The sequence below is a fragment of the Actinoallomurus acanthiterrae genome (assembly GCF_054775715.1).
The window spans coordinates 5,776,674-5,890,008 of record NZ_BAAHCO010000001.1; the positions used below are offsets into that span (position 1 = coordinate 5,776,674).

A 113,335-nucleotide genomic window follows, 5' to 3' on the forward strand; every position below is an offset into this window, starting at 1 on the left:
GCGTCGACGCCCGGTGTCGTTACTGGTCATCGGAGCTCCCTGTGCTCGTTCGCGGGGGTCGCCCGGCCGCGGCGTGCCCACGCCGCGGCCGTGCTTCCGGCGTATGCCGGGCGCGGCTTCCCGACGACCAACATACATGAATTTCATATCATATGAAACTCATAATTCTGGCCGTCGAGGAGGACGGGCGTGAGGCCGTTCGTGAGCGGCGGTATCCGCGCCGAACATGCCGGGAGGCCGGGAGGCATCGCCTCCCGGCCTCCCGGCCGAGTCGTCTTACAGGGTGGCGGTGAGCAGGCTCACGGCCGACTCCTGGCGGGCGATGCTCGCCTGGTCGAACGGCCCGGCCCAGTGCAGCCCGTACTGTTCCGAGCCGTTCCGGTCGTGGTCGTACGCCGACCGGGCCTGGATGAGTAGGTAGCCGCGGTAGGGGTGGGCGGGCGTGACCTTGTCGAGTTCGGCGAGGTTGCGGGCGAAGACGCCCTTGAACGCGGACTGGTCGGAGTTGCAGGTGCCGGCCGGCTCGCAGGGCTCCGTCAGGATGCCGCCCGGGGACAGGTCGGGGCTGGCGATGACGGCGTGGGCGATCTGACCGGCGGTGGTGAGCAGGTTCGCGTCATGGGTGGCGCGGTACAGCTCGGTGAGACCGCCGAGGACGACGCCCTGGTTGTACGTCCAGGTGGTGCCGCCGTTACTGGCGCAGCTCCCGCTCTGCGTCTGCAGGCCGTCGTTGACCAGGTGCCCGCTGTTGATCATTCCGGTCTGGGCGAACCAGCGCCATTCCTGGAGCGCGTGGGACAGGTAGGTCCGGTCGCCGGGGATGCGGTTGTGCAGGGACGCGGTGAGCTGGAGGTACAGCTCGTTGCTGATGGCGTTCTTGTAGGTCTTGCCGGGCAGGTCCCACCAGATGCCGCCGTCGCAGGTCCCGTCCCAGTACTGGCGCATGTACGCCTCATCGGTCTTGGCGATGTCGAGGTACCGCCGGTCGTGGGTGAGGTCGTACAGGCGGACCATGGCCAGCGCCCACCAGCCGGTGTCGTCGGTGGAGTCCGCGCGGAACTCCCCGCCGCCCTGAGGCCACCAGGGCAGGGGCTTGCGCTGGAGTTCGACGGTGTTCAGCACCTGCGGCATGTACTGCGTCGAGCGCGTCTTCACCATGTAGTCGAGAAGCGCCTGCAGCGCGTTGCCCGACTGCCACCACGGCGCGTCGGAGTCCCAGCGGCCGGTGGACTCGTCGTAGAAGCCCATCATCGCGGACACGGCCGCGGTGGCCCGGGAGCGCGCCGTCGACGCTCCGTCCGTCGAGGCCCGGGCGGGCAGGGTCACGGTCAGCGCCATGACGACGGCCGCCACGAGGCAGATCAGACCCCTGCTCGCGTTACGCCTGCGTTCGGTCATCTTTCACTCTCCAAGGGAGGGGGCCGGGCCCACCGGCCTGCGCAGCCGCAGGGTGAGCACCTGGAAAGGGCGGAGCGTGAGCGGAATCGCGCCGTCCTCGGCGGCCGTGACCGAGCCGGGCAGCGGCCGCTCCAGCAGGTCGGTGACCGCCACGCCGCCGACCGGGAACGACGCGCGCAGGTGAGTGCTCGCCCGGCCGCCCAGCGACTCGTACAGCCGGACGACCACGTCGCCGGACCGGTCGTCGGCGAGCTTGACCGCCTCGACCACGACGGCGTCGCCATCGACCCGCACGAGCGGCGCCGGGGGAGCGCCGGCGCCGGGGGCAGCGCGCAGCGGCAGGTTGAGGGCGTACCCGCCGCTCACGGCGTCGGCCACGCTCGCGCCGGGCAGCAGCGTGTACGTCATCCGGTGCCGTCCCTGGTCGGCCTCGGGGTCGGGGCAGCGCGGCGCGCGGACGAGGCTGAGCCGGGCGGTCGTGGTCGTGCCGCCGTCGGACCGGGTGGCGCGGGTGACGTCATGTCCGTACGTGGAGTCGTTCAACAGCGCGACGCCGTAGCCGGGTTCGGCGACGTGGAGCCAGCGGTGCCCGGAGACCTCGAAGCGGGCGGCGTCCCAGCTGGTGTTGGTGTGCGTGGGCCGGAACACGTGCCCGAACTGGATCTCGGCGGCGGAGCGGTCCGCGTGCACGTCGAGCGGGAACGCCGCCTTGAGGATCTTCTCCCGCTCGTGCCAGTCGATCTCGGTGTCGATCCGCACGCCGGGGCTGCCCGCGGTGACGGTGACGGTCTGCGTCACCGCCGACGCGCCGAAGGTCCGCGTGACCCGTACGGCGGCGACCAGCGGTCCCCGCTCCACGACGACGACGGCGTCCGCGCCGGTCAGGTCGGTGTGCCGCCGCCGGTAGTGGCGGTCGATGTCCCAGGCGTCCCAGTGGTTCGGCAGGTCGGTGTGCAGTTGCAGCAGGTTGCCGCGGGCGCCGGGAGCGAGCACCTCGCGATCGGCCGCGAGGTCGTACACCGAGGCGAGCAGACCGTCCTCGTCGATCGCCACCCTGATCAGGCCGTTGTCGAGCACGTGCCCGCCGTCGGCTGCGGACACCGTGACCGGCGCGGGCGCCGATTCGGCGCCGAGCCGCGCGATGCCCGAGGCCGGGACCGCGGTGAAGACGGCCGCCGACCCGTCGGCCAGGACCTGCGCCTCCTGATCGGTGGCGAGGGCGGCCGGGACGGTCACCACTTCGGCACGGTCGCGCGGGCTCGTGTTGAACACCCATCCGCCCGGCTCATCCCCGGCCACAGCGGTCACGGCGTCCTCGATGACCGCTTCGAGGTCGGCGCGGACCCGCGCGTACGTGGCCTCCGCCTCGCGGTGCACCCAGGCGATCGAGCTGCCCGGCAGGATGTCGTGGAACTGGTTCAGCAGCACGATCTTCCACAGCCGGTCGAGCTCGTCGTACGGGTAGGGCGATCCGGCGACGATCGCGGCGGTCGCCGACCACAGCTCCGCCTCCCGGAGCAGGTGCTCGCTGCGCCGGTTGCCGGCCTTGGTCCGGGCCTGGCTGGTGTACGTGGCGCGGTGCAGTTCCAAGTACAGCTCGCCGGACCAGACCGGCGCGTCGGGGTACTCGGCGCGGGCGGCGGCGAAGAAGTCGTTCGGGTCCTCGATCACGACCTTCGGGGAGCCTTCGAGGTCGCGCAGCCGCCGGGCCTTCTCCAGCATCTCCCGGGTCGGGCCGCCCCCGCCGTCGCCGTGCCCGAACGGCAGCAGCGACCGCGTGCCGCCGCCCTTGTCGGCGTAGTTGCGCACGGCGTGCGCCAGCTCCTTGGCCTCGAACGTGCCGTTGTAGGTGTCGGCGGGCGGGAAGTGCGTGAAGATCCGCGTGCCGTCGATGCCCTCCCACCAGAACGTGTGGTGCGGGAACTTGTTGGTCTGGTTCCAGGAGATCTTCTGGGTGAGGAACCACTCGTTGCCGGCGAGCACGGACAGCTGCGGGTACGCCGCGGTGTAGCCGAACGAGTCGGGCAGCCACACGCCCCGGGTCTCCACCCCGAACTCCTCGAGGAAGAACCGCTTGCCGTGGATGAGCTGGCGGGCCAGGGCCTCACCGCCGGGCAGGTTGCCGTCGGCCTCGACCCACATGCCGCCGACCGGCACCCACTGACCGGCCTTGATCGCCTCCCGGATCCGTTGGAAGACCTCAGGGTGGTGCTCCTTGACCCAGGCGTACTGCTGGGCCTGGGAGCAGGAGAACACGAACTCCGGGTAGTCACGCGCCAGCGCGGTGACGTTGGCGAAGGTCCGGCCGGTCTTGCGCCGGGTCTCCCGGATCGGCCACAACCACGCGCTGTCGATGTGCGCGTGCCCGGTCCCCGAGACGGTGTGCGCGCTCGCGTGCGCGGGCTTGGCCAGCGCGTCCGCCAGGTGGGTACGGGCGCGGGCCGCCGTGCCGGCGACGTCGTGGATGTCGAGCTCGTCCAGCATCCGCTCGAGGGCGCGCAGGATCTCGTGGCGGCGCGGGTCGTCGGTGGACAGTTCGCGCATGAGCCCGGCCAGGACCTCGGTGTCGAGGCGCAGGTGCCAGACGTCCTCGTCGAGGACGGCCAGGTCGGCGGCGGCGAACCGGTAGAGCGGGTCGGTCCCGGCGGTGGCCTTGTCGCCCAGCGGCGTGGGCGTGAAGCCGTTCGCCAGGATGTCGGGGTTGGCGGCCATCTCCAGCAGGAGACCGGCCTGCTCGCCGCCGGACGCCGGGGCGGCGACCGGGACGTACTGGTTCATCGGCTCGAGACCCTTGATCGGCCGGCCCGTCAGGTCGTAGACCAGCGCCTCGGCCTGGTTGCCGGGCCAGTCGCCGACGAAGCCGAGGTCGAACACCGCCTCCACGCGGCGCCCGGCCCACTCGGCCGGCACGGTGCCGGTGGCGCGCAGCCAGCTGGTGGACCAGGGCCGGCCCCACCGGGTGCCGGCCTGGAACGAGGTGTACGTCGCGGTGAGGGCCTCGGCGACCGGCACCGGCTCGTCCGGGACGTGCCAGATCTCCAGCGTCAGCGGCAGCCGGGCGGCGTACGTGGCGGGGGCGATGCGTTCGCGGAGGACGCGGTCGATCCGGTCTTCGACCTGCCGGCGGTCGTCGTGCATCAGCGGGCTCCCGTCGAGCGCAGGTAGGCGAGTTGCGGGAAGTGGTCTTCGTAACGTTCCAGGAGGCGGCGGGCGACGGCGACGGAGTCGACGAGCGGGTGGGTCGCCAGGGCGCGCAGCGCGGCCGAGCGGGACCCGGTGGTCGCGGCCTCGAGCATCGCGCGTTCGACGGCCTTCACCGAGGTGACCAGGCCGAGCTGGTGGTCGGCGAGGGGCGCGCAGGCGATGGGGCGGGCGCCGTTGGCGTCGACGAGGCAGGGCACCTCGACGACGGCGTCGTCGTCGAGGCCGGGCAGGGCCCCGCGACCGCGGACGTTGAGGATGAGCGTGGTGCGCTCGTCCTGCGCGATGGCGCGCATCAGTGCGAGCGCGACGTTCTCGTACCCACCGGACTCCAGGTCGCACGACTCGCGTTCGCCCGCGCCGGCGGCCTCGCGGTTCTCCGCCATGTAGGTCGTCTCGCGGGCCATCCGCGTGGTCTCCCAGGACTCCAGCGCGGACCCGGGGGTGTCCGCGGTGCGGGCGTAGAAGTCGCGCTGCTGGTGCAGGACGAGGGCGCCCCGGGTCCTGGGCGCCTCGCGGGCCGCGGCGACCGCGTCGCGGTCGAAGTAGTAATAGTGCAGGTACTCGTTGGGGACGGCGCCGATGGCGCGCAGCCACTCGCCGCCGAACAGTCGGCCCTCCTCGAAGGAGGCCAACGCGGCGTCGTCGGCCAGGAGGCTCGGGAGCACGTCGCGGCCGTCGACGCGGACCGCGCGCAGCCAGCCGAGGTGGTTCAGGCCCGCGTAGTCGAACCAGACGCTCTCCGACTCGACGCCGAGCGCGGCGGCGACCCGGCGGCCGAGGCCGACCGGGGAGTCGCAGATGCCGATGACGCGGTCGCCGAGGTGGCGGGACATCGCCTCGGTGACCGTGCCGGCCGGGTTGGTGAAGTTGATGACCCAGGCGTCCGGGGCGCGCTCGGCGACGCGGCGGGCGATGTCGACCGCGACCGGGATGGTGCGCAGGCCGTACGCGATGCCGCCCGCGCCGACGGTCTCCTGGCCGAGCACGCCCTCCTCGAGCGCCAGCCGCTCGTCGGTGGCCCGGCCCGGGAGCCCGCCGACCCGGATCGCGGAGAACACGAAGTCCGCGCCGGTCAGGGCCTCGTCGAGGTCGGTGGTGACGGTGACGCGCGGCGGGTCGGAGAAGCCGGCGGCCTGCTCGGCGAGGACCTGACGGATCACGCCCGTACGGGCGGGGTCGAGGTCGTACAGGACGACGTCGGTGACGCGCCCCTTGCCCTCGTCGGCCAGCAGTGCCCGGTACACCAGCGGCACGCGGAACCCGCCACCGCCGAGAATGGTCAATCTCATACCTCGATCACCTCAACGCCGGATTCGCGCAGGACTGCGGCCGTCGCCGGATCGGCGGGGGCGTTCGTCACCACGATGTCGAGATCTGCGGGGCCGCAGACCTTGGCCATGCCCTTGCCGGGGAACTTGCCGACGTCGGCGACCAGGATGACCTGGTCGCTCACCGCGAGCATGGCGCGTTTCACGGGGACCTCGATCACGGTGGTGTCCATGACGTGACCGGTCGGGCGTACGCCGCTGGCGCCCAGGATGAGCCGGTCGGCATGGAGCTGCCGGATGTTGTCCTCGGTCATGAATCCCACCAGTGACCGGTACTCCCGCCGGAGCATTCCGCCGAGCAGCATCAGCTGGATGTCCGGTTCGTCCTCCAGCTCCTCGGCGACGGCGAGGCTGCTGGTGACGACGGTGAGAGACCGGCCGCGCAGCTGGCGGGCGACACGGTGCGCGGTAGTGCCGATGTCGATCAGGACGGTCTCATCGTCTTTGATCAGTTCTGCGCAGCGTTTCGCGATCTTGTCCTTCTCCGCGGCGTGCACGGCGGCCACGTCGAGGAACGGATCGTCGCGGTCATCGGTGGGTACCGCGCCGCCATAGACACGCCGCAGCAAGCCGTCCTCGTCCAGTTGGACCAGGTCACGGCGGATGGTGGCCTGGCTGGTGTCCAGCCGGGCGGCGAGATCCTCGACGGTGGCGGCGCCGTCTGTGCGCAGGATGCGCAGGATCAGCTCGTGCCGTTGATCCCTAAGCATGGGAGCACTCTAGACCCAAGTCGCGCAAAGATGAAAATTTTCATTCAAACTCTTGCGCGGTTGTGCGCAGTTCGCCACGATGCTGCGTATTCGTAACCCCCACCCCCTACCTCAAGGTCATTTCGATGGGCGATTCCGGCGTTGCGCGAACGGATCGTGACGGGCGAACGAGCACCGCTCTCCCCGTGGACGATGTCGACGTCTTCGTCTCCGGGCTGCTGTTCCACGACCTGGTGCTGACCGGCCTGGACCGGCCGCCCAAGCCGGGCACGGAGACGTGGACCACCGGCATGGGCGCGGGTCCCGGCGGCATCGCCAACTTCGCGGTCACGCTCGCTCGTCTCGGCGTGCGCGTCGGGATGGCGGCGGCGTTCGGCGACGACCGGCACGGCCGGGACTGCTGGGAGACCCTCGACGCCGAAGGGGTCGACCTGTCCTGGTCCCGCCGCTTCGCCGACTGGGCCACGCCCGTGACGGTCTCGCTCGCCTACGACGGCGATCGCGCCCTCGTCAGCCACGGCACGACACCGCCGGACCTGCCGGTCGCCCCGCCGCCGGCCCGCGCGACCGTGCTGCACGTCGGGCCCGAGCCGGTTCCCTGGCTCGACGGCGCCGACCTGGGCCTGATCTTCGCCGACCTCGGCTGGGACCCGTCCGGGCAGTGGGCCCCGGACGTCCTCGCCCGGCTCGCCCGCTTCCACGCCTTCCTGCCCAACGAATGGGAGGCGATGGCCTACACCCGCACCGACAGCGCGGAGGCCGCCGTCGCGCGGCTGGCCGAGTTCGTCCCGCTCGCCGTCGTCACCCGTGGCGCCGACGGCGTGATCGCCATCGACGGGTCCACCGGCGAGACCGCGTCGGTGACCGGGCTTTCTGTCGACGCGGTCGACCCGACCGGGGCGGGCGACGTGTTCGGCGCGAGCCTCGTCGCCGCCACGCTCGCCGGCTGGCCGCTCGCCGACCGGCTGCGCTTCGCCAACCTGTCCGCCGCGCTGTCGCTTCAGCGGCCCGGCGGATCCCTGTCCGCACCCGGCTGGACGGGCATCGCCGCCTGGTGGCGCTCCGCCCGCTCCGCGGCCGACGACCCAAAGATCCTCCGCGACTACGCGTTCCTCTCCGACGTCATCCCACCCCTCGAAGGGCCATGAAGATGGAACTCACACGCAGAAGACTGCTCCAGGCCGGCCTGCTCACCGGCGCGGGACTCGCCGCGAGCGCCTGTGGCAGCGGCTCCGGTGCCGGCTCGGCCAGCCTGGCCGGCAAGAAGATGGCCATCTGGGTCTGGGACGGCTGCATCAGCCCGAACGTCCTCAAGAACGCGGTCGCGCACTTCACCCAGACCAAGGTGACCCCGTCCGTCATCGGAGGGGATTTCAAGCAGAAGCTGGTCACCACTATGACCAGCCGCGCGTTCCTGCCGTCGATCACCGGGGTCAAGGGCGAGGACATCGCGTCGTTCAAGGGCAACTACGCCGACCAGTTCGTCGACCTCAACACCCTCGGCGCCGACAAGATCACTTCACAGTACGTGGGGTGGAAGCTGAAGCAGGCCACGACCAAGGACGGCAAGCTGCTCGGCCTGCCCATCGACATCGGCCCCTGCGCGCTGTTCTACCGGCAGGACGTCTTCGCCAAGGCGGGGCTGCCGACCGACCCCAAGGAGGTGTTCGCCGCCGCGTCCACCTGGGATGACTACTTCGCGCTCGGAGTGAAGCTCAAGAAGGCCAACCCGAAGGCCTTCATGATCGACGACGGCACCTCGCCGTTCACCTACACGGTCCAGCAGGGCACGAAGCGGTTCATCGACGAGAACAACCACTTCATCGGCGACCAGGACCATATCCGTACGGCCTGGGACCGGTCGATCAAGGCCATGCAGCTCGGCATCGTGCAACCGTTCGCCGACCCGGGCAGCACCGACTCGAACGCGGCCTACAACAACGGCACGGCCGCCAGCTCGGTCGGCGCCGCCTGGCACTACCTCGACCTGGTGCAGGCCGCCCCCAAGACCTCGGGCAAGTGGCGCGTGGCGAGCATGCCGGGCGGGCCGCCAACTTCGGCGGTTCGTTCCTGACCATCCCCGCGCAGGGCGGCGACCACAAGCTGGCCTTCGAGATCATCACCTGGCTGCTCAACCCGCAGAACGAGGCCCAGACCTGGGTCGACAACGGAAATTTCCCGGCCAACACGGGAAGCTACACGCTGCCCACGATGACCGCGCCCGTCCCGTTCTTCGGCGGCCAGAAGGCGATCGAGATCTTCGCGCCCGCCGCGCAGAAGATCCAGGCCCAGTACGAGGCGCCGTCCGACGCCGCGGTCTCCGACCCGTTCCAGTCCGAGCTGAAGAACGTCTGGGCCAAGCACAAGGACCCCGAGAAGGCCTGGTCGGACGCGGTGAGTACCGCGAAGCAGGTCGCCCAGCGCCAGGGCGTGAACTAGATGGCCGCTATGCGGGCCGTCACCAAAGGACCGGGTAAGAAGGGGGCGCTGCGGACCTTCTGGCCGCAGTACCTCGCGATCTCGCCGTTCTACGTGCTGTTCGCCGTGTTCATGCTGGGCCCCGTGCTGTTCTCGCTCTATCTGGCGTTCCAGAAGTGGAACGGCCTGGGGCCCATGCAGTTCGTCGGGCTGCAGAACTTCAAGTTCCTGGTCAAGGACAGCCTCTTCTGGCAGTCGCTGACCAACACGTTCGCCATCTGGTTCCTGTCGACCGTGCCGATGCTGCTGCTGGCGCTGGTCCTCGCGGCCATGCTGAACTCGGCGGTGCGGCTCGGCGGCTTCTACCGGATCGCGTACTTCATTCCCAACGTGACCTCGCTCGTGGCCGTCGCGATCTTCTTCGGCTCCGTGTTCGCCAACCAGGTCGGCCTGATCAACGATGTCCTCCGGTGGCTGCACATCCCGGCCGTCGGCTGGATGACCGGCAGCTTCACGATCAAGCTGGTCATCGCGTCGCTGATCACCTGGCAGTGGACGGGGTACAACGCGATCATCTATCTGGCCGGGCATGCAGGCGATCGACTCCGAGCTGTACGAGGCCGCCCGGATCGACGGCGCCGGGCCGGTGCAGTGCTTCCGGCGCATCACCATCCCGCAGCTGCGGCCGATCATCCTGTTCACGGTCATCATGTCGGCCATCGGCAGCATGCAGACCTTCACCGAGCCGCAGGTGCTGTTCGGCAGCACCGACGCCACCAACCCCGACACCGGCGGCCCCGGCCACGCGGGCCTGACCACGGTCCTGTACCTCTACCGCGAGGCATTCGACTTCAACCAGTACGGCTACGGCGCCGCGATCGCCTGGGCGCTGTTCCTCGTCATCCTGCTGTTCACCGCGATCAACTGGCGCGTGGTGGCCCGAAGGAGAACACCGTGAGTCATGCCGTGAGAGAAAAGAGCGTCCCCGTGGTCGGGACCTCGGACCTGGCGCGCAAGGCCAACCAGCGGGCCGGGACGGCCCGGCGGGTCAAGCGAGGCGCCCTGCACCTGATGCTGATCGTCGGCGTGCTGGTGTCGATGTTCCCGTTCTACTGGACGGCGGTGATGGCCACCAACACCACGGAGGACATGTACCGCAACCCACCGGCGCTGGTCCCCGGGACGCACCTGTGGCACAACATCCATCGGGTCTTCCAGAACATCGACTTCTTCGGCTCGCTGCTCAACACGGTCATCGTGGCCGTCGCGACGACCGTCCTGGTGCTGTTCATCGACTCGCTGGCGGCGTTCACCTTCGCCAAGTTCGAGTTCCCGGGGAACCGGATCCTGTTCCGGCTCCTGCTGCTGACGCTCATGCTGCCGGCCCAGCTCTCCCTCATCCCGCGCTTCGTGCTCATGGTGCAGCTGCACTGGGCGGGGACGCTGAACTCGCTGATCTTCCCTGGCGTGGCCAACGCCTTCGGCATCTTCTGGATGCGCCAGTACATCCAGAGCGCCGTACCGGACGAGCTGCTCCAGGCCGCCCGCCTCGACGGCTGCGGGTTCCTGCGGCAGTACTGGCACGTCGCGCTGCCCGCCGTCCGGCCCGCCCTGGCCTTCCTCGGCATCTACACCTTCATCCAGGCCTGGAACGACTACGCCTGGCCGCTGATCGCGATGATCAACCCGAAGAAGGTCACGCTGCAGGTGGCCCTCGCCCAGCTCAACACCGCCCACCACACCGACTACAGCATGGTGATGGCCGGGACGTTCCTCGCCGTCCTGCCGCTCGTCGTGGTGTTCATCCTGTTCGCCCGGCAGTTCATCCGCGACGTCATGAAGGGGGCCCTGCGTGGTTGAGCGCCCCTGGGCCTCACCGGAACTCACCGGATGGCGGCGGCTGCCGATGCACTCGCTGCGGAGGCCCGCCGCCGTACCGCTGGACGGGCGCTGGCGGTTCCAGCTGCTGCCCTCGCCCGAGGCGGAGGTGACCGCCGACTGGGAGGAGGCCGACGTCCCGGGCTGCTGGACGATGGGCGGCACCGGCGACCTGCCGCAGTACACCAACTTCCAGATGCCGTGGCCGGACCTGCCACCACATCCGCCGGCGGCCAACCCGACCGGCGTGTACGAACGCGAGGTCACCGTTCCCGCCGACTGGGCCGGGAGGCGGATCGTCCTGCACGTCGGAGCGGCCGAGAGCGTCCTCATCGCCCAGGTCGGCGGGGTCACCGCCGGGATCGGCAAGGACTCCCACCTGGCGAGCGAGTTCGACGTCACCGACCTGGTCCGGCCGGGGGAGACCACCACCGTCCGGCTCACCGTCGTGAAGTGGTCCGACGCGACCTTCATCGAGGACCAGGACCAGTGGTGGCACGGCGGCATCACCCGCCCGGTCTTCCTCTACTCCACCGACCCGCTGTACCTCGCCGACGTACGGGTCACCGCCCACCGCGGCGGGCACCTGCGGGTGGACACCGACGTACGGTCGATACACGGGCCGCTACCTAGTGGGTGGCGGGTCTCCGCGACCCTGGGCGGGATCGACCTGGGCGTGGACACGGCGTACGGCGCCCTGCTCGCCGAGCGCGACCAGATCTCCGCCTGGCAGGGACGGGTCCGGTTGCGGCGGACCATACCGGGCGTCCGCCCCTGGTCGGCCGAGCTGCCCACGCTGTACGACCTGGTCGTGCGGGTGCACGACGCCGAGGGGACCGTCACCGACGAGACCACGCTGCGCGTCGGCTTCCGCGACGTCGAGGTCAGCGGCCGCGACCTGCTCGTCAACGGCGAACGCGTCTACATCCGCGGCGTCAACCGGCACGACTTCCACCCGCGGACCGGCCGGGTGGTCTCGCCGGAGGACATGCGCGCCGACCTGGTGACCATGAAGCGTTTCGGGTTCAACGCGATCCGTACCTCGCACTACCCGAACGACCCGGTGCTGCTCGACCTCGCCGACGAACTCGGCCTGTACGTCGTGGACGAGGCGGACCTCGAGAGCCACGCGTACGCGCGGGAGATCTGTGACGACCCGGCCTACCTGCCCGCGTTCGTCGATCGCGTGTCGCGGATGGCGCGGCGGGACGTGAACCACCCCAGCGTCATCGCCTGGTCGCTCGGCAACGAGAGCGACTACGGCGTCAACCACGACGCCGCCGCCGGCTGGCTGCGGGCCTTCGACCCGACGCGGCCCGTCCAGTACGAAGGCGCCATCAAGTACGACTTCGAGGGCGGCCCGATCAGCGACATCGTCTGCCCGATGTACGCCTCCATCGAGGAGATCACCGCCTACGCCCGCTCCGGACGGCAGGACCGGCCGCTGATCCTGTGCGAGTACTCCCACGCGATGGGCAACAGCAACGGCACCCTCGCCGACTACTGGGCGGCCATCGAGTCCACGCCCGGCCTGCAGGGCGGCTTCATCTGGGAGTTCTGGGACCACGGCCTGCTCCAGCGCCGCGACGACAAGCAGCCGGCCCCGGATGGCACCTATGCCGCGGGTGTCGCCGGGCCGGGGTACCGGTGGGCGTACGGCGGCGACTTCGGCGACGAGCCGAACGACGGGAACTTCTGCGCCGACGGCGTCGTCTTCCCCGACCGCACACCGAAACCGGCGATGTACGAGCACCGCGAACTCGCCGCTCCGGTACGCCTGACGGACGACGCCGGCGTGATCCGGGTGCACAATCGCCAGCATTTCCGCGACCTGTCCTGGCTGGCCGCCGAGTGGCTCCTCGACGCCGACGGAGCGGACGTCCGGACGGCGCCCGCCGAGCTGCCGTACGTGCCACCCGGCGGATCGGCGCTCCTCACGCCGCCCGCCGCGCTCGTCGGCCACCTGCCCGGCGACGGCGAACTCTGGCTCACCCTGCGGGTGACGGTGCGCGACGACCAGCCGTGGGCGGCGGCCGGCACCACGATGTGCCTGCCGCAGATCCGCCTGCGCACCGAGCGGCGGGACCTGCCGCTCAGGACGGGCGGCACGGCGGGCGGCCCCTCGATCGAGGTCGACCACGACGGGCTGCTGGTCCACCCGCTGCTCGCCGCGCCGCCGACGCTCAGCCTGTGGCGGGCGCCCACGGACAACGACCGGCTCGCCGGGCTCGGCGCCCGCTGGGCGGACCAGGGGCTGCCGGAGCCTGCCCGCGTACCGGTCGACGTGGTACGCGACGGCGACCGGATCACCGTTCACGCGCGCTACCTCGGCGGCCTGGTCGTCCACGAGCAGTCGTTCACCCCGATCGCGGACGGGATCCTGGTCGAGGAGACGGCCGTGCTCGGCGACGCGCTGACCGACGTCGCGCGGGTCGGCACGGTCTTCGAGACCGTCGCCGGGTTCGAGCGCCTCTCGTGGTACGGGCAGGGGCCATGGGAGACCTACCCCGACCGGTGCGCCGGCGGCCCGGTCGGCTCCCACCAGGCCGCGATCGACGACTTGTTCACTCCGTACCTGCGGCCGCAGGAGAGCGGCGGCCGGCACGGAGTCCGCCGGTTCACGCTCACCGGACCGGCGTACACGCTGCGGGTACGGCTCGACAGGCCACGCCAGGTGAGTTTCACCCGGTACCGCGCGACCGACCTCGCGGCGGCGTCCCACCACGACGAGCTGGTGCCACGGCCGGAGTGCGTCGTGCACATCGACGCCGCGCACCGCGGCCTCGGCACGGCGTCCTGCGGTCCCGACACCCTGCCCGCCTTCCTGGTGGGACCGGGCACCCACCGATGGTCCTGGACTCTGGAGACGACGTGACGGCGAACAAGACCATCCGGGTGGCCAGCGCCCCCGTGAACTTCGGCATCTACCGGTCGAACACCGCCCTCGGCCCGGAGGAACTGCTGGCGAGCATGGCCGACCACGGCTACGACGGCACCGACTCCGGCCCGATCGGCTACCTCGGCGCCGGGCCGGGGCTGGGTGACCGGCTCGCCCGGCACGGCCTCGCGCTGGCCGGCGGCTGGGTCGACCTGCGGTACGGCGACGCCGACAGGTTCGACGAGGACCTCGAAAAGCTCCGCCACGCCCTGAAGTGGTTCAACTCCGCGCCGGTGGACGACCCGTGGTTCGCGCCGCGCCCGACCCTGGCCTGCCCGAGTAACCCGGAGCGGTTCGCCCACCCCGGCAGCCCGGTACGGCTCGGCGTCCCCGACGCGAAGTGGCCGGCGTTCGCGGCCCGTGTGCAGCGCGCCGCCGACGCCTGCCGGGCGGCCGGCCTGGAGCCCGCCTTCCACCAGCACCTCGGCACCGACGTGGAGACCTACGAGGAGGTCGAGCGCCTGCTCGAGCTCACCGACGTGGGGATCTGCCTCGACACCGGCCACCTCATGCTGGCCGCGGGGACCCGTTCCAGGCGCTGCACGCGTGGGCCGGCCGGATCACCCAGGTGCATGTCAAGGACGCCCGCCACGACCTGCACGAGCAGGCCCGCGCGGACGAGGCGGACCTGACGGAGCTGGTGCGCCGCGGCGGCTTCTGCGCGCTGGGCGAGGGCGACCTCGACGTGCCCGCGTTCGTCCGTGCGCTCAAGGACGCCGGGTACACCGGCTGGGTCGTCATCGAGCAGGACGCGCCCGCCACCGGCCAGGATCTGGACGCCATCCTCGCCGACCAGCGGGCCAACCGGGAGCTCCTGCGGAAGGCCGGGCTGTGAGGGTCAGGATCGCCGTCGCGGGTCTCGGCGTCATCGCGCAGACCGTGCACCTGCCGCTGCTGGAGCGGCTCCGCGACCGGTTCGAACTGACCGCGGTCTGCGACCTGTCGCCCTCGCTCACCGCACGGACGGCCGACCGGTACGGTGTGCCCGGCCGGTACACCGACATCGAGACGATGCTGGCCGCGGGCGGGTTCGACGCGGTCGCGCTGCTCACCTCCGGCTCGCACGGCCCGGCCGCCGCCTCCGCGCTCCGGCACGGCTACTTCGTGCTGTGCGAGAAGCCACTGGCGTACACCCGGGCCGAGACCGCGGCGCTCGCCGCGCTCGACGACGGGCCGGCGCCGAAGCTGATGGTCGGCTACATGAAGCAGTACGATCCGGCGGTCGCGCGCGTCGTCGCGACGAACGCCGCCGCCGACGCGCAGGCGATCCAGGTGACCGTGCTGCACCCGAGCGACGGCGCGCAACTGGCGTTCGCCCGGCTGCCCGCACCGCCGCAGGACGTGCCCGCGGACACGCTCGCCGCCCTGCGAACCTCCGACGACGACCTGCTACGGGCCGCCGTCGGCGACGTTCCGGCGGCGGCGCTCAGGCTCTACACGACGACGCTGAACAGCATCAGCCACGACTTGTCGCTCCTGCGCCTGCTGGCCGGCGGGGTCGCCGGCATCGACCACGTCGCGCTCTGGCCCGACCACCGCGAACGACCGGCCGCCGCCGGGCGGTCCATCGAGCTGGCCGGGACGCTGGGCACGGGCGGCCGGTACACGATCCACTGGCACTTCCTGGCGGACTACCCGGCCTACCGGGAGACGGTGGCGATCCACCACGCCACCGGATCGGCCGAGCTGGTCTTCCCGACGCCGTACCTGCTCGGCGCGCCCACCCGGCTCACCCTCGTCGAGGGCGACGGTGGAGCCGAACGGCGCGCGGAGTACGCCGATGTGACCCCGTCGTTCGAGAACGAACTGCTCGCCTTCCACGCCATGATCACCGAGGGCGTGCCGCCGCTCACCGGGGTGGCCGGGGCGACCGAGGACATCGTCACGGCACAGCTGGCCGTACGCCACCTGGCCGGGACCGCCACGGGCGGCGAGGCCGCGGAACCGCCCCTACCGGGGTGATCGAGCCGCTGCGCGGCGAGAGCGGCTGATCCCGCGGCAGGACGAGACCCCTCCTCAGAGCTTGCTGGGGAGCGGGTTGCCGGCCTCGCGGACGCCGCGGGGGACGTTCACGGTCAGCAGCAGGCCGAAGCCGACGACGAAGAAGACGATCAGTGAGGCGATGGCGTTGCGGTAGCTGTCGGTCCACTGCAGGGCGGCGGCGAACACCAGCGGCCCCAGCCAGCTCGTGCCCTTGTCGCTGATCTCGTAGAAGCCGAAGTACTCCGCCTCGCGGTCGCGGGGCAGCAGATGGGAGAACAGCGACCGCGACAGCGCCTGCGTGCCGCCCAGGACGACCCCGATGGCGGCGGCCAGGGCGAGGAACTCCGCCGCCGACCGGCGCTGCAGCGCGTAGCTCGCCAGCACGACGACCACCCAGACGACGAGGGAGGCCAGCACGACCCGTTTGGTGCCGTACCGCTGGGCGAGCCGGCCCAGCAGCAGCGCCCCGCCGAACGCGACGAACTGGACCAGGAGCACCGCCGCGATCACGTCCGTCTGGCCCAGCTTCAGCTCCTCCGTCGCGAACGTCGCCGACATCGTGATGACCGTCTGCACGCCGTCGTTGTAGACCAGGAAGGCGAGCAGGAACAGCAGGGTGACGGGCCGGTTGCGCACGTCGCGCAGGGTGGTGGCCAGCTGGGTGAACCCGGCGCGTACGGCGGCGGGTAGCGACTCGGCCGAGCGTACGCGGCGCCGGTTGTGCAGCGTGCGCAGCGGGATGAGCGTGAACGCCGCCCACCACACACCGGCCGAGGCCAGGCTGACGCGTACCGCGGCCCCCTTGCTCAGCCCGAAGTCGTCGTGCAGGAGGAACAGCACGAGGTTGAGCAGGAGCAGCAGACCGCCGCCGAGGTAGCCCAGGCCCCAGCCGCGCGAGGACACCGCGTCGCGTTCGTCGGGCTCGGCGATGTCGGGCAGGAAGGAGTTGTAGACGACGCTGGAGGCGCCCAGCGCGAGGTTGGCCACGATGAACAGCGCCGCGCCGAGGAGATACCGGCCGTCGCTCACGAAGTACAGGCCCACGGTGGCGAACGCGCCGACGTAGGCGAACACGCCCAGCAGCTCGCGTTTGCGTCCCGTGTGGTCGGCCAGCGCACCGGCCAGGGGCAGGACGAGGACCTGCAGGATCACCGACAGGGTGACGGCGAGGGGATAGACCGCCTTGGCCCGGATGTCGGCGCCCAGCGGATGGACGAACCCGCCGGCGTCGGCCGCCGTCTTGGCCACGTCGCTGAGGTACGGCCCGAGGAAGACCGACACGACGGTGGTGTAGAAGGCGGAGTTGGCCCAGTCGTAGAAGTACCAGCCGCGCTGCTCGCGCCGCCGGTCACGGGGGATGGTGTCGGCGGGGGCGCCGACGGGGGCCAGGCCCACGCGTCCTCCTCGGCCGCCCGTGGTCTTACGGCCCTACGCGGTGGCCGTGGCCCACTGCGCGCGGGCGGTCATGACGTCGCGCAGGGCCTTGATCTCATCGGTGATGATGCCATCAACGCCGAGGTCGAGGAGGCGTTCCATCGCGGCGGGGTCGTTGACCGTCCAGACGTGCACCTGCAGGCCGAGCGAGTGCGCGGTCGCCAGGAACGCCTCGGTGACCAGCGGGGTGCGCCCGACGCGCTGGGGGACCTGGGCACACGGCACGCCGAGCTCGGCCAGGCGCACCAGCCGGCCCAGCGGCCCGCTCACGGACCGGGCACGCAGCGTGGCCACGCCCAGCGGGCTCAGGGCCGTGCACACGTCGCGGCCGGACAGCAGGCGCATGCGGGCGCGGACGTGCCGGAGCCGCCGGTAGGAGAAGGAGGTGACGCACACCCGGTCCCAGGCGCGGGCGCGGTGCAGGACCTCGGTGAGCGGGCCGATGGCGCTCTCGGCCTTGACATCGATGTTGAGGCGGGCGGCGGGCCAGGCGGCGAGGATCTCCTCCAGGCGGGGGATCGGCTCGCGGCCGGCGATCCGCGCCTTGGCGATCTCGGAGAAGGTGAACCGGTCGAGGGGGCCGGTGCGGTCGGTCACCCGGTCGAGGGTGGCGTCGTGGAAGGCGACCAGTACGCCGTCGGCGGTGGCGCGCACGTCCGTCTCGAGGTAGCGGTAGCCCAGGCCGATCGCGCGCTCGAACGCCGCCATGGAGTTCTCACGTCCGTCGGGGGAGCCGCCGCGGTGGGCGAAGGGGATCGGGCCGGGATGGTCGAGATATTCGTACACGGAGCACCTGTCGGTTCGTCGGCGGGTGAAGCCACCTTCCACCGTAGTTACCTTACTACGTAAAGGCGGTCGCTTGATCACCTACGATCTATCCCTACGGCTGCGAACCGAATCCACCGGCGCGAACGTCGCCGACCGGCGATTCGCCACAAGCCGGTCATCTCTTCCACTAAGTTGTGTCTCCGGCGTGGCTCAGGGGAGCCGCTGTACCTCCGACCGGGAAGGCTCGTGATCGTGCCGGACACCAGCGCCTACGCGGCGACCTTCGAGATCGTCGATGTGAACAAGGATGGGCGCGTCTCCGCGCCGGAGCTGAAGCTGCTGATGAAGGCTCTGGGGGAGGAGATCACCGACGAGGCGGCCGCCGAGGTCGTCCGCCGGATGGACTCCGACGGCGACGGCGAGATCTCCCTCGAGGAGTTCGCCGCCTACATGTCGCAGGGCTGACCGTAGCCCGGGCCCGCCCGCGCGGCGGGCCCGTCACGGTCCCCGGCAGGTCCGTGAGCGCCCGCAACGGCTCGCCGCGAGGTCAGGTGGGCAGCAGGGCGAGGGCCTGATCCCGGGCGTGCGTTATGGGGTCGGGGAAGACGCCCAGGCCATGGGCGACGAGCGCGCCTTCGTGTAGCAGCATGAGCGTACGGCCGGTCCGGCCGGGGTCGTCCGTGCCCGCCTCCCGGGCCAGGTCGGTGAACAACTCCAGCATCCACTGCTTCTGCCCCGCGATGACCGCCGACGCCGGATGGGCCGGGTCGGTGATCTCGGCGTGGGCGTTGACCATGCTGCATCCCCGGGGACTGGTCTCTTCCATCCACGCCTTCGAGGCGTCGAACACCGCCGCGAGACGGCCGGCGGGAGTGGCGGGCCGGGCCGCGTCGAGACGGTCGCCGAGGAAGGCCCGCCAGCGCTCGTCGCGATCGGCGAGATACTCCACGACGATCTGGTCCTTGGACCCGAACCGGTCGTAGAGGGTCTTCTTCGTCACTCCCGCCTCGGCGGCGATCAGATCGACGCCGACGGCATGGATGCCGCGCTCGTAGAACAGCCGGGCCGCGGCCTCCAGGAGCCGGCGCGCCCCGGGTGTCATCGTGATCCGCTCCGGTGTAGTACGCATATTGCCCAGAGTACACAGATCGGTATAGTGGCGCGGTGTGAGGTAAACCGATCTGTATACCGGAGGTTTTGCCGTGAACATCCTCCTGTCGGCCGGGTTCGTGCTGTGCTGGAGTTCGGGGTTCATCGGCGCCAAGCTCGGCACCGGCACCGCCTCGGCGGTCACGATCCTCACCTGGCGTTTCATCCCCCTGGCCGTGGTCCTGCTCGCCGTCGTCGCCGCCCGCGGCACCTGGCGCGGCCTGCCGGCCCGCGAGCTGGCCCGCCAGGCGCTGATCGGCGCCCTGTCCCAGAGCGGGTACCTCCTCACCGTCTACGAGGCGATCCGGCTCGGGGTCTCCAGCGGCACCACGGCGCTGATCGACGGCACGCAGCCGCTGGTCGTCGGGGTGCTCGCCGGCCCGCTGCTCGGCCGCGCCGTCGCGCGTCGGCAGTGGCTCGGCCTGTGCCTCGGCGTGACCGGCGTCGTCATCGTCACCGCGGCCGACGCCACCGCCCGTACCGGCGTGGTGTGGTGGGCCTACCTGGTGCCGTTCGCCGGCATGCTGTCCCTGGTGACGGCGACGTTCGTCCAGGGCCGTTCCCGGGCCGAGGTCTCTCCGGAGGTCTCCCTGACCGTTCACTGCACCGCCAGCGCCCTGCTCTTCACGGCCCTCGCCCTGAGCACCGGGACCGTCGTCCCCCCGGCCGCGCCGGCGTTCTGGGGTGCGGTCGCCTGGCTGGTCGCCCTGCCGACGTTCGGCGGCTACGGCCTGTACTGGGTCGTGCTGCGGCGCTCGGGCGTGACGGAGGTCAACACGCTGATGTTCCTGATCGCGCCGGTCACGGCCGTGTGGGGCGCCCTGATGTTCGGTGAGCCGTTCGGCGTGCGGACCGCGATCGGCCTGGCGACCGCCCTGGCCGCGGTCGTCGTCGTCCGCACCGAACGGACGCGCGCCGCCGGGCCACGGTGCGTCCCGGCCCAGACCCTCACGCGCCGGTGAACCGCGGCCCCGGCGGTCATCGCCGCCCAGTCGTCTTGGTGAAGGATCCGCGCCAGACTTCCAGCGTTCCGTTGGTGAGGGCGGTGGCGAAGTTGATGACGCGGGTGTAGCCGTCGTCCAGGAGCATCGGCAGGGCCGGGCCGGCAGGTAGTCCGTCGGCGAAGGTCTTGGCGATCCAGTCTTGGACCCAGGTCGACTCGTTGGTCCACTCGGTGGGGGAGAATCCGGCGTTCTCGATTGATGCGAGCAGGGCTTGGGGGGTGCCTACAAAGCTGTCGGTGCCGTCGAGTGACCAGGGCATGGGCCAGGAAAGGTCGGCCGGGCGCGGCCGGCAGACTTCCCAGACGGCCAGGCGTGCGCCGGGGGCGAGGCAGTCGGCGATGTGCCCGAACCAGGTGGTCTTGTCGTGAACGTTCATCTGGACGTGCATGGTGATCGCGGCCTGGAACAGCGGGTCGGGCCGGAAGGTAGCGATGTCGCCCAACTGGAATTGGACGAGGTCGCTCAGCCCGGTCTTGGCGGTGAGGGCTCGGGCGGCCTCGATGTAGGTGGGTGTGAGGTCGATGCCGACAACGTGGTGTGCGGTGCGTCGGGCGATCTGGCGTGCGGGGCCGCCGAATCCGGAGCCGATGTCCAGGACCCGGTCGCCGTCGGCCAGGGCGAGGGTGGGGATCAGCAGGTCGACCGCGTCGGCGCCGCCGATGTGGAACTGGTCGAGGTTGTCCAGGGAGCCGTCGGCGGACGCGTCGAGGTCGGGGTGTTCGCTCAGCAGTCGGTCGATCGTCTTGTCGACGGCGGTTTCTTCGTAGGTCATCGTGCGAGGTCCTTTCAGCGGTTCGTGATCGCGGTCGGCTCAGCGGGATGGTGTTCCGGTACGGGCTGTGGCGAGGGTTGGGCGGGCAGGAAGGCGTAGGCGAGCACCGCGCCGCCGACGGCCACGGCCGCGGCCACGACACACCCGATGCTCAGCCCGTGGTCGAAGGCGTTGGTCGCGGCCTGGCGTACGGCGTCGGCAGCGGCGCCCTGGCCGCGGGCGGCGAGCTGGTCGGAGACCATGAAAGCCGCTCCGACGGACTGGTGGGTGAGGTTGGTCAGCGCGGGCGGCAGCGTCACCGGTAGGGAGGCGTCGAGCCGTGAGTCGTACAGCGAGGAATAGACGCTGCCGATGATGGCCACACCGAGGGTCCCGCCGAGCAGGCGGGTGGACTCGTTGACGGCGGATCCGATCCCCGCCTGACGAGCCGCGACCGCCCCCATGATCGATTCGGTCGCGGGCGCGGAGGTCAGGCCCATGCCGAGGCCGTACACGACCATCTGAACGGCGATGATCGCGTAGCTGAGGGTGGGAGCGATGTCGCCGGCGACCCAGACGTAGAACAGCGCCTGCAGGGCCAGCCCGGCCGTGACGACGGCCTTGGTGCCGACCCGGATGGCCAGCCGCGTGCCTACCGTCGATCCCACGGCGACGGAGATCGCCACCGGCAGCAGGTGGACGCCGGTGGACAGTGGGCTATAGGCCCGGACGAACTGGAAGAACTGCGTCATCAGAAAGATGAACCCGAACAGCGTGAAGAACCCGATGGTGACCGCGGCGCTGGCGGCGCTGAAGCGCATGTTCGTGAACAGCCGGACGTCGAGCATCGGCTCGGCGTGCTGGCGCTCGCCCGCGATGAACGCGGTCAGCAGGACCGCACTTCCGGCGAAGCCGACGATCGACGGCGTCGAGGCCCAGCCCCGGGCCGGCGCCTCGATGACGGTGTAGACGAGCAGCCCCATGAAGCCGCCGGACAAGATCACGCCGAGGGCGTCCAGCCTGTACGTGGACGGGCGGTCGGTACGCGGGACGCACACTGCGGCCAGGATGATCACGGCGAGCGACACCGGCGCGAGCGCGAAGAAGATGCTCGACCAGCTGTAGTGCTCGAGAAGGAACCCGCCCACGATCGGCCCGAGCGCGATGGCCATGCCGCCCGTCGCACCCCACAGGCCTATGGACAGCGCTCGCTCTCTGCGGCCGGTGAAGACGTCGGTCAGCAGCGACAGCGTGGCGGGGAACGTCATGGCGGCCCCAAGGCCCATGACGCCTCGGGACGCGATCAGTTCGGCAGGGGAGGTGGAATATCCGCCGAGGAGGCTCGCGACGCCGAACACGAGCAGGCCGGCCAGGAGCACGCCCTTGCGTCCGAACCGGTCGGACAGGCTGCCCGAGGCCAGCAGCAGCGCGGCGAAGACCAGGTTGTAGGTGTCGACCACCCATTGCAGCTGTGCGGTGGTGGCACCCAACTCACGGGTCAGCGCCGGCAGTGCCACGTTCACCAGGGTGGTGTCGAGGTTGATGACGAATGAGGCCAGCAGCAGCGCGGCGAGCACCAGCGGCTTCGACCGGACGGGAATCATGGTTGAAGAGTAGAACCATCTAGTTTAAAAACTCAACTAGCAGGTCCAAGAAATAAACGGAGCTTGCGCTACAGTGGTCACATGCGGAGCTATGGCCAGTACTGCTCGATCGCCCGGGCCTTGGACGTCGTGGGCGACCGCTGGACGCTGCTGATCGTGCGCGAGCTTCTGTTGCAGGGTCCGTGCCGGTTCACGGACCTGAAGAACGGGCTGCCCGGCATCGCCGCCAACCTGCTGTCCGGGCGGCTCAAAGAGCTGGAGGACGCGGCGCTGATCAGCCGAGAGGACGCGCCGCCGCCCATCGCGACCACCCTCTACAACCTGACCGAGAACGGCCTGGCGTTGGAGCCCGTGCTGAAGGCGCTGGGACTTTGGGGCCTGCAGCACATGGCCATCGAACGGCCTGATGATGCGTTCCGGGCACAGTGGCTCGCCTACGCGCCCGCATGGTTCACGACCGACGCCGCCCCCGACGCTCCGCCGGCGGTCATCCAGCTCCGCGCCTCCGGCGAGGAGGCCGTCATCGAGCTCGGCGAAGGTCGGGTCCGCACCCGGACCGGCCGCGCCGCCGACCCCGACCTGGTCCTGGACGGCCCGGCCCGTGCGATCCTCGGGCTGCTCACCGGAATGATCGACATCAGCGGCGCCACCCAGATGGGGCTGACCGTGAGCGGCCGGTCCGACCTGCTCACCCGGCTACGGCCCATCGTGGAAGATCAAGCACCAGCTCACAGGACGTGACCTCGAGGAGGCAACCGGACCGCGGGGTCAGCGGGCCCATTCGCGGCGGCGGGCCTCGGCCAGGGCGATGGCGGTGGCGACGGCGACGTTGAGGGATCCGACCCGGCCGATCTGCGGGATGTAGGCGACCGCGTCGGCGGCGGCGAGCAGGGCGGGGGAGCAGCCGTGGTCCTCGCCGCCGACGGCCAGGCACACGTCGCCGTCGAGGGGCGCCTCGTGCAGGGGCACCGCGTCGCCGGTCAGCTCGATCGCGACGATCCGGTAGCCGTCCTCGCGGACGGCGCGCGTGGCGTCGGCGACCGGGACGGGCTCCTCCCAGGTGATGAGGCGTTCGGTGCCGAGTGCCGTCTTGCGGGCGTTGGGGTGGGTCGGGGGAGTGGCGTTGCCGGCCAGCCAGACGTGGTCCACGCCGAACGCCGCCGCGGACCGCGTGATCGAGCCGATGTTGAACGGCTGGGTCACCGACTCGACGAGCAGCCCGAGGCGGTCCTCGGTGCGCCGCCGCCACGTGCGGTTGAGGCGCTTGACGTCGGTGGGGCGCAGCTGCCGGCGCGCGTCGGTGTTCACGTTGGGTCCTTCGGGTCGACGGCCAGGACGCGGTACCCGGCGCGGGAGGCGATGCGTTCGGTGGGGTGGCCCTGATCGGTCAGCCAGCGCTGCAGGGAGTCGGAGCCGAGGTTCTTCTGCACGACCAGGTGGGCACGGCCGCCAGGGGCGAGCCGCGCCAGCCAGGTCCGCAGCAGCGCGTGCAGGGCCTGCTTGCCGATGCGGATCGGCGGGTTCGACCAGATCGCGGCGAACCGGAGCCCGGGGTCGATCCGATCGGCCAACCTGAACCTTACATTGTCAAGGCCGGCGGTTTGTGCGTTTCGCTCCGCGACGGTCAAGGCCCGCTCGTTCACGTCGACACCCCAGACCATCGCCTGCGGCGATCGGCTGGCCATGGTCAGCGCGATCGGGCCGTATCCGCATCCGAGGTCCAGCAGGTCCCCACGCGGTGGGGGAGGCGGGACGGTCTCCAGCAGGACGCGGGTGCCCAGGTCGACGCGGTCGGGGGAGAACATCCCCCGGTCGGTGGCGAGCCGCAGGTGAAGATCGGGCAGGACGAGGTCGACCGTGCCCGGTCTGCTGTCGGTCTGCGGCTGTCGCGCGAAGTAGTGCTCCCCCACGTCGGCTGACCGTACCAGCGTCCAGGGTGGGGGCGGCCTCAGGGACGGCTCGGGGGAATCCCCGATGGCTTTCGCCGCCGCCGGAGCGCATCATCACGATATGACGTATCAACCGGATGTACCGCGCCGCTCGGAGTCGACCTGGATCGCCATGTCGGCGGCCTCCGAGGGTCCCTGGGTGGCCGCACTGGCCGGGGGAGCGGCGGTGGGTTTGGCCGACTTCGCCCTGCACCTGCTGGGCTGGCATCCGACCCTGGCCGGCCCGCTGGCCCTGGGCCTCTCGGTGTTCTTCCTGATCGGCGCCGGCGGCGCGCTCCTGCGCCGCGGCCATGACCGCGCGCGGGCGTGGGCGCAGCAGCACCCGTGGTCGTACGCCGCGGTCCCGGCCGTGGGCACGGCGGCCACGGTGTTCGCGACCTACCTGTTCCTATCGGCGCAGGGGCTGTTCGGCAGCCTTTGGGAGGGACTGTCGGACGGGCTCGGCGTCCTGGTCCTGCTCGGGATCATCGGGTACGTCGCGCGCGGCGTCCGCCCGGCCTCCCGGCGCGGCTGAGCACCCGCGCACGGGCGGCCACGCCGAACGGGTGCGGCCGCCCCTCGCGGCTGTCAGGGCAGTCGCTGGAACCACAGCAGGGACAGGCCGCCGGCGGCCAGGGCGAGCAGCAGCGCGATGAAGATGTACTGGGAGGCCGCCTCCTGGCGTTCGATGCGGTACCCGAGGGAACTGCCGATGTGCTTGTAGACGTCGGACAGTTCGCCGCCGGCCTGCGCCTCGTAGGCCTTGCCGGAGGTGTCGTTGGCGAGGTTGCGCAGCGTGGTCTTGTTGACCTGCACCGGCACGGTCTCGCCGTCGATGTCGACGGTGCCGTACGGGGTGCCGAACGCGATCGTAGAGACGGGCACCTTGGCGGCGCGGGCCGCGGCGGCGGCCTCGGTGACGGACCGGCCGCTCTGGTTGTCGCCGTCGGACAGCAGGACGATGTGCGAGGGCGGTGGGTCCTGGTTGGCGCGGGCGTCGAAGGAGCGGATCGACTGCAGTGAGGTGAACACCGCCTCTCCGATCGCGGTGCCCTTGCCCAGTTGCAGGCCGTCGATGGCGTGGCCGACCGCGTCGCGGTCGAAGGTGGGGGCGACGATGGCCGAGGCGCTGCCGGAGAAGCTGACGAGGCCGACGTTGAAGCGGATCGGCAGGTCCTGCACGAACTTCTTGGCGGCGCTCTTGGCGGCGTCGAGGCGGGTGGGGGACACATCGGTGGCCTTCATCGACAGGGACACGTCGATGGCCACGATGATGGTGGCGCGTTCGCGCGGTACCTTGACGGGTTTGGCGGGCCGGGCGAACCCGACGGTCATCAAGATGATCGACAGCAGGAACAGGGTGGCGGCCACGTGGCGGCGCCATCCGGGTCGGCGGGGCGCGATCTGGGACAGCAGCGCCAGGTTGGTGAAGCGGACGGCGGCCTGCCGCCGGCGGGCCTGCATGAGCAGGTACGCGCCGATCAGCAGCGGGACGAGGGCCAGCAGCCACAGGCGGCCGGGGGAAAGGAAGGTCATGAGCGGCCTCCTCGCGGCTGCGGGCGCCCGGCGACGCGGCGCTGTTGCAGCGCGAAGCGGGCGACGTCGTTGATCCAGTCACGGTCGGTGCGCAGCGTGAGGTGGCCGGCGCCGCAGGCGCGGAGCGCGTCGCGGATGCGGGTCCGCTGGGCGGTGGCGGCGGCGGCGTAGGCGGCGCGGACCTTCGCCGACAGGATGATCTCGCGGGTGTCGCCGGTCTCCGGGTCGGTCATCATGACCGGTCCGACGTTCGGCAGGTCGAGTTCGCGCGGGTCGATGATCTCGACGGCGATGACCTGGTTGCGGACGGCGAGGCGGCGCATGGGGCGTTCCCAGGACAGTTCCCCGTCAGGGGTCTCCTGCCGGTCGATGAAGTCGGAGATGACGACGCGCAGGCCCCGTTTGGTCTGGCTGCGGGCCAGGCCGGAGATGGCGTCGGCGAGCCGGGGCCCGCCGGGGTCCGTGGTGGCGCGGGGGGCGTCGAGCAGCGCCTGCAGGAGGGTGTAGGTGGCGACGCGGCCGGTGCGGGCGGGCCAGCGGCGGATCTGCCCGCCGTGCATGACGTGGGCGCCGAGGCGGTCGCCGAGGCGGGCGGTGAGGAATCCGACGGCGGCCAGGGCGGCGACGGCGAGGTCGCGTTTCTCCATGCGCGCGGTGCCGAAGTCCATGCTGGGGGACAGGTCGACCAGCGCCCAGGTCTCCAGCTCGTGGTCGGCGATCAGATCGCGGACGTGCGGGGTGGTGGTGCGGGCGGTGACGGACCAGTCCATGTGGCGGACGTCGTCCTCGCCGGGCTGGTAGAGGCGGGCTTCGGCCAGGTCGCTGCCGGGGCCGGGCAGCAGGCCGAGGTGCTCGCCGTGCAGGAGCCCGTCGAGGCGGCGGGTGACCTTCAGCTCCAGTCGTTTGAGTGATCGCTCGGGGACGAGCCGGGTGAGTTTCTGCGAGCGGGTCATGACGCGTGCTGGCGGTTCCAGACGACCCGCGGGGGCGGGACGGTGGCAAGGATCCGTTCGACGATGCCGACGGGGTCGACCCCGTCGGCGACGGCGTCGAAGGACAGCAGGACGCGGTGGGACATGACGTCGACGGCGACGGCGCGGACGTCGTCGGGCAGGACGTAGTCGCGGCCGCGCAGGAGGGCCAGGGCGCGGGCGGAGGCGACGAGGCCGAGGGTGGCGCGGGGGCTGGCGCCGATCTCGATGACGCCTTTCAGGTCGGGCAGGCGGTACTGCTCGGGTTCGCGGGTGGCCATGACGAGCCGGACGATGTAGTCGGCGACGAGTTCGTGGACGGCGACCTCGTCGGCGGCGTGCTGCAGGGCGATGAGGCTGTCGGCGTCGAGGATCCGGGTGGCGTCGGGCGGGTCGACGCTCATGCGCTGCAGGATCTGCATCTCCTCGCTCGCGCCGGGGTAGGCGACGTTGACCTTCATGAGGAACCGGTCGCGCTGGGCCTCGGGCAGGGGGTAGACGCCTTCGGACTCGATGGGGTTCTGGGTGGCGATGACGACGAAGGGCTGCGGGAGGGGGTGGGTCTTGCCGCCGAGGGAGACCTGGCCTTCGGCCATGACCTCCAGGAGGGCGGACTGGACCTTGGCGGGGGCGCGGTTGATCTCGTCGGCGAGGACGAAGTTGACGAAGACCGGCCCGAGCTCGACGTCGAACTGCTCGGTGGAGGGGTGGTAGATGCGGGTCCCGACGATGTCGGAGGGGACGAGGTCGGGGGTGAACTGCAGGCGTGCGAAGGATCCGCCGACGACGGTGGCCAGAGTGCCGACGGCGAGGGTCTTGGCGACGCCGGGCACGCCTTCGAGGAGGCAGTGACCTCGGGCGAGCAGCGCGATGACCATGCGTTCGACCATGTGCTCTTGGCCGACGATGACTTTTTTGACCTCCGCCACGCTCTGCTGCAGCAGGGCTGCCGCCTCTTCGATGTCTCCTACGGCGATCGTCATCTGGTCCCTCGGGTCAGGGGCGTGCTCCGACGTGCACGACCCTATGCGATTCAGCGGAAAAGGCGTCTGATCCCCTTCCTGTTAGGGTGTCGCGCGCGACAGGCTGTAGCCGGGGGGAGGGGTGTGGATGCCCAAGCCGCTGCAGGACGGCGACCCGGGTGAGCTGGGGCCGTTCCGGCTGGACTCCCGGTTGCACGAGTCGGCGGCCGGCATCGTCTACCTGGGGTCCGATCCGCGGGGCCGTCTGGTGACGGTGGCGTTGCTGACGACCGCGGCGGCCGGGGACGCTGCGGCGCGTGACCGGTTCCGCGCGGCGATCGCGCGGGAGACGCCGCCGCCGGATCCGGTGCCGCGGGTTCTGCCGGAGCCCGGCCCGGGTGAGCCGGCCCCGGTGGTGGCGGCGCTGACCGAGGGCGGTACGCCGTGGGTGGCCACGACGTACGAGGAGGGCCGCCAGGGCGCGGAGCGGTTCTTGGAACCGGTGCTGCTGCGGCGGGGGTGGACGGGCCGCGTGCGGCGCGGCCCGCAGTTCCAGGCGTACTGGATGTCGGGTCCGGCGGGCCCGGCGGTCGGTGTGGAGGGGCCGCCGGTCTCCGGTGGGGCGGCGGCGCTGGCGGATTCGAAGGGCCTGGCGACGGCGGTGCTGTCGCTGGCGGCGCTGCTGGCGTTGCTGGCGCTGCTGGTGTTCCTGTTGTTCTCGTGTGAGCCGTCGCAGCCGACCCCGCCGCAGCCGTCCGAGACGCCGTCGTCGACGCCGGCCAGTCCGGAACCGTCGCCTTCGCCGTCGACGGCGACGCCGCGGCCGTCTCCGTCGCCGGGCCGGTCCACGCCGCGGACGCCGCGTCCGACACCGAGCGGCGGCGGGCAGGACACCGCGAACCCGGCCGGTAACGCGGCCGGTCCGCTGGGCGACGGGGGCCCGCGCGGCTGACCTGTTCGGCCGGTTACGCAGGGAAAAGTGATTGCCCGTCCCGGCCGTGTGGGGCGAGGATGACGTCATGTTGCAGAGTCTGATCTTGTTCGTCGGGGCGGCGATCGTGGTGGCGATGGTGCCCGGGCCCAGCACGGCGGTGATCGTGCGGGAGTCGGTGCGGTCGGGGCGTCGCGCGGGCGTGGCGGTGATGCTGGGCAATGAGGCCGGGGTGCTGCTGTGGGGGATGGCGGCGGTGTTCGGCCTGTCGGCGCTGCTGCTGGCCTCGCGGATCGCCTATGACGTGATGCGGATCGCCGGCGCCGTGTTCCTGATCACGATGGGGGTCCGGGCGCTGTGGCAGGCGCGCCGGGGTCGCGCGGCGGCGGCGGAGGAGGCTCCGGCGGCGGCCGTGTCGCATCGGCGGTTGTTCCGGCTGGGGCTGTTGACCAACGCCGCCAACCCGAAGGCCGGGGTGTTCGCGGTGTCGTTCCTGCCGCAGTTCGTGCCGCACGGGGCGGCGGTTCTGCCCATGCTGGCGCTGCTGGCGGTGGTGTGGGCGCTGGTCGATGTGGTCTGGTATCTCGGGGTGATCTGGCTGGCGGGGCGTGCGGGCCGGGTGCTGCGCAGCCCGAGGGTGCTGCGGCGGATGGAGCAGGTGTCCGGTGTGGTGCTCGTCGGCCTGGGGGTGCGGCTGGTGACGGACTCGCGGTAGCGGCGGTTGTCCACAGAGTTGTCCCCAGGTTCGGGCGTCGAACCTCCCGGGATGGGTTCTTTTGCCGGAGGGGGCGGCCGGTGGTTGTCCACAGGTGCGGTGGGCGGCCGGCCTGGCCCGTCTGGGTGTTCTGAACGCCCCCAGACCCGGCCCTGCGCCGCCGCCTGTGAGCCGGACGGCGGCCGTCTGCCGCGAAGGCCGAAGGGCCCGTCAGAGCGTGACGTTGGTCCCGGCCGCGGCCTGCCGATGCGACCTAGCGTGGTGTACATAAGCGACATCGGGGGATGCGGGGACCTGGTCTGCCGTGTCCGCCCCGAGTAGGCGGGCCCAGTGAATGACGACCGCAATGCCCGGGCGTGGGCATCGATCAACGCCGTCGCCCATGGGGAGGGCGCGCGCGTATCGGTCCGGCACGCCTGCATCGCCTGCTCGCGGGCGATCATGGCCGCCGGGGCGGGGCTGTCGATGACGCGTGACGGAAGGCTGTACGAGCCGGTGTACGCCACCGATCCGCTCAGCCAGGAACTCGAGGAACTGCAGTTCACCTTGGGAGAGGGACCGTGCATGGACGCCAACGCGGGAGACCGGCCCGTGCTGGTCCCGAATGTGGCGGCGGCGTGGGCCGTACGACGGTGGCCGATGTTCGCTCCGGCCGCCGCGGAGCGTGGCATCGTCGCGATCTTCGCCATCCCGGTCGCCGCCGGCGCGGCCCGCCTGGGGGTCATGGACCTGTACCGCTCGCGCAGCGGGCTGCTGACTGGCGAGGAATTGGCGGAGGCTTTGACGTTCGCCGACGCGGCCCTGACGCTGACGTTGGATCATGGTGATGGCGGCGACGCCGGCCTGGACGACCTGTTCGCCGGTGACTTCGCGGGACACCGTGCGGAGATGCATCAGGCGGCCGGGATGGTCGCGGCGCAGATCGGCGCGGGCGTCACCGACGCGCTCGCGCGGCTCCGCGCGCACGCTTACGCGCACGATCAGCGGCTGGGTGAGGTGACCGCCGCGGTGCTGGCCCGGCGGCTGCGGTTCGGGCCCGACGGCCGGACCGGCGGTGGCCCGCGGAACGACGGCGGCACCACCGGTCCCCGTGCCGGACCCGCGGGGGAGAAAGGAGGTGAGATCGGATGACCGTATCGGACCGGCGGGTGCGTGACGTCTTCGTGGAACTGGCCGACACCCTGGTGGACGACTTCGACATCATCGACTTCCTGGACCGGCTGGCGGCTCGATGCGTCGAGCTGCTCGATGTCACGGCCTGCGGCCTGCTCCTGGTCGATCACCGTGGCAACCTCAACCTGCTGGCCGCGTCGACCGAGCGGGCGCGGCTCCTGGAACTGCTTCAACTGCAGGGTTCCCAGGGCCCGTGCCTGGAGACCTACCAGAGTGGACGGGCGGTGCACTGCACCGACCTGGCAGGCGCGGACGCCGCCTCCCGGTGGCCACGTTTCGCTCCTGCCGCCGCCGGGGCGGGGTTCACGAGCGTGCACGCGCTGCCGATGCGGCTGCGCACGGACGTGATCGGCGCGATGAACCTGTTCAGCGCCGGACAGGATCCTCCGGACGGCGCGACCATCGAGCTCGGCCAGTCACTGGCGAACGCGGCGACGATCGGCATTCTGCACCAGCGGGCCCTTCACCACCGCGAAATGGTGACCGAGCAGCTCCAGGGCGCCCTCAACAGCAGGATCCTCATCGAGCAGGCGAAGGGGTTCATCGCCGAGCGCCAGGGTGTCTCGATCGATGAGGCGTTCGACGCCCTGAGGGAGTACGCGCGGGCGAGCAACCGGAAGCTGCTGGAGGTGGCGGAGGCCGTCATCGCCGGAAGGCTGTCGTTGCCGTCCCGGGAACGGGCCTGGCACGAGGAGTGAGCACGGATCACCGGCCGCTCGGGTGCCCGACCCGAAGATACGTTGTATAACGGTGGTAGTGCCGCTCCAGACCCTGGCGACATCCACGGAGTGATGGATCCAGGAAGAAGAACGGCAATGACAGAACGATACGACCCGTCCCGGCTCGGCGCATTCGACGGGCACCGGCCGCCCTCCCGCCCCGAGACCGTGATCACGTCCGCGGTCGCGGACTCTTGCGCGGTGGTCATCTCCCGCCTGCTGGCGGTCAACCTGGATCTGGAGCTGGCGCTGCAATCGCGGCGCCGCGACCAGGCCACCCGACGGATCCGGCGGGCGATGGGTGAGATCCGCGCCTCTCTCGTGGAACTCCACCGGTCGGTGCTCGACGCCGCGGTTGACGGTTCCCCGGGTGATGGTCAGGCCGCACGGCCACTGGAGCCACTGGCGGCGGAGGACCGGCGCGCGTAGGGCGAGCCGGACCGGCCGTGCTCGCTCAGGCGGCGGTGACCTGCGCCTTGAGCCCGGCGCGTTCGCGGACCGCGGTGAAGGCCTCGGGAGCGCGTTCGAGGGGGACCTGGTGCGTGATCAGGTGTTCGGCGGTGATGGCGCCGGAGCCCATGAGCCGCAGCGCCGGTTCGAAGGTGTTCAGCACCGCCATCGAGCCGATCACGCTGATCTCGTCGTTGTAGACCTGGAACGGTGAGACCGGCAGGCGCGCCTCGGCCGGGCTCACCCCGAAGATCAGCAGGGTGCCGCCTCGGCACAGCGCCGGCAGGGCGGCCTGGGTCGCGGCGGGCACGCCGGTCGCGTCGATGATGTGCTCGAAGCCGATGCCCCGGCCGTCGAGCACTTCTGCGACGCTGGTGGCCACGACGTCCGCGCCGAGTTTGGCGGCCCTGGCCAGCCGGGCCGGGTCGGTGTCGACCATGCTCACCCGGGTGGCGCCGCTGCGGCCGGCCGCCTGGGCGAGCAGCAGGCCGATGGTGCCGGCGCCGATGATGAGCACCTCGCCGCCCGGCGGGATCGCGAGCCGGCGCAGGCCGTGGACCACGCAGGCCAGTGGTTCGACGAGCGCGCCCGCCGCGTACGGCATGCCGTCGGGGAGCGCGTAGACGTTGGCGGCCGGGACCGCGACGTACTCGGCGAACGCGCCGTCGACGGTGTCGCCGATCGCGTTCCAGTTCAGGCACAGGTTGCCGCGCTGCCGCTTGCAGTAGACGCAGTGCCCACAGAACAGCGACGGGTCGACGGCCACCCGCTCGCCGGCCGCGACATCGGTCACGCCGGGGCCGAGGGCCACGACCTCACCGGCGAACTCGTGGCCCGGGATGATCGGGTACGGGGTGGGCGGGAACTCCCCGTCCAGGATGTGCAGATCGGTGCCGCAGACCCCGACGGCCCGCGGGGCGATCAGGACCTCGCCGGGCCCCGGCGCCGGATCCGCCACGGTCTGCACGGACAGCGAACCCGGTGTGGAAATGACGGCCGCACGCATGAGGGGCTCCTACAGGCGACAGACTTCCACGCTAACCCCTCCTGACCTGTGGGAACAACCGAGCAATACAAAAACCAAAACTGCGTAGATTTCACTAGAACATACTCCTGCCACGTTTATGGCAACGTTTAATGGATGTTATTCCGTCTGCTTTTTTCTGCACCGTCGGGAGGAGCAGTGGATCGCTATTCATCCCCGCCGAGCCGGCGCGAGGTCCTTCGCGGCGGCCTCGCCGCCGGAGCCGCGCTGGCCGTGGCCGGTGGCCTGGGCTCCTGCGGCGCGCAGGGCGACGTCCGCCGTGTCAGGACCGGTGACCAGTGGCGCCAGTTCCAGGGCTCCACGCTGAACTTCATCTCCGAGAACACCTCGCCGACCGCGGCGATCGCCGCGAACGTGCGCCCGTTCACGGACCTGACCGGCATCAACATCAAGATCGTGACGCTGGAGCTGAACGCGGTGACCCAGCGGGTCGCCCTGGACCTGGCCTCGGGCGGCGCGGAGTACCAGGTGATCTACGCCGACCCGTACCAGATCCTCGCGCCGTACCGGAAAGGCCTGGTGGACCTGCGCACGCTGCAGGCCGACCCGAGCCTGCCGAAGGTGCCCGGGGGAGTCGGGGACTTCATCCCCACCCAGCTGGACGCCGCCGGCCGGTTCGTCGACCCGCACGCGATCTACACGCTGCCCTACGACGCGCCGACGATGATCTGGCACTACCGGCGCGACCTGTTCGACAAGTACCACGCCCGCATGGCGCACGACCTCGGCTTCGACCCCACCCCCGGCGGTGACCGCACGTGGGAGGAGTACTTCAAGATTGCCGAGTGGTTCAACAAGAACGCCAAATCGGACGTCGCGTACGGCACCGGGCACCAGGCGCGCCAGCACGACTCGCTGATGAACGACTTCAGCAACGTGCTGTGGTCCTACGGAGGGGACTACTTCGACAACGGAAAGCAGGTCGGCCGCCTGGGCGCGGAGAACCCCGGCCCGTGCCGGCTCGACTCGGCCAACGCGATCGCCGCCGCGCGGTTCTACGACCGCCTGCTCGGCATCGCCGACCCGGCCTCCCGTACGTGGGACTGGGACGGGCTGGGCGCCGCGATGCGCGCCGGCCGCCTGGCGATGTGCCCGAACTGGCACGAGTACGCGGCCACCAACGAGCAGGTCCTCCCCGGCAAGGTCGACTACGCGCCGCTGCCGAAGGGCCCGGCCGGCACCGCCAACATGTACGGCGGCACGGGCGTGGCCATCAACGCCAACACCCGCCCGCACGAGCGCGGCGCGGCCTGGCTGTTCATCGTGTGGGCCACCGCGCCGGCGACCCAGCTCGCCGATCTGAAGAGCAAGGCCGGCGGCGGCACCCCCACCCGTACCTCGGTCTACCAGATGCCGGAGGTCCGCGCCGCGGAGAAGCGGCCGTCGTCGATGCCGAACATGCTCACGGCGCCGGCGGTGATGCAGGCATGGAAGCCCGACCGGATCGGACTGCGCCCGAAGATCCCGATGTGGAACGAGTGCGACACCGCGATCTACACGCAGCTGTCGCGGATGCTCACCGGCGAGGCGTCACCGGAGGAGGCCATGCGTGCGACCAAGAAACGGATCGACCGGATCGTCGCACGAGGGTGGGTGGCGTAGATGGCGCACGTCGCGGACTCCTCACCGGTCCTGAAGCGGCCGACCCGGCCGCAGGCCGCGCCCCGGCACCGGCGGATCGGCTTCGAGGGCACCATGATGGCGCCCGGCCTGCTCCTGCTGGCCGCCCTGTCGCTCGTGCCGTTCGTCGCCCTGATCGCGATGAGCTTCTCCCGGGTCCGGCTGCTCGGCGGGGTGCGCCTCGAGCCGATCGGCGTTCGGAACTGGACGCGGTTCTTCACCGACGTCGACATGTGGATGTCGTGGCTGCGGACCGTCGTGTTCTTCGTGCTCACCGTCGGGCTGGAGATGGTGCTGGGGGTGGGCATCGCCCTGTGCCTGCACCGGGTGCTGCGCGGCCGTAACCTGCTGCTCAGCCTGGTGCTGCTGCCGATGTTCGCCGCGCCCTCGATCGTCGGGCTGCTGGGCCGCTACCTGACCGACTCCACGTTCGGGCTGTACGCGTTCGTGCTGCGCTCCCTCGGGTTCAGCGGCGACATCCTCGGCAATCCCACCGGCGCCTTCGCGGCCGTCGTGCTGATGGACGTGTGGGAGTGGACGCCGCTGATCGCCCTGATCACCCTCGCCGGGCTGGCGAGCGTGCCGCTGGCGGTCCGGGAGGCCGCCGCCGTCGACGGCGCCTCGTGGTGGATGACGCTGCGGTTCATCATCTTCCCGTCGATCTCCAACGTGCTGCTGGTGGCGCTGCTGATCCGCTCGATGGACGCGATCCGCTACTTCGACATCATCTGGGTCACCACCAACGGCGGACCGGCGGACGCTACCAAGATCGTCCCGATCCGGTTGTACGAGACCGCGTTCCGGTTCTTCGATCTGGGCTACGCCGCCGCCATCGGCCTGGCGATGCTGGCCTTCTCGATCTTCATCGCCCGGATGTTCGTGCGGCTACTGGACACCAGGGGGCTGACGCGATGAGCACTCCCACGACCCCGCCGCCCCGGCCGGGCGGCGCCGGGCAGGTCGCGCCGAAGGAGCGGCGGGAGGTTCCGGCCGCCCCGCCAGGCGTGCCGCAGTCCCCGCTGGAGGCCGCGAGCCGGCGGTCCCGGTGGGGTGTCGCGCTCGTCATCGTGGTGGCGTTGCTGTGGACGCTGGTGCCGCTGGTGTGGATGCTGATGTCGTCGTTCAAGAACCGCAAGGACGTCACCGCGGGCACCCCGCAGGTCGTGTTCTCCCCGACCCTGCAGAACTACCGCAACCTGTTCAGCGGCTCGAACAACCTCACGCCCTACATCTGGCACAGCGTGGCCGCCGCCGGGATCTCGGCGGTCCTCGCGGTCTGCCTGGGCGCGCTCGCCGGGTACGGCCTGGCCCGCACCCAGATGCGCGGCAAACGGCACCTGGCCTTCTGGATCATCTCGACCCGGATGGCGCCGATCGCGGCGGTCGTCGTCCCGCTGTTCCTGATCTTCCGCGGGCTCGGGCTGATCGACTCGATCCCCGGTCTGGTGCTGGCCTACCTGACGTTCAACCTGCCGTTCGCGATCTGGCTGATGAGCGCGTTCTTCGCGGACGTGCCCCCGTCCCTGGAGGAGTCCGCGCTGGTGTCCGGCTGCACCCGCTGGGGGGCCTTCCGCACGGTCGTCCTGCCGCTGACCAAGTCGGGGCTGGTCACCACGTTCGTGCTGTGCCTGGTCTTCGCCTGGAACGACTACGCCTTCGCGGTGGTCTTCTCCGGGCCGAACTCCCAGACGCTGCCGATCGCGGCCTCCCAGCTGGTCACCCAGACCGGCATCGACTGGGGTCAGCTGACCGCCATCGGAACGATCGTCGTCGTGCCGATGATGCTCGCCGGGCTGGCCGTGCGCCGCTGGCTGGTCACCGGGCTGACCCTCGGCGCCGTCACCGGAGAGTAGGAGGCAGCCCATGGCCGAGCACACCATGCGCGCCGCCGTCCTCCACGACATCGGGAAGATCACGATCGAGGAGCGGCGCCGGCCCGAACCCGGCCCCCGCGACGTCCTCGTCCGGGTCGCCTCGGTCGGCACGTGCGGCTCCGACGTGCACTACTACGAACACGGCAGGATCGGCGACTTCGTCGTGGAGTCCCCGCTGGTGCTCGGCCACGAACCCGCCGGGACCGTGACCGCCGCCGGGCCGGACGCCCACCGGCACCGCCCCGGGCAGCGGGTCTCGCTCGAACCGGGCGTGCCCGACTTCACCTGCCCGCAGTGCCGCGCCGGCCGCTACAACCTCTGCCCGAACATGCGGTTCTTCGGCACACCCCCCATCGACGGCGCCTTCTGCGAGTACGTCACCCTGCACGAGGAGTTCGCCCACCCCGTCCCCGACGGCCTGTCCGACGACGCGGCCGCCCTGATCGAGCCGCTGTCGGTGGGCGTGTGGGCCTGCCGCAAGGCACGCGTCGCACCGGGCGCACGCGTCCTGGTCACCGGCGCCGGCCCGGTCGGGCTGCTGTGCCTGCAGGCCGCACGGGCCTTCGGCGCGACCGACGTCATGGTCACCGACGTCAATCCCGCCCGGCTCGCGCTCGCCCGCGACCTCGGCGCGACCACCGCCCTCGACGTCCGCCACACCCCCCTGCCCGAGGCCGCGTTCGAACCCGACGTGCTCCTCGAATGCTCCGGTCACCCGCCCGCCATCGCCGAGGCCGTCCGCGCCGTGGGGCGCGCCGGGCGGGTCGTCCTGGTCGGCATGGGCGGGGACCAGATCCCGCTGCCGCTGTCCCACGTGCAGACCCGCGAGATCCAGGTGACCGGCACCTTCCGCTACGCCGGCACCTGGCCGGCGGCCATCGCGCTGGCCGCCGCGGGACGCGTCCAACTGGACGCCCTGGTCAGCGGCCACTACGGCCTCGCCGACGTCGAGCAGGCGCTCACCGCCGGCGCCCGCGACCCCACCCTGGTCAAGGCGGTCGTGCGGCCGCAGGAGTGACCGGCCGCCACCGTCGTCAGCCCGTCGCAAGTCGCAAGGAGGAAGTCATGGCCCAGGTCGTGTACCAAGAGGCGACCCGCGTCTACCCCGGGTCCGACCGGCCCGCGGTGGACGCCCTCGACCTCGACATCTCCGACGGGGAGTTCCTCGTCCTCGTCGGGCCCTCCGGCTGCGGCAAGTCCACCTCGCTGCGGATGCTCGCCGGGCTGGAACGGGTAGACCAGGGGCGGATCTCGATCGGGGACCGCGACGTCACCCACCTGCCGCCCCGCGACCGGGACATCGCGATGGTGTTCCAGAACTACGCGCTGTACCCGCACATGTCCGTGGCCGACAACATGGGATTCGCGCTGCGCGTCATGAAGGTCCCCAAGGACGAACGCGACCGCCGGGTCCTTGAGGCGGCCCGCCTGCTGGACCTGGAGGAGTTCCTGGACCGCAAGCCCAAGGCGCTGTCCGGCGGGCAGCGGCAGCGCGTGGCCATGGGCCGGGCGATCGTACGCGAGCCGAAGGTGTACCTGCTGGACGAGCCGCTGTCGAACCTGGACGCCAAGCTGCGTGTGCAGACCCGCGCCCAGATCGCCGGCCTGCAGCGCCGGCTGGGCGTCACGACCGTGTACGTGACCCACGACCAGGTCGAGGCGATGACGATGGGCGACCGGGTCGCCGTCCTCAAGGACGGGCTCCTGCAGCAGGTCGCCACGCCGCTGACCCTGTACCAGCACCCGGCGAACGTCTTCGTCGCCGGCTTCATCGGCTCCCCGTCGATGAACCTGGCGGAGTACCGCGTCGAGGGGGAGGAGGCGGTCCTGGCCGGAGTGCGGGTCCGGCTGTCCCACGCGACCCTCAAGGCCCTCACCGACGAGGGCGACGACCGGGTCGTCGTGGGCTTCCGGCCCGAGGCCGTCGACGTGGTCGGCGAGGGCGAGGGCGGCCCGGACTCCATGACGTTCCCCGTCACCGTCTCCGTCGTCGAGGAACTCGGCTCGGACGCCTTCCTGTACGGCCGGTACGCCGACACGACCGACCCGGCGCTGGCCGACAACACCGTCATCGCCCGCGTCGACCCGAACGCGCCACCGGCCAAGGGCGACCGGGTCCGGCTGCGGATCGCGCACGGCAAGGAACGGCTGTTCTCCGCCGTCACCGGCGACCGCCTGCCCGCCTGACCGCATTGGTACTGGCCACGGCTGAGATCCGCCGATCCGAATGGGCCAATATAGGGTCGTGGACCCGCATATCAGCCTGGACGGCCCCGGCGACCTGGCCTCCCGCATCTACCGCGGGCTGCTGGAGACGATCCTGGACGGCCGGCTGCGCCCGGGGGAACGCGTGCCGCCCACCCGCGACCTCGCCCGCCGCCTCCAGGTCTCCCGCAACACCGTGTGCGTCGCCTACGAACGCCTGACCGCCGAGGGCTTCCTGGCCGCGCGCGTCGGCGCCGGCACGTTCGTCGCCGCCGGGCAGGCCCCCGGCACGCGTCCCCGGTCCGCCCCCTCCGGCGGCGCGGTACGGCCTCGCCCGCCCTGGGACGCCCTCACCCCCGCGCCGCACGCCACCGGCCCTCCGGCCGCCTACGACTTCGGGGTCGGCCGCCCCGACGGTGACCTGTTCCCCCTCGCCGCCTGGCGGCGTCTGCTCGCCGGCGAACTGCGCGCCTCGGCCGTCCGTGCCGCCGGTTACGGCGACCCCGCCGGGCACGCCGGCCTGCGCGCGGCCATCGCCCGCTACATCGGGGTGTCCCGCTCGGTCCGTGCCGACGCCGACGACGTCCTGGTCACCCACGGCGCCCAGCAGGCCCTCGACCTCATCGCCCGGGTCCTGCTCAATCCCGGCGACCGCGTCGCCGTCGAAGAACCCGGCTACCCTCCCGCGCGGCGGGTGTTCGCCGCGGCCGGCGCCCGGGTCACCGGCGTGCCCGTCGACGAGGAGGGCATCGACGTCACCGCGCTCCCGGCCGACGCCCGCCTGGTGTACGTCACGCCCTCCCACCAGTTCCCGCTCGGCACGCCGATGTCGGCCGGGCGGCGCACCGCGCTGCTCGCCTGGGCGGCCCGCCACGGCGCCGTGATCGTCGAAGACGACTACGACAGCGAGTTCCGGTTCTCCGCCCGCCCGCTGCAGCCCCTGCAGAGCCTCGACCGCACTGGGCGGGTCGTCTACGTCGGCACCTTCTCCAAGACCCTGTCACCGATGCTGCGCGCCGGGTTCCTGATCGCCCCCGCCGCGCTGCGGCCGGCGCTCCGGGCCGCCCGGCAGCTCGCCGACTCCTACGGCGACCCCGCCGCCCAGGCCGCCCTCGCCCGCCTCATCGACTCCGGGGAACTGGCCCGTCACGTCCACAAGGCCGCCCGGATCTACGCGGCGCGCCGCGAACGCCTCGCCACGGCGCTGGCGGAGGACTTCGCCGACCGGCTCACCGTCGTGCCCTCCACCGCCGGCCTGCACCTGTGCGCGCGGCTGCGCCCGGACGTCCGGGCCGACCTGGCGGCGGTAGGCGACCGGGCCCCGCCGGCTCGGCGTCGTCGTCGAGACCCTGGACGGCTACTGCGCCGGGCCGCCGCAGGCGGGCCTGGTGCTCGGCTACGGTCTCATCCCGGCCGAGCGCATCGGCGACGGCCTGCGGCGCCTGCGCCGCGCGTTCGCCGCCGAGCGGCCCTGACCCTCTCATCGGTCAGTCCTTCTCGAGCAGGCGCACGATGGCGTCGGCGAAGTAACCGAACTCCGCGTCGGCGTTCAGGTGGGCGAACCGGCCGCCCGCCTCCGAGGCCGCGAACCCCAGGATGAACGTCGACAGCAGCCGCTCCGCCCGTACGGCGTCGTCCCCGGTCAGCCCGGCCTCGTGCAACGCGGCGTAGGCCGCGTCCCGGGGTCGGCGTGCCGCCGCGGTGACCGCCGGGCGGTGGAACAGCAGCGGGAACAGGTCCGGGTGCGCCCGGGCCACCGCCCGGATCCCGGCGGCCAGCTCGCGCAGCCGCTCCCGCCACGGCAGCGCCGGGTCCGGCTCGGGGATCTCCCCGAGCAGGCGTTCCACCAGGCCGTCGAGCAGGCCCTGCTTGTCGCCGACGTGCCGGTACAGCGCCATCGGCGTCACCCCCAGCTGCTCGGCGACCGCGCGCATCGTCACCGCCGTGAGCCCCCGCTGCGCCGCCAGGTCCCACGTCGCGTCGATGATCTCGCCGCGGGTCAGTCCTCTCCGGGCCATGGACCACCTCACCTCCTCGGTATACAGTGTATATATACGCCGTATACTTCATTGGGAGTGCCCATGCTTCACGCCACCCGGCTGCGCAGACGATTCGGCCCGGCCACCGCCCTCGACGGCTTCGACCTCACCGTCGCGGCGGGGGAGATCTGCGGCCTCATCGGCCACAACGGCGCCGGCAAGACCACCTTCGCCCGGATCGCCTGCGGCCTGGACCGACCCGACTCCGGTCACGTCCGCGTCGCCGGCGCCGACCCGGCCCGCCGCGCCGCCCGCCGCCTCACCGGCTGGGCGCCGCAGGAACCCGCCCTGTACCCGACCGCCACCGTCCGCGACAACCTGCGCCTCTACGGCGGCCTGGCCGGACTCCACCGCCGCCGCCTGCGCACCGAGATCGACCAGGTCACCGCCGCCATGGCCCTGCACGACCTGCTCGACCAGCCCGTCGGCCGGCTCTCCGGCGGCCAGCAGCGCCGCGTCCAGACCGCCACCGCGCTCCTGCACCGCCCCAAGGTCCTGCTCCTCGACGAACCCACCGTCGGCGCCGACCCCGCCACCCGCCAGGCGCTCCTTGCCGCCGTCCGCGCCCGCGCCGACGACGGCGCCGCCATCTGCTACACCACCCACTACCTGCCCGAGCTCGTCGACCTGGACGCCACCCTCGCCGTCGCCGCCCGCGGCCGCGTCATCGCCCGCGGCCCCCGCCAGTCCCTCCTCGACGGCCTGCCCGGCACCGCCCGCCTGCGCTTCGACGGACCCGCGCCCGGCCACCCCGACCAGGACACCCTTCTCATCACCTCACTCCGGCCCGCCGAGGCCGCCGCACGCGCCCTCACCGACCTGGGCCCCGACGCCGTACGGCTGCGGGGCATCGACATCACCCCGCCCACCCTCGACGACCTGTACCGCCACCTCGCCGCCTCGGAGGCCCCTCATGCCGCGTGACATCGCCGTCATCGCCCGCCACACCTGCGTCCTGCTGGCACGCGACCCGGGCACCCTCATCGCCTACGCCGTCATGTCCTCCACCCTCATGGCCGTCCTGCACCCCGTCTACCAGCGGATGGCCGGGCCCGGCGTCTCGGGCGCCACCAGCGCCGCCGCCGGCACCGCCGTCATGTTCACCCTCCTGTCCCTCGACGTCGCCGGCGAACAGATCCTCGCCGAACGCGACTGGCACACCTGGGACCGGCTCCGCGCCACCCCCGTCCGCGCCGTCTCCGTCCTGACCGGCAAGGCGCTGCCGCTCGTCACCGTCTTCCTCGCCCTGCAGGCCCTGCTGTTCGCCGAGGCCGACTGGTGGTACGGACTCGACCTGACCGCCGGCACCTGGCGGCTGCCCCTGCTGTGGCTGGCCTGGGCGTCCTGCGCCACCGCCCTGGGCCTGGCCCTCGGCTCCTGGCTGAACAGGCGCGGGCGGCTCGGCGCGATCGCCGACATCACCGCGATGATCACCACCGGGCTCAGCGGCGCCCTCGTCCCCCTCACCGGCATGCCCCGCTGGATCGGCGACCTGGCGCCCGCCCTGCCCGCCTACTGGGCTGTCCGCGGTTTCCAGGCCGCCCTCGGCGGGCGTCCCGCCGGCGTCTACACCCGCGCCGTCCTGGCCATCACCGCCATCACGGTCCTGGCCGGCGGCCTGGCGGCCCTGGGGGCTCTGCGCCGCGCTCACCGCACCACATAACCGCCGGTGTTCGAGGAAAAGATCAGCGGCAACCGGCGTTGATGAGTTCGGTGGAGTGGGCCTGGAGGTGTGATGAGCATTGGCCTATCACGGGGTGGTGCCGCGTCGGCAGATTGATCATTTGTGCGAGGCCGCAGCGAGCCCCCAGGACGTGCAACGTGCCGAGGACTGGTACCAGCGCGGGCTCGCCAGGGCCCGGGAGACGGAGTTCTGGCTCGGCGCCAGCGTCGCCCACAGGCGGCTGGACGAACTTGCCGAGAGCGTCGCGGACATGCGCGCCGCGGCCGGCCAGCATGCCCTTGCCGTGACGGTCGCCATGACGCACGACATGCCCGGCGTGGAGCGGAGCCTCAAGGCGCTGATCAAGCTGCGCAGACAAACCTCAGAAGAGGAACTCCGCCGACACCTGACCGCTGCCCTCGGCCCCGCCACAGCCGACGTCCTGATCCGCATGACCTACAAGGGCTCCGACCCTCAACCCTGAGGACCTCACGCGGCTATCGGACGCGGCCCCCGGGCCCAGGCTCCTCCGGCCCCAGCAGCGGATGCGCGCGCATGGCCGCCTCCAGCTCCCCGGGCAGCTCGTCGCGGTACCGGCCCAGCGTCGACAGGTCCGAATGACCCAGCACCCGCCGCACCGCGTCCATGTCGGTCGCCGCGGCCAGCAGATGCGTCGCAGTCGTGTGCCGCAGCCCGTGCGGAGTCACCGAACGCCGCCGATCCGGATCGACCCGCGCCAGCACCCGGTCGATCACCCCCTGGACGTCGCCGCGCGCCAGCCGCCGCCCCCGCCACGACAACAGCAGCGCCGGGGTCTCCACCACGCGGGCGCGCCGCTGCGTCAGATACGCGTCGAGCACCTGCGCGACACCACGGGGGAGAGGCACGTCACGGGTACGGCCCCCCTTGCCGAAGATCCGCCAGTAACGCACCCCGGCATTGGTGAAGAAATGGTCCACGTCCGCGCGGGTCAGCTCCGACACCCGCGGGCCCACCGTCGCCAGCAGCAGCACGATCAGCGCGTCACGCAGCTCGGTGCGCTGATCGGCCCGTTTACGCTCGTCCGGCTCGGCCGACGCCAGCACCCGCGCGGTGCCCAGCAGCCCCTCCGCCTGCTCCCGGGTCAGGGCACGCCGCTCCGGGCGCAGACCGCCCCGCTGCCGCGCCGTGACCGTCACCGCCCGCATCGGGTTCAGCTGCACCCAATCGGCCACCGCAGCGTGCCGGAAGAACGCCGACACCGACCGGCGGAACCGCGCCTGGGAGTAGCCGCTCTGCAGGGGAGCGGCCTCGCCGGCGGGCACCGGTGCCCTACGCCGCCCGTCCGGCTTGCGGGCGAACCGCAGCAGTACCTCGTCGACGTCCTCACCGGTCAGATCGTCCAGCAGACGGTCCGCGCCGGCCAGGACGGCGAACGTGTGCACGTCACGCGTGTAGATCTCCGCCGTGCTGGGCGCGAGCGCACCGGTGACCGTCTTGGCCCGGACCATCTCCGCGTACCGGTCGGCGGCTTCTTCCACGGTGATTCGTTGAACCTCGGCAGGACGCACCCGCCGGACCTTACCGCCGCCCAGCGACAGAATCGTTCCGCTTTCCGCCTTCCCGAACGGACGTCATGTGCCTCTGTGCGCCGGCCCGGCGGACCCAGCCAGCGCGCTGGTAGCGGCGGGCTTGGGTTCGCCGGTGAAGGTGAACTTCGCCGTCTCGCCACTACCCTCAACACCGACGATGACGATCTCACCGGCGCGCAACTCGTTGTAGAGGATCTTCTCCGACAGAGCGTCCTCGATCTCCCGCTGGATCGTGCGACGCAGCGGACGCGCGCCCAGCACCGGGTCATACCCACGCTCGGCCAGCAGGTCCTTGGCCTCCTGGCGAAGCTCGATACCCATGTCGCGGTCCTTCAGCCGCTCGTCCACCTTGGCGATCATCAGATCGACGATCTGGATGATCTCCTTCGGCGTGAGCTGGTGGAAGACCACGGTGTCATCGACACGGTTGAGGAACTCCGGCCGGAAGTGCTGCTTGAGCTCTTCGTTGACCTTCGACTTCATCCGGTCATACGAGCCCTGCTCGTCGTTCTCCCGGGCGAAACCGACGGACAGGCCCTTGGAGATGTCGCGGGTACCGAGGTTCGTCGTCATGATCACGACGGTGTTCTTGAAGTCCACGACCCGGCCCTGAGCGTCGGTCAGGCGACCGTCCTCCAGGATCTGCAACAGCGAGTTGAAGATGTCCGGGTGGGCCTTCTCGATCTCGTCGAACAACACGACGGAGAACGGCTTACGGCGGACCTTCTCGGTCAGCTGGCCGCCCTCCTCATACCCGACATATCCAGGCGGGGACCCGAACAGCCGCGAAACCGTGTGCTTCTCCATGAACTCGGACATGTCGAGCTGGATCAGCGCGTCCTCATCACCGAACAAGAACTCCGCCAGCGTCTTGGACAGCTCCGTCTTACCCACACCCGACGGGCCGGCGAAGATGAACGAACCGCCCGGGCGCTTGGGGTCCTTCAGACCCGCGCGAGTACGCCGGATCGACTGCGACAGCGCCTTGATCGCGTCGTTCTGGCCGATGACCCGCTTGTGCAGCTCATCCTCCATCCGCAGCAGCCGCGCGGACTCCTCCTCGGTGAGCTTGAACACCGGGATGCCGGTCGCCGTCGCCAGAACCTCGGCGATGAGCTCCTCGGTGACCTCGGCCACGACGTCCATGTCACCGGCCTTCCACTCCTTCTCCCGCTGCGCCTTGGCCTGGAGAAGCTGCTTCTCCTTATCCCGCAGCGCGGCGGCCTTCTCGAAGTCCTGCGCGTCGATCGCGGACTCCTTCTCCCGCCGCACATCAGCGATCTTCTCGTCGTACTCACGCAGATCCGGCGGCGCGGTCATCCGGCGGATCCGCATCCGCGAACCGGCCTCGTCGATCAGGTCGATCGCCTTGTCGGGCAGGAACCGGTCACTGATATAGCGGTCGGCGAGCTGCGCGGCGGCCACCAGCGCGCTGTCGGTGATCGACACACGGTGGTGCGCCTCATAACGGTCCCGCAGGCCCTTGAGGATCTCGATCGTGTGACTCAGCGACGGCTCGGCCACCTGGATCGGCTGGAACCGCCGCTCCAGCGCGGCGTCCTTCTCCAGATACTTGCGGTACTCATCCAGCGTCGTCGCGCCGATCGTCTGCAACTCACCCCGGGCCAGCATCGGCTTCAGGATGCTCGCGGCATCGATCGCGCCCTCCGCGGCGCCCGCACCGACGAGCGTGTGCAGCTCATCGATGAACAGAATGATGTCACCGCGCGTGCGGATCTCCTTGAGCACCTTCTTCAAGCGCTCCTCGAAATCACCGCGGTAACGCGAACCGGCGACCAGCGCCCCCAGATCCAGCGTGTAAAGCTGCTTGTCCTTCAGCGTCTCAGGGACCTCACCCTTGACGATCTTCTGGGACAGGCCCTCCACGACCGCGGTCTTACCCACGCCCGGCTCACCGATCAGCACCGGGTTGTTCTTGGTACGGCGGGACAGCACCTGCATGACCCGCTCGATCTCCTTCTCCCGCCCGATCACCGGATCGAGCTTGCCCTCACGCGCGGCCTGGGTCAGGTTCCGGCCGAACTGATCCAGCACCAGCGAAGTCGACGGCGCGGCCTCCGACGGCCCACCCGACGACGCCGGCTCCTTGCCCTGATACCCGTGCAGCAGCTGGATCACCTGCTGGCGGACACGATTCAGGTCGGCCCCGAGCTTCACCAGGACCTGGGCCGCCACACCCTCACCCTCGCGGATCAGGCCCAGCAGGATGTGCTCGGTCCCGATGTAGTTGTGGCCGAGCTGCAGCGCCTCCCGCAACGACAGCTCAAGGACCTTCTTCGCCCGCGGAGTGAACGGGATGTGCCCCGAAGGAGCCTGCTGCCCCTGGCCGATAATCTCCTCGACCTGCTGGCGGACGGCCTCAAGGCTGATACCCAGACTCTCCAGAGCCTTCGCGGCAACACCCTCCCCCTCGTGGATGAGGCCCAAGAGGATGTGCTCGGTGCCGATGTAGTTGTGATTGAGCATCCTGGCCTCTTCCTGAGCCAGGACGACAACCCGCCGCGCGCGGTCCGTAAACCTCTCGAACATCTCGTCGCTCCTCACACCACGCCCGACGAACTAACTACTATATTTTAAAGTGATGTATCGAGGGTGGCGACGCAAGGGCGGCAGGGCCGTGTTCGCGCGAAGCGGATTTCCGCTGCGGTGCTCGCCGCTCCGATCGATCCCGACGACGGACGGAGGATCCAGTGTCGCTGGAGCGTCATCCCGCAGTCGATGCACTCCCGGCCGACCACCTCGACTCGCCGCCCTCCGAGGTTCCCCGCGGCGACCGGAAGGCCGGATCGGCCCCGCCAGAACTGCCGGCCGCGGCGCGAGTGTGGAGCAGGCGGGCCGCGGCGGCCGCCGACCTGACCGTTGAAACGAGCCCGTAGCGGCCGGCCCTCCGAGCGGACCGGCCGCCTCTGTCATCGCACTGGCGATCGCTCGTACCGCGGTGCTCAGGACCATCGCTCTACGCCCTCGGGAGGGTCGCCGACCATGTGCGAACCCTTGACCTACTGCTTTAGAAAGCTATAGTTCTTCTCACTGGCTCAGTGGATCCATGGTCAGGTCGGGCCCAACGCAGGCGATCTCGACAGACGCTGGAGGTGTCTGGTTTGAGTTCTCTTCGTGAGACGTATGAATCGCTCAATCTCGAGCCCAAGCCCATCCGTCCGCACATCCTCGCCGCGGCCACGGTCGTCTTTGGTGACGACTACTACGCCGCCTGCGCGAGACCATCAACCTCTCCGGATTCGTCCAGCTGAACAAGTGGCCGATGCCGGGCTTCGAGCACCGCGTGGACGAGAAGGGCCACGCGGAGCTGGACCTGGAGCTGATCAGCGCTCCCGAGGTCGGCATCAAGGGCTTCAGCTACGAACTCGACGACCGTATCCAGGTCCTGTCAAATCCGTTCCTCCCCAACACTGGGCATGTACGCCAGATCGTGCCGGGGAAGAACTTCCCGGCGGAGTTCTACATCCGGCGCTTCGGCATCCTCGAAACCAGCACGCTGCGGCTGGCGCACCGTAACGTCATCGACATCTACGGCGTGGTCGATGGCATTCCGCCGTACAAGAAGCCGCTGACGGGACCGTACCTGGGCAGCCCGCGCGGCGACGGCCCGATCGACGTCGTCCAGGCACCGAACGTGGTGCGCGGCACCACCCTCCCCGAGGCCTGGTACCCGGCGAACGACGAGAACGAGCCGGTCGGCATCACGCCGACGGTGTTCTTCGCCGAGAGCGCCGGTCCGTGCATGTCGATGCTGGTCGACCCCTCCATGATCATGCAGGTTTCGATGGAGGGCCAGATAGAGGTCGAGGTCGACGGCAGGACCGAGACGATCGAGCTGGCCGGCGACTACCGCAAGGCCGCCGGCACCGAGATCCTGCTGTTCGGGCCCGAGAAGCACGACGGGCCGGGCGTGCTGGCGCAGATGGCGCGCGTCGCCATGATCGGCCACAGCGACGCCCTCGGCGGCCGTGTGATGCTGCGCGCGAGCTGGCCGCGCCCGTCCGGCGGCACTCTCGGCGAAGGAACCGAGGACAGCCTCAGCCGGGTCCGGTACCCCAGCGAGCTGCACATCGACGCCGAGTTCGAGATCGTCACCCCGCGCGGCAACCTGTACGCGGCAAACCCCGTGCATGTCGCCGGCAAGCTCCGGGATCTCGAGGCCACCGGCACCGAGCTGGGCATGTCCGGCGCCGACGCGCCGCTCGTGACCACCGACGGAACGGTCAAGGCACGCCTGACCGGCGTCCGACTCGCGATGCGCGACGCGCACGTCGGCGAGACCGCGGCGGTGAACGTCTGAGGCACCCTTCAGGTAGCCGCTTGACGTCGCCGGCGGGACCGGTTCTGATGGAAATTCCCATAGTTCCGGTCCCGCCGGGGGCCGCCGGTCCTTTTGGCTCGGCCGCAGGCCGAGCCAAAAGGACTGCACCCTGAGGGGAGACACACGTGGATCAGCGACTCCTGCTGATGCATCAGACGATGCTCGCCGACGGGCCCCGGCTGCGGGCCTATTCGCGTGCGCTGGAGCAGGCGGTCGGTGCCGGTGACGTGGTGGCCGACGTCGGCGCCGGGACGCTGGTGCTGTCCATGCTCGCGCTCCAGCACGGCGCCGAGCACGTCTACGCGATCGAGGCCGACCCGCGGATGGCGGCGGTCGCCGCCAGGATCGCCGAGCAGAACGATCTCAAGGGCCGGCTGACCCTCATTCAGGGGGACGCGCGCCGGGTGCGGCTTCCGGTGAAGGCCGACGTCGTCGTCTCGGAGATGATGGGCAACCTCGGACCCGAGGAAGAGATGATGGAGGTGCTCGGCACGTTCGCGCGCCGCAACCTCGCAGACGGCGGCCGGATCGTCCCGCGCAGGCTGGTCACCGAACTGGCCGCCATCGAGTTCGACGGCGAAGGCTGGGGCCTGTGGAGCGACGACTTCCTCGGCTACCGGTTCGACGCCGTGCAGGACTGCGTCGCGCCCGCCGCGCAACTTCACTTCTTCCAGCGTCCGCCGATCAGGCTGAGCGAGCCCGCGATCATCGCCGACCACGGCTTCACGCCGAGGCCGCGGGCCGCGCGAAGCCGGGCCGCAACCTCGTCATCTCCCACCCGGGCCGGCTGCACGCGGTCGTCGGCTACTTCACCGCGACGCTGGTGCCAGGGGTGACCCTGTCGAATCTCCCGTCCTATCCGGGCTGCAACTGGGCGGTGTGGATCTGGCCGCTGCGGCACACCCGGGTGTCGGCGGGCGACGTGCTGCACGTCGAGGTCCGCCGACCCGATGACGTGCGGAACGCGACCGACTGGCGGCTGGAGTGCGGCATCCGGCGCAAGGGGGGGTCGTGATGCCGTACGCGGCGGGTTCGGTGCGCGACATACCCGTCCACGCCATGAAGCTGTGCGGGCTGACGTGGACCGGGCAGTACCTGTGGTTCTCCGACGCGGTGCGCAACCGGATCGCCGCGCTGGATCCGGCAACCGGCCAGGTGATACGGAGCCATCCCTGCCCCGGCGTCCGTACCGACCTGACCACGATCGGCGGTCACCTCGTCCAGGTCGCGGGGGCGGACCGGGTGCTGCGGTTCATCGACCCAGAGTCGGGCGAGATCCTCAGGGAGCTGCCGAATCCGCGGCCGGGCAACACGCTGTGCGGCCTGGAGGCGACACGGCACGGACTGTGGTTGGGGTATGAGGACCTGCGCACCATCGACCTGCGCGACCTGGATGACCTCCGGCTGGTAACGAGCGTGCCGGTGCGGCACCGCATCGCCGGGGTCACCGTCTCCGACGTCTACCTCGCGTACGCCGACTACCGCGGAGCCACGATCAACATCCTGGAACTGGCGAGCGGGCGTGAGGTGGCGTCGATCTCGGTGAACGGCAACCCGACCGGGATCGCCTGGGACGGCAGTTTCATCTGGTACTGCGACTACACGACTTTCCAGCTGAGAGCCATCGAGGTGCCCGGAATCGCCGGAGGTTGAGGGGCCGGGATGACCGATACTCTGCCTGAAATGCCGACGGCGCGGGGCGCCGGTACGGTGCCCGTGTCACTGCCCGCCTTGGTCATCCGCGGGGTCCGCGTGCTCGCGACCACCGCCGCGGTGCTGCTGCCGGCCGCCTTCGTCGGGTTGCTGTGCACCGCCCTCCGTCGCCGGGCGGCGGGGCGTCGCTACGTCTTTCGCCGGTTCGCCGGGCTCCTGATGACGCTGGGTCCGACGTTCGTCAAGGCCGGCCAAGTGCTCGGCACCCGCAGGGACGTCCTGCCGCCCGCGCTGTGCGACGCGTTGTCGGTGCTGCAGGACTCGGTCGTTCCGCTGGACGCCGGCCAGACCCGGCAAGCGTTCGCCGAGGCGTACCCCGAGTGCGCTGGTGCGCCATCGGCGGCGGACGATGGCGTCTTCGGCCAGGTCGACGAGCGGCCGATCGCCAGCGGCAGCGTCGCCTCCGTCTACAAGGGCGTCCTGCCGTCCGGGCGGGTGGTGGCGATCAAATTGCGCCGACCGGGCATCGAGAAGGTGATGACGCAGGACCTGACGCTCATACGCAAGGGCGCGGCGCTGGCCGCCCGGCTGCCGATGCTGCGCGGCGTCCCGGTCGGCGAGGTGGTGGGGAACATGTGCGCGGCCGTGCTCGGCCAGCTCGATTTCGCGCGGGAGGCGCGAAGCCTGTCCCTGCTGCGGGAGAACCTTTCGCCGGTGCCGAGGGTGTGGGTGCCGAGGGTGCATCCGCAGGAGTCCCGTCCCCGCTGCATCGTTATGGAGTTCATCGACGATCTGGATCTGAACGCCGCGGCGACCTGCCCACCGGCGATGCGCCGGCGGTTCGCCGTGTCGGGCCTCACCGCCATTTATCACATGCTGTTCGTCGACGGGTTCGTGCACTGTGACCTGCATCCGGGCAATCTCTACTTCACCCGTGGCGGACAGGTCGTCATTCTCGACGCTGGATTCAGCGTGCAGCTGACGGAGAAACTGCGTCGCCTGTTCGCCGAGTTCTTCCTGAACATGGCGATCGGCCGCGGCCTCCGTTGTGCGGAGATCGTGATCGAGAGCTCGGCGGGCGTCCGCGACGATGCCGACCTCGACGGTTTCACGTCGCGCATGGCCGGCCTGGTCGAGCGCAGCCACGGGCTGCCGGCCAAGGACTTCAGCCTGATCGCCTTCGCGGCCGAGATGTTCGACCTGCAACGGAGGTATGGGATCCACGCGGCAGCGGAACTGATCTTCCCGCTGCTGTCCCTGCTCGTGATCGAGGGCACCATCCGCGCCCTCGATCCGGAGATCGACTTTCAGGAGACCGCGCGTCCCGTGCTCAACCAGGGCCTGTTCGGCGCACATCGGTAGGCCGCCGCCGGGGCGGCGAGAGGGCGGGCCCGCGGCCGTACCGGCGCGGGGCCGCTCACCTCGTCCGCCCGCGGGGCGTCCCATCGACCGGGGCACGGGGCGCCGCCGGTTCCCATCGGTGACGGCCGATCGGCGTCGCAGCACGCTTGTTCATCGTATAGTGAGCCTCTCGGGAGACTTCAGAAGCGTCGCGCTGGGGGGTCGTAGCCATGGGTGACGTCGGCGAGCAGGAGATACCGCCGATGTGGCCGGTCGGGACCAGCCGTGAGTACATCGCCGCCCGCATCGACCTCGCCAGGGCGGAACGGCTGCTGCGCGACCAGATCGAAGAGGTCGCCGCGGCGCGGCGGCGGCTGCCCGCGGGCGCCGTCGTCGGCGAGTACACCTTCGCGGAGGGGCCGCGTGACCTGGCCGCCGTGGAGCCGGTCCGGGCCACGACGCTGCGCGAGTTGTTCGGCGGCCACGACACGCTCGTCGTCTACCACCTCATGTTCCATCCGGACGACGACGAGGCGTGTCCGATGTGCTCGATGTGGGTGGACGGATTCCACGGGGTCCGCGGGCACATCGAGCAGCACACGGCCTTCGCCGTCGTGGCCAAGGCCCCGCTGGGCAAGCTGAGCGCCTGGGCGCGGCGGCGCGGCTGGGACGGCCTGCGCGTCCTGTCCAGCCACGGCACCACCTTCAACGCCGACATGCATGCCGAGCAGGCCGACGGGTCGCAACGGCCGATGGCGAGCGTCTTCGTGCGGGACGGCGACCGGGTGCGACACTTCTACACGCTGCCGGCCAACTTCGTCGACGGGGCTGAGCGCGGGATCGACCTGCTGTCACCGGTATGGAACGTCCTGGACCTGCTGCCCGGTGGCCGGGGGGAGTGGTACGCCGGCAACGCCTACGCCGCCGCGAGCGCGATCGAGCCTCCGGCGGGATCCCGAACGTCCTCGGATTCTGACCAGAATCATTGAAAATGAGATAGTATCGTCGCGTTACGGTCAACCCGCGGGGCTGCCGTCGCGAGACCGCCCGCGCGCCTTCCAGTCGGAGGTAGCGTGCATCGTTCCACCGATTTGGACCTCGGTGCCGCCGTCGGGCGCCTCGCCGACGCGGCGCTGGGACGTGCGGCGGCCTTGGGCGCCGCGCACGCTTCCTTCCACCTGACCCGGGTCCGTACCGCCCGCTCGTTACTCCGCGACGCCGCTCCCCAGGACGGCATGGACACGACGGACACCGCGCTGTCGGTGCGGCTGATCCACCGCGGAGCGCCGGGATTCGCCACCGCGTGCGTTCTGACCGCCGAGACGGCCGCCGAGACGGCGGAGCGTGCCGTCGCCATGGCCCGTGCCTGCGCCGTCCTGAGCACGTCCGCGGCGGAGCCGGTCGATGAGCCGGTGTACCACGATGGTGAGTGGACGTCCGCTTACCGGATCGACCCTTTCGAGGTGCCGGAGGCGGACCGCGTCGCGCTGATGGCCGACATGAGCGGGCGGTTGCTGTCCGCCGCGCCGGTCGAGCACGTCCTGGCGTTCCTCACAGCCGTGCGGGAGGACCGGTTCTACGCCGATCTGGCCGGCACCGTCACTACCCAGCGGCGGATCCGTCTGCACCCGCTGCTCCTGGCGCAGGGGGCGGACTCGCGCACCGGCTCCAGGGCGATGATGCGGACACTCGGGCCGCCGTCGGCACGGGGCTGGGAGTACATGTCGGGCGACGGCTGGGACTGGGACGCCGAGCTGGCCGAGCTGCCAGAGCTGCTCGCCGGGAAGCTGCGCGCGCGCCCGGTCGAGCCGGGCCGATACGACCTGGTCGTCGACGCATCGAACCTGTGGCTGACCATCCACGAGTCTGTCGGCCATGCTACGGAGCTGGACCGCGCGCTCGGCCACGAGGCCTCTTACACGGGCACCAGCTTCGCCACGCCCGACCGGCTCGGCATCCTGCGCTACGGCTCGCCGCTGATGACCGTGACCGCCGACCGCACGGCCGAACACGGGCTGGCCACCACCGGGTTCGACGACGAGGGGGTGGCCGCGCAGTCGTGGAACCTCGTCGAGGAGGGCGTTCTGGTCGGCTTCCAGTGTGACCGGCGGACCGCCCGGCTGGCGGGCGCGCCGCGTTCGAACGGCTGCGCGTGGGCCGAGTCGGCGGCGTACGCCCCGATCCAGCGGATGGCCAACGTCGGGCTGTGCCCGGCGCCGCGCGGCCCCGGCACCGGAGAGCTGATCGCGGGGGTGGAGGACGGGATCTACCTCGTCGGGTCCGACAGCTGGTCCATCGACATGCGGCGGGAGCACTTTCAGTTCACCGCGCAGCGCTGTCACCGTATCCGGAACGGCAGGCTCGACGGCCAGCTTGACGGCGTCGCGTACGAGGCCGCGACCACCGAGTTCTGGTCCGCGCTGACCGCGCTCGGCGGCCCCCACACGTACCGTCTCTTCGGCGCCGACCTCTGCGGGAAGGGACAGCCGATGCAGACGGGAGCCGCCAGTCACGGCTGTCCCACCGCCGTGTTCCAGGGCGTGCGCGTCCTCAACACCGCGGACGCCGCGCTGTGAGCGCCGGCTCGCGGCTCGTCGACCGGGCCCTGGAGATCGGCGGGCGCGCCGGCGAGTACGTCGTGATCGCCGACGAGACGTCCGGTGTGCATGTCCGCTGGGCCGGCAACGCCCTGACCGTCAACGGATCCGCCGAGGAACGCCGGCTCACCGTGGTGGCGTTCATGTCCGGCGCGGCCGGAGCGGCCTCGGGCGTCGTCTCGCGCGGTGGTGCCGTCGACGACGCGGCGGTGAGCGAGTTGTTGCGGGCGGCCGACCAGGCCGCGCGGCGTGCACCGCCGGTCGAGGACGCCCCGACCGTGCCGGTGAGAGGCACGGTCGCCGACGACTGGCACGACTCGTCGCCGGCCGTTCCAGTCGGGGCGCTGGCCGGGTTCGTTCCCGCCCTGGCCACGGCGTTCCGGCAGGCCGACGCCGAACACCGCGGGCTCTACGGCTACGCGGAGCAGCGGGTGCACACCACCTGCCTCGGCTCGTCGACCGGCCTGCGTCTGCGGCACGTACGGCCCGGTGCGCTGGTGGACATGACCGCCAGATCGGCGGGGCACTCCGCGTCGGCGTGGGAGGGCACCGCGGTGACCGACCTCGCCGACGTCGACGTGACCGGCCTGGACCGGCGGCTGGGCAACCGGTTGCTGTGGTCGGCCCGACGCGCCGACCTGTCCCCGGGACGCTACGAGGTACTGCTGTCGCCGTCCTGTGTCGCCGATCTGATGGTGAGCCTTTACCACGCCGCGGGAGCCAAGGACGCGATGGATGGGCGTACGGTGTTCAGCGGCCCGTCCGGACGGACGCGGATCGGAGACCGCCTCACCGAGGCGCCGCTCACCCTGCGGAGCGACCCGGCGGAGGATGCGCTGCGTTGCGCGCCCTTCGTGATCGCGCGGGCCGCGGCCGACACGTTCACTCGCGTCTCCGCCGGCTCGGTGTCGGTGTTCGACAACGGCCTGCCGCTGCCGGCGGCAAAGTGGATCAACGACGGCGTGCTGACCGCCCTGATCCAGTCCCGCCAGACGGCGCGGGCGACCGGGCAGCCGCTCACCCCGAAGGTCGACAACCTCATCCTGGAGGGGCCCCCGGGCGGCCGTGCGCTCGCCGACATGATCGCCGGCACGCGGCGCGGGCTGCTGCTGACCTCGCTGTGGTACGTGCGGGAGGTCGACCCCCGCACGGCGCTGCTGACCGGGGTCACGCGTGACGGCGTTCACCTCGTGGTGGACGGGGAGGTCGTGGGCGCGGTCGGCAACTTCCGGTTCAACGAGAGCGCGGCCGGTCTGCTGGAGCGCGTGATCGAGGTCGGCCGGACCGAACGCTGCCTGCCGAGGGAGTGGGACGACCATTCGGTGCGGGTGGCGATGCCGCCGCTGCGCGTCGCCGACTTCACATTGTCCGCGGCCAGCCGGGCCGTATGACGTGGGTTCGGTCGGCCGGCCGCGCCCGGCGGAAGGAGAGACCGTACGATGACCATCCGGCCGGCCCGCGGTGAGCTCGTCCTCTTCCCGGTGGCCAGGGATCACCCGTTCGTCCTTCCCCCGGAGTACGAGCGGCTGCGCGCGGAGAGGCGGGTCGTACGGGTCCGCATGCGCGGCGGGAATACCGCGTGGCTGGTGGCGGGGCATGGGGACGCGCGTCGGGTGCTCGCCGACCCCGGCATGAGCGTCGACCGCCGCCGGGACGGGTTTCCCAGGTTCGTGCCGGTCACCGAGACTGACCGGCAGGCTTCCTTCCGGGGATTCCGCCCGCCGATGAACTGGCTGGACCCGCCTGAGCACACCGCCGTCCGCGGTTCGGTTCGAGGCGAGTTCACCGCCCGGCGGATGGCGGCCCTGCGCCCTCGCGTGCAGCGGATCGTGGACGAGCGGGTGGCGGCGATGCTGGCCGGACCGCGCCCGGTCGACCTGGTGCGCTCGCTCGCCGTGCCGGTGTCCTCGCTGACGATCTGCGAGCTTCTCGGTGTCCCGTACGCGGACCACGACTATTTCGAGGAGCGCACCTTCCGGATGCTCGGTGATGTGCCGGCCCGGGAGCGGACGCGGGCGGCGCACGAGGTCAGGGCCTTTCTCGACACCCTCGTACGGGAGAAGGAACGCGAGTCTCCGGATGACCTGCTCGGCCGACTGCTGATGTGCCAGCGCGCCGCGGGTGGCGTCGACCACGAGGCGGTCGTCAGTATGGCGTTCGTCCTGCTGGTCGCCGGGCATTCGACCACGGCCGAGATGATCGCGCTCGGGGCGCTCGCCCTGATGGAGCATCCGGACCAGCTTGCGGCGATGCTCGGCGACCCGGGCCTGACCCCCTCGGCCGTCGAGGAGTTGTTGAGGTACCTGACGGTCGTGAACGCCGCGACGGCGCGGACCGCTCTGCGGGACGTCGAGGTCGGCGGCGTCACCATTCGGGCGGGAGAGGGCGTCGTCGTGGTCGGGCCGGCCGCCAACCGCGATCCGCAGGTCTTCGATCGCCCGGACGAGTTCGACATCGGCCGCGCGAGCGTCCCGCACCTCTCCTTCGGCGTCGGACGGCACCGGTGCATCGGGCAGGGCCTGGCGCGGCTGGAGCTGCAGGTCGTCCTCGACACGCTGTTTCGCCGGATCCCGGCCCTGCGGCCGGCCGTTCGTATCGAGGACCTGTCCGTGAAGGAGCGGGCGAACATCTTCGGACTGCGCGCGCTGCCGGTCACCTGGTGAGGCCGGGCACCACATTGTACAGAGGAGGCATTTGCTTTAAATTCATATAACGATCGCTGTGACGAGAGGATCCTTCCGTGCGCGTCCTGTTCTGCTCCCATCCGGGCCTCGGTCACTTCTTCCCGCTGGTCCAGCTCGCCTGGTCGTTCCGGACGATGGGGCACGAGGTCGTCGTCACCATCGCTGACCACGCGAACGCGGCCGCCGCCGCCGGCCTTGAGGTCGTCGACGTCGCGCCGGACTACGACGTGGCGGCGCTGAATGAGCGGCTGGTCCGCGAACATCCGGACTTCTTCGACACGGTGGCCACCAAACCAGCGATCAACCTGGAGGAATGGGCGCCCGCGCTCGCCGGCGTCAGCCGGGTGATGATGGACAGGATCATCGCGTTGGTGGACGACTGGCATCCCGACCTGGTCGTCTACGATCAGGGCACCACCGCCGGGCTGTTCGCCGCGGCCCGCGCCCGGGTGCCCGCGGTGCAGCGGAACATGAGCGCCTGGCGGACGAGACGCATGCACGAGGCGATCGCCGAGCACCTGACGGACTTCGCCGCACGCTACGGCATCAGCATCGGACGGCCCGAGGTGATCCTGGAGTCGTTCCCGCCGGGCATGCTGGTCGGGGAGGAGCCGGAGGGCTGGTTCATGAGATGGGTGCCCTACGGCGGCGGCGGGGTGCTGGGCGACCGGCTGCCCCCGCGCCCGGACCGCCTGAGGGTCGCCGTCACGATGGGCACCATCGAGCTGCAGACCTTCGCGGTCGATGAGCTCGACCCGATCGTCACCGCCGCCGCCGGCGTCGACGCCGAGTTCGTGCTGGCCCTCGGCGACGTCGACCCCGGGCCTTTGGGCCCACTTCCGCCGAACGTGCGTGTCATGGGCTGGATGCCGCTGAACGCGCTGCTGCGGACCTGCGCCGCGGTGATCCACCACGGCGGCGGCGGCACCGCGCTGACCGCCGTCGACGCCGGAATCCCGCAGCTCGTCGCGCCCGACCCACGCGATCAGTTCCAGTACACGACGTTCAACGCGGTGCGCAAGAGCGGAATCGGCCTGGTGAGCGCGCGCGAGGACATCGACACCGCCCTGCTGACGCGGCTGATCACCGACGAGCAGATCCGCGCCGCGACGGCCGAGGTCCGGCGCGAGATGATCGCGTTGCCCACGCCGGCCGATGTAACCCGGCGGATCATCGAGCATCTCGGCTGACCGCACCGCCACGCGTTGCGGGTTCCAGGTGGCCGGGCACCCTCCAGTGCGGCCGCGGCGAGGAGAGACGCGCGATGGATGAGAACGTGGAGCGAGCCGTCGAGAACGCGATCGCAGCCATGCGCGACCGCCTCGGGGAACCGATCACCATCGACGACATGGCGCGTGCGGCGATCTTCAGCAAGTTCCACTTCTGCCGGGTCTTCCAGCAGGCCACCGGCGTCTCGCCCCGGCGGTTCCTGTCCGCCATGCGATTGCAGGAGGCCAAGCGGCTCCTGCTCGCCACGTCCCTGAGCGTCACCGAGATCAGCAACCGGGTCGGGTACGCCAGCGTCGGCACCTTCAGCCGGCGCTTCAAGGACGCCGTGGGGCTGGCGCCCACCGGGTACCGCCGGCTCGGCGGTCACAGGCGCTTCATGGCCCTCGACGGCGGCCGGTGCGGAGCGGGCCGGCGGCTGGCCGTCATCCGGGGGGAGATCCGGCCGTCGCCGACCGGTGCGCCCGGCCCCACCCTGGTCGGCCTGTTCCCGGACCGGATCCAGCAGGGCCATCCCGTCCGGTATGTGATTCTCCAGCACCCCGGACCGTACGCGCTCGACCGCGTGCCGCCGGGAACCTGGCACCTGCTCGCCCACTCCGGCCACGGCCCCGACGGCGCGGGCGACCGGCCGCCGGCCGTCGCCGGCCACGGGCCCATGACCATCCAGCCCGACACCGTGACAGTGCGGGCCGACCTGCAGCTACGGCCGATGCACACGCTGGACCCCCCGGTCCTGCTCCCGTTCCCGGTCCCTCCACCGGCGCCACTGCGCAGGCAGGTGGGATGAGGAGTCCCGAACCTTCCGGCCGACCGCGACGAGGGGAATGCAGACATGGCCGAGTCCGAGCCGACTCCACGGCCCGCGAGAGCTCCGGCGGCGCCGCCGAGCAGGTCCATCGGCGGGTCGGAGGTACCACTGTTGGAGGAGACGATCGGCGAGAACCTCCGCCGGAGCGTACGCGAGTACGGCGACCGGGAGGCCCTCGTCGAGTGCGCGACCGGCCGGAGATGGACCTACACCGCGTTCGGCGCAGAGGTCGACGCCCTGGCGCTCGGCCTGCTGGAGCTGGGCGTCCGGCCGGGCGACCGGGTCGGCATCTGGGCGCCGAACTGCGCCGAGTGGATGATCTTCCAATACGCTGCGGCCACGATCAGCGCGATCCTCGTGAACATCAGCCCGGCCTACCGCGCCAGTGAACTGGAGTACGTACTGAACCACGCCGGCGTCCGGCTGCTGGCGGCGCCCGCGAGGTTCAAGACCTCCGACTACCGGAAGATGATCGACGAGGTACGGCCGCGGTGTCCGTCGCTGGAGCACGTGCTGATGATCGGCGGGGACGGCTGGGCCGCCGTTTCGACCCGGACCGGCCACAACGGCGTGGCCTTGCCCGCGGAGCCGGACCCCGGCGATCCGATCAACATCCAGTACACCTCGGGTACCACGGGGCTTCCAAAAGGCGCGACCCTGTCGCACCGCAACATCCTCAACAACGGATACTTCGTCGGCGAGCGATGCGGCTACACGGAGAACGACCGGATCTGCGTCCCGGTGCCCTTCTACCACTGCTTCGGCATGGTGATGGGGAACCTCGCGGCGACCACCCACGGGGCGTGCGTCGTGATCCCGGCGCCGTCCTTCGACCGGCGGGCCACCTTGGCGGCGGTGGAGACGGAGCGCTGCTCGTCGCTGTATGGGGTGCCGACCATGTTCATCGCCGAACTCGCCGACCCGGAGTTCGGATCGTTCGACCTGTCATCGTTGCGAACCGGCATCATGTCCGGCTCGCCATGTCCGGTCGAGGTGATGCGGCAGGTCATCGAGAAGATGGGCATGGCGGAGGTGACCATCTGCTACGGGATGACCGAGACGTCGCCGGTGGCGACCCAGACCCATCCCTGCGACCCGCTGGAGCGCCGGGTGTCCACCGTCGGCCGGGCCGGCCCACACGTGGAGATCAAGGTCGTAGACCCGGCGACCGGCCGCACCGTCCCCCGCGGCGTGCCGGGCGAGGTGTGCACGCGGGGCTACTCGGTCATGCTGGGCTACTGGGCGCAGCCGGACCGGACCGCCGAGGCCATTGACGCGGGCGGCTGGATGCACACCGGTGACCTGGCCGTCATGGACGGCGACGGATACCTGATGATCACCGGGCGGATCAAGGACATGGTCATCCGCGGCGGGGAGAACATCTACCCGCGGGAGGTCGAGGAGTTCCTCTACGGGCATCCGGACATTCTCGACGTGCAGGTGGTCGGCGTGGCCGACGACCGCTACGGGGAGGAGCTGATGGCCTGGATCCGGCCGCGGCCGGGTGCCGAACCGCCCACCGCCGAATCGGTGCGGGAGTTCTGCCGCGGTCGGTTGGCGCACTACAAGATCCCGCGGTACGTGCGTACCGTCGACGCCTTCCCGATGACCGCGAGCGGGAAGGTACGGAAAGTGGAGTTGCGCGAGCGCGCCGCCGAGCTCCTCCGGTCACGCGGTCTCGGGGAGACCCCTCAGTCCTGAGATCCGGCAGGCGAGGGCAGGCCGAGGTCACGGGCGATCACCATGCGTTGGACCTCGCTCGTGCCCTCGCCGATCTCCAGGATCTTCGCGTCGCGGTAGAAGCGGGCCACGGGCGCGTCGTTCATGAAACCGCGGCCGCCGAAGATCTGGGTGGCGTCGCGCGCGTTGTCCATCGCCGCGTTCGAGGCGATCAGCTTCGCGACCGCCGCCTCCCGTTTGAACGGCGCGCCGTGCAGCATCTTCGCGGCAGCGTGGTAATAGGCGAGCCGTGCGGTGTGCGCCCGTGCCTCCATGTCGGCGATCGTGAACCGGATCGCCTGGAACGAGCCGATGGGACGGCCGAACGCGACACGCTCGCGGGCGTACCGGAGGCACTCGTCCACGCAGCCCTGCGCCAGCCCCACACCGACCGCGGCGATCGCGATCCGGCTCTCGTCGAGGATCGCGAGGAACTGCGCGTAGCCACGACCGCGGTCACCGAGGAGGTTCTGGGCCGGCACCGGGCAGTCCGAGAACGACAGCTCGTGGGTGTCGGAGGCGCACCAGCCCACCTTGGAGTACTTCGGCGCCACGGAGAAGCCGGGGGCGCCGGAAGGCACGACGATCGTGGAGATCTCCTTGCCTCCGTCCGCTCGAACGCCGGTCACCGCGGTGATCGTCACGAGCCGGGTGATGTCCGTGCCGGAATTCGTGATGAAGGACTTGCCGCCGTTGATCACCCAGTGGTCCCCGTCCGGCACGGCGCGGGTTCGCGTCGCGCCCGCATCGGTGCCGCCGCCCGGCTCCGTGAGGCCGAACGCGGCCAATGCCTCGCCGGAGCAGAGCGCGGGCATCCACCCTTCCCGCTGCGCGGGGTCGCCGAAACGGAAGATCGGCATCGCGCCGAGGGAGACGCCGGCCGAAAGGGTGATCGCGACGGACGAGTCGACCCGCGCCAGCTCCTCGAGCGCCAGGCAGAAGGTGAAGTAGTCGCGATCCATGCCCCCGTACGCGGCGGAGAAGGGCAGGCCGAACAGACCCATCCGGCCCATCTCGGCGACCAGCTCGTAGGGAAATTGCTGCCGTTCGTAGAATCCGCCGATGACCGGTGCCACCTCGGTCCGGGCGAAGTGCTCGACGTTTTTGCGCAGTGCTTCCCGTTCGTCGTCCAACCGGTAGTCGATCATTTGTCTCCCTGGGGTCATCGGGTCGCGTCCGCAGGTCGGCCGGTTGCCTGAGCCGGTCAGGATTCAGCCTCACATCTGGTCGGCGGCGCCGCATCTCCCGCGTTGCGCTCCTCTCCTGGTGCGGCCACGGAGATAGCAATCTGGGAGTTGCGTCCAGGTTGTGCCGGGCCGAAGCTGGTCAGGTCTGACCGCACATCAGGGAGCCTTCTATGCTGGAGCAGAGCATGCCCGATCAGGACATGCGGACCCGTGCGACGAAGCGGCGCTATTTCCCGCAGCTTGAAGGAATGCGGGGGATCGCCGCCCTTGGCGTGCTGGTCAGCGAAACCGGATTCTTCGCCGGTCAGGTGAAGTGGAACGAGATTCCCGGCCTGACGTATCCGGGCAACGGATTCGCCGGTGTCATCCTGTGGCAGCTGCACATCAGCCTGCCCATCTTCTTCGTGCTTTCTGGCACGCTGCTGTACCGCCCGTTCGTGCTCACAACGCTGGTCGGCACGCCCAGGCCCGCCCTCGGGCCGTACTTCTGGAGACGGGTGCTGCGCGTCCTGCCCGCATACTGGGCGGCGCTCGCCGTGACGCTGCTGCTGTTCAACCGGCACGCCATCAACGGCGTGTGGAGTGTCGTGCGCCCGCTGCTCTTGCTGCAGATCTACGACAAGAACGGCTGGGTGCGCGGCCTGGAGCCAAGCTGGAGCCTTTCCACCGAGGTCGTCTTCTACTTCACCCTGCCGATCTTCGCCTGGATCCTGCACCGCTTCGCGTGCCGAGCTGCGGACCCGATGGCAAGGGCCCGGCGGATTCTGCTGGCCCTGATCATTCCCGTCGTCGTGGGGTTCGTGTACGCCGCCTACACGTACCTGCCTTCCCTCGGGCCGTCTCCGATGCAAGACAAATGGCCACCGAAATGGATCGGATTCATCGCCATCGGCATGGCTCTGGCGACATTGTCGGCTGCCGCTGAGATATCGCCGGAAAAGGTGCCCGCCCCTTACCGACTGGTCATGCGGAAGCCGATAGTGTGCTGGTACGGTGCGTTGGCTGTGTTCGCCATGCTGTGCTTTTCACCGTTCGACGATCCGGGAAGCGCGAACTACCTGTCGATGAGCGGCGGGATATACAAGCACCTGATGTACCTGGCGTTCAGCCTGCTGCTCGTGGCACCATTGACGATTCCGAACGCACGGTCACACTTCATCAATGCGGTCCTGACCAATCGCGTGATGCTCTTCTTCGGACGTATCTCGTACGGCGTCTACCTTTGGCACCTGGCGGTCATCTACTATTGGAACAAGCAAGTGATCGGGGCGGACGGTTTCTTCAGGCTGCTCCCGGTCGTCTTCGTGGGTAGCGTCGGCATCGCGACCCTCAGCTACTTCCTCGTCGAGCGCCCCGCCATGCAACTACGGAAACGGCTGGGCAAGGCGCCTGCCGAATTCAGCGTGGTGACCATCGCGCCGGGCGACGCTGCGGCCCCGCCGGAAGCCGCCGACGAAGCGGTGCCGCACTTCCGGCGTCCCGCGCACCGCGATGCCGTCGAGGAGGAGACCGAACGTCGCTGACCCGGGCGTGGCCGCCGTGTGTACGGCCGGCGGCCGCGCCCGTATCAGCGCGCCGTGGTGCCGCCTCACCGTCGCGCCCGACGCCTCGTCCCAGCGGCCCCGGCGTCCAGCCCGGTGCGGGGCCGCCCGCCGGTCGCGGCGACCAGGGGTCCCGCGGCCAGCGGTGCGTCAGTCCGGTGGCAGTCGATTCGCGACCGGCGACCCGCCGCCCCGTTCCCTGCCGGGGTGCGCGGCCTCGATGCTCCGGGCGATCTCGGCCGCGACGGCGTCGCGGTTCGTCTCGTCCAGCAGGTAGAAGTGGCCACCGGACAGGACCCGGGTCCGCATTCCCGCTCCCGCCCGGTCCTGCCATGACGCCAGTTCCGGGACCGGAAGCAGTTCGTCGCGGTCTCCGCCCAGCACCGTCAGCGGAACCCGCAGGCGTCCGCGGTCGATGTCGTGCGCCAGCCGTCGGCCGAGCGCGACGTCGAACCGCAGCAGGGCGAGGATGTGCTCGCGCCAGTACGGCTCCCGCAGCAGTTCGGCCGCGGCGCCGCCGCCGCGCCGGACCATGTCGGACAGAGCGGCGTCGCCGGCTCCTCTGGCCGCCGGCCCCCGTGCGTGGCAGGCGCTGACGACGACCCCGGCGCACCGCTCGGGAGCGGCCAGCGCCAACTCGGCCGCAAGCACGCCCCCAAGGCTGTGCCCGAACAGAACCGTCGGGCCGGGCGGGAGCCGAACGAAGTCGTCAAGGATCCCCGCCAGCACCGCCCCGGCGTCCACCGGCGCCGCGGGAGGCCGCTCATGGAGGCGGCGTTCGCGCCCGGGAAGGGTGACGCCGAACACGGCGTATGTCTCGGGTAGCCGATCCAGCATCGGCAGCAGGGTGTTCGGCCCGGCGGCGGCATGCGGGAAGGCCAGCACCCGCCCGCGCGGCCGTCCCGGGGAGGCCCGCAGCTCGGTTATCCACGGACCGGTCACTCCGGCGCGCCTCCCGCGGGGCGATCCCGGCACGGGCTTGATCATCGCGGCGTTCCATCCCCGACCACCTCGCGCAGCAGGCGGGCGGCCCGGTCCGGCACACCGGCGCGCAGGAGGCGCCGGCGCAGCGCGTCGCCGCATCGCCAGTCGAGGCGCAGAGTGCCGTTCCGGATGGAGCAGCCGAGCGACAGCGTGTACGGATCGGGTCCCGGCAGGACCGTGTAGTCGACCAGTTCGGCCGGGTCGAGTGCCAGCGGTGCGCCGGGAGGGAGCAGACCGGCCAGGTCACCGAAGTGCTCGTACCGGCCGGTGACGGGGCCGTGGCCCGCGGCGGCGGGGGCCGGGGCGGCGCCGGGCGTGAGGACCATGGGGCGCGCGACGGTGTAGGCGCCGACCTCCCGCCGCTCGCCGTGACGGGTGTGGTCGAGGACGTCCATGGTCGGGCGGTCGTCGCCCAGGCACTCGGCGAGCAACGGTGCGAGCGTGGAAAGCACCGCGTCCGCCTGTACCGGCGACCGCGCCGGGCACCGCACGCGGATCCGGGCCGTCTCACCGGGCTCATCCAGTCCGGCAGGGTCGGCCGGGTCGGCCACGTCACGGCCGGACCGCACCGGGGCCGGGGCTTCGCGCGGGTGGCCGGCGACAGGCGGTTGCCATGCCGAGCACAGGCCGGCCAGGATCGGCCGCCACGACGGCACGTCGGCGATGAGCTCGTGGATCACCAGCAGCAGCCACTCCGTTCGCGGGTCGCGGCGGATCAACGCGACTCGCAGCAGCGGGCCGCCGTCCAGGCGCAGCCGGGACCGGATCCGCTCGACGATCGCCGGGACCAGGTCCGGTATGTGGGCCTCGTGGCCGGACAGGTCCAGGCGCAGGAAGGGCAGCGGGCCGCCGAGCCCACCGTCATAGCCGTGCCATTCACCCGCCCGGTGGGCGAACCGGGTCCGGAGGGCGTCGTGCCGGAGCAGCAGGTCCAGCGTCGCCTTCCTGACACTTACGGGGTCACTCGGCCCGGCCGACTCCAGCAGCAGGGCCCGGGCCCGCCGTTCGCGCGCGGCGGGGTCCCCCTCAAGGACGATCGTCCGTGCGGGCGTCAGGCCGTCGGGCGCCCCGTCACCGTCCGCGTGGCGTTCGGCCGCCGGGCCGGCGCCGAACCTGGTCGGCCGCGGTGGCGCGAGCCGGTCGGTGACGACGGCGCCGGACGCGCGCGGGATCCGGTCCACGCGGAGCCACTGTGCCGGGAGCAGTGGCGCGGGGACCAGCCGCGCGACGGCGGCCCGCACGTCGGGGTCCGCTTCGCCGCGCGTCACGTAGTAGGCGGTGAGCCGGTCGCCGGGCCCGCCGCTGCCGTCCGCGGCGTAACCGATATGGGCGAGCATGTTCTGAACCCGTGCCTCGTCGAGGGGCGCCCGCAACTCGGCGTCGGCCTCCTCACGCCGCAGGTGCCCGAGTCGTACCTCCCAGCGCGTCGGCGCCTCGTAGTTGTGGAAGCCGCGCTCGCGGGTGTGGACGTAGACGCCGGCGTCATTGATGACGCAGTTGGAGCTGCAGAAGCCTGTGTCGCCCGGCTGGGTCCAGGCGGCGGAACGGCCCCGCAGGAAGTCGCGGATCTCGTCCTTGGTGACGCCTGAGTAGCGGAAGAAGTCGACCACCTCCACAGCCTCGACCGCGGCCGGATCGATCGTTCCACCGGAGCCGTGGTAGATGCCGCGGCCGACGGCGAGCTTGTGGTCGATCTCCTCCGGATCGAACACGCCGCGCCGGTGGAACCATGACAGACGCTCGTCGATGATCTGGCCGCGGGACAGGCCGGTGACGATGGTGGGGATACGGCGCCGGTGGGCCAGTTCGGTGCTCAGCTCCAGTAGGGAGCGGAAACACCCGTTGCATACGCTCTTGTGCCGCTGGAGGCTCTCCAGGAAGATCCGTTTCTGGTCGGCCCGGTTGGCCGTCACATGCTCGACGCCGAGCGCGGCGGTGACGCGTTCGACGTTCCGCAGCGCGGTGGTGGAGATGAAGCCGTTGTCGAAGGTGAACGTCATGACCCGCAGGCCCAGATCGACCAGCCGGTAGAGCGCGTATGTGCTGTCCTTGCCGCCGCTGAACAGCAACAGGCAGTCGTGCGCGGGCCCGCCGGCCTCGGCGGCGGCGCGGAGGCGTCGGACCAGCACCTCGGGTTCGCTCCAGTACGCGCCTATCTTCGCCGCGTTGGCCGCGTACATCTCGCACAGGCCGCAGACGCCGGCGGAGTCGAAGGAGATGCCCGGGTACCGTGCGGTGATCCCGCAGCGGGCGCAGTGGCGGTCGTCGGCAGGGCCGCCGTCCTGGACCACCACCGCACAGTCGACGACGTCGTCGTGCTGGAGCAGCGCGGCCTCGATCCGTGCTGCGATCGCGCCGGCCGGGTCGCTCGCCGGCCGTTCGCGCGCGGCCACCTCAGGCCTCGTTCCGCGTCGGTGACGACCGACGACCGTCGGTCGCGCCGAGGTCGGTCAGGGCGTCGAGGAGGTCGTCGACGGGTTCGTCGTCGCCGTCCATGATCGAGCTCTCAATCTGGGCAGCGAGCGCCTCGACGGTCGGCGCGGCGAGGAATTCGCGGACGGCGACCTCCACCCCGAAGGTCTCGCCCACCCGCGTCAGCAGCTCCATGGCGAGCAGCGAGGTGCCGCCCGACTCGAAGAAGTCGTCACGTACGCCGAGGTTCGCGGCCGGGAGGAGACGTCGCCACAGCCCGGCGAGCATCTGCTCGGTGGGGGTGCGCGGCGCGACGCGGCCCACGGCGGGCGGCGCGGCGGCCGAGGGGACCCGGAGCGCCGGCCGGTCGATCTTCCCACTGAGTGTCCGGGGCAGCTCGGCGACGGGGACGAACACGGCCGGGACCGCGCCGGCGGGAAGCCGGGCGCGCAGGTGGTCACGGAGCCGGTCGCGAATGCGCTCGGGAAGGCGGCCGGGCGACGGTCCGGCTCCGGCCTCGTCGGCGAGCTCGACGAACGCGCACAGATACGGGTCGGTGTCCGCGTCCCCTTCCGCGGCGACGACCGCGGCGCCGGTGACGGCCGGATGCTCGCGCAGGACGGCCTCGACCTCCTCCAGCTCCACCCGGACGCCGCCGACCTTGACCTGATGGTCCTTCCTGCCAAGGAACTCCAGCACGCCGTCCGGCAGCAGACGGCCGAAGTCCCCGGTGCGGTACAGGACGGCGTCGTGGCCGGCGGTGCGCGGGTCGGGCACGAACGCCCGTGCGGTGGCCTCCGGCAGCCGGTGGTAGCCGAGCGACCGGAAGGGCGTGCCGAGGTGGATCTCGCCGATGGCGCCGGTCGGCACCGACCGGTTCCGCTCGTCCAGCAGCACGACCTCCGCGCCGGGCATCGGCCGGCCGATCGGGATGGACGGCCGGTCCGCATCGGCGGGGGAGACGACGTGGTATGTCTTGGTCATCGTTGTCTCCGATGGTCCGTACAGGTTGATCAGCTTGATCCGCTCGCCGAAGCGGTCGAACCACCGTCGCACGTCATCTGTTGGCAGCCGCTCACCGGACAGCGCGACGCACCGCAGGGACCCGAACGTCCAGTGTCCGCGCGCCAGGCCGCGGAACAGCGAAGGGACGCAGTGCACGAGGTCGATCCGCTCCTGGTCGATCCACCGGCCGAGAAGGGCGGGGTCAGCGAGCGCTTCGGCGGGCGGCGCGCAGGCCGTCCCGCCCGTGCACAGCGGCACGAAGACGTCGCGCAGCATCGCGTCGAACGCCGGAGAGGCGAGCTGGGTGACGCGCCATCCGGGGCCGATTCCCAGCAGCTCGGTCTCCCACCGGATGTAGTGGTCGACCGCCTTCAGCCGGCCGACGATACCCTTCGGGCGCCCGGTCGAGCCCGAGGTGAAGAAGATGTAGCAGGGGTCGTCGGGGGACGGGACGTGCCGCACGTCCACGGGGGCCACCGCCGCGTCGGCGCCGACCTCGACCGTGACGGCCGTGGGCGCCGCTGCGAGCAGCGAGTCGGCCAGGTCGCCCGCGGTGGATCCGACGACCGCCCATGCGGGCTCGACGTCGCGGAGCATCCGTTCGAGCCGCAGCGGAGGCACGGTCAGGTCCAGGGGCACGAAGACACCGCCCGCACGCAGGATGCCGAGCAGCGCCGCGGTGATCTCCCTGCGGTCGTCGGCGAGCACGGGAATCGCCGATCCGGGGCCGGCACCGCGCGCGGCGAGGCGGCCCGCGACACCATCGGCCATGGCGTCCAGCTCCGCGTATGTGAGGCGGCCGTGGGGGCACTCGATGGCCACCCGGTGCGGGAATCGTTCGATCGACCGCTGGACGAGCGTCTGGATGGCTTCGAAGGCCACCGTCCCTCCTTCCTTTCCAGGCCCTTCCGGCGGCACGGCCGGCCGGTGGGCCGGGATCACGTATGGTCGGCGAGGTCGAACGTCTCCAGGAGGATCCCGAACGTCAGCACCACCATCAGCAGGTCGTCGCCGAGGTGAGGATGGACGTCGAACCCCTGGCGCAGGTAACGCGATCGGAGCCGGTCGACGACGACAGGATCGAAGTACCCCTGTCGCTTGATCCGGTCGTGCGACAGCAGATCGCCGATCCATTCGACGTTCCGCCGGAGCAGCGCCGGGCCGCCCGGGGCGCGGAAGCCGAACTTCTCGCGATCGATGATCTCCGGAGGCACCAGGTCCCGTGCGACCCGCTTAAGCAGGTACTTCTCGCCGAGCTCGTGGACTTTCAGGCGTGGCGGGACGGTCGTGGCGAACTCGACGACGTCGAGGTCGAGGAACGGGAACCGGGTCTCGACGGAGTTGGCCAGGGCCATGCGGTCCCCGTGATCACCGAGCAGGTGATCCGACAGCCGGAGCTTGACGTCGAGGTAGGAGCGCTGGTGGACCTTGTGCCGCGGCGAGCCGGGAATGGTCGACGAGCGGGTGCCGCAGGCAGTCGACGTCGTCGAACATCGCACGGACGCCCTCGGAGTACAGGTCGAGCTTGGCCGCCCGCCATTCGTGGTACCGGCGCTCGTAGAACAGGTCCGGGTCGCCCCACAGCGAGGCGCGCAGTTCGGCCTCGAGCGCGTCGCCCAGGCCGCCCCGCAGGCGGCTCCGGCTCTGTCCGAGCCGGTCGAACCGGTAGCCGAGGTAGCCGCCGAACAGCTCGTCGGCACCCTCCCCGCTGAGGACGACCTTGATGCCGTTCCGCCGGGCCAGCGCTGACAGGGCGAGTGAGCACGTGTTGTAGGTCTCCTTCACCGGGCATTCGGCGTGGCGCACCATCTGGTGCAGGCCCTCGATGAGATCGGGTACCGCGACCCGCTCCTCATGATGGCGGGCGGCGATGTGGCGCGCGGCGAGACGCTGGTAGCCCGACTCGTCGATGGCGGCGTCCGGGAAGGTGATGGACAGCGCGTCGGACGGTGCCATCCGTGCCATCAGGGCGCCGATCAGCGAGGAGTCCAGGCCGCCGCTGAGGTAGAAGCCGACCGGGACGTCGGCATCGAGGCGCCGCCGGACCGCCTCGGCCAGAAGATCGCGCAGCGTCTCGACGTAGTACTCGTCCGGCTCCTGCGGCGACGATCCGTCCAGCGGGTAATCCAGGTCCCAGTAGCGGAACTCGCGTGCCGTCCCGTCCCGCACGAGCAGATAGTGGCCGCCCGGAAGGCTGTGTATGTCGCGGAACATCGTCCGCGGGCTGACCAGTCCGGGGAAGGTCAGCACCTGGTCCAGCCCGACCAGATCCACCTCGCGCGCCACCGCCGGGTGGTTGAGCACGGCCTTGGCCTCCGACCCGAAGACGATCTGGTCGCGCGTGGTCGCGTAGTGAAGGGGGAGGACACCCAGGTGGTCGCGCGCGAGGAACAGCCGGCGCTCGCGCCGGTCGTAGATCGCGAAGGCGAACTGGCCGTTCACGCGGTGGAGCAGCCCGGTGCCCTCCTCCTCGTACAGGTGGACGAGCACCTCCACGTCGCAGGCGGTGCGGAAGCGATGGCCGCGCGCGGCGAGGTCCGCGCGCAGCTCCCGATGGTTGAAGATCTCGCCGTTGCAGACGAGCACGGCGTTGCCGTCCTCGCTGTACATCGGCTGGTCACCGTGGTCGACGTCGATGATGCTCAGCCGACGGACGCCCAGGCCGACGCCGTCGGCGACGAACCGTCCCTCGGCGTCCGGGCCGCGGTGGGCCAGCGTCGCGGTCATCCGGGCGAGGACCGCGGGGTCGGCGGCGGGGCCGTCCCCGAGGGCCATGACCCCCGCAATGCCGCACATCTCAGCGACAGTCTCCATCAAGTATTGAGAATCGTGTAGGACCGATTCCGCTGGCGCGGTCGGCTCAACAGCGTATCTGGGGCGTTGCGTACGCTGAAGGGATCACCCTTTCCGCCTGTTCGATCGAGCAATCTGGGAGAAGGGGAAGCCCTTCTTCGGTGAGGGCGGGCAGTTGATCGCCTCCTACAGTGACGACGCCATCTACTATATGATAGTCAAGTGAAATAACTGATGTTCTCGTGAATGGGAAGAAGGAGACGGTGACCGGGGAGCGTCTCGCGGCGCCCGGCCTGCCATCCGTAGCGCAGCGCTACATCGAACGGTGGCTGGCCCCAGAGGAGCGGTACGGCGGCGGTATCTCCCGACTGGCGGACGCCTGCGTGCGGATCGACGAGCGCTACTGCCGCTGGGTTGCCGGGTATTACGACCGTGCCCCGGCGATGGCCTGCGACGACGACTTGCGCCGACGCTACGACCGGTTCAAGAGCGAAACCCTACGCCAGTATGAGGCGGTCGTCGGCGCCGGCATTTCGGTGCGGCCCTGGCTGGGCGAGGGGCAGCCATATCGGAACTCGCGCGAACTGCGCGACGCGGTGCGCCGCAGCGGCGAGCTCCGGGTGCTGCTCACCGTCGCGGCGCACGGCCCATCGCCCGCTGAGGGCCCGCATCCGCTGAGGGAACCGTCCGGAGTGCGGGTGGACGGCGTGGAGTTCTGTTACAACGACCTGTTCCGCGCCGTACACGACGTGTTCGGGCACCTCATGCTCGGCACGTCCTTCGGCCCTGAGGGAGAGTTCCTGGCCGGGTTGTGTCAGATGCGGATGTACTCGACGGGCGTGCACACTGTTCTGTTCACCGAGCACGTCGCGCAGATCTGCTGGTTCTTCTACGGACCGCACGTGGCGCAGGCCCCGAAGCCGTCCGGCGGGCCGCCGGACCGACGCCCGTATCCGGAGCAGAAGGTGTTCGCCTTCCCCGCACGGCTCGTCGACGCCTTCCCCAGCATGTTCCAGTGGAGAGGAAGCACCGATGCCTGACCTGGCGCAGACCCGGGCGAGACCGTTCGAGCGGGTCGCCGACCCGGCGTCCATCCCCGCATCGACCAGGGATGACTTCCCGATCCTCAACGGCGCGGCCGCCGATGGGCCGCTCGTCTACCTGGACAACGCCGCGACCACGCAGAAGCCACGCGCGGTACTGGACGCGATTGTGGAGTTCTACTCCACCGCCAACAGCAACGTCGGCCGCGGCTACTACCGGCTCAGCCGGACGGCGACCGAGCGGTACGAGCAGGCCAGGGCCACTGTCCAGGAGGAGCTCAACGCCGAACACGCCGACGAGGTGGTATTCACCCGGAGCACGACCGATGCGGTCAACCTGCTCGCCGACGCCTTCGGCGGCGGCATCGTCGGCAGGGCAGACCAGGTGGTCGTCAGCGGAATGGAGCACAACTCCAACCTGCTGCCGTGGCGGCGCCTGTGCGAAAGGTCGGGCGCCGAGCTGGTGGTCGTGCCGGTGAACGAGCACGGCCGGGTCGAGCCGGCCGACTTTCCGCCGCCCTGGGACCGCGGGTGCGCCTCGCCGCCGTCGCCCACGTGTCCAACGTGCTCGGCACCGTCAACCCACTCGGCACGATGATCGCCGACGCGCACCGGCACGGAGTCCCGGTCGTCGTCGACGGGGCGCAGGCGATACCGCACCGGCCGGTGGACGTCCGCGCGCTGGACGCCGACTTCTACTGCTTTTCAGGGCACAAGACCTACGGCCCGATGGGCATCGGCGTCCTGTACGGCAAACGGGAACTGCTCGCCGAGTTGCCCCCGTACCAGGTGGGCGGCGGGACGGTGAAGGGCGTCAGCCATACCGAGCCGGTCGTCTACGTCCCCACGCCGGCGCGCCTGGAGGCGGGCACGCCGAACATCGAGGGCGCGGTCGGCCTGGCGGCCGCGCTGCGCTACCTCCGGCGGCTCGGCCGGGACGCGATTCGGCGGCACGACGCGGCCCTGGTGCGGCACGCTATCGATGTACTGGGCCGTATCGACCGCGTCCGCGTGGTCGGGGACCCAGGCGCCGACCCCAGCGGGATCGTCTCCTTCGTCGTCGAGGGCATCCACCCGTACGACGTCGGAGGGCACCTGGACGCCCACGGCGTGGCGGTGCGCAGCGGTGTCCACTGCGCCAGCACCTTCCTCGACGGCATGGGGCTGCTCGGCACGGTGCGGATGTCCTTCGGCGTGTACAACTCCGAGGAGGAGGTCGATCTCGTGGCCGAGGCCCTGCGGTCGGTGGGCCCCGGCACGTGGACGGCCGAGCACCCGACGACGCGCTTCCTGTGACATGCGGTTCGACACCCGACTGGTCCATGTCGGCCAGGAAGCGGACCCTGATACGGGCGACGTCATAGCGCCCGTCCACGTCTCCACGACGTTCGAGCGCCGCGTCCAGGACCCCCCGCGGTACTACTACGCGCGAGGTGAGAACCCGACGAGGGAGGGCCTCGAACGCTGTCTGGCCTCCCTGGAAGATGCCCGCTACGCGACCGTGTTCTCCTCCGGGCAGGCGGCCGGCGCCACCGCGCTGACGCTGCTCGGTCCCGGTCGGCGGTTGATCGCCTCCGACGACGTCTACGGGGGCACGCACGCGCTGTTCGCCACGCTGGTGCGCTACGGCGTGCGCGCCGACCATGTCGACCTCACCGATCCGGGCGCCTTGGACGCGGCGCTCGGCGATGACGTCGGGCTGATATGGGTGGAGACGCCGACCAACCCGCTGCTGAAGGTCGCCGACCTGACGGCCGTGTGCCGGCGCGCGCGAGAACGGGGCGCCCGCGTCCTGGTCGACAACACCTTCGCCGGACCATGCCTGCAGCAGCCGTTACGGCTTGGCGCCGACATCACGCTCTACAGTACGACCAAGTCGATCGCCGGCCACGGGGACGTGCTCGGCGGCGCGCTGGTGTACGACGACCCGGAGCTACACCAGGAGTTCCGCTCCCACCGCACCGCCGTCGGCAACGTGCCCGGCCCGCTCGACTGTTTCCTGGTTCACCGCGGCCTCAAGACGCTGTCGCTGCGCGTCGCCCGCCAGGTCGGCAATGCGCGGGCTGTGGTCGAGGCGCTGCGCGGCGCTGAATCCGTCGGTGCCGTGCACTATCCGGGGCTGTCCGGGCACCCGCAACACGAGGTGGCGGCGCGGCAGATGTCCGCGCCCGGATCGATTGTCAGCTTCGAGTACCTGGGCGATCCGGCGAAGCTGCTGGAACGGGTCCGGCTGTACGCGTGCGCGGTCAGCCTCGGCAGCGTGCGGTCCCTCATCGAGTGCCCGGCGACGATGACGCACGCGGCCGTCCCGCGGGACATTCGGCTGCGGCTCGGGATCACCGACAACCTCATCCGGGTGTCGGCGGGTATCGAGGACCCCGCCGACCTGGTGGACGACCTGCTGGCGGCGCTGTGACCGAGGAGCGGGGCTGATGCGAGATCTGCGGACAGAGAACGGGCCCGTGTGGCTGGACGGCGGGATCGCCACCGAACTGCAACGGGCGGGTACGGCCGTGCGCGAGCCGTGGTGGACGACGCGGGCGCTCAATGGCGAACCGAACCGCCGGGTACTCCGGACCATTCACGAGAACTACCTGGCAGCCGGCGCCGACGTGATCACCGCGAACACGTTCCGGTGCAACCTGAGGACGCTGCGCCGCCTCGGGCTGGACGACGCCGGCCTGGCGTGGATGGTGCACGCCGCGGTGGGCGTGGCGCAGGCGGCCAGGAACACGACGGACGGCGGGTGCGCGGCCGTCGCCGGATCGATGGCGCCGGTGGAGGACTGCTACCGCCCGGACCTCGTGCCGCCCGACGAGGAGCTACGCGCCGAGCATCGCTGGCTGGCGACGGAGCTGGCACGCGCGGAGGTGGATCTCATCCTCGTCGAGACGATGAACTCCGTGCGTGAGGCACGGGTCGCGCTCGAGCAGGCACAGGCCGCCGGGGTCCCGGTCTGGGTCGCGTTCGTCTGCGATGACGGCGTCCTGCTGCCGTCCGGCGAGGACCTGGCCGCGGCGGCCGCTGCGGTCGAAAGGGACGGCGCGCGCGCCGTCCTCGTCAACTGCACGGACCCGGCCGGCACCGAGACGGCGCTAATGACGCTACGAGACCGCTGTACCGGCCCGATCGGGGCGTACCCCAACATCGAGGACCGCGGCGGCATCCCCCGGTGGCGGCACGTCGACCGGTACGTGCCCGCGGCACTCGATCCGGATGCCTTCGCCGAGCTGACGGCGCGGTGGCGGGAGAAGTTCTCTGCCGACATCCTCGGTGGTTGCTGCGGCACCACGCCCGAACACATGGCGCGGGCCCGCGAACGGCTGGCACGGGACTCTGGATGAAGGCACTCGTGCTCGCCGGTGGGCGCGGGAAGCGCATGCGGCCCTTCACCCACACGTCGGCCAAGCAACTCGTCCCTGTGGGCAATCGGCCGGTGCTGTTCTTCGGCCTGGCGGCCATAGCGGCGACCGGTATCACCGACGTCGGGATCGTCGTCGGCGAGACCGCGCGGGAGGTGGCGGCCGCCGTGGGGGACGGGTCGGCGTTCGGGTTGCGCGTCACCTACATCCGGCAGCGCCGGCCCCTCGGGCTCGCCCACGCGGTGCTCGTGGCGCGGCGCTGGCTGGGCGACGACGACTTCATCATGTACCTGGGCGACAACTTCGTGGAGGGCGGCGTCGAGGAGGTCGCCGCGGAGCTCGGCCGCAGCCGGCCCGGCGCGCACCTGCTCGTCACCCAGGTACCGGATCCGAGGGCGTTCGGGGTCGTCGAGCTCGGGCGCGACGGCCAGATCACGCGCCTCGTGGAAAAGCCTGAGGAACCGACGAGTGATCTCGCCATCATCGGGATCTACGCGTTCACACCGGTGATCCACGAGGCGGTCCGCCGGATCAAGCCGTCCGACCGCGGGGAACTGGAGATCACCCAGGCGGTCCAGTGGCTCATCGACGCCGGCCACGACGTGCGCGCCACCCGCCTGCGCGGCTACTGGAAGGACGTGGGGAACGTGGCCGACCTGCTCGAGGTGAACCGGCTGGTCCTGGCCGGGATGACGCCCTCGATCACGGGCGACGTCGACGACGCGACGCAGATCGTGGGATCCGTGACGGTGGCGCGCGGAGCCGACGTCCGCGCCTCCCGGATCGTCGGCCCGGTCGTCGTCGGGCGGGACGCCAGCGTTCGCGGCTCCTCGATCGGGCCCTTCACATCGGTCGGGGACGCCTGTCGGATCAGCGACAGCGGCATCGAGAACTCCATCCTGCTGCCGGGTTCGTGCGTCGAGGGCGTGCGGCAGATCGAAGCGTCACTGATCGGCCGGTACGCGGTGGTGACCCCTGCGCCGCGTGTGGCCGGCGCGCATCGGCTCATTCTGGGGGACCACAGCAGATTGCAGATCGGCTCATGAAGATCCTCGTCACCGGCGGCGCCGGATTCGTCGGCTCGCAGTACGTGCGCCGACTGCTCGGGCTGGAGTCCTCGAACGGCGACGTTCTCCAGGTGACCGTGCTCGACAAGCTCACCTACGCCGGTAACCTCACCAACCTCCGGTCGGTCGAGCGTTCCCCGCACCTGACGTTCGTTCGGGGGGACGTCGCCGACGCCGGGCTGGTCGACGAGCTGGTCGCGGGCCATGACGCCATCGTCCACTTCGCGGCCGAGTCCCACGTCGACCGGTCCATCCGGCGGGCCCAGGACTTCCTCCGCACCAACGTCGTGGGCACCCAGACGCTGCTCGACGCCGCCCTGCGCAACAGCACGGAACCGTTCGTGCTGGTCTCCACCGACGAGGTGTACGGCTCGATCGCATCCGGGCACGCGACGGAGTCCGCGCCGCTGCGACCGAGCTCGCCGTATGCCGCCTCCAAGGCGGCGGCCGACCTGACGGCGCTGTCTTATCACCGCACGTACGGGCTGGACGTGCGGATCACGCGCAGCTCGAACAACTACGGGCCGTACCAGTTCCCCGAAAAGATCATCCCGCTGTTCGTCACCGAGTTGCTGGACGGCGGGAAGGTGCCGCTGTACGGCGACGGCTGGCACGTACGCGAATGGCTGCACGTCGACGACCACTGCCGGGCCGTGCACCTGGTGCTGACCAAGGGCCGGCCCGGTGAGGTCTACAACGTCGGCGGCACGGGGCTGGCCAACCGGGACCTTACGGCCCGGTTGCTCGCGGCCTGCGGCGCCGACTGGAACATGGTGTCCCACGTCGAGGATCGCAAGGGCCACGATCGTCGGTACGCGGTGGACTGGACGAAGATCAGGGACGAGCTCGGCTACCGGCCGCGGATGGACTTCGCCGCCGGACTGGCCGAGACGGTCGCCTGGTACCGCGACAACCGCCAATGGTGGGAAGCGCTGAAGATGTTCGTCTGAGCGCCCCTGCTGCCGCGTCCGCCGGGCGTGCCGGGAACTGCTCTTGCCCGCCCCGGCACCCGGCCTCGCCGCGGTCAGCCGGCCGCACGCAGGTTCGAGGGGCGCAGCGGCCGGTCGAGGAGTATGCGATACCGCTCGGCCAGGGACTGCCCCTCCGGGCGCGCCTCGAGCCAGGAGGAGACGAGCCGGCGTCCCTCCACATAGGTGACCGAGTACGCCCGCCACAGCGGGTCGGTGAGGAAACGCGTCAGCTGCCGGGCGCGGTCGCGCGGCAGGAGCAGCCAGCGCTCGAGATAGCCGGTCACGTCGTCGACGTCGGCGCCACGGTCATGGAGCATGATCGCCGCGTCCTGCCGCACCGGCATCAGCCGGCGCACCAGCTCGACGAGCGGTTCCATCAGCTCGCCGTCGACCGGTACGCACATCTCGGCGAGGATGCCGGCGGTCCATCGGCCCCACCCCGGTCCCGGTATCACCCGGTCCGCCAGTTCGGCGGTTCCCTCGGCCATCAGGCACTGCGGCGTGTTCACGAGGGAGATGAGCTGCTCGCCGTGGCTCAGCCGGCCCACCAGCCCGGCCTCCTTGCGGCAGTGCTCGGTGTGATGACCGGGATAGGCCTCGTGGACGGCCAGGAGCGGCACGGCGGCGATCGTGCGCCCGGCCTCGGCATTGAGCAGGATCGTCGAGCGGTAAGCACCCTCGTAGCGGTTGAAGGCATTCCATGGCCTGCCGGTGACCACCTCATACTCGACGCGTTCGCCGTCCGGAAGGCCGAATACCGGGCGGGTAAGGGCCCGCAGTTCGTCGGAGACCGCCTGGACGGCGCGCCCCAACCGGTCCGGCGGTACGACGTTGCGCGCGTAGAACGCCTCGGTCTTGGCACGGCAACCGCCGGGGCCGGGCAGCAGCGCGTCGATCGCGTCGTGCACCTCGCCGTAGCGCTCGGGGTCGCCCAGCTCGATCTCGACGTCGAAGTAGGTCCGTACCTCCTCGAGGAACCGGATCTGCTCACCGGCCAGCCGGCGCGCCACGCATTCCAGCGCCCTGAGCTGCCCGTCGAGGAACCGCTGCCGTTCCTCCGACAGGCCGCTGTCCGGCAGGCGGGCCAGAAGCAGGACCGCCTGCCGCGCCAGGTCGACGGGGGAGGCCGGCGCCTCGGCATCCACCTGGCGGGAGAGCTCCGGATCGCCGTACCAGCAGTCGACGAACCCCTCGACGAGCTTGCCGATCCGCAGCCCGAGCAGCAGGTACTCCTGAACCAGCGTCTCACCCGCCGACGGTTCCAGGCCCGGGCCGGACCTTGATGCGGTCATCGATCGAGCCGGATGCCGGACAGGTCGAACGCGTAGTCGATCGCGGGCATCGGGACGGCGTTGCGGACCCGCGGGCCGCGCAGCCGCGGGACCGCCGGCTTCCGGAACAGGATCGGCACGACGGCCGCGTCGTCCAGCACGCGGCGTTCGACCTCGTGCCACGCGTCGGCGGCCCGCGTCGGCTCGTCGATCGAGGAGAGCGCCCGGTCGATCAGCGCGTCGACATCCGGGTCGCGGTACCCGCCCAGGTTCGCGGGAGAGTCGCTCTGGAACATCGGCTGAAGGAACACCCGGCCGCCCCCCCAGAACCAGTCCGGCGACCGCGCGGCCGTCATCAGATCCCAGCCGTTCCCCGGCGCCCGCGCCGGGTCGCCGAGCAGGTCGTCGTGGTCGGCGTGCCCCAGCGCCACCAGCCGGACGGTGACGCCCGCCCGCTCCAGGTCCGCGGCCAGGGACCGGGCGACGCGGGCGTCGAATTCCTCTTCCAGGTGCACGGCGGTCAGCGTGAGGCCGTCTCCGTGGCCGGCCTCGGCCAGCATGGCACGGCACCGTTCCACGTCGCCGCGTCCGCCGGGCGTGGCGTACGCGTCGGCCGGTCGGTGGGCGTCGTTCTTCGGCGGCACCACGGACCCGGCGATGCGGGTCACCGTACCGGTGCGCAGTTCGTCGGAGATATCGGCGATCGCCGCCTTGTTGATCGCGTATGCGAGCGCGCGGCGCACCCTGACGTCGGCCAGGGCACCGCCGTGGCGCGGGCCGCGGAGGTTGAAGGCGAGGTAGGGATCGAGCGCGTACCCCAGGTCGTCGTCGGGTTCGGCAGGCCGCCCCACGTACGGTTCCGGGATGGCCGGGCCCCAGGGCAGGTCGGCCTCGCCCGCGGCGATCCTTTCGGCGATCCGGCCGGGTGAGGAGGGCTCGATGGTGACCTCGATGGTGTCCACATGGCGGTGCCGTACCGGGTCGGTGTCCGCCTGCCACGCGGGGTTGGCCTCCAGGCGCAGCTCCTTGCCCGGTATGTGGCGGGCGACGCGGTACGGCCCGTTGGACCGGAGGTTCTGCTTCATGGCTTGGGAACCCGGGACGAAGGCGTCGTACTCCGCGGGGGCGGGCGCGGCGCACGGCAGCGTCATGATGGAGACGAAGTCGATCGCCGGGCGCATGAGCTCGATCACGAGGGACTCCTCGTCGAGGACGAACACCCCGGGGATGTCGTGCGCCTCCTGGAAGCCGGCCAGTTCCTCCGGCGCGGGGTCGGCGTGCGGGACGGCCGCGGCGTACTTGGCCCGGAACTCCTCCAGGCCGCGGATCGTGCTGGTGAAGTACGGGAGCGCTGCGGGCCGGACGACCGGGCTGCACATCCGCTTCAACCCGCGAACGACGTCATGGGCCGTGACGGGGCGCGGCGGATCGGTGTCCCAGAGCACGCCGGCGCGCAGATGCACCACGTAGTTGGTGTGCCGCGCCCCCATTCCCATGTTGTACGTCGACGGGATCTCCGTCGCCAGGTCGGGGACCGGGGCGATGGCCCGCCAGTCCCGCAGGTCCGGTTCGGGGCGGTGGGCGAACAGCCGGCGGGCGAACAGCCGGCTGAGCTGGTCGACAGGGGACTTGCGGGACGCGGCGGGGTCGAGGGCGCCCAGTGGGGCAGGGCCGTAGAGCCGGAGGGTGCCGCCCTCGCGCGGGCACGGGTCGTTCATGGCTGCGTGTCCTCGGCTGGTCTCGGGCATCGTCACACCATGTCGTCCGCGAGGCGGACCATGATCTTGATCGCTTGGTCGATCTCGTCGCGCGTGTTGAACAGGTGGGTGCAGATCCGGGCCGCGTAGTGCTGGTGCGGGGAGTCCGGCACGTCGAACTCCGTCCAGCGGATCCAGATCCGGTGTTCCTGCTCCAGACGCTCGGTGAAGGCCGTGAGGTTCTTGATGTTCCAGGCGGCTGATGGGTCACGGAACGGGTTGAAGGCGATGAGCGGCGACCGCAGCGCGGGGTCGGCGCCGGGCGAGAACATCGCCGCTTCGCCGAAGCTCTCGATCAGGCGCCGTCGGGCGTACTCGCCCAGCTCGAAGGCGCGCCGTTCGATCCGGTTCCGCCCGATCTCGTCCCAGATCTCGCAGGCCTTGGCGAGGGCGGCACCCCGGGCGATGCTGGCGCTTCCGGCGCTCTGCACGTACAGCGCGGTGTCGTCGCTCGCCACCGACGTGCGGGTGCGCGGCGGCGGGCTGCCGATCATCGGATACCAGGTGGAGATCACCGGCCAGAAGGTCGGCAGCGGCAGCGGGTTGTACTCGGGGAAGACCTTGTTGCGGATGTAGAGGATCCCGGTGCCCAGCGGGCCACACTGGAACTTGGAGCCGGAGCAGGCGATGAAGTCGGCGCCGAGCGTGCGCATGTCGAGGTCGACCAGCCCGGGCAGCAGCGCGCCGTCGATCACGGTGACGAGGCCGTGCCGTTGCGCCAGTTCGCACAGCCGGCGCATCGGCATCATCGTGCCGGTGAACAGCGTGATGCCGGCGAAGGCGAGCACCTTGGTGCGGGGGGTGATCGCCGACTCGAAGAGCTCGACGATCTCGTCCGCCCGCACGTCGTGGCCGGTCGGCATGGTGAGCGCCTTGACGGTCAGGCCGTAACGGTTGCGCACGAGGTTGAAGTTCGACAGCACCGAGTAGCACTCGTGCGTCGTGGTGACGACCTCATCGCCCTCGTGCAGGTCGAGCCCCTGGATGATGCGGGCCACGCCCTCCGTCGCGTTGTGGCAGATGACGATCTCGTCCTGGTCCACGCCGAATGCCGCGCCGATCGCGGCGCGGTGCTCGAAGTATCCCGAGGGCTTGTAGACGTCGGCGAGGCCGCCGGTCCACTCGCGGGTCACTCGGTCGATGGTGTCGAGAACCTCGTACGGCATCGCGCCGACCGTGCCGGTGTTCAGATGGATGGTGTCCGGATCCAGTGCGAACAGCGTGCGGATGCGCTCCCAGGACGCGTCGCGGAGGCCGCTACGTGGGGATCCGCCGTTCGCGGAACCGGCGGGTTCGCGGGCGGTGAGCTCGCGGGCGGACTGTGTCACGGGACCCTCCCCGTACGATGGACGGCTCGTTAGTACATTTTTATAAAGCTACATCGGTCATGCCAAGACGGGGGCATCCTGATCGCCCATTCGCCGCCCGGGCCGGGAGATGCCGCGGCGGCGCTGGGACGCCGACTATGGGCGGAGGCGACCGTGCCTTCGTCGAGTCATGCGGCTGTCCGCTTGAGGTTGACGGCGAGAGATACCTTCCTTTAATAAAAGATAGTAATGTACAGGCCGTGTCGACGGGCCGGGACCTGACCCGGCCACCCTTCGCCCACGCTGTGGCTCGGGAGGCCCGATGTCCGGTTTCGTGCTCCTGACGATCTCTCGACGCCGAACGGTGGCGCTGCTCGCGGCATGCCTGCTGGCCGTCGGCGCCCTCGCGGGAGCGGCCACGGGCGCCGCGGCCGAGGGCGTCATCGTGATCCGCTCGACCGTGACCGGCTCAGACGGCAAGCCTTACTCGGTCACGAACCACCTGCTGCCTCAGGCACGCGTCCCCGCACCGGGCCACCTCCGGAAGGAGTGGCTGCTGGCCTGGGCCGGCGACGCCGCACCCGGAGCAGGCGGCTCGCCCGACCCCGACTTCCTGGCCGTCATCGACGCCACCCCCGGAACACCCGACTACGGCAAGGTCGTCAACACCGTCACGATCGACAGCGTCACCGGCAACGAGCCCCACCACATGCAGTACATCTGGCACAAGGGCGAAAAGGTCTACGCCGGTGGGATCTTCTCCGACACCGCCTACGTCTTCGACGTGACGCGGCTGCCCCGTATCGCCCTGTCCGGGATCACGCTGCCGGCGGACACGCCGTGCGGATCGGCGCCTGACGCCTTCCAGGTCCTTCGGGACGGCACCGCGTACGGCACGTACATGGGCGGTCCCGACGTGAGCGGGCCGTGCACCTACACCGATGGGCAGACCCGGACCGGCAACGGGTTCGCCGGATCGCCGGGGGAAATCGTCCACATCGGCCCGGACGGCAAGGTGCTGGGGGAGGCTCCCGCGGCCAGCACCACGTCCGAAGGCGCCAGTTGCGCCGACATCCCCGCGCTTCAGCAGCCGACCTGCGCGAATCCACACGGCGTCGCCGTCCGCGAAGATCTGCACCGCCTCGTCACGAGCGATTTCGCCGAGGTGCGTGACCTGCTCGCCGATCAGGCACCCACCGCCAACGTCGGGCGCGACACGGTCCGGATCTTCGACATCGCCAACCGGAACGACCCGCGGTTGGTGTCGGTGTCCCACCTTCCCGACGGGCCGCGCCCGGAACCGATCGCGGCGGCGAAGGAACACAGCGAGGCGATGGAGACCGCGGTGCCGCACGCGCGCCGGCACCGGGGCGCGTTCGCCTCGACGATGGGTGGTGGAGTCATCTACTACACCCCCGACATCACCGACCCCCATCCACGCTGGCGCGAAGTGTTCGACGACGAGACGGCCTTCACCAGGCTCTTCCCGACCGACACGCCTACGTCCTCCCTGGACGGCGGCGCATGGCTGCAGACGAGCCTGGACGACCGGTACCTCTTCCACGTGGTGCTGACCGGCGGCATGCTCGGGTCACCGCCCGCGCACGCCGAGGAGGGAATGGTCTACACCCTCGACATCCAGGCACTGCTGCGGGCCGGATCGCATACCCGCTGCAAGATCGACACCCTGGCCGAGGTGAGCGCCGGGGGCCGGGAACCGGACTGCCCGAAACTGGTCAGCGCGGTGCCGTTGAATGACCCGACGACCGGCGGTCCGCACTGGGCGTCGATGGACAACTTCCGCGCCGGCTGGACGGTTACTACCACGAGACCACGCAGGCCGGCCGGATCGCCGTCTCGAAGTATTTCGTGGCGGGCGCCCACCTCGACGGCGACCACAGGATCTGCATGCTCACCGTCGACCCGAGCGGCCACCTGACACTCGACCGCACGTTCCGCGACGAGTACGAGGGCACCCCGTGCCTTGACTTCAACCGGAGCCACTGGCCCCACGGCGACACCGGCTGGGCGCGCCCGCACGGCGTGTTGTTCACCGTGGCCGCCGACGACCTGCGTTGAGTCCCTCATGATCGTGTCGATCTCGTCCGTCCTGGCGTACGACCCGCACAGCGGACACACACCCGGCGGCACCGCGGTGCTGCCGCAGGGGGCGGTGGCGCTCGCCCGGAGCATGGTGCTGATCACCACCGCGGCCGCCGCCGGCACGGCCCTGCTGCGTCCGGTGGCCGGCCCGCCGAGCCGGGGCGGTCGTCTGACGATCTATGCCGTCGCCATCGCCGCGGCCGCCGCGCAGATGGCGGTCATCCTGGCCGGCGCGTTGTGGCTCGCGGCGATTCCGGCGGCGATGGCCACCATGGCCCTGCCGGGCCTGTTGCACCGCCCACGGGTGTCGGCGGCGGCGGGCGGTGTCCTCACGGTCGCGCTGTCGGCGTACGCGGCGACCACCGTCCCACGTGCGCGCCCCGCCGCGCTGCCCGCCGCCGGAGCGTCGGACACCGGCCACGCGCACATCACCACGCCGGTGCCGGCCGCGGCGGCCGGCGGACACCAGGTGGCGCATCTGGTCTTGGCGCTGGCGCACGGGCTCGCCGCGACGGTCTTGATCGGCGCGGCGCTGGCGGTGGCGACGGCAGCAGACCGTCGTGCCGCGGCGAGTCGGCTGACCGCGCCGATGCTGGCCGCCGTCGTCGTTCTGGTCGTCGGCGGCCTGATACAGGCGTTGTTGGAGGACGTGCGCCCGGATCGGCGCCTCGAGTCGGTGTTCGGCGTGCTTCTGCTCGTCAAGGCCACCGTGGCGGCCGGATGCGCGATGCTGGTAATCGTCGCCCGGCGGGACGGGAAGTGGCACGGCAGGGCGGCGCGGGCGCAGGCCGCCGGGGCGGCGGTGGCGGTCGCCTGCGGTGCCGTACTCACCGTCCTGCCCCTTCCGGCCACGCCGCCGAAGCCAGGAGTGCCGCTTCTGCGGGACGTCACCGTGGCCGGCCGGGTCCCGGTGTTCGTCGCCCCGGGCCGACCAGGCTGGAATCTGGTCCACGTGGGCGCCGACCGGGCGTCCGTGGGGATGGACCGGCAGCGGCTCGCGCGCGCGAGCGCCCGCCCGGGCACCACCCAACTGTGGGCCACGGTGTGGATGCCCGCCGGCCGTGGCCGCCTGTGGGTCGGATACCGGGGCGCGACCGCCGCGCTGCCGTTCGACACCGGACGGCGCGGTGCGGCCGGTGTCGACCTGCGTGGACCGGATGGTCCCGAATGCGCCAGCGTGGCGCTCGGCCGGGTGATCGCCGGCGTCGACACGCCGCTGCGATCCTGCCCGTCCGGCGCGCTGAGCGACTCCGACTCCGACGCCCTGACGGCGATGGTCCGATTCATCGCCGGGCGCGGTGTGCACGCCCTCGCGCTCGTCGGCGACGCGTCCGCCCGAGGCGTCCGGGCCACCGCGTACGTGCGGGCCGCCGCCGGGCGGTTCGGGCTGTCGGTTCTGGACCTGGGCACCGCGTCGCCGCGCCGCTCCGGTGACGACGGCCGCGTCCCCGTGGCCGTCGTGTCCGGCTGGGCGGGCGCCGACGGGGTCGTTCAGGCCGTCAGCCGCGGGCGGCTGTTCGCCGAGGGCGTCTACCTGGCCCCGTGGCTGCTGAACGCCCCGCTGCTGGCGCCGGCGGCGGGGCAGCTCATCCCGCTGCGCTTCCATCCCGGCGATCCGCCGGCGCTGCGCTACATCGCAGCCCTCAACAGGCGCTTCCCCGGGGACGAGGCCACCCAGGCGGGCTTCCTCGGCTGGTCATCGCGAGTCGCCGGGGTCACCGCGCCTCTACGGCTCTACGCCGCTTCCCGGATCTTCGTGCCAGACGGCATCGGGCCGTTGAGCCTCGACCATGGCGGGCACGGCGCCGGGCACTGGCTGCCGGACGGCGCGGTGGTACCGATCACCGGCCCGCTGAACCGGATCTGACGGAGAGATCGGCCGTAGCCTCACGGTGAGGCGGCGGCCGGCGCGAGGCGAGAGGGTGATGAGCGTGGAACCTCGCTACGGCGGAACGCTGCGGTACTTCGGACCGGGGGGCATGGACCACGTCGATCCGGCGTGCGCCTACTACGCCTTCTCCCATCAGGTCATCCGGCTGTTCGCGCGGCAACTGTTCGGCTACCCGACGGCGGTGGACGAATCCGCGCTGATCCCGGTCCCGGACGTCGCCGCCGAAACGCCGACGGTCACGAACGGCGGGGTGAGCCCGGACGGCCTGACGTATCGGATCCGGCTGCGCCGCGGTGTGCTGTGGGACACGACGCCGCCGCGGGAGGTGACCGCGGCCGACTTCGTCCGCGGTTTCAAGCGGATGTGCAACCCCGTCGCGGGCGCGGGCGCCATCTCGTACTACACGAGCACGATCAGGGGGATGGCGGAGTTCGCCGACGGCTATCGACGGGCCTGCGCGGGCCGCCACCCTTCGGCGGCGGACCTGGCGGCCTACCAGAACGCGCATGACATCGCGGGGCTGCGGGCCGAAGATGACAAGACCCTGGTGATCGAGCTGGTGCGGCCCGCCAACGACCTGCTGAACATCCTGGCGATGATGTTCGCGTCGGCGGCACCTCGAGAGTACGACGCTGTCGTCCCGGACAGCCGGGAGTTCATCGCGGGCATCCGCTCTAACGGCCCGTACCGGCTGGCCGGCTATGAGAACGGTCGATTCCTCACCATGGACCGCAACCCGGCCTGGCGCCAGGAGACCGATCCGTTGCGGCACCAATACGTCGACCGGATCGAGGTCCGGATGGCACGGGTCGGCGACAATGAGGTGCGGCGGGCGATCCAGAGCGGCGAGGCCGACCTGTCCTGGGGCGCGCCGGTCATCAGTGAGGACCGTCGGCCCCCCGACGCTGACCGCCACCTCGGCTACGCGCTCAATCCCTACCTCGTCTTCAACATGCGCAGCCCGAACGCGCGAGGGGCAGTGCGGAGCCGGACGGTACGACGAGCCATCGCATACGCCATTGACAAGGCCTCCATGGTCAAGCTGCTGGACGAAATGGACCTGGGCACGATCACCGTGCCCGCCCACACCGCGATCCCCCCAGGCAACATGGGCCACCGCGAGTACGACCGCTACCCCACACCGGGCGACCACGGGGACCCCGAACGCGCCCGCGCGCTGCTCGCCGAGGCCGGCTACGCCGGCGGGCTGACCCTAACGGCGGTGTACCGTGCGGACGCGCCGCACGCCGAGATCGCCGAATACTACGCGGCCGATCTGCAGAAGGCGGGAATCACCGTCCGCCTGCGGCTCATCAGCCAGGCCGACGAGTACTACCGTTTTCTGCAGAATCCCACGATGGCCGAGTCCGGCGAATGGGATATCACGGCGGCGGCATGGACCCCCGACTGGTTCGGCAACAACGGCCGCGCCTACGTCCAGCCGATGTTCCAGTCCAACTTCGCCGCCGGCACGAGCAACTACGGTGACTACCGCAATCCCGAGGTGGACCGGCTCATCGAACGGGCACTCGCCGAGCAGGATCCCGACCTTGCCGAGGACCTATGGCACCGGGTCGACCGGCAGGTGATCGAGGACGCCGCCATCGTGCCGATCCTCGCGTGCGAGCCGACCATCCTGCACATGACCAGCGCGCGGGTACGCAACGCGCTGCCGTTGCCGCAGGTCGACCGCTGGCTCGACGCGGCCCATCTCTGGCTCGACCCGCCGGCCTGACGGCGCGGGGTCGGCCAGAGCCGCTGGAGCTCGCCGGTGCGGATGGCCTGCGGGCACGCGTCCGTCAGCCTGCGGACCGGCCTGCGGTCGCTTCGCCGTCGCCAGCCCCGGGGGACGCCCGCGGTCCGCATGGCGGTCACTCGCGGAGACGCCCGACGAGCGGGACGAAGCGTCCGACACGTGCGGCGTACGCGGCGTAGGCGTCGCCGTGCGCGGCGGCCAGGTAGGGCTCCTCGAGGACCCGGGCCTGGATGGTGTATCCGACGGTCAGGCAGATCAGGGCCAGCGCCTGCGGGATGCTGGGCACCATCATCGTGAGGCCCGCGAACGCGGCGATCATCGTTACGAAGATCGGATTCCTGATCACGCCGTAGACGCCCGTGGTCACCAGCGGCGTGTGCGTGTCCGGATCGACGCCAGCACGCCAGGAGTCACCCATGGCCTCCTGCGCGGCCCATGCTCCGGCGAAGCCGGCCAGGGCAAGGACCAGGCCGGCGACAGCGACCGGCGCGGGCGCCGCAACCGGCCGGACCCAGCCGACGCCCGCGAGGATCGGCGAGACCAGCGCCAGCAGCGTGCTGAGACTCATCATCAGCTCCGACCACCACTCGGCCGAGAATGTCCGCGCCTGACCGTGCCTGATGCCGGACCGTCCGGTGGCGCCGCGGTACCTGCGGTCGCGCAACGCCACCACGACCCCCATGCCCGCCAGGTAAACGATCAGCGCGATCCAGCTCGCCCAATCCCTCATGACGACCGATGTCCCTTCCCGTCGCGGTGGCCGCCGGCCGCCTCGCCACGTCGTACGGTGCCGTTCCCGGACGGGACGGGCCCCGGAACGGGCTGGTCGCCGTCCAGAGTCGGCTTTCAGGCGCCGCCGGGGCCGTAGTGCGACACCGAGTGTTCGACCGCGTCGGAGACGTTGCCGCCGGAAGCGACGCCGGCCTCCTTGACCGTCACGCCCCACGCGGCGCTGGCCTGGGCGACGAACTCCTTGTTCTCGTCCGACTCCTGCCAGGCCTTGTGGTCCTCGATGGCCTGACCGCGGACGAACATGTCGAGGCTGAGCAGCGCGCCGTCCCAGCCGACGCCGACGCCGACCAGGGCGTCGGCCAGCATGCCGGGGTCCATGCCCGCGCCGCCCACGAGGTGCTCGAACTCGAGCTCCGTGGTGCCGTCGCCGCCCGACGACAGCCGCACCGTCACCTCGGTGGCCGGATTGTCCTCATACACCCAGGTCACGCTGATGAGGGTCGGGCGCTCGCACCGGAGGATGTCCCCGCGGGCGATGCCCTCGATCTGGTACGTGCCGCCCTGACGCAGCGTGCCGGAGACGGGGAAGAACCAGCGTTCGAGTCGATCGGCTTCGGAGCAGGCCTCCCACACGTCCTCGATCGGGGCGTCGTAGGTGCGGCGCAGCACGACCGAGCGGGCTTCGCCCGTTGGTGTGCTCCGAGTGCCGATCTCTCGGTGTGTGGCGTTGATCTGGCCGGTAATGTCGATCATCTCTCGTCCTTTTCGCTGGTGTTTGGCCGTATCCGTCGACGGGCTCGCGTCCGACCGGGCATGGCGCTCGCGCTTGCCGCGCGCGATCTCGGTGGCCAGCGCGTCGAGGCGCTGGCTCCCGAACCGGCGGAAACGCTCCAGCCACATGTCGACCTCCTGCAGCGGGGCGGTCTCGACGGCGTAAAGACGGCGCGTGCCCTCCGCCCGGACCGTCGCGAACCCGCTTTCCCGCAACACCCGCAGGTGCGAGGAGACGGCCGGCTGTGAAATGCCGAACTCCTCCTGGACGGCCGCGCAGATCGCACCCGAGGTCTGCGCGCCGTCGGCGAGAAGCTCCAGGATTCGGCGCCGGACCGGAACCCTGAGGACGTCGAACGCGTGCACCCGGCGATTGTTTCAGAGGTGACGAATATAAGTCAACGCTTGTAAGTACTCACAGTTATCATTTAAGTCAATGCGCGACACCTTCGGCGATCGACATCACCGATGCGGTCGGGATGACGCGGGTCAGATGCAGGCCGGCCGCGGTGAACAGGGGGTCCAGTTCCTCGGCCCCGCGTTCGCGCCCAGTGCGCGCGGCCAGCATCATGAAGTCCATTGGTTTGCTCTGATGTGCCTGGTTTCCGGGGGGAACCAGCGCGTCGACGACGATGACCCGGCCGTCCGGTCTCATGGCCCTGCGGCACGCGTCGAGGATCGCCGTGCAGCGCTCGTCGTCCCAGTTGTGCAGGATCCGCTTCAGCAGGTAGACGTCCGCCGCAGGGACGCCGGCGAGGAAGTCGCCGCGAACGATCTCCCACCGTCCGGTAAGGTCCCCATCACCTAGCACATGGTTCTTCAGCACGTGCTCTTCCTGATCGAACAGCACACCGCGCAGCCCGGCGCGCCGCCGGAGCACCGCGCGCAGGAAACCGCCCCTGCCGCCGCCGATGTCGGCCACCGTGCCCGTGGCGGGGAAATCGTAGGCACCCGCCACCAGGGCGTTCTCCGCCTCCGAGACGGTCGCCATGCCGTCGTAGAAAAGCGTCTCGGTTTCCGGGAACCGTGCGAAGTAATCGCTGATCGACATGCCGAATAGGTCGGTAAAGGTGGTTCGCCCGTCACGCGCGACCGCCTCGACCTTGTTGCACGTCGTCCAGAACATCGGATCGGTGAACATCAAGATTCCCGAGCGCGCCGGCACCGCGGCGTCGCTGCGCAGCGCCCGTCCCTTGGCGGTCAGCCGTACCCTTCCGTCGGCGCCCTCGTGGAAGATCCCGCGACCGGCCAGCAGCCGCACGATGCGGCGGAGTGCTGCCGCCTCGGTCCCGGTGGTGGCGGCGAGTTCGGTGACGGTCCTTCCATCGCCGGACAGGTGATCGGCGACACCGAGAGCCGCGACGGCGCGTAGCGCGGCCGCGTAGGTGAACGCCATCGCCTCCTCGTAGAGGAGAAAGGCCGACTGCTGATCGTCCATGGGCCGGTGGTCCTCTCCGTGGGCGCGGATACCGCAGCAGATCACGTATCGCTATAGTATCTTCAAGTAGTCTGCCGTACAGGCTCTGCGGGCGCGCAGGCGTGGAGCCCGAGAACCGCTCCTCGAAGGGCAGCCGATGAGGTACGGACGAGACCATGCCGAACTCTACGAGGCGGTCTTCCGCGACCGAGGCAAGGACTTCGACGCCGAGGCCCGCGGCCTGGCGGGACTGATCCGCGCCCGATTCCCGACCGCGCGGACTCTGCTGGACGTCGCCTGCGGCACCGGGGCCCACCTGGCGACCCTGCGCACGCTCTTCGACGAGGTAGAGGGACTGGAGCTGTCGGTGGCGATGCGCGACGTCGCGCGCCGCCGCCTGCCCGGCGCGTCGATCCACGCAGGCGACATGCGGGGTTTCGAGCTTCACCGGCGGTTCGACGCGGTGACCTGCGTCGGCAGCGCCATCGCGGAGGTCGACTCACACGACGAGCTGGTGGCCGCGGTCGGCCGGATGGCCGCGCACCTGGCCTGCGGTGGCGTGCTCCTCGTCGAACCGTGGTACTTCCCGGACGGTTTCCTCGACGGATACGCGGGCGGGCACCTGTTCCACGACGGCGGGCGCTTCGTGTCGCGGCTGACCCACTCCCGCCGCGAGGGGCTCCGGAGCCGCGTGGAGATCCGGTATTCCACCGTCGACTCGGCCGGGTTCTCGGAGTTCTCGGAGCTGATCACCAAGATCCTGTTCCGGCGTGAGCAGTACGAAGAAGCCTTCGAACGGGCCGGCCTGAGTGTTGAGCTCGTTCCTGGATTCGCACTGGCGAACGGTCGGCCGAACGGCCCGGGCCTGTTCGTCGGAACCCGTGGCGCCCCGGCCTGAGCCGCCGCCACGGGCCTAGCGCGTACCGACCGGAAGGGAGTCTCCATGGCCGTCGGCGAGCATCGGGAGCCACAGGCGTTCCCACACGACTCGGAGCAGGAGCTGGAGGTCCGCAAGCGCCTCGCGCGACTGTTGTCCGACGCGCCGATCTCACCCGAGGACCTCCTCGACAACCTCACGCTGTACCTCCGCCGGCAGCAACTCGCCGACCTGCTGTCCATGGACGCGCTGTACCGGATGGTCCTTGACGTGCCGGGTGTGATCATGGAGTTCGGCGTCCGCTACGGCCGCCATCTCGCCGCGTTCACCGCGCTGCGCACCGTGTACGAGCCCTACAACCCGTTCCGGCGGATCATCGGCTTCGACACCTTCACCGGGTTCCCCGACGTCGGCGCCGTCGACAAGGTCGGCGCCAGCGCCTATCCGGGCAGGTTCGCGCTCCCGGACGGCTACCCGTCCTACCTGCGGGACGTCCTCGACGCGCACGAGGCCGGTGAATACCTGTGTCACATCACCGGCCGTTCCATGATCGTGCAGGGTGACGTTCGCGAGACGCTGCCGCGGTACCTCGAAGAGAACCAGCACACCGTCGTCGCGCTCGCCTACTTCGACCTCGACATCCACGAGCCGACCCGCGCGACGATCGAGGCTATCCGGCCGTACCTGACCAAGGGGAGCGTCCTGGCGTTCGACGAGCTCGACCACCCGAAGTGGCCGGGAGAGAATCTGGCGCTGCGCCGGACGCTCGGGCTCGACCACGCCGCGTTGCGCCTTCCCGCCGGGCGTCCCGGACCGGCCTACCTGCGGTGGGGCGACTGAACGGCGACGACGCGCCGCCCACGTACGTGTCCCGCCCGGCGACAGGAAGGACGCTCCATGACCGAGACCACTCTGGCGATCGAGGCCGTCGGCCTGGTCAAGGCTTTCGGTGAGACACGTGCCGTCAGCGGGCTCGATCTGGCCGTCCGCACTGGCACCATCTACGGCATCCTGGGGCCGAACGGGGCGGGTAAGACCACGACCGTCCGGATACTGTCCACGCTGCTGCGCCCGGACGCCGGCACCGCGCGTGTGCTGGGCATGGACGTGATCCGCGACGCGGATGCCGTGCGCGCCCGGATCGGGCTGACCGGCCAGTCCGTCTCGGTCGACGAGGACCTTACCGGCCGCGAGAACTTGATCCTCATGGGCTGGCTGCTGGGTTTCCGGCACGCCGCCGCAGGCGCGCGCGCCGACGAGCTGATCGGCGTCTTCCGCCTCGTCGAGGTCGCCGCCCGTCAGGTGAAGACCTACTCCGGAGGCGAGAAACGGCGGATCGACGTCGCAGCCAGCCTCCTCGTCACTCCGGACCTGCTGTTCCTGGACGAGCCTACGACCGGACTGGACCCGCTCAGCCGCGCCCAGGTGTGGGAGATCGTGCGGGTGCTGGTCGCCGCGGGCACCACCGTGCTGCTCACTACGCAGAACCTGGACGAGGCCGACCGTCTCGCCGACCGGATCGCCGTCATCGACCGTGGCACGGTCATCGCCGAGGGAACGCCTGGAGAGCTGAAGACCGCCGTCGGCTCGGGCGTCTTCCACGTGAGCCTGCACGACCCCGGACGGCGAGAGGACGCTGAACGCACGCTCGCGCGGGTGCTCGGCGTCCCCGTGTCACGGGACGCGGACCCGGCACGGCTCTCGGCGCGCGTTCTCGACCCGAGCCTCGCCGCCGCGGCGCTCGCCGAGCTGTCCCGAACGGGCGTGGAGCTGGCCGACTTCGCCGTTGGGCGGCCGAGCCTGGATGAGGTCTTCCTCGCCTTGACCGGTCACACCGGTGAGGGCCGCTTCGGTGACGGCCGGTCCAGGGAGCCGGCCGACGGGCGTACCGGTGGTGAGCCGGCCTGACGGCGCGCCGTAACCGTCACCGCAGGCCGTGCAGGCATAGGGCGAGACTCCGGGCCTCGATGTTGACCTGGTAGCTCGCCCGTGTGAGGGCCGTCAACTGCGCGGCCGTCACCCACAGGAAGTCCGGGGGGGTGCGGACGGGAAATGAGTCGTCCACCTCGACGATGACGTGTCGGGTCAGCGCCCGCTGGAAGCGCCCGCCCTCCTCCGATTGCCGCACGTCATAGTGGACCGTGACGCCGGGGGACCGGACCAGGTCGAGATACCGGGGGAGCCGGTCGTCGGGCAGGTTGGCGTAATTGTCCGGCGTGCACTGTACGGTCGGTCCCAGCTCGACGGTGTCCCGGTAGCCCGACCGCAGGTCGGCGCGGGCGAGTATGTACAGGACGCCGTCGATCCGCCGTACGACGAAGGCGACCAGGCCCTCGCCCCGGGGAGCGAGCAGCGGCTGGCACCAGCTCCCCACCTCGCGGTTGGTGGCCTGCACGCTGACACCGACGACGGTGAAGTACCGGCCGTCCTCGTGATAGATCTCGCGGTCGTTCCGGCGCCAGCCGATCACGGAGTTCAGCGGTACGGCGTCGGCGCTGAGCGTGTAGCCGACCTTGCGGCCGCTCAGCCAGCTCTGCACCTCGGTATGGGAGTGCAGCGTCGTGCCGCCCGCCCCGACGATCGAACTCCGCAGCGCGGCACGGAACCCATCGTCACCGATCGCCGCCTCGGGTGCCGGGAGCGGAAGGCAGGAGAGCACGGTCCTGGCGTCCATGTTGAGGAGATGCGGACGCCGGAGCAGGGCGAGGATCTCACCGAGGGTCAGCCAGATGAAGTCGTCGTGCGGTGCCACCTCCCCGGTCGCCTCTACCACGACGTTGCGGTTTCGCTTGCCGCGGAACCAGGAGCCCTGCTCGGACTGCAGGACGTCGACGAGCACCCGGGCGCGTCCGGGCTCGGTGAAGTACTCGAGGTAGCGCGAACCGTGGCCTTTGTGCACTCTGAGGAAGTTGCTCGGCGTCGCCTGCACCGTCGGGGAAAGCTGCACCCCGTTGACGTTGCCGGGCTCCATCTTGGCCTGCATCAGGAACCGCAGCACACCGTCGGTCTCCTTGGCCACGATCCCCAGGATGGCGCCATCCGGCTGGTCGATGATCGGCTGCCACCATTCGTGGACGTGCCCATAGTCGGTCCTCACGTGGGTGCCGACGACCGAGAAGAAACGGCCGGTCTCGTGGACCAGATCGCCCGACCCGGGAACGAAGTTCCATCCGTCCAGCTGCCCGAAGGGCACCGGGGCGACGTGGAAAGGGCGACTCCGCCGCCGCTCGGCCAGCCATGCCTCGATCTCCGCGACGGTCCGCGTCACGTGGCTCCCCGAGAGGGTGAGCCTGCGCGCCAGCTGCGTTTCGCCGGCCGGCATCTCACCGAGTCGCCGGCCCGCGTACGGAACAGCCATGTCTTCTCCATCCGGGCGATGGTCGCCAGATCGTTTCGGACGCAGGAGCCGTTCACCGTAAACTTTAAACAACTATAGCTTATCGCCCTCGATATGCGGCGCCGACTACCCGACGACGTCCAGATCCGGCAGGGGGAAGACCAGCTTTCCCCGCCGGCGACGAATGACCGTTCGCGTTCCACGAAGCCCTGCCGATGGATCCATGGAAGCACGAGCAGCTGGTCGGGGTCGTGCGCCTTGGCGGCGGATTCGGAGACGATCGGGATCCGGGTGCCGGGCGTGAAACGGCCGGGCTTGTCGGCGTTGACCTCGCCGATGCAGGGCAGGTCGTCGGGGCCGAGCCCGCAGAACTGCAGGATCACGTTGCCTTTCGTGGAGGCACCGTAGCCGACGGTGAGACGGCCTGCCCTGCGGGCGGCGTCGAGGAACTCGCGGAGCCCTTCCCGCCGGTCGCGAACCCGCTGGGCGAATGCCTCGAACGGCGCCATGGTGTCCAACGCCAGCCCGGCCTCCGCCGCGCGAACGCGTGCCAGCCGCCGCTCGTTCGCCGGGTGACGCGCGGTCCGCCGGGTGAGTGTGACACACAGGCTTCCGCCGTAGACGTCATTGACCTCGGCGTCGATGACGGCCAGCCCGACCCGGTCGGCCATCCACTCGATCTGGCCGAGCGCGTAATAGTCGAGATGCTCATGGCAGATCACGTCGTACGCGGTGTTCCGGAGCATCGACGGCAGGTAACTCTGCTCGAGGATCCACACGCCGTCGTCCGCGAGGATGTCGCGCACCTCGCGCATGAAATCCATCGGCCGCGGAAGGTCGTAGAACATCGCGATCGAGGTGACCGCCCTGGCCCGTCGGGCACCATACCGCTCGGCGAAGACCCGCCGGGAGAAGAAGTCGGTGATCAGCTCGACGTGGGGCGGATACAGGTCGCGGAACTGGGCGGCGATCGGATCGACGCCGACGAGGGTGGGACCGCCAGGGGGATAGCCGCGCAGCAACGTGCCGTCGTTGCTGCCGATGTCGACCACCAGGTCGTCGGGCTTCAGGTCCACCAGCCGGGTCATCGCCTCCACCTTCCGACGCAGATGCCGGACCATGTATGGGCGGATTCCGGAGCGGTACCCGTAGGTCCCGGCGTACATCAGCCGCATGTCGGCAGTGTGCCGGAGCTGGACGAGCCCGCATCCGTCCGGCGCGCACTTGACCAACTCGAGTGGTACGACCGGGACGACCTCATCGGGGCGGCGGGGGAAGACGCCGGTGAGGGCCTGCGGCCCCAGGCTCAACACCGGCAGCAGTGTCCGGTTGTCGCAGATGCGGCACTCTTCGATGATCATTCCTTCTCCCGCTCGTACGCGCGACCCCGAAGAAGCTAACTTGACTTAAATATAGTGAGCTTGGATGCTATCGCCATGCGACGCGTCAAACCCGCCTCGCAAGGCGGCCGCTCGCCGCCGGCGTCGGCCAGACGGGCTCCGTCCCGTCGGCGGGCGCGATCGGCGGTGACCGCATCGCGTCGTCCCGGTGCCTGGGCGCCCGGCCGTTCGGCCTTCCCCGCGGTACGCGAGGAATGGGAGTAGACGTGGATGGAATGGTGCTGATTCCCGGAGGACGGTTCCACCAGGGATCGCCGCCCTGGGTGCTCGACTGGCTGCAGAAGCAACGCAGGCAGCCGTTCCCCCGGCACTGGTTCACCGACGAGATTCCCCAGATCGATGTGTCGGTGCCGCAGTTCTGGATCGATCGCCATCCGGTGACCGTCGGTGACTTCCGCGAGTTCGTTCGTGACACCGGCTACATCACCGACGCGGAGAGGTCCGGCTACGGCATGGTGTACGGCGACCGGTACTGGCACGAGCACGAGTCCGCCTGCTGGTTCCGGCCTGCCGGTCGCGGAAGCGGCGTCGACGGCTACGACGACCATCCTGTCGTCCACATCTCCTGGAACGACGCGAACTCGTACGCCGAATGGGCCGGGAAACGGCTTCCCTCGGAGACCGAATGGGAGCTGGCCGCTCGCGGTTTCGAGTTCCGCGTCTGGCCCTGGGGCGACACCTGGCATCCGGACCGGGCCAACACCGCCGAGTACCACGCGGGCCCGATCGACTCTTTGGATGCCTGGCGCGAGTGGTGGGAGCGGGTGCACACCCGCGAGGGCCCGATGCCGCAGACGACGCCCGTCGGAAGCTTCTCCGACTGCGGCGACGGCGTCTTCGGTTGTGCCGACATGGCGGGGAACGTCTATGAATGGACCTCGACGCTGTCCTACCTCTATGACGAGACCTCGGACTGCGACGCCACGCTGCGTCTCGTGATGGGGCAGTACCGGGTGATCCGGGGTGGGTCCTGGATGAACTTCCGCTACCAGGTGCGCTGCGGCGAGCGCATGTACGGAAACCCGGACGGATGGTCGAACTTCGCGCTCGGCTTCCGGTGCGCGAAAGACGCCGACGCCGACACGGCCTCGACGGCGACACCGCGGGAGAGCAGATGGTGAAGATCGTACTGTCCTCGGCCTGGAGCCAGGGCGGGCGCACGGAGTTCGAGGGTGACGCCGGCTCGCTGCATGAGGTGATCAGGGCGTTCGCGGCCGGCAATCCGGCCTACCGCCGCCGGCTGCTGAACGCCGACGGCGAACCGCTCACCTACTTCAACGTCTATCTCGACGATGTCCTGGTACCTCGTCAGGATCGGGCCACGACCGAAGTCGAGGACCACACCACCGTGACGATAGTCCCTCCGCTGGCCGGAGGTTGACGCCGCGCGTCGCCCTCCGTCCGTGCGAACAGTCGATCGCCTAGGAACCCGATGCCTTACCAGATCGCCTTCGTCAACGCCGCCGACCACGGTCACGTGATGCCCACCCTGGGGGCCGTCACGGAGCTGGTCCGCCGCGGACACCAGGTCACATACGTCACCACGCGCGAGCGTGCGGCGCCGGTCGCGGCGGCCGGCGCGGAAGTCGTGTGTTACGAGTCTCGGATCGCGAGCGTCGATCCGGCCGCTGTCTTCGCGGACGAAGATCCGGCCACCCCGCACCTTCTGTACCTGGAGGAGAATCTGGCGATCCTCCACGCGGCGGAGCGGGCCCTCGACCAGACCCCGCCGGATCTGATCGCCTACGGTGACTTCCCGTTCATCGCCGGCCGGCTGCTGGCCGCGAGGTGGCAGCGGCCCGCATGCCGACTGAGCGCCGGGTTCGCCTCGAACGGGACGTACTCATTCAGCCAGGACATGGTCGCCGCCTCTGGCGGAATCAGCTCGGAGGTGCAGGCGACAGTCGAGGCGAGGCTCGCCGGCGTGCTCGCCGAGTACGGCGTGCGGGAGGCGGTGCCCGAGTTCACCGACGCCATCGAAGACCTCACGCTGGTGTTCATCCCGCGTGAGTTCCAGATCGCCGGCGACTCCTTCGACGAGCGGTTCCGGTTCGTCGGCCGTTCCCCCGTCGTCGGCGGGGAGCGGTGGTCCCCACCGGGTGACGGGCGGCGGGTGGTGCTGATCTCGCTGGGAACGACGTTCAACGACAACGCGGCGTTCTTCCGGGAATGCGCCGAGGCGTTCGCGGCGACGCCGTGGCACGTCGTGATGGCGGTCGGAGACCGGGTGGACGCGGAACTGCTGGGCGCGCTGCCGTCCAACGTCGAGGCGCATCGCTGGGTGCCCTACCCGGCAGTGCTGCCGCACGCCCGCGTCTTCGTCACCCATGGTGGCATGGGAGCGGTCATGGACGCGCTGGCCTTCGGCCGGCCGATGGTGGTGGTGCCGCACTCGTTCGACGTGCTGCCGATGGCACGGCGCGTCGCCGATCTGCGCCTGGGCGCCCTGCTGCGTCCGGAGGAACTGAGCGGCGAGGTGCTGCGGAAGGCGGTGGAGAACGTGGCAGGCGACGGGCGGATGCTCGAGCGGGTGCGGGGGATGCGGGCGTGCCTCCACGATGCCGGAGGCGCCGTGCGGGCGGCGGAGGAGCTTCAAGCCCACCTCGAACGGTCATGATCCCGCTGTTCAAGGTCGCGATGGCGCCCGACGCCCTGGGCCGCATCGCCGACGTCCTCGCCAGCGGAAGCCTGGAGAACGGGCCCAGGGCGGCCGAATTCGAGCAGGCCGTGGGCCGACGCCTGGGCAACCCCCGTACCGTGGCGGTCAACTGCGGAACCTCCGGGCTGCACCTGGCACTCAGCCTGCTGACCGGGCCGGGGCGCGATCCCGACGGGTGCGGCCCCGGGGAGGTGCTGAGCACCCCGCTCACGTTCGAGGGCACCAACTGGCCGATCCTCGCCAACGGGTTGCGCATCCGCTGGGTCGACATCGATCCGGCCACCCTCATGATCGACCTGGACGACCTCGCCGCGAAGATCTCCGAGAAGACCCGTGCCATCGTCGTCGTCCACTGGCTGGGCTATCCGGTGGATCTGGACGGGTTGGAAAAGACCGTCCTTCAGGCGGAGTCGCGTCTGGGCTTCCGGCCCATGGTGATCGAGGACTGCGCGCAGGCGTGGGGGGCCACCTATCGCGGGCTGCCGCTGGGAAACCACGGGAACATCTGCGTCTACAGCTTCGGCGCGATAAAGATCCTCACGTGCGGTAGCGGCGGTCTGATCGTGCTGCCCGACGACGAGCTCCATCGGCGCACCCGCCTGCGCCGCTGGTTCGGCATCGAGCGACAGTCCGACCGGATGCACGGTGACTATGACGTCGCGGAGTGGGGCTACCGCTTCCCCATGAGCGACATATCGGCCGCGATCGGCCTATCGAACCTGGAGATCGTTGATGGGCTCCTCGCCAGGGTCCGGCGGAACGCGGCCTTCTACGAGGAGGCGTTGACGGGCGTCGCCGGCCTGGAACGGATCCGGTGGGCGCCGGACCGCGAGCCGTCGTTCTGGGCGTATCCGCTGAAGGTGGCGGACCGGCGGTCGTTCATGCGGAAGATGGCCGAGGCGGGGATCACGACGAGCGTCATCTCGCGGCGCAACGACGCACACAGCTGTGTCGCCGGCCTGCGAACCGAGCTGCCCGGCGTGGACGCCGTGCATGACCGGGTGGTCTACGTCCCCGTGGGCTGGTGGCTCTCGGACGACGACCGCGGCCACGTCGTGGACACCATCCGGGCCGGTTGGTGACGGCATCAGGAAAGCTTTATTTACATATAGTGTCATGGTAGCGTCGTTGCGGGTGTTGCCATGAGCGCTCAGCGGGGCACGACGCCCGTTGCGCCCGACGTTTCCTTTGGAGGAGCCGATGTCGACGGCCTCACCGATCATGCGGCGAACGACCTGGCGGTTGTTCCTCGCCGCGGTCCTCGTCACCGGGTTGGGCGCCGGCGCCGTCCGGCCGGCCCAAGCCCAACAGTCCCTCAAGACGATCGTGTCCGCTGTCACGGCCGTCGACGGCTCCCGCCACACCATCACCAACCACCTGACGGACTTCGCCCCGCAGGCCACCGACCGGAAGGGGCCGCGGCACGAATGGCTGCTGGTGTGGAGCGGTGACGAGAGCCCGAGTTCGGCGAACTCACCGGACCCCGACTTCCTGGCCGTCGTCGACGTCACCCGTGGGACGCCCACGTACGGGAAGGTCGTCAACACGGTGACGATCAACGACGGGACCGGCAACGAGCCCCACCACATGCAGTACGTCTGGCACAAGGGCGACAAGGTCTACGCGGGCGGCATGTTCAGCGACCGGGTCTACGTCTTCGACGTCGCCCAGCTGCCGGTCGTGCGATTCTCCGGCGTGAAGTTGCCGTCCCAGACGCCGTGCGGCTCGGTTCCGGATGCCTTCCAGGTGCTGCGCGACGGCACCGCGTACGGGACGAACATGGGCGGTCCCAACGTCTCGGGCCCGTGCCGCTACACCGACGGGCAGGTCCGCGTCGGCAACGGGTTCGCCGGCTCGCCCGGTGATGTCGCGCGGATCGCGCCGGACGGGCGAGTGCTCGCCGAGGTCCCCTCGGCGTCGACGGAGAACGAGGGCCCCCGTTGTAAGAACAACCCGCCCCTGCCGGTGGACACCTGTGCCGACCCCCATGGCATCGCGGTACGCGAGGACCTCAACCGCATGGTCACCAGCGATCTGGCGGAGATCCGCAACACCCTGACCCCCAACCCGCCCAAGGACGGCGCGCCGGACACGGTCCGGATATATGACATCTCCGACCGCAACCGTCCCCGGCTGCTGTCCTACTCGCACCTGCCCTCGGGGCCTCGGCCCAAGCCGGAATGGTGGACCGGTGAAAACTATGCCGTGATGGAGACGGCAACGCCCTACCAGCACCGGCACCGCGGAGCGTTCGCCTCGACCATGGACGGCGCGGTCTTCTACACCCCCGACATCACCGTCTCGAAGCCGACGTGGCGAGAGGTCTTCGACGACGGGACGGCGCTGAAGGCCCTGTACCCGGACACGACCGACCCGACGAGCAGCATCGGGGACGGCGGCGCGTGGCTGGCGGTCACACCGGACGACCACTATCTGATCCACACCGAGCCGGCCGGAGGCGGCGCGAACCGCCAGTCCGGCACGCTCTATGCGCTCGACATCCGGAAGACGCTCGCCGCGGGCCGACGCGTCACATGCTCCATCGACAAGATCGAGGAGGTGACCGGCGGCGGGAGCGAGCCGGACTGCCCCAAGCTGGTCAACGCCACACCGATGACGGGCGGCCCGCATTGGGGGGCGATGGACAACTTCCAGTTGGGGCCCGACGGCTACTACCACCAGACCGATCGCATCACCCGCATGGTCACGTCGAACTACTTCGTCGCGGCGACCGGCTTCGACGGCGACCACCGGGTCTGCATGACCGACATGGCGCCCGACGGGCGCCTGTCCCTGGACACCTCCTTCCAGGACGAGAACCACCACACGCCCTGCCTCGACTTCAACCGGACGAGCTGGCCGCACGGTGACCGTGGCAACGCGCGGCCGCACGGCGTGCTGTTCGTCGTGGCGGACCGGGACCTCCGTTGAGGCGGCGGGCGCCGGAACATCCCGGCGCCCGCCCCCTGGGGACTGCCACGGGAGAAGTGAGGGGAGAACGGCGATGCCAGATGACGAGCAGGTGCGGCTCGGCCGCAGCGGCCTGAAGATCAGCCGTCTCGTCCTGGGCACGGTCAACTTCGGCGGCCGGGTCGACGAGCCGGAGGCACATCGGCTCATGGACCACGCGCTGGACAGGGGCATCACCGTCATAGACACCGCCGACATCTACGGCTGGCGGGTGTACAAAGGGCACACCGAAGAGGTCATCGGCAGGTGGCTCGGCGGGCGTCCCAAACGGCGGGACCAGGTCGTGCTGGCCACCAAGGTCGGCAGCCCGATGGGCGACGGCCCCAACGACAAGGGGCTGTCGGCGCGGCACATCATCGCCGGGTGCGAGGCGTCGTTGCGGCGGCTGCGGACGGACTGGATCGACCTTTACCAGATGCACCAGGTCGATCGTGCCGTCTCATGGGATGAGATATGGCAGGCGATGGACACCCTGGTGAGCCAGGGCAAGGTCCGCTACGTGGGGTCCTCCAACTTCGCCGGCTGGCATGTCGCGGCCGCCCAGGAGGCCGCTGCGCGCCGCGGCCTCCTGGGCCTCGTCTCCGAGCAGTGCGTCTATAACCTTGTGACGCGCCACGTGGAGCTGGAACTGATCCCCGCCGTACGGGCGTACGGGATCGGGACGCTGGTCTGGTCACCGCTGCACGGCGGGCTTCTCAGCGGGGCCCTGAAAAAGAGAGCCGAGGGCACGGCGGTCAAATCCGCGCAGGGAAGGGCCGACCTGGCGTTGAAGACCCGGCACCAGGTGATCGCCGAGTACGAGGCGTTCTGCGCACGGATCGGTCGGCCGCCGGCCGAGGTCGGCCTCGCCTGGGTGCTGTCCCGGCCGGGTGTGACCGGTGTCGTCACCGGTCCGCGCACCCCCGAGCACGTCGACGGCGCCCTGGGGGCGCTGGAGACGCCGCTGGACGACGATGAGGTCGCTCACCTCGAGGCGATGTTCCCGCCCGCCGGCAACGGCGGTCCCGCCCCCGAGGCGTGGATCACCTGAGCCCGGACGGACGCCACGGGCGGCTCGGCGGACGAGGTCCTCACAGGCTCAGGAGACGAGGTCGGCGAGACGCGCGGCGATCGTCGCGGGCGGGGGAAGCGAGCCGATCTCCTCATGCACCTCCGCGGTGGCCGTCGCCATCTTCTCGTCGCCCAGCAACCGTTCGAGCATCGCCGCGCCGACCTGGTCGCAGGACGACATCAGGCCGACGCCGCGCCGGTGCACGGCCCGCCCGACGGCCGGTGCCGCCTTGTCGGCGGGGTCGGGAACGACGAGTTGGGGGATGTTCGCCTCGAGCGCCGTCAGCATCGTGCTGCTTCCGCCGTGGTGGATCACTCCCGAACACGTGCGGAACAACTCGCCGTAGGGGATCCAGCCGATGGGCCTGATGTTCGGCGGCAGGGCGCCGAGCGCGTCGGCGTCGGCGCCGCCGAGGGCCAGGACGAACTCCGCGTCGACCTGCGCGGCCGCCGAAATGACCGGCTCCAGCGCGCCCAGCCCGAAGTAGCGGATGGCGAAACCGCCGCCCATCGAGATCGCGATGCGCGGCCGGCCGGGCCGCTCCGGAAGCCAGTCGCCGAGAACCCCGCCGCCGTTGTACGACGCGCCGCCCATGAACCACCCTTCGGGCTCCGTGTACAGCATGCTCGGCGGCATCGTCTCGACGGTCATCATCGGGTCGGGGACCTCGCCGATGCCGTACCGCTCGCACAGGTCGCCCATGAGTGCGGCGGCGACGTGGTGCGCGCGGTTGGTGGTGTACGGACCGATGTTGCGCTGAACCGCCGGTATCCCGAGCCGTGCCGCTACCATCGGGCCGACCGTCGTCGTCTGCTCGTAGACGACCAGGTCCGGCCGCCACCGGTCGGCCAGGTCCATGGTTCCCGGGACGAGCGGCCGGTTGATCCCCGCGAACATCGGCGCGCGGGGTTCTATATCCGCCTCCACGTCCTCGTTCCACGCCTCGGCGAACTCCGGATCGTCGACGAAGACCTGCCGGACGACGGAGACCGCGTCGTAGCCGGGTGCCACGTCGACGACGGGCAGGCCCGCGGCGGCGGCCTTGTCGGAGTGCTCGGCGAGCGCGACCATCACGTCGTGTCCGACGGCCCGGAACGCCAGCGCCAGCGAAACGATGGGGAAGAAGTGGCCGACGGCGGGAACGGAGGTGAACAGCACGCGCATGGGATATCGAACCTTCTGTGCCTGCGATCGCCCAGCGGCCCAGAGACTGGGCCGAAAATCCACTCGCTCGAACATTACTACATATTCTGCAAGTGATATAGCCTTGGAAATCCGCGGCGGGCACCGCGCCCGTACGGCCGGAACCGCAGGCCGGGACGCCTCGCCGGCCGACCGCTCCCGACGTATCTGGAGGCACGATGGCGGCGTCCCCGCCCCTGCCGGACCTGTCGTCCCGGCCCTTCGCGGCATCGGTGGAACGGGCCGTCCCGGTCTCGCCGGAGGCGCTCTTCGCGGCCTGGACGGAACGGTTCGACGAGTGGTTCGCCGAGCCTGGAGCGATCCGGATGGCGGCCGAGGCCGGCGCGCCGTACTTCTTCGAGACTTTCCACGAGGGCCGCCGCCATCCGCACTACGGCCGCTTCCTGCGGGTCGAGGCCGACAGGCTGATCGAGCTGACGTGGATGAACGAGGCGGGCACGCGCGGTGTCGAGACGGTTCTCACGGTCGAGCTCGTGCCGGAGGCGGACGGCACCCGCATGCGCCTGACCCACGCGGGCTTCCGCGACGAGATCACCGCCGCCGAGCACGAGGCGGCCTGGCGCTCGCTGATCGAGGAGCGCCTCGCGCCGCTCGTCCGCGAGCGGCCGGCGGGCCTGCGCTGAGCACCGGCGGCAGACGGCGGCCTGTCCGGACACCTCTCGACATGTCCGCACATTACTACATATATTTGTAGTTCTAAGCGACCCTGAGGGGTCTTCGTGGCCGGCGGCCGGGCACGGCCCGGCCCCCTCACGTCCGGGAGCGTACATGCCTTCAGCGGCGCAGGCGGAGGGGTACCGCCTCCTCTTCGACCACTTCGACACCGACCACGACGACCAGATCGAGCAGGACGACATCGACGTCCTCGTCCAGCGCTGGTGCGCCGCCCTGCACCGGGCGCCCGGCGACTCGGCGTGGCGGCAGATGACCCGGCGGTCGAACCGCCTGTGGCAGCATCTGCGCGGGCACACGAACGCGGAGGGCGACAAGCAGGTCAGCAAGACCGAGTGGGTCGACTCCCATGACGACGCCGGTTTCGTGCAGAACGTCGCGGTTCCCTGGGCGCTGGCCGTCTACGACCTCGGCGACGCCAAGGGTGACGGCAGGGTCTCGCTGCAGGCGTGGATGACCACGCACACGGTCTCCGGCTACGGCCAGGCCGAGAGCCTCGCCGCTTTCCAGGAACTGGACCACGACCGCGACGGCTACGTCGAGAAGAAGGACTTCATCCAGCACATCGAGGGCTTCTACCGGCCGCGCGACTGATCCGGCCGCGCGACTGATCCGGCCGCGCGACTGATCCGTCCGCGACGGACCCGACCGTGCGCCGCGAGCGGTCCTGGCCGCGCCGGAACCGCTCGCGGCGGCCCATCACCCGGAGAAGGCCGCCCGTGCGGTGGGGTTCCGGACGTACGCCTCGATCGCGTCGGCCGCGCGTAGAGGGCCACCGGCCTGCCTGACGTCGTCCTGCATCAAACGGACGCGTTCGCGGACGGCGGAGTCACCGGCCAGCCTCCGCAGCGCGGCGTCGAGACGCCCGGCACCGAGGTCCTCGGCGCGCAGCCGGTGCCCGAGGCCGAGGTCGACGACGCGATCGGCGGACGGCGCGGCCTCCGCGGCGACGTCGGGGAGGATGGCCAGTGGGCGCCCCCAGTACAGGCCGTCCATGACGGCGCCCGTCGTCCCGTGCGTCATGAAGACCGTCGCGTGCTCGAGCACCCGCACGAACGGAACCCACTGATGCGCCTCGACGTTCGGCGGCAGCGGCTCCAGCGACGCCGGGTCGAGCGCCGCTCCGATCGCCATGACCGCGTGCCACTCCGTGCCGGCGAGGGCCTCGGCGCAGGCACGGAAGAACTCCGGCCGTTCGTTGAACTGCGTGCCCAGCGAGATGAGCACCACCGGGGAGCCGTCGGCGGGCGGCCGCCAGTCGGCGTCGAACCGTGGCTTCGGATAGCTCGGGCCGACGAAGACGAACCGGTCGTCGAAGGTGTCCCCGGCGACCTGGAAGGACCGCGGCATGAAGACGATGTTGAGATCTTCGACGGCGTCCCAGAACTCGCGGATCCCCGAGCGCACGCCGTACTCCCGGAGCAGCGCGAGCATCGCGTGCCGCGGCGCCTCGACGTCTTCCAGCAGCTGGAACCCCTGGCTTCGGCGCAGGTCCTCCCAGATCGAGTAGTGCTCGTTCGCGGCGAACACCGGTGACGTCCGCACGGCCGGCCGTCCCCATCGGGCGGCCAGCAGCGCCGGCGATGAACGGGAAGACGTCGTAGACGATGACATCCGGCACGTCCGAGCCGAACGCCTCCTCGGCGGCCCGGAGGATCGCCACGTTCTCCCGGACGTAGACGAGGTGAAGCTGCTCTTCGGCGTCCTCGCGGCCGATCACGTCGGGAACGTGGAAGGTCTCGAACTCGGAGCGATATGGGACGAAACGGACGCCGGCCTCTTCGATGGCGTCCCGGAACAGACTGGTGGCCACGAAGCTGACGCGGTGCCCGCGTCCGGCCAACTCGGCCGCGACCCCGAGGGCCGGATAGACGTGCCCGTATCCTTGCACGCTGATGAAGAGAACGTGACAAGGCCGCATGGTCGCACTCCTCGGATCGATGACGATCGGACGCCCGGCGGGTGGTGACGGATCGCGGAGACCGCCGGTTCAGCCGCGCACGGCGGCCAGGTCCATGGCCCGGAAGCCCCGCTCGGCGAAGTCGCAGTACCAGAGCCGGCGCCCGTCCCAGGTCAGCCCGGTGGGATGGCCGACGACGGCGGTCCTGCCGAGATGCGCGCCGGTCTCGGGGTCCATGGCGTAGAGCATGGCGTCGAAACTGGCGTAGACAATGACCCCGTCCGCGTACGTCAGGCCGGAGGGGGCCTCGCCGAGCGCAGGGAACTCCCGCTGGACCGTCATGGTCGCGTAATCCCGCAGTTGCACCACCGTCGGGTCGCGGAGGTACAGCCACACTCCCTCAGGCCCGAACTCGGCCCCGGTGAGGCGGCCGCTGGAGGGAAGGACCGCCTTCTCACCGGTGACCTCGCCGGTCTCCGGGTCGATGAGCACGAGCCGTTTCGGCCGGCCGCCGACCTGGCAGAGCAGCCGCCCGTCGTAGGCCAGGTCCGCGCGTACGTGCGGGCAGTCGATCCGGCGCGTCAGGGTGCCGTCCGACGGGTCCACGGCGAAGATGCTCCCGGCCTCCTGGTCCGAGTGCCACAGGCGCTCTCCGTCCCAGGTGAGACCGCACATGTACGATCCTGGGCCCGGCAGGGTTGCCAGGACTCGGCCCACGGCGGGGTCCGGCGAGGTCATGTCCATCCCTCCGATCGGTCCGTGCGAACGGCGTGGTCGAGGGGGCGCGCGACGGGCACGTCCCCGTGTGGTGCTCCGTCCGCCTCGTTGCCGGGCGGCTCCAGCCACCAGGCGTTCCGCCGGGCCCATGCGACCGTCCTCGCCAGGCCGTCGGGCAGCGTCGTGGTCCAGCGCCATCCGAGCAGGCCGAAGGCCCGTGAGACGTCCGGGACGCGGCGGGGGATGTCCTCGTATCCGTCACCGAGCGCCGTCCGGGTTTCGACGGCGACCGGTGGCGGCCCGTTTCCGGCCAGCCGGGCGGCGAGCGACACGGCGTCGGCGATGGAGGTCTCCACGTCGCTGCCGACGTTGACGCACAGGCCGTCGGCCGCGGTGCGCGCACCGGCGCGCACGGTCGCGTCGACGGCGTCGTCGACGAAAGTGAAGCACCGTGTCTGCGCGCCGCCGTCGTACAGCAGTGGCGGGAGCCCGCGCAGCACCCGGTGCACCGTGTTGCTGAGCACGTACGCCGGGCGCTGGCGCGGACCGTACACATTGAAGTAGCGCACGATCGAGGCCCGCAGGCCGCGGCCGTGCGCGTACGCGAGGGCCATGTGCTCGGCGACGGCCTTGCTCGAGGAGTACGACCAGCGCCGCGCCGCCGTGCTGCCGAGCACACGATCGGCATCCTCCGGCCACGGCGCGCGGGGGTTCTTGCCGTAGATCTCGCTGGTGCTGGCGAGGACCACCTTGCTCCCGGCGCGCAGCGCGCACCCGAGCACGTTGCGGGTTCCGGTGACCGTGACGTCGATGACGTCGAGGGGGTCACCGAGGTAGCGGTCGACCCCGACCATGGCGGACAGGTGGTAGACGGTGTCGACACCAGGCCCGACGACCGCGCCGAGCGCCGAGGCGTCGCGTACGTCGGCCGCGACGTGGCGGACGCGGCCCGGCGGGCACCGCAGGTCGGGCGGCGGCGGGGCGAGATCATAAACGATCACTTCGTCCCCGCGCCGGGCGAGGCGTTCGACGAGATGACTTCCGACGAAGCCGTGGCCGCCGGTGACCACCGTCTTCCGCGCGGTCACCGGCCGACTCCGCGATGGCGGAAGCCCAGCTCGCGCAGCCGCCGGACCGTCCCGGCCGGATGCTGCCCGCGCCCGTCGAAGATCAGGCAGGGCATCGCCACCAGCCGTCGCAGGCGTTCGGGATCGATGCCGCCGAACGCCCGGTGACCGGCGAGTACGGCGACGCAGTCGGCGCCCGCCACCGCCTCATCGAGGCTTCCGGCGGGGGACTGGCCGAACTCGGCGCGGATCTGGGCCGGATCGGCCAGCGGGTCGAAGAGGCGGACCCGCGCCCCGGAGGAGCGCAGCGCCCGTACGACGGGCAGGACCGGGGTGTTGCGCAGGTCGCCGGTCTCGTTCTTGAACGCGACGCCGAGCAGGGCGACCGTTGCGGATCCGAGGTCCTTGCCCATCTTGGCCAGCTCGTCCCGGATCACCTCGTAGGCGTACTCGGGCATCAGGTCGTTGACCTGGCGTGCGGTCTCCACCGTGCGCAGGCGCACGCCCCGGTCCTCGGCCGCTCGCCAGGTCATCCAGGGGTCCTTGGTCAGGCAGGCGCCGCCGACGCCGACGCCGGGCCGCAGGATGTTGACGTGGCCGTCCCCCTTCGGCAGCGAGTTGGAGGCGGCGATGACGTCCAGCACGTCCGCCTCGAACAGCGCGCAGAACCGGGCCAGCTCGTTGGCCATCGCGACGTTCGCGTCGATCCACCAGTTGGTCGCCAGCTTAACGATCTCCGCTACGTCGGCGGTCGGCACCGTGTGGACGGGCACGCCGACAGCGGTCTGCCAGAATCGGGCCGCCGCGGCGGTGCTGTCCGCGTCGTACCCGCCGACCACCACGGCCAGCTTCCGGAGCTGGGCCAGCGCGTCGCCTTCGGCCAGCCGTTCCGGGCAGTACGCCAGGCCGAAGTCCTCGCCCGCCCGCAGGCCGCCGCTCTCCAGCAGGGGCGCCACGAGTGTGCGCGTCGTCCCCGGCACGACCGTGCTCTTCACGATGACGAGCTGGCCGGGACGGAGACGGGTGGCGAGCCGCCGGCACGCGTCCTCGAGCTGGCCGGTGAGCAGCACGCCGTGGTCGTCCACCGGCGTGCCGACCGTGATGAGCACGACGTCCGCCGTGTGCGCGGCGTCGTAGTCGGTGGTGACGGACAGGCGCGGCGAACCGGCCAGCCGCCGTACGGCGTCGGCCAGGCCGGGTTCAGGGACTCCGCACCGGGCGTCCCGCATGCCGTCGATGAGCGCGTCGTCGTTGTCGATGCCGACAACCGTCATCCCGTGTTCGGCGAGGGTGATCCCGATGCACGTGCCGATGTACCCGAATCCCGCGATCGCGACCGTCGGTCGTTGCGAATCAGACAAGAATCGCACGGTCACCTTCCTTGCCGCGGGTTCCTGGCTCTGCTGATACCCAAGCAAAGATGGTACATGAATCTAAAGTCTGAAACATGGCCTAGTGTCGGCGCGCGTCGGATCTTCGCTGACCCAGAGCGAATAGTCGGAGGTGGCGGCGTCGGGCCCGGCATCTCTAAGTAGAAGAAGAGATAGTAAATCGGATCCGCTCCCACTAGAGTGGGGGACCGCGTCGCCAAGACCGACGGCGGGTCGGTGAGCCAGGCCGACCGGCCAGCAGCGAGGGGAGGCGCGATGGCTTCGGTCCCACCACCGCGGCCCGGATCGGCCGACGACCTGTGGCGCGCCCTGGTGCGCCCGGCGCGACCGCCGGCGGCCGGTGCGCTGTCCGCGGTACGCGCGTTCGCGTGGCGTGGCCTGACGAAGATCAGGCACAACCCCGACCAACTGGCCGACGCGGTGATCTTTCCGATCATGTTCATGCTGCTGTTCACGTACGTGTTCGGGGGCGCGATCGCCGGCTCCCCGCGCGGCTTCCTCCAGTTCTTCCTGCCGGGCATACTCGTCATGGCGGCGCTGATGACCAGCATGTACGTCGGTTTCACCCTCAACGTCGACCTCGCCCGGGGCGGCCTCGCGCGGTTCCGCGCGCTGCCGGTCTGGCGACCGTCCCCACTCGTCGGCGCGATCCTCGCGTCGGCGGTACGCGGCCTCACCGGCACGGTGGTCTGCCTGCTCGCCGGCGTAGCGCTGGGATTCCGGCCCCATGGCGGCCTCGTCGGCGTGCTGTTGGCGTTGGCGTTGCTCCAGGTGTTCGCGTTCAGCCTGGCCTGGATCTGGACCCTGCTGGGCGTCGCGCTCCCGACCCCGGCCACCGCGCAGAGCCTGATGTTCGCGCTGAACTCGGTCCTGCTGACGGCCAGCGACTTTCTCGCGCCCGAGCGGACCATGCCCGCCTGGCTCCGGAGGCTGGTCGGCCTGAACCCCGTGACCCACGCGATGAGAGCCGTACGCGGGCTCATGGCGGGCACCGCGACGGCCGATCAGATCGGCTCGGCGCTGGTGGCGTGCGCGGTGCTCGTCGTGGCGTTCGCCCCGCCCGCGGTCCACCTCTACCACCGTGAGCGGTAGCGGCGGACGGCCACGGACCTTCGATGATCGGACCCACCGACGGACGGAGAGGAGGATGAGCGCCGCCCCACCGCCCCGGCCACCGGAGACGGAACGGGATCTCCGCGACGTGCTGCGGGGCCCGGCCCGCCCGCCGAAGGCGGGGCCGCTCTCGGCCTCCCTGACGTTCGGATGGCGGACGCTGCGGAAGGTCCGGCATGCCCCGGACCAGCTTTCGGGCGCCGTGATCATGCCGACCATGTTGACCGTGCTCTTCACCTACCTGCTCGGCGGCGCCATCGCCGGATCCGCAGGCGGTTATCTGCAGTACCTGCTGCCGGGGATCATCGTGCTCGCGGTCGTCCTGGCGACCGCCCAGACCGGGATCACACTGAACCTCGACCTCACCACCGGAGCGTTCGACCGGTTCCGCGTCCTGCCGATCTGGCGTCCGTCGGTGCTCCTCGGCGCGATGTGCGGGGACGTCTTCCGATACCTGACCGCCTCGGTGCTGCCGCTTGGGATCGGGCTCGCCTTGGGCTTCCGGCCGCACGGCGGCCCCGTCGGCGTGCTCCTGGCGCTGCTGTTCCTCCAGGCGTTCGCCTTCAGCCTCGCCTGGATCTGGACCGCGCTGGCGATGCTGGTGAAGACGCCGGCGACGGCGCAGATGCTGAGCGCGATGGGGCAGTTCGTGCTCGCCTTCGGCGCAAACGTCTTCGTGCCCACGCGGACGATGCCGGGATGGCTCCAGGCGTTTACCGGGGTCAACCCGGTGACGCGCGCGGCGACGGCGGTACGCGGGCTGATGGAGGGCACGGCGACGGCCGGCTTGGTCCCGCCCTTCTCGCCTGCGCGGCGGTGGTCGCCGTCTTCGCTCCGCTCACCGCGTACGGATACGACCGGCTCCGGCGGTGACCCCGCACCGGGTCCGGCGGCCGCCGTCAGTCACTCGAGGCCAGGTCACGGACGCGTTCGAGGTAGCCCTCGATGCCGTCCGCCGCCTCGGCGGGCCCGGTCTCGTGCCGCACCCGCCGCTGCATCTCCCGCAGGTGCCGGGTCATCGCCGTGTCCGCGGAAACCTCCTGGATCGCCCGCCGCAGGCGCACGGCGTCATAGCCGTCGCTGGAGATCATGCGCCCGAGTCCGAGCTCGACCACGCGTTCGGCGATCGGCCTGACCTCGGGGGAGTGGGGTACGGCCACGATCGGGCGTGCCCAGTACAGCGACTGCATGACCGTGCCGAAGCCGGCGTTGGTCACGCACGCCTGCGCGTGCTCGAGCACCGCCATGTGCGGCACCCAGCGATGCGCCTCCACGTTCGGCGGGAGCGGGCGGAGTCCTTCGAGGTCGACCCACTGGCCGACCGACATCACGGTGTGCCAGGGCATCCCGGCTGACGCCTCCGCGCAGGCGCGGAAGAACTCCGGATGGTTGTTGATGCCGGTGCCCAGCGTGACCAGCACCACGGGTCGTCCGTCAGCCGGCGGTGTCCACGCGCCGGCGTGGTCTTCCGCGTCGAGGCACGGCCCGACGAACAGGAAACGCTCGTCGAAGGTCTCGTCGGCGATCTGGAACTCACGCGGGATGAACACGATGTTGAGGTCTTCTATGGTCGTCTCGAACTCCGGGACGGGAGCCTCGACGCCGTACTCGCGGAGTAGCGCGCCCATCTCGGTGACGAACTGTTCGGTCACCGAGAACGTCGAGGCGTCGAGCGTCGCCTTCATGTAGGAGAAGTGCTCGTTGTCGGCGAAGTTCGGGTAGAGCCGCGCGGCCGGCCGTGCCCAGCGGCGGGCCAGCAGCTTGCCGGCGATGAAGGGGAACGTGTCGTAGGCGACGAGGTCCGGCGGATCCTCATCGAGCGCCGCCTCAGCGGCCCGCAGGATCGAGACGTTCTCGTCGAGGTACAGCATGTGCGCGCGGTTTCCGTCACCTCCTTCGGCGAAGACCTGGGTGGCGTCGACCCGGGTCAGTATGGAGTCGTAGTGGATCACTCCGGCGCCGGACGGGGTGATGACCGGCGCCAGATCTTTCGATGTCAGGTATGTGACACGGTGGCCGCGTCGGACCAACTCGGCGGCCGCCGGCAGCGAGTAGTTGACATGACCGATGGCGGCGATGCCGACGATGAGGATGTGCGCGCCCATTGCCCGTGCCCTCCGTGAGATTGACTACTATGTTAACTTAAAGTTATGGCCGGTCAATTTCCACTGCCGCAGGACGGCTGAGCCGCGATCGCGACACCGGGAGGAAGCCGATGGCCTGGCTGGTGACCGGGGCGAGCGGCCTGCTCGGCACCGAGGTGGTGAGCAGGCTGAGATCGTCTGGGGCCGACGTGGTCGCCCTCTCCCGTGCCGACCTCGACATCCGTGACGAGGGCGCCGTACGCGAGACGCTCCGGCGCCGCCGTCCCCACGTCGTCGTCAACTGCGCTGCGTGGACGGCTGTGGACGACGCCGAGTACGAGGAGGACGGCGCCACGGCGGTGAACGGCACGGCGGTCGGGAACCTCGTCCGGAGCGCCGCGCGGATCCGGGCGCGGCTGATCCACGTGTCGACCGACGCCGTGTTCGACGGTGCCGCGTCGGTTCCCTATGCCGAAGATGCCACCCCGGCCCCGGTGAACGCGTACGGGCGCAGCAAGCTGGCCGGTGAGCGCGCGGTCCTCGAGGGGCCCGGGCAGTACGGATATGTCGTCCGGACCGCATGGCTCTACGGTGCCCGGGGGCGCGACTTCGTGCGCACCATGATCCGGATCGCCGCGGGCCACGGCGCCGTCGACGTGGTCGCCGATCAGTGGGGGCAGCCCACGTGGGTGGCCGACGTCGCCGAGCGCATCCTGTTGCTCGGCGGCGGAGACGCGCCCGGTGGCGTGTACCACGCCACCAACGCCGGGCAGACCAGCAGGTGGGGGCTGGCGAGAGAGGTGTTCCTGCGGCTCGGCGCCGACCCCGGCCGCGTGCGCGCGGTGTCCGGTGCGGACCTGGCCCGGCCGGCGTGCAGGGGCGCGTACACGGTGCTCGGCCACGCCCGGTGGGCCGCTGCGGGAATCCCGCCGCCGCGCCACTGGCGGGCGGCGCTGAGCGCGGCATGGCCGGATCTTCGCGCCGCCACTGACGAGATTGAACTTTAAAATGATATAGTAACGTTCGCCGGGCTCGGCGAACGGGAGGAGATCGGATGCCGTCATCGCAGATCGACCCGCAGGCCGTCAAGAACGCTCAACGCGTCAACTGGGACGCGATCAGCGTCGGATGGGAGACCACGCTCGAGGCGTTCGAGCGCAGCGCGGCCGCGGTCACCGAAC

At 70.7% G+C, this 113,335-nt stretch carries 103 protein-coding genes and 4 pseudogenes (2 of these 107 only partly in view); 66 read left to right on the forward strand and 41 right to left on the reverse strand.

Annotated features, from left to right (window positions below; all coding sequences use genetic code 11):
* From ACYVF7_RS27365 to ACYVF7_RS27385, 5 genes are all read right to left on the reverse strand, one after another.
* Positions 1 to 30: the 5' portion of a hemerythrin domain-containing protein gene (locus ACYVF7_RS27365; protein ID WP_460346391.1), read on the reverse strand. It extends 615 nt beyond the left edge of the window; the window shows 30 of its 645 coding nt (coding positions 1-30); its start codon is at positions 28 to 30; its stop codon lies off the left edge, out of view.
* A 246-nt stretch (positions 31 to 276) separates the two neighbouring features.
* Positions 277 to 1,398 (reverse strand): glycoside hydrolase family 76 protein, encoded by a 1,122-nt coding sequence (locus ACYVF7_RS27370; protein ID WP_460346393.1) that lies wholly within the window; start codon positions 1,396 to 1,398, stop codon positions 277 to 279.
* Between the two features lie 3 nt (positions 1,399 to 1,401).
* Positions 1,402 to 4,536, reverse strand: coding sequence for an alpha-mannosidase (locus ACYVF7_RS27375; RefSeq protein ID WP_460346395.1), 3,135 nt, complete (start codon positions 4,534 to 4,536; stop codon positions 1,402 to 1,404).
* Complete coding sequence (locus ACYVF7_RS27380) at positions 4,536 to 5,891, reverse strand: 6-phospho-beta-glucosidase (protein WP_460346397.1); 1,356 nt, start codon at positions 5,889 to 5,891, stop codon at positions 4,536 to 4,538. The genes ACYVF7_RS27375 and ACYVF7_RS27380 overlap by 1 nt, the downstream gene beginning before the upstream one ends.
* Positions 5,888 to 6,640: a DeoR/GlpR family DNA-binding transcription regulator gene (locus ACYVF7_RS27385; protein WP_460346399.1), complete on the reverse strand. Its 753-nt coding sequence runs from the start codon at positions 6,638 to 6,640 to the stop codon at positions 5,888 to 5,890. Before ACYVF7_RS27385 ends, ACYVF7_RS27380 begins: the two co-directional genes overlap by 4 nt.
* Before the next feature lie 185 nt (positions 6,641 to 6,825).
* Between ACYVF7_RS27385 and ACYVF7_RS27390 the strand changes: the two genes are divergently transcribed.
* From ACYVF7_RS27390 to ACYVF7_RS27400, 3 genes are read left to right on the forward strand one after another with little or no spacing between them, the layout of a single operon-like run.
* The gene (locus tag ACYVF7_RS27390) at positions 6,826 to 7,788 is read left to right on the forward strand and encodes a PfkB family carbohydrate kinase (protein WP_460346401.1); all 963 of its coding nucleotides are present in this window, start codon (positions 6,826 to 6,828) and stop codon (positions 7,786 to 7,788) included.
* A gap of 2 nt (positions 7,789 to 7,790) precedes the next feature.
* Positions 7,791 to 8,714, forward strand: a complete 924-nt coding sequence (locus tag ACYVF7_RS27395; RefSeq protein ID WP_460346403.1) for an extracellular solute-binding protein — start codon at positions 7,791 to 7,793, stop codon at positions 8,712 to 8,714.
* Positions 8,660 to 9,079: an extracellular solute-binding protein gene (locus tag ACYVF7_RS27400; RefSeq protein WP_460346405.1), complete on the forward strand. Its 420-nt coding sequence runs from the start codon at positions 8,660 to 8,662 to the stop codon at positions 9,077 to 9,079. Before ACYVF7_RS27395 ends, ACYVF7_RS27400 begins: the two co-directional genes overlap by 55 nt.
* A 341-nt stretch (positions 9,080 to 9,420) precedes the next feature.
* On the opposite strand, the gene ACYVF7_RS27405 is transcribed toward ACYVF7_RS27400, so the two are convergent.
* Complete coding sequence (locus tag ACYVF7_RS27405) at positions 9,421 to 9,588, reverse strand: hypothetical protein (protein WP_460346407.1); 168 nt, start codon at positions 9,586 to 9,588, stop codon at positions 9,421 to 9,423.
* Between the two features lie 59 nt (positions 9,589 to 9,647).
* Between ACYVF7_RS27405 and ACYVF7_RS27410 the strand changes: the two genes are divergently transcribed.
* The 5 genes and pseudogenes from ACYVF7_RS27410 to ACYVF7_RS27430 all read left to right on the forward strand — a co-directional run bounded on the left by ACYVF7_RS27410 (position 9,648) and on the right by ACYVF7_RS27430 (position 15,836).
* Entirely contained in the window at positions 9,648 to 10,016 is a 369-nt protein-coding gene (locus tag ACYVF7_RS27410; RefSeq protein WP_460346409.1) for a carbohydrate ABC transporter permease, read from the forward strand.
* Positions 10,013 to 10,918, forward strand: coding sequence for a carbohydrate ABC transporter permease (locus tag ACYVF7_RS27415; RefSeq protein WP_460346411.1), 906 nt, complete (start codon positions 10,013 to 10,015; stop codon positions 10,916 to 10,918). Before ACYVF7_RS27410 ends, ACYVF7_RS27415 begins: the two co-directional genes overlap by 4 nt.
* Entirely contained in the window at positions 10,911 to 13,811 is a 2,901-nt protein-coding gene (locus tag ACYVF7_RS27420; protein ID WP_460346413.1) for a glycoside hydrolase family 2 TIM barrel-domain containing protein, read from the forward strand. Before ACYVF7_RS27415 ends, ACYVF7_RS27420 begins: the two co-directional genes overlap by 8 nt.
* A 95-nt stretch (positions 13,812 to 13,906) precedes the next feature.
* Positions 13,907 to 14,709 (forward strand): annotated as a pseudogene (locus tag ACYVF7_RS27425) (sugar phosphate isomerase/epimerase family protein).
* Entirely contained in the window at positions 14,706 to 15,836 is a 1,131-nt protein-coding gene (locus tag ACYVF7_RS27430; RefSeq protein WP_460346415.1) for a Gfo/Idh/MocA family protein, read from the forward strand. The pseudogene ACYVF7_RS27425 and the gene ACYVF7_RS27430 overlap by 4 nt, the downstream one beginning before the upstream one ends.
* Positions 15,837 to 15,890: 54 nt before the next feature.
* Here the strand turns inward: ACYVF7_RS27430 and ACYVF7_RS27435 are convergent, their stop codons facing one another.
* Positions 15,891 to 17,252 carry an MFS transporter gene (locus ACYVF7_RS27435; protein ID WP_460346417.1) on the reverse strand — a complete coding sequence of 454 codons (1,362 nt, stop codon included), beginning with the start codon at positions 17,250 to 17,252 and terminating at the stop codon, positions 15,891 to 15,893.
* A 33-nt stretch (positions 17,253 to 17,285) separates the two neighbouring features.
* Positions 17,286 to 18,077: a glycerophosphodiester phosphodiesterase gene (locus ACYVF7_RS27440; protein ID WP_460346419.1), complete on the reverse strand. Its 792-nt coding sequence runs from the start codon at positions 18,075 to 18,077 to the stop codon at positions 17,286 to 17,288.
* Positions 18,078 to 18,311: 234 nt separating this feature from the next.
* Between ACYVF7_RS27440 and ACYVF7_RS27445 the strand changes: the two genes are divergently transcribed.
* Complete coding sequence (locus tag ACYVF7_RS27445) at positions 18,312 to 18,524, forward strand: EF-hand domain-containing protein (protein ID WP_345429658.1); 213 nt, start codon at positions 18,312 to 18,314, stop codon at positions 18,522 to 18,524.
* A gap of 82 nt (positions 18,525 to 18,606) precedes the next feature.
* Here ACYVF7_RS27445 and ACYVF7_RS27450 read toward each other — a convergent pair whose 3' ends face one another.
* Entirely contained in the window at positions 18,607 to 19,188 is a 582-nt protein-coding gene (locus ACYVF7_RS27450) for a TetR/AcrR family transcriptional regulator (protein ID WP_460346422.1), read from the reverse strand.
* A gap of 73 nt (positions 19,189 to 19,261) precedes the next feature.
* On the opposite strand from ACYVF7_RS27450, the gene ACYVF7_RS27455 reads away from it, so the two are divergent.
* Positions 19,262 to 20,170 (forward strand): DMT family transporter, encoded by a 909-nt coding sequence (locus tag ACYVF7_RS27455; RefSeq protein WP_460346424.1) that lies wholly within the window; start codon positions 19,262 to 19,264, stop codon positions 20,168 to 20,170.
* Positions 20,171 to 20,186: 16 nt separating this feature from the next.
* Here ACYVF7_RS27455 and ACYVF7_RS27460 read toward each other — a convergent pair whose 3' ends face one another.
* Together ACYVF7_RS27460 and ACYVF7_RS27465 are read right to left on the reverse strand one after the other, a co-directional pair.
* Complete coding sequence (locus ACYVF7_RS27460) at positions 20,187 to 20,984, reverse strand: SAM-dependent methyltransferase (RefSeq protein ID WP_460346426.1); 798 nt, start codon at positions 20,982 to 20,984, stop codon at positions 20,187 to 20,189.
* Between the two features lie 14 nt (positions 20,985 to 20,998).
* Complete coding sequence (locus ACYVF7_RS27465) at positions 20,999 to 22,567, reverse strand: MFS transporter (protein WP_460346428.1); 1,569 nt, start codon at positions 22,565 to 22,567, stop codon at positions 20,999 to 21,001.
* Between the two features lie 81 nt (positions 22,568 to 22,648).
* Between ACYVF7_RS27465 and ACYVF7_RS27470 the strand changes: the two genes are divergently transcribed.
* Entirely contained in the window at positions 22,649 to 23,308 is a 660-nt protein-coding gene (locus ACYVF7_RS27470; RefSeq protein ID WP_460346430.1) for a winged helix-turn-helix transcriptional regulator, read from the forward strand.
* Between the two features lie 27 nt (positions 23,309 to 23,335).
* Here the strand turns inward: ACYVF7_RS27470 and ACYVF7_RS27475 are convergent, their stop codons facing one another.
* Both ACYVF7_RS27475 and ACYVF7_RS27480 read right to left on the reverse strand, forming a co-directional pair.
* A complete protein-coding gene (locus tag ACYVF7_RS27475) occupies positions 23,336 to 23,875 on the reverse strand; it encodes a TrmH family RNA methyltransferase (protein ID WP_460346432.1) in 540 nt (179 codons plus the stop codon).
* Positions 23,872 to 24,477 carry a class I SAM-dependent methyltransferase gene (locus tag ACYVF7_RS27480; protein ID WP_460346434.1) on the reverse strand — a complete coding sequence of 202 codons (606 nt, stop codon included), beginning with the start codon at positions 24,475 to 24,477 and terminating at the stop codon, positions 23,872 to 23,874. The genes ACYVF7_RS27475 and ACYVF7_RS27480 overlap by 4 nt, the downstream gene beginning before the upstream one ends.
* Before the next feature lie 100 nt (positions 24,478 to 24,577).
* Here ACYVF7_RS27480 and ACYVF7_RS27485 point away from each other — a divergent pair, with 100 nt between their 5' ends.
* A complete protein-coding gene (locus ACYVF7_RS27485; RefSeq protein ID WP_460346436.1) occupies positions 24,578 to 25,030 on the forward strand; it encodes a hypothetical protein in 453 nt (150 codons plus the stop codon).
* 53 nt (positions 25,031 to 25,083) lie between these two features.
* On the opposite strand, the gene ACYVF7_RS27490 is transcribed toward ACYVF7_RS27485, so the two are convergent.
* From ACYVF7_RS27490 to ACYVF7_RS27500, 3 genes are read right to left on the reverse strand one after another with little or no spacing between them, the layout of a single operon-like run.
* Positions 25,084 to 26,031: a VWA domain-containing protein gene (locus ACYVF7_RS27490; RefSeq protein WP_460346438.1), complete on the reverse strand. Its 948-nt coding sequence runs from the start codon at positions 26,029 to 26,031 to the stop codon at positions 25,084 to 25,086.
* Entirely contained in the window at positions 26,028 to 26,984 is a 957-nt protein-coding gene (locus tag ACYVF7_RS27495) for a DUF58 domain-containing protein (protein WP_460346440.1), read from the reverse strand. The genes ACYVF7_RS27490 and ACYVF7_RS27495 overlap by 4 nt, the downstream gene beginning before the upstream one ends.
* On the reverse strand, positions 26,981 to 27,985 hold the full coding sequence (locus ACYVF7_RS27500) for an AAA family ATPase (RefSeq protein ID WP_460346442.1): 1,005 nt from the start codon (positions 27,983 to 27,985) through the stop codon (positions 26,981 to 26,983). The genes ACYVF7_RS27495 and ACYVF7_RS27500 overlap by 4 nt, the downstream gene beginning before the upstream one ends.
* A 127-nt stretch (positions 27,986 to 28,112) precedes the next feature.
* Here ACYVF7_RS27500 and ACYVF7_RS27505 point away from each other — a divergent pair, with 127 nt between their 5' ends.
* The 5 genes from ACYVF7_RS27505 (at position 28,113) to ACYVF7_RS27525 (ending at position 31,931) form a co-directional block, all read left to right on the forward strand.
* Complete coding sequence (locus ACYVF7_RS27505; protein ID WP_460346444.1) at positions 28,113 to 28,916, forward strand: hypothetical protein; 804 nt, start codon at positions 28,113 to 28,115, stop codon at positions 28,914 to 28,916.
* A 67-nt stretch (positions 28,917 to 28,983) separates the two neighbouring features.
* Complete coding sequence (locus tag ACYVF7_RS27510) at positions 28,984 to 29,610, forward strand: LysE family translocator (protein ID WP_460346446.1); 627 nt, start codon at positions 28,984 to 28,986, stop codon at positions 29,608 to 29,610.
* A 330-nt stretch (positions 29,611 to 29,940) separates the two neighbouring features.
* A complete protein-coding gene (locus ACYVF7_RS27515) occupies positions 29,941 to 30,741 on the forward strand; it encodes a GAF and ANTAR domain-containing protein (RefSeq protein ID WP_460346448.1) in 801 nt (266 codons plus the stop codon).
* Positions 30,738 to 31,481: an ANTAR domain-containing protein gene (locus ACYVF7_RS27520; RefSeq protein ID WP_460346450.1), complete on the forward strand. Its 744-nt coding sequence runs from the start codon at positions 30,738 to 30,740 to the stop codon at positions 31,479 to 31,481. The genes ACYVF7_RS27515 and ACYVF7_RS27520 overlap by 4 nt, the downstream gene beginning before the upstream one ends.
* 117 nt (positions 31,482 to 31,598) lie before the next feature.
* Positions 31,599 to 31,931, forward strand: coding sequence for a hypothetical protein (locus ACYVF7_RS27525; protein ID WP_460346452.1), 333 nt, complete (start codon positions 31,599 to 31,601; stop codon positions 31,929 to 31,931).
* Positions 31,932 to 31,956: 25 nt separating this feature from the next.
* Here ACYVF7_RS27525 and ACYVF7_RS27530 read toward each other — a convergent pair whose 3' ends face one another.
* Positions 31,957 to 32,958 (reverse strand): zinc-dependent alcohol dehydrogenase family protein, encoded by a 1,002-nt coding sequence (locus ACYVF7_RS27530; RefSeq protein WP_460346454.1) that lies wholly within the window; start codon positions 32,956 to 32,958, stop codon positions 31,957 to 31,959.
* 177 nt (positions 32,959 to 33,135) lie between these two features.
* On the opposite strand from ACYVF7_RS27530, the gene ACYVF7_RS27535 reads away from it, so the two are divergent.
* The 6 genes from ACYVF7_RS27535 to pdxR are packed head-to-tail and all read left to right on the forward strand — an operon-like array spanning position 33,136 to position 40,296.
* Positions 33,136 to 34,599 (forward strand): extracellular solute-binding protein, encoded by a 1,464-nt coding sequence (locus ACYVF7_RS27535; protein WP_460346456.1) that lies wholly within the window; start codon positions 33,136 to 33,138, stop codon positions 34,597 to 34,599.
* Positions 34,600 to 35,532, forward strand: coding sequence for a carbohydrate ABC transporter permease (locus ACYVF7_RS27540; protein ID WP_460346458.1), 933 nt, complete (start codon positions 34,600 to 34,602; stop codon positions 35,530 to 35,532). It begins immediately after the preceding gene.
* Positions 35,529 to 36,470, forward strand: coding sequence for a carbohydrate ABC transporter permease (locus tag ACYVF7_RS27545; protein WP_460346460.1), 942 nt, complete (start codon positions 35,529 to 35,531; stop codon positions 36,468 to 36,470). Before ACYVF7_RS27540 ends, ACYVF7_RS27545 begins: the two co-directional genes overlap by 4 nt.
* 10 nt (positions 36,471 to 36,480) lie before the next feature.
* Positions 36,481 to 37,509 (forward strand): NAD(P)-dependent alcohol dehydrogenase, encoded by a 1,029-nt coding sequence (locus tag ACYVF7_RS27550; RefSeq protein ID WP_460346462.1) that lies wholly within the window; start codon positions 36,481 to 36,483, stop codon positions 37,507 to 37,509.
* Between the two features lie 47 nt (positions 37,510 to 37,556).
* A complete protein-coding gene (locus ACYVF7_RS27555) occupies positions 37,557 to 38,678 on the forward strand; it encodes an ABC transporter ATP-binding protein (protein ID WP_460346464.1) in 1,122 nt (373 codons plus the stop codon).
* Between the two features lie 58 nt (positions 38,679 to 38,736).
* Positions 38,737 to 40,296: a MocR-like pyridoxine biosynthesis transcription factor PdxR gene (gene pdxR / locus ACYVF7_RS27560; RefSeq protein ID WP_460346466.1), complete on the forward strand. Its 1,560-nt coding sequence runs from the start codon at positions 38,737 to 38,739 to the stop codon at positions 40,294 to 40,296.
* Here pdxR and ACYVF7_RS27565 read toward each other — a convergent pair.
* Positions 40,184 to 40,714 carry a TetR/AcrR family transcriptional regulator gene (locus tag ACYVF7_RS27565; protein WP_460346468.1) on the reverse strand — a complete coding sequence of 177 codons (531 nt, stop codon included), beginning with the start codon at positions 40,712 to 40,714 and terminating at the stop codon, positions 40,184 to 40,186. The genes pdxR and ACYVF7_RS27565 overlap by 113 nt on opposite strands.
* 63 nt (positions 40,715 to 40,777) lie before the next feature.
* Between ACYVF7_RS27565 and ACYVF7_RS27570 the strand changes: the two genes are divergently transcribed.
* The 3 genes from ACYVF7_RS27570 to ACYVF7_RS27580 all read left to right on the forward strand — a co-directional run bounded on the left by ACYVF7_RS27570 (position 40,778) and on the right by ACYVF7_RS27580 (position 42,882).
* Complete coding sequence (locus ACYVF7_RS27570; RefSeq protein WP_460346470.1) at positions 40,778 to 41,659, forward strand: ABC transporter ATP-binding protein; 882 nt, start codon at positions 40,778 to 40,780, stop codon at positions 41,657 to 41,659.
* Positions 41,649 to 42,398: an ABC transporter permease gene (locus ACYVF7_RS27575; RefSeq protein ID WP_460346472.1), complete on the forward strand. Its 750-nt coding sequence runs from the start codon at positions 41,649 to 41,651 to the stop codon at positions 42,396 to 42,398. The genes ACYVF7_RS27570 and ACYVF7_RS27575 overlap by 11 nt, the downstream gene beginning before the upstream one ends.
* Positions 42,399 to 42,477: 79 nt before the next feature.
* Positions 42,478 to 42,882: a hypothetical protein gene (locus ACYVF7_RS27580; RefSeq protein WP_460346474.1), complete on the forward strand. Its 405-nt coding sequence runs from the start codon at positions 42,478 to 42,480 to the stop codon at positions 42,880 to 42,882.
* 13 nt (positions 42,883 to 42,895) lie between these two features.
* Here ACYVF7_RS27580 and ACYVF7_RS27585 read toward each other — a convergent pair whose 3' ends face one another.
* Entirely contained in the window at positions 42,896 to 43,918 is a 1,023-nt protein-coding gene (locus ACYVF7_RS27585; RefSeq protein ID WP_460346476.1) for a tyrosine-type recombinase/integrase, read from the reverse strand.
* A gap of 93 nt (positions 43,919 to 44,011) precedes the next feature.
* The gene (locus tag ACYVF7_RS27590; RefSeq protein ID WP_460346478.1) at positions 44,012 to 46,519 is read right to left on the reverse strand and encodes an ATP-dependent Clp protease ATP-binding subunit; all 2,508 of its coding nucleotides are present in this window, start codon (positions 46,517 to 46,519) and stop codon (positions 44,012 to 44,014) included.
* 563 nt (positions 46,520 to 47,082) lie between these two features.
* Here ACYVF7_RS27590 and ACYVF7_RS27595 point away from each other — a divergent pair.
* From ACYVF7_RS27595 to ACYVF7_RS27655, 13 genes are all read left to right on the forward strand, one after another.
* On the forward strand, positions 47,083 to 47,241 hold the full coding sequence (locus tag ACYVF7_RS27595) for a DUF6004 family protein (RefSeq protein ID WP_460346480.1): 159 nt from the start codon (positions 47,083 to 47,085) through the stop codon (positions 47,239 to 47,241).
* Positions 47,214 to 48,290, forward strand: coding sequence for a DUF6004 family protein (locus ACYVF7_RS27600; RefSeq protein WP_460358138.1), 1,077 nt, complete (start codon positions 47,214 to 47,216; stop codon positions 48,288 to 48,290). Before ACYVF7_RS27595 ends, ACYVF7_RS27600 begins: the two co-directional genes overlap by 28 nt.
* Before the next feature lie 146 nt (positions 48,291 to 48,436).
* Positions 48,437 to 49,147, forward strand: a complete 711-nt coding sequence (locus tag ACYVF7_RS27605) for a methyltransferase domain-containing protein (RefSeq protein WP_460346482.1) — start codon at positions 48,437 to 48,439, stop codon at positions 49,145 to 49,147.
* Entirely contained in the window at positions 49,144 to 49,326 is a 183-nt protein-coding gene (locus ACYVF7_RS27610; RefSeq protein WP_460346484.1) for a hypothetical protein, read from the forward strand. Before ACYVF7_RS27605 ends, ACYVF7_RS27610 begins: the two co-directional genes overlap by 4 nt.
* A complete protein-coding gene (locus tag ACYVF7_RS27615) occupies positions 49,326 to 49,964 on the forward strand; it encodes a hypothetical protein (protein ID WP_460346486.1) in 639 nt (212 codons plus the stop codon). The genes ACYVF7_RS27610 and ACYVF7_RS27615 overlap by 1 nt, the downstream gene beginning before the upstream one ends.
* A 30-nt stretch (positions 49,965 to 49,994) precedes the next feature.
* Positions 49,995 to 51,326: an ABC1 kinase family protein gene (locus ACYVF7_RS27620; protein ID WP_460346488.1), complete on the forward strand. Its 1,332-nt coding sequence runs from the start codon at positions 49,995 to 49,997 to the stop codon at positions 51,324 to 51,326.
* A gap of 209 nt (positions 51,327 to 51,535) precedes the next feature.
* Complete coding sequence (locus ACYVF7_RS27625) at positions 51,536 to 52,294, forward strand: DUF899 family protein (RefSeq protein WP_460346490.1); 759 nt, start codon at positions 51,536 to 51,538, stop codon at positions 52,292 to 52,294.
* An 84-nt stretch (positions 52,295 to 52,378) separates the two neighbouring features.
* Positions 52,379 to 53,881, forward strand: a complete 1,503-nt coding sequence (locus ACYVF7_RS27630) for a TldD/PmbA family protein (protein WP_460346492.1) — start codon at positions 52,379 to 52,381, stop codon at positions 53,879 to 53,881.
* Positions 53,878 to 55,293, forward strand: coding sequence for a metallopeptidase TldD-related protein (locus tag ACYVF7_RS27635; protein WP_460346494.1), 1,416 nt, complete (start codon positions 53,878 to 53,880; stop codon positions 55,291 to 55,293). The genes ACYVF7_RS27630 and ACYVF7_RS27635 overlap by 4 nt, the downstream gene beginning before the upstream one ends.
* 48 nt (positions 55,294 to 55,341) lie before the next feature.
* The gene (locus ACYVF7_RS27640; RefSeq protein WP_460346496.1) at positions 55,342 to 56,565 is read left to right on the forward strand and encodes a cytochrome P450; all 1,224 of its coding nucleotides are present in this window, start codon (positions 55,342 to 55,344) and stop codon (positions 56,563 to 56,565) included.
* Between the two features lie 77 nt (positions 56,566 to 56,642).
* Positions 56,643 to 57,776: a nucleotide disphospho-sugar-binding domain-containing protein gene (locus ACYVF7_RS27645; protein WP_460346498.1), complete on the forward strand. Its 1,134-nt coding sequence runs from the start codon at positions 56,643 to 56,645 to the stop codon at positions 57,774 to 57,776.
* 74 nt (positions 57,777 to 57,850) lie between these two features.
* Entirely contained in the window at positions 57,851 to 58,603 is a 753-nt protein-coding gene (locus ACYVF7_RS27650; RefSeq protein ID WP_460346500.1) for a helix-turn-helix domain-containing protein, read from the forward strand.
* A 45-nt stretch (positions 58,604 to 58,648) separates the two neighbouring features.
* The gene (locus ACYVF7_RS27655; protein WP_460346502.1) at positions 58,649 to 60,325 is read left to right on the forward strand and encodes an AMP-binding protein; all 1,677 of its coding nucleotides are present in this window, start codon (positions 58,649 to 58,651) and stop codon (positions 60,323 to 60,325) included.
* Here the strand turns inward: ACYVF7_RS27655 and ACYVF7_RS27660 are convergent.
* Entirely contained in the window at positions 60,316 to 61,491 is a 1,176-nt protein-coding gene (locus tag ACYVF7_RS27660) for an acyl-CoA dehydrogenase family protein (protein ID WP_460346504.1), read from the reverse strand. The genes ACYVF7_RS27655 and ACYVF7_RS27660 overlap by 10 nt on opposite strands.
* A 209-nt stretch (positions 61,492 to 61,700) precedes the next feature.
* On the opposite strand from ACYVF7_RS27660, the gene ACYVF7_RS27665 reads away from it, so the two are divergent.
* Positions 61,701 to 63,053, forward strand: coding sequence for an acyltransferase family protein (locus ACYVF7_RS27665; RefSeq protein ID WP_460346506.1), 1,353 nt, complete (start codon positions 61,701 to 61,703; stop codon positions 63,051 to 63,053).
* A 168-nt stretch (positions 63,054 to 63,221) separates the two neighbouring features.
* On the opposite strand, the gene ACYVF7_RS27670 is transcribed toward ACYVF7_RS27665, so the two are convergent.
* The 5 genes from ACYVF7_RS27670 to asnB are packed head-to-tail and all read right to left on the reverse strand — an operon-like array spanning position 63,222 to position 70,286.
* Entirely contained in the window at positions 63,222 to 64,058 is an 837-nt protein-coding gene (locus ACYVF7_RS27670; RefSeq protein WP_460346508.1) for a thioesterase II family protein, read from the reverse strand.
* Positions 64,055 to 66,448 carry a condensation domain-containing protein gene (locus tag ACYVF7_RS27675; RefSeq protein WP_460346510.1) on the reverse strand — a complete coding sequence of 798 codons (2,394 nt, stop codon included), beginning with the start codon at positions 66,446 to 66,448 and terminating at the stop codon, positions 64,055 to 64,057. Before ACYVF7_RS27675 ends, ACYVF7_RS27670 begins: the two co-directional genes overlap by 4 nt.
* 1 nt (position 66,449) lies before the next feature.
* Positions 66,450 to 68,354, reverse strand: a complete 1,905-nt coding sequence (locus ACYVF7_RS27680; protein ID WP_460346512.1) for a non-ribosomal peptide synthetase — start codon at positions 68,352 to 68,354, stop codon at positions 66,450 to 66,452.
* A gap of 56 nt (positions 68,355 to 68,410) precedes the next feature.
* On the reverse strand, positions 68,411 to 68,923 hold the full coding sequence (locus ACYVF7_RS27685) for an asparagine synthase-related protein (RefSeq protein ID WP_460358140.1): 513 nt from the start codon (positions 68,921 to 68,923) through the stop codon (positions 68,411 to 68,413).
* On the reverse strand, positions 68,841 to 70,286 hold the full coding sequence (asnB, locus tag ACYVF7_RS27690) for an asparagine synthase (glutamine-hydrolyzing) (protein WP_460346514.1): 1,446 nt from the start codon (positions 70,284 to 70,286) through the stop codon (positions 68,841 to 68,843). The genes ACYVF7_RS27685 and asnB overlap by 83 nt, the downstream gene beginning before the upstream one ends.
* A gap of 242 nt (positions 70,287 to 70,528) precedes the next feature.
* On the opposite strand from asnB, the gene ACYVF7_RS27695 reads away from it, so the two are divergent.
* From ACYVF7_RS27695 to rfbB, 6 genes and pseudogenes are all read left to right on the forward strand, one after another.
* The gene (locus ACYVF7_RS27695; RefSeq protein ID WP_460346516.1) at positions 70,529 to 71,305 is read left to right on the forward strand and encodes a hypothetical protein; all 777 of its coding nucleotides are present in this window, start codon (positions 70,529 to 70,531) and stop codon (positions 71,303 to 71,305) included.
* Positions 71,298 to 72,604: pseudogene (locus tag ACYVF7_RS27700) on the forward strand (aminotransferase class V-fold PLP-dependent enzyme). The gene ACYVF7_RS27695 and the pseudogene ACYVF7_RS27700 overlap by 8 nt, the downstream one beginning before the upstream one ends.
* Position 72,605: 1 nt before the next feature.
* Positions 72,606 to 73,724, forward strand: coding sequence for a trans-sulfuration enzyme family protein (locus ACYVF7_RS27705; RefSeq protein ID WP_460346518.1), 1,119 nt, complete (start codon positions 72,606 to 72,608; stop codon positions 73,722 to 73,724).
* 16 nt (positions 73,725 to 73,740) lie between these two features.
* Complete coding sequence (locus tag ACYVF7_RS27710) at positions 73,741 to 74,652, forward strand: homocysteine S-methyltransferase family protein (protein ID WP_460346520.1); 912 nt, start codon at positions 73,741 to 73,743, stop codon at positions 74,650 to 74,652.
* Positions 74,649 to 75,716 carry a glucose-1-phosphate thymidylyltransferase gene (locus ACYVF7_RS27715; RefSeq protein WP_460346522.1) on the forward strand — a complete coding sequence of 356 codons (1,068 nt, stop codon included), beginning with the start codon at positions 74,649 to 74,651 and terminating at the stop codon, positions 75,714 to 75,716. Before ACYVF7_RS27710 ends, ACYVF7_RS27715 begins: the two co-directional genes overlap by 4 nt.
* A complete protein-coding gene (rfbB, locus tag ACYVF7_RS27720) occupies positions 75,713 to 76,687 on the forward strand; it encodes a dTDP-glucose 4,6-dehydratase (protein WP_460346524.1) in 975 nt (324 codons plus the stop codon). Before ACYVF7_RS27715 ends, rfbB begins: the two co-directional genes overlap by 4 nt.
* A gap of 74 nt (positions 76,688 to 76,761) precedes the next feature.
* Here rfbB and ACYVF7_RS27725 read toward each other — a convergent pair whose 3' ends face one another.
* Genes ACYVF7_RS27725 through ACYVF7_RS27735 form a run of 3 tightly spaced genes read right to left on the reverse strand, consistent with a single transcriptional unit; the run spans position 76,762 to position 81,064 of the window.
* On the reverse strand, positions 76,762 to 78,000 hold the full coding sequence (locus ACYVF7_RS27725) for a hypothetical protein (RefSeq protein WP_460346526.1): 1,239 nt from the start codon (positions 77,998 to 78,000) through the stop codon (positions 76,762 to 76,764).
* Positions 77,997 to 79,697 carry an ABC transporter substrate-binding protein gene (locus tag ACYVF7_RS27730; protein ID WP_460346528.1) on the reverse strand — a complete coding sequence of 567 codons (1,701 nt, stop codon included), beginning with the start codon at positions 79,695 to 79,697 and terminating at the stop codon, positions 77,997 to 77,999. Before ACYVF7_RS27730 ends, ACYVF7_RS27725 begins: the two co-directional genes overlap by 4 nt.
* Before the next feature lie 32 nt (positions 79,698 to 79,729).
* Complete coding sequence (locus ACYVF7_RS27735; RefSeq protein ID WP_460346530.1) at positions 79,730 to 81,064, reverse strand: aminotransferase class V-fold PLP-dependent enzyme; 1,335 nt, start codon at positions 81,062 to 81,064, stop codon at positions 79,730 to 79,732.
* A 301-nt stretch (positions 81,065 to 81,365) separates the two neighbouring features.
* Here ACYVF7_RS27735 and ACYVF7_RS27740 point away from each other — a divergent pair, with 301 nt between their 5' ends.
* Genes ACYVF7_RS27740 through ACYVF7_RS27755 form a run of 4 tightly spaced genes read left to right on the forward strand, consistent with a single transcriptional unit; the run spans position 81,366 to position 86,772 of the window.
* Complete coding sequence (locus ACYVF7_RS27740; protein WP_460346532.1) at positions 81,366 to 82,982, forward strand: hypothetical protein; 1,617 nt, start codon at positions 81,366 to 81,368, stop codon at positions 82,980 to 82,982.
* A complete protein-coding gene (locus ACYVF7_RS27745; protein WP_460346534.1) occupies positions 82,952 to 83,122 on the forward strand; it encodes a hypothetical protein in 171 nt (56 codons plus the stop codon). The genes ACYVF7_RS27740 and ACYVF7_RS27745 overlap by 31 nt, the downstream gene beginning before the upstream one ends.
* A 7-nt stretch (positions 83,123 to 83,129) precedes the next feature.
* A complete protein-coding gene (locus ACYVF7_RS27750) occupies positions 83,130 to 85,013 on the forward strand; it encodes a type 1 periplasmic-binding domain-containing protein (RefSeq protein WP_460346536.1) in 1,884 nt (627 codons plus the stop codon).
* 58 nt (positions 85,014 to 85,071) lie between these two features.
* Complete coding sequence (locus ACYVF7_RS27755; RefSeq protein WP_460346538.1) at positions 85,072 to 86,772, forward strand: ABC transporter substrate-binding protein; 1,701 nt, start codon at positions 85,072 to 85,074, stop codon at positions 86,770 to 86,772.
* A gap of 136 nt (positions 86,773 to 86,908) precedes the next feature.
* Here ACYVF7_RS27755 and ACYVF7_RS27760 read toward each other — a convergent pair whose 3' ends face one another.
* The 3 genes from ACYVF7_RS27760 to ACYVF7_RS27770 all read right to left on the reverse strand — a co-directional run bounded on the left by ACYVF7_RS27760 (position 86,909) and on the right by ACYVF7_RS27770 (position 89,734).
* A complete protein-coding gene (locus tag ACYVF7_RS27760; RefSeq protein ID WP_460346540.1) occupies positions 86,909 to 87,523 on the reverse strand; it encodes a methyltransferase family protein in 615 nt (204 codons plus the stop codon).
* Positions 87,524 to 87,639: 116 nt separating this feature from the next.
* Complete coding sequence (locus tag ACYVF7_RS27765; protein ID WP_460346542.1) at positions 87,640 to 88,662, reverse strand: ArsR/SmtB family transcription factor; 1,023 nt, start codon at positions 88,660 to 88,662, stop codon at positions 87,640 to 87,642.
* Between the two features lie 67 nt (positions 88,663 to 88,729).
* On the reverse strand, positions 88,730 to 89,734 hold the full coding sequence (locus ACYVF7_RS27770; RefSeq protein ID WP_460346544.1) for a methyltransferase: 1,005 nt from the start codon (positions 89,732 to 89,734) through the stop codon (positions 88,730 to 88,732).
* Positions 89,735 to 89,870: 136 nt separating this feature from the next.
* On the opposite strand from ACYVF7_RS27770, the gene ACYVF7_RS27775 reads away from it, so the two are divergent.
* Genes ACYVF7_RS27775 through ACYVF7_RS27785 form a run of 3 tightly spaced genes read left to right on the forward strand, consistent with a single transcriptional unit; the run spans position 89,871 to position 92,498 of the window.
* Entirely contained in the window at positions 89,871 to 90,611 is a 741-nt protein-coding gene (locus tag ACYVF7_RS27775; protein WP_460346546.1) for a class I SAM-dependent methyltransferase, read from the forward strand.
* 45 nt (positions 90,612 to 90,656) lie between these two features.
* Positions 90,657 to 91,430, forward strand: coding sequence for a hypothetical protein (locus tag ACYVF7_RS27780; protein WP_460346548.1), 774 nt, complete (start codon positions 90,657 to 90,659; stop codon positions 91,428 to 91,430).
* 57 nt (positions 91,431 to 91,487) lie between these two features.
* The gene (locus ACYVF7_RS27785) at positions 91,488 to 92,498 is read left to right on the forward strand and encodes an ATP-binding cassette domain-containing protein (RefSeq protein WP_460346550.1); all 1,011 of its coding nucleotides are present in this window, start codon (positions 91,488 to 91,490) and stop codon (positions 92,496 to 92,498) included.
* Between the two features lie 16 nt (positions 92,499 to 92,514).
* Here the strand turns inward: ACYVF7_RS27785 and ACYVF7_RS27790 are convergent, their stop codons facing one another.
* Both ACYVF7_RS27790 and ACYVF7_RS27795 read right to left on the reverse strand, forming a co-directional pair.
* Positions 92,515 to 93,858, reverse strand: a complete 1,344-nt coding sequence (locus ACYVF7_RS27790) for an NDP-hexose 2,3-dehydratase family protein (protein ID WP_460346552.1) — start codon at positions 93,856 to 93,858, stop codon at positions 92,515 to 92,517.
* On the reverse strand, positions 93,855 to 95,288 hold the full coding sequence (locus ACYVF7_RS27795) for a class I SAM-dependent methyltransferase (RefSeq protein WP_460346554.1): 1,434 nt from the start codon (positions 95,286 to 95,288) through the stop codon (positions 93,855 to 93,857). Before ACYVF7_RS27795 ends, ACYVF7_RS27790 begins: the two co-directional genes overlap by 4 nt.
* A gap of 254 nt (positions 95,289 to 95,542) precedes the next feature.
* Here ACYVF7_RS27795 and ACYVF7_RS27800 point away from each other — a divergent pair, with 254 nt between their 5' ends.
* The 6 genes from ACYVF7_RS27800 to ACYVF7_RS27825 all read left to right on the forward strand — a co-directional run bounded on the left by ACYVF7_RS27800 (position 95,543) and on the right by ACYVF7_RS27825 (position 101,986).
* Positions 95,543 to 96,448, forward strand: coding sequence for a formylglycine-generating enzyme family protein (locus ACYVF7_RS27800; RefSeq protein ID WP_460358142.1), 906 nt, complete (start codon positions 95,543 to 95,545; stop codon positions 96,446 to 96,448).
* The gene (locus ACYVF7_RS27805; RefSeq protein WP_460346556.1) at positions 96,442 to 96,708 is read left to right on the forward strand and encodes a MoaD/ThiS family protein; all 267 of its coding nucleotides are present in this window, start codon (positions 96,442 to 96,444) and stop codon (positions 96,706 to 96,708) included. Before ACYVF7_RS27800 ends, ACYVF7_RS27805 begins: the two co-directional genes overlap by 7 nt.
* 51 nt (positions 96,709 to 96,759) lie before the next feature.
* A complete protein-coding gene (locus tag ACYVF7_RS27810; protein WP_460346558.1) occupies positions 96,760 to 97,944 on the forward strand; it encodes a macrolide family glycosyltransferase in 1,185 nt (394 codons plus the stop codon).
* A complete protein-coding gene (locus ACYVF7_RS27815; RefSeq protein WP_460346559.1) occupies positions 97,941 to 99,068 on the forward strand; it encodes a DegT/DnrJ/EryC1/StrS family aminotransferase in 1,128 nt (375 codons plus the stop codon). Before ACYVF7_RS27810 ends, ACYVF7_RS27815 begins: the two co-directional genes overlap by 4 nt.
* Before the next feature lie 118 nt (positions 99,069 to 99,186).
* On the forward strand, positions 99,187 to 100,917 hold the full coding sequence (locus ACYVF7_RS27820; RefSeq protein ID WP_460346561.1) for a hypothetical protein: 1,731 nt from the start codon (positions 99,187 to 99,189) through the stop codon (positions 100,915 to 100,917).
* A gap of 73 nt (positions 100,918 to 100,990) precedes the next feature.
* Complete coding sequence (locus ACYVF7_RS27825; protein WP_460346563.1) at positions 100,991 to 101,986, forward strand: aldo/keto reductase; 996 nt, start codon at positions 100,991 to 100,993, stop codon at positions 101,984 to 101,986.
* Between the two features lie 48 nt (positions 101,987 to 102,034).
* On the opposite strand, the gene ACYVF7_RS27830 is transcribed toward ACYVF7_RS27825, so the two are convergent.
* Complete coding sequence (locus tag ACYVF7_RS27830; protein WP_460346565.1) at positions 102,035 to 103,171, reverse strand: glycosyltransferase; 1,137 nt, start codon at positions 103,169 to 103,171, stop codon at positions 102,035 to 102,037.
* Positions 103,172 to 103,368: 197 nt separating this feature from the next.
* On the opposite strand from ACYVF7_RS27830, the gene ACYVF7_RS27835 reads away from it, so the two are divergent.
* The gene (locus ACYVF7_RS27835; protein ID WP_460346567.1) at positions 103,369 to 103,833 is read left to right on the forward strand and encodes an SRPBCC family protein; all 465 of its coding nucleotides are present in this window, start codon (positions 103,369 to 103,371) and stop codon (positions 103,831 to 103,833) included.
* A gap of 145 nt (positions 103,834 to 103,978) precedes the next feature.
* Positions 103,979 to 104,476 carry an EF-hand domain-containing protein gene (locus tag ACYVF7_RS27840; protein ID WP_460346569.1) on the forward strand — a complete coding sequence of 166 codons (498 nt, stop codon included), beginning with the start codon at positions 103,979 to 103,981 and terminating at the stop codon, positions 104,474 to 104,476.
* Positions 104,477 to 104,581: 105 nt separating this feature from the next.
* On the opposite strand, the gene ACYVF7_RS27845 is transcribed toward ACYVF7_RS27840, so the two are convergent.
* The 5 genes and pseudogenes from ACYVF7_RS27845 to ACYVF7_RS27865 form a co-directional block, all read right to left on the reverse strand.
* Positions 104,582 to 105,496, reverse strand: coding sequence for a macrolide family glycosyltransferase (locus ACYVF7_RS27845; RefSeq protein WP_460346571.1), 915 nt, complete (start codon positions 105,494 to 105,496; stop codon positions 104,582 to 104,584).
* A gap of 199 nt (positions 105,497 to 105,695) precedes the next feature.
* A pseudogene (locus ACYVF7_RS27850) lies at positions 105,696 to 105,803 on the reverse strand (hypothetical protein); the annotation flags it as partial.
* A gap of 69 nt (positions 105,804 to 105,872) precedes the next feature.
* Entirely contained in the window at positions 105,873 to 106,457 is a 585-nt protein-coding gene (locus ACYVF7_RS27855) for a YncE family protein (protein ID WP_460346573.1), read from the reverse strand.
* Positions 106,458 to 106,516: 59 nt separating this feature from the next.
* Positions 106,517 to 107,587, reverse strand: a complete 1,071-nt coding sequence (locus ACYVF7_RS27860) for an NAD-dependent epimerase/dehydratase family protein (RefSeq protein WP_460346575.1) — start codon at positions 107,585 to 107,587, stop codon at positions 106,517 to 106,519.
* A complete protein-coding gene (locus ACYVF7_RS27865) occupies positions 107,584 to 108,936 on the reverse strand; it encodes a nucleotide sugar dehydrogenase (RefSeq protein ID WP_460346577.1) in 1,353 nt (450 codons plus the stop codon). Before ACYVF7_RS27865 ends, ACYVF7_RS27860 begins: the two co-directional genes overlap by 4 nt.
* A 276-nt stretch (positions 108,937 to 109,212) precedes the next feature.
* Here ACYVF7_RS27865 and ACYVF7_RS27870 point away from each other — a divergent pair, with 276 nt between their 5' ends.
* The 3 genes and pseudogenes from ACYVF7_RS27870 (at position 109,213) to ACYVF7_RS27880 (ending at position 110,943) form a co-directional block, all read left to right on the forward strand.
* The gene (locus ACYVF7_RS27870) at positions 109,213 to 110,049 is read left to right on the forward strand and encodes an ABC transporter permease (protein WP_460346579.1); all 837 of its coding nucleotides are present in this window, start codon (positions 109,213 to 109,215) and stop codon (positions 110,047 to 110,049) included.
* 55 nt (positions 110,050 to 110,104) lie between these two features.
* Positions 110,105 to 110,785 (forward strand): annotated as a pseudogene (locus tag ACYVF7_RS27875) (ABC transporter permease); the annotation flags it as partial.
* A complete protein-coding gene (locus ACYVF7_RS27880) occupies positions 110,770 to 110,943 on the forward strand; it encodes a hypothetical protein (RefSeq protein WP_460358636.1) in 174 nt (57 codons plus the stop codon). The pseudogene ACYVF7_RS27875 and the gene ACYVF7_RS27880, both read left to right, overlap by 16 nt.
* A gap of 26 nt (positions 110,944 to 110,969) precedes the next feature.
* Here ACYVF7_RS27880 and ACYVF7_RS27885 read toward each other — a convergent pair whose 3' ends face one another.
* Entirely contained in the window at positions 110,970 to 112,175 is a 1,206-nt protein-coding gene (locus ACYVF7_RS27885; RefSeq protein WP_460346581.1) for a macrolide family glycosyltransferase, read from the reverse strand.
* 110 nt (positions 112,176 to 112,285) lie between these two features.
* Between ACYVF7_RS27885 and rfbD the strand changes: the two genes are divergently transcribed.
* Positions 112,286 to 113,161, forward strand: a complete 876-nt coding sequence (rfbD, locus tag ACYVF7_RS27890) for a dTDP-4-dehydrorhamnose reductase (RefSeq protein ID WP_460346583.1) — start codon at positions 112,286 to 112,288, stop codon at positions 113,159 to 113,161.
* 47 nt (positions 113,162 to 113,208) lie between these two features.
* A protein-coding gene (locus tag ACYVF7_RS27895; protein WP_460346584.1) for a class I SAM-dependent methyltransferase crosses the window boundary here: on the forward strand, positions 113,209 to 113,335 show its beginning. Its footprint extends 731 nt past the window's final position; 127 of the gene's 858 nt are visible here — the first part of the coding sequence; its start codon is at positions 113,209 to 113,211; the stop codon falls past the right edge of the window.

Excerpts from the sequence above, each read along its gene's own strand:
- ACYVF7_RS27785 (WP_460346550.1), top strand. The coding sequence starts at position 91,488 with ATGACCGAGACCACTCTGGCGATCGAGGCCGTCGGCCTGGTCAAGGCT.
- ACYVF7_RS27370 (WP_460346393.1), bottom strand. The coding sequence starts at position 1,398 with ATGACCGAACGCAGGCGTAACGCGAGCAGGGGTCTGATCTGCCTCGTG.
- ACYVF7_RS27450 (WP_460346422.1), bottom strand. The coding sequence starts at position 19,188 with ATGCGTACTACACCGGAGCGGATCACGATGACACCCGGGGCGCGCCGG.
- ACYVF7_RS27810 (WP_460346558.1), top strand. The coding sequence starts at position 96,760 with ATGCCTTACCAGATCGCCTTCGTCAACGCCGCCGACCACGGTCACGTG.
- ACYVF7_RS27625 (WP_460346490.1), top strand. The coding sequence starts at position 51,536 with ATGGGTGACGTCGGCGAGCAGGAGATACCGCCGATGTGGCCGGTCGGG.
- ACYVF7_RS27470 (WP_460346430.1), top strand. The coding sequence starts at position 22,649 with ATGCGGAGCTATGGCCAGTACTGCTCGATCGCCCGGGCCTTGGACGTC.
- ACYVF7_RS27545 (WP_460346460.1), top strand. The coding sequence starts at position 35,529 with ATGAGCACTCCCACGACCCCGCCGCCCCGGCCGGGCGGCGCCGGGCAG.
- ACYVF7_RS27795 (WP_460346554.1), bottom strand. The coding sequence starts at position 95,288 with ATGATCATCGAAGAGTGCCGCATCTGCGACAACCGGACACTGCTGCCG.
- ACYVF7_RS27510 (WP_460346446.1), top strand. The coding sequence starts at position 28,984 with ATGTTGCAGAGTCTGATCTTGTTCGTCGGGGCGGCGATCGTGGTGGCG.
- ACYVF7_RS27725 (WP_460346526.1), bottom strand. The coding sequence starts at position 78,000 with ATGACCGCATCAAGGTCCGGCCCGGGCCTGGAACCGTCGGCGGGTGAG.
- ACYVF7_RS27410 (WP_460346409.1), top strand. The coding sequence starts at position 9,648 with ATGCAGGCGATCGACTCCGAGCTGTACGAGGCCGCCCGGATCGACGGC.
- ACYVF7_RS27575 (WP_460346472.1), top strand. The coding sequence starts at position 41,649 with ATGCCGCGTGACATCGCCGTCATCGCCCGCCACACCTGCGTCCTGCTG.
- ACYVF7_RS27570 (WP_460346470.1), top strand. The coding sequence starts at position 40,778 with ATGCTTCACGCCACCCGGCTGCGCAGACGATTCGGCCCGGCCACCGCC.
- ACYVF7_RS27840 (WP_460346569.1), top strand. The coding sequence starts at position 103,979 with ATGCCTTCAGCGGCGCAGGCGGAGGGGTACCGCCTCCTCTTCGACCAC.
- ACYVF7_RS27500 (WP_460346442.1), bottom strand. The coding sequence starts at position 27,985 with ATGACGATCGCCGTAGGAGACATCGAAGAGGCGGCAGCCCTGCTGCAG.
- ACYVF7_RS27835 (WP_460346567.1), top strand. The coding sequence starts at position 103,369 with ATGGCGGCGTCCCCGCCCCTGCCGGACCTGTCGTCCCGGCCCTTCGCG.
- ACYVF7_RS27805 (WP_460346556.1), top strand. The coding sequence starts at position 96,442 with ATGGTGAAGATCGTACTGTCCTCGGCCTGGAGCCAGGGCGGGCGCACG.
- ACYVF7_RS27505 (WP_460346444.1), top strand. The coding sequence starts at position 28,113 with ATGCCCAAGCCGCTGCAGGACGGCGACCCGGGTGAGCTGGGGCCGTTC.
- ACYVF7_RS27615 (WP_460346486.1), top strand. The coding sequence starts at position 49,326 with ATGCCGTACGCGGCGGGTTCGGTGCGCGACATACCCGTCCACGCCATG.
- ACYVF7_RS27405 (WP_460346407.1), bottom strand. The coding sequence starts at position 9,588 with ATGACCAGCTTGATCGTGAAGCTGCCGGTCATCCAGCCGACGGCCGGG.
- ACYVF7_RS27755 (WP_460346538.1), top strand. The coding sequence starts at position 85,072 with ATGAGCGTGGAACCTCGCTACGGCGGAACGCTGCGGTACTTCGGACCG.
- ACYVF7_RS27495 (WP_460346440.1), bottom strand. The coding sequence starts at position 26,984 with ATGACCCGCTCGCAGAAACTCACCCGGCTCGTCCCCGAGCGATCACTC.
- ACYVF7_RS27780 (WP_460346548.1), top strand. The coding sequence starts at position 90,657 with ATGGCCGTCGGCGAGCATCGGGAGCCACAGGCGTTCCCACACGACTCG.
- ACYVF7_RS27820 (WP_460346561.1), top strand. The coding sequence starts at position 99,187 with ATGTCGACGGCCTCACCGATCATGCGGCGAACGACCTGGCGGTTGTTC.
- ACYVF7_RS27555 (WP_460346464.1), top strand. The coding sequence starts at position 37,557 with ATGGCCCAGGTCGTGTACCAAGAGGCGACCCGCGTCTACCCCGGGTCC.
- ACYVF7_RS27760 (WP_460346540.1), bottom strand. The coding sequence starts at position 87,523 with ATGAGGGATTGGGCGAGCTGGATCGCGCTGATCGTTTACCTGGCGGGC.
- ACYVF7_RS27465 (WP_460346428.1), bottom strand. The coding sequence starts at position 22,567 with ATGATTCCCGTCCGGTCGAAGCCGCTGGTGCTCGCCGCGCTGCTGCTG.
- ACYVF7_RS27730 (WP_460346528.1), bottom strand. The coding sequence starts at position 79,697 with ATGAACGACCCGTGCCCGCGCGAGGGCGGCACCCTCCGGCTCTACGGC.
- ACYVF7_RS27485 (WP_460346436.1), top strand. The coding sequence starts at position 24,578 with ATGACGTATCAACCGGATGTACCGCGCCGCTCGGAGTCGACCTGGATC.
- ACYVF7_RS27705 (WP_460346518.1), top strand. The coding sequence starts at position 72,606 with ATGCGGTTCGACACCCGACTGGTCCATGTCGGCCAGGAAGCGGACCCT.
- ACYVF7_RS27590 (WP_460346478.1), bottom strand. The coding sequence starts at position 46,519 with ATGTTCGAGAGGTTTACGGACCGCGCGCGGCGGGTTGTCGTCCTGGCT.
- ACYVF7_RS27530 (WP_460346454.1), bottom strand. The coding sequence starts at position 32,958 with ATGCGTGCGGCCGTCATTTCCACACCGGGTTCGCTGTCCGTGCAGACC.
- ACYVF7_RS27845 (WP_460346571.1), bottom strand. The coding sequence starts at position 105,496 with ATGTCATCGTCTACGACGTCTTCCCGTTCATCGCCGGCGCTGCTGGCC.
- ACYVF7_RS27750 (WP_460346536.1), top strand. The coding sequence starts at position 83,130 with ATGATCGTGTCGATCTCGTCCGTCCTGGCGTACGACCCGCACAGCGGA.
- ACYVF7_RS27665 (WP_460346506.1), top strand. The coding sequence starts at position 61,701 with ATGCTGGAGCAGAGCATGCCCGATCAGGACATGCGGACCCGTGCGACG.
- ACYVF7_RS27385 (WP_460346399.1), bottom strand. The coding sequence starts at position 6,640 with ATGCTTAGGGATCAACGGCACGAGCTGATCCTGCGCATCCTGCGCACA.
- ACYVF7_RS27460 (WP_460346426.1), bottom strand. The coding sequence starts at position 20,984 with ATGACCTACGAAGAAACCGCCGTCGACAAGACGATCGACCGACTGCTG.
- ACYVF7_RS27880 (WP_460358636.1), top strand. The coding sequence starts at position 110,770 with ATGGCTCCAGGCGTTTACCGGGGTCAACCCGGTGACGCGCGCGGCGAC.
- ACYVF7_RS27775 (WP_460346546.1), top strand. The coding sequence starts at position 89,871 with ATGAGGTACGGACGAGACCATGCCGAACTCTACGAGGCGGTCTTCCGC.
- ACYVF7_RS27670 (WP_460346508.1), bottom strand. The coding sequence starts at position 64,058 with ATGATCAAGCCCGTGCCGGGATCGCCCCGCGGGAGGCGCGCCGGAGTG.
- ACYVF7_RS27830 (WP_460346565.1), bottom strand. The coding sequence starts at position 103,171 with ATGCGCGTGCTGTTCACCTCCGTTCCCGCCGTCGGCCACTTCTTCCCC.
- ACYVF7_RS27650 (WP_460346500.1), top strand. The coding sequence starts at position 57,851 with ATGGATGAGAACGTGGAGCGAGCCGTCGAGAACGCGATCGCAGCCATG.
- ACYVF7_RS27620 (WP_460346488.1), top strand. The coding sequence starts at position 49,995 with ATGCCGACGGCGCGGGGCGCCGGTACGGTGCCCGTGTCACTGCCCGCC.
- ACYVF7_RS27825 (WP_460346563.1), top strand. The coding sequence starts at position 100,991 with ATGCCAGATGACGAGCAGGTGCGGCTCGGCCGCAGCGGCCTGAAGATC.
- ACYVF7_RS27885 (WP_460346581.1), bottom strand. The coding sequence starts at position 112,175 with ATGGGCGCGCACATCCTCATCGTCGGCATCGCCGCCATCGGTCATGTC.
- ACYVF7_RS27540 (WP_460346458.1), top strand. The coding sequence starts at position 34,600 with ATGGCGCACGTCGCGGACTCCTCACCGGTCCTGAAGCGGCCGACCCGG.
- ACYVF7_RS27715 (WP_460346522.1), top strand. The coding sequence starts at position 74,649 with ATGAAGGCACTCGTGCTCGCCGGTGGGCGCGGGAAGCGCATGCGGCCC.
- ACYVF7_RS27520 (WP_460346450.1), top strand. The coding sequence starts at position 30,738 with ATGACCGTATCGGACCGGCGGGTGCGTGACGTCTTCGTGGAACTGGCC.
- asnB (WP_460346514.1), bottom strand. The coding sequence starts at position 70,286 with ATGGAGACTGTCGCTGAGATGTGCGGCATTGCGGGGGTCATGGCCCTC.
- ACYVF7_RS27565 (WP_460346468.1), bottom strand. The coding sequence starts at position 40,714 with ATGGCCCGGAGAGGACTGACCCGCGGCGAGATCATCGACGCGACGTGG.
- ACYVF7_RS27870 (WP_460346579.1), top strand. The coding sequence starts at position 109,213 with ATGGCTTCGGTCCCACCACCGCGGCCCGGATCGGCCGACGACCTGTGG.
- ACYVF7_RS27815 (WP_460346559.1), top strand. The coding sequence starts at position 97,941 with ATGATCCCGCTGTTCAAGGTCGCGATGGCGCCCGACGCCCTGGGCCGC.
- ACYVF7_RS27800 (WP_460358142.1), top strand. The coding sequence starts at position 95,543 with ATGGTGCTGATTCCCGGAGGACGGTTCCACCAGGGATCGCCGCCCTGG.
- rfbB (WP_460346524.1), top strand. The coding sequence starts at position 75,713 with ATGAAGATCCTCGTCACCGGCGGCGCCGGATTCGTCGGCTCGCAGTAC.
- ACYVF7_RS27745 (WP_460346534.1), top strand. The coding sequence starts at position 82,952 with ATGCTCACCGTCGACCCGAGCGGCCACCTGACACTCGACCGCACGTTC.
- ACYVF7_RS27380 (WP_460346397.1), bottom strand. The coding sequence starts at position 5,891 with ATGAGATTGACCATTCTCGGCGGTGGCGGGTTCCGCGTGCCGCTGGTG.
- ACYVF7_RS27640 (WP_460346496.1), top strand. The coding sequence starts at position 55,342 with ATGACCATCCGGCCGGCCCGCGGTGAGCTCGTCCTCTTCCCGGTGGCC.
- ACYVF7_RS27490 (WP_460346438.1), bottom strand. The coding sequence starts at position 26,031 with ATGACCTTCCTTTCCCCCGGCCGCCTGTGGCTGCTGGCCCTCGTCCCG.
- ACYVF7_RS27550 (WP_460346462.1), top strand. The coding sequence starts at position 36,481 with ATGGCCGAGCACACCATGCGCGCCGCCGTCCTCCACGACATCGGGAAG.
- ACYVF7_RS27710 (WP_460346520.1), top strand. The coding sequence starts at position 73,741 with ATGCGAGATCTGCGGACAGAGAACGGGCCCGTGTGGCTGGACGGCGGG.
- ACYVF7_RS27740 (WP_460346532.1), top strand. The coding sequence starts at position 81,366 with ATGTCCGGTTTCGTGCTCCTGACGATCTCTCGACGCCGAACGGTGGCG.
- ACYVF7_RS27660 (WP_460346504.1), bottom strand. The coding sequence starts at position 61,491 with ATGATCGACTACCGGTTGGACGACGAACGGGAAGCACTGCGCAAAAAC.
- ACYVF7_RS27655 (WP_460346502.1), top strand. The coding sequence starts at position 58,649 with ATGGCCGAGTCCGAGCCGACTCCACGGCCCGCGAGAGCTCCGGCGGCG.
- rfbD (WP_460346583.1), top strand. The coding sequence starts at position 112,286 with ATGGCCTGGCTGGTGACCGGGGCGAGCGGCCTGCTCGGCACCGAGGTG.
- ACYVF7_RS27525 (WP_460346452.1), top strand. The coding sequence starts at position 31,599 with ATGACAGAACGATACGACCCGTCCCGGCTCGGCGCATTCGACGGGCAC.
- ACYVF7_RS27770 (WP_460346544.1), bottom strand. The coding sequence starts at position 89,734 with ATGGACGATCAGCAGTCGGCCTTTCTCCTCTACGAGGAGGCGATGGCG.
- ACYVF7_RS27395 (WP_460346403.1), top strand. The coding sequence starts at position 7,791 with ATGGAACTCACACGCAGAAGACTGCTCCAGGCCGGCCTGCTCACCGGC.
- ACYVF7_RS27375 (WP_460346395.1), bottom strand. The coding sequence starts at position 4,536 with ATGCACGACGACCGCCGGCAGGTCGAAGACCGGATCGACCGCGTCCTC.
- ACYVF7_RS27855 (WP_460346573.1), bottom strand. The coding sequence starts at position 106,457 with ATGTGCGGTCTCACCTGGGACGGAGAGCGCCTGTGGCACTCGGACCAG.